Origin of the sequence: Brucella oryzae, assembly GCF_041929965.1 — a bacterium.
GTDB lineage: Bacteria > Pseudomonadota > Alphaproteobacteria > Rhizobiales > Rhizobiaceae > Brucella > Brucella oryzae.
Genome location: NZ_JBHEEO010000012.1, coordinates 12,672 through 127,116 on the forward strand (window position 1 = coordinate 12,672; position 114,445 = coordinate 127,116).

The window sequence follows — 114,445 nt, forward strand, 5'->3', positions numbered from 1 at the left end:
CTAATCGGCTATCGAAACCACTCCACAATCCCCGGCCTCCGAGCCGAAGACGAGGCGGTGGCCCTGTTCATCCCAGCCCATGCTGGTGATGGCGCCCTTGCCAGGGCGGCGCAGCAGAACTTCCTTGCTGTCAGCGAAACGCGCGACCAGGATCATGCCGTCATTATAGCCGATGGCAGCAATGTCTTCGACCGGATGGCAGGCAACCGATGTCACCATGCTGTCGCCGCGTAGGCCAAGCTCCAGAGGAGCCTTGCCCATCGGGCCGTCCTTGCCCGCAAAAGGCCAGACGATTGCTGCCGGGGCGCCTGAAGTGGCGAGCCACTTGGCCTTGGCGCTCCACGACCAATCCTTCACCTTCGCCGGATAGCCGGTCATGCGCATGTGCTTCGTATCTTCAAGGCGCCAGCCATGCAGGGCATTTTCCTGCATCGAGGTGATGAGGAAGCGGCCATCGGGCGAGAAGATCACGCCGATATGCGCGCCCTTCCATTCCAGTTCAACGGGTTTTGCCGCCGTTCCGGTCCAGATCAGGGTTGCGCCATTATAGCGCGCAATGGCAAGCCGCTGGCCCTTTGGCGCAAAGGCTATGCCTTCGACGCTGCGCTCCTGCGCAAATTCCTGCACCTTGCCGTCAGAGGTGCGTACCCAGGCAGTGCGACCCGATGCAAAACCGACAGTTCCGCCGGGGCCTGCTGCCACGGCGGTCATCCATTTGCGTGGTATCTTCGCAAGTTCGGTTACCGTCCCATCGGCGTCGGTACGGCACACGCGACCGTCTTCGCCGCCAGTGATGAGCGACTTTCCGTCAACGGAAACGGTTGCGCTCAACAGCCCGTCATGGCCTGCGGAGGTCTTGTTTCCATTGTTGAGCTGATGGATCGACCCATCCGCCATGGCGAAGAAGGGAATGCCGCCGACAAAGCGCGCATAAAGACAATGACCTTCAAGGTCGAGCGGAGCAACTGTAGGCATCGGCTTCCGGTATTTTTCTGGTTAAAATATATCCAGCAAAGCTCGGAACGGTTTACTGGATATATGTAGAATGGGCGGATCGGGGAGTTCTTTATCGGGCCTGGCTGTTCTCGAAGCCGGCTTTCAGGGCAGCGGGGTCAAGTTCGCGTCCGATGAAGACGAGGCGGCTTTCACGCTTTTCGTCTTCCTTCCAGGCGCGCTGGTGGTCGCCCTCGATAATCATGTGCACGCCCTGCACCACATAGCGATCCGGATCGTCCTTGAAAGCGATGATGCCCTTGAGGCGCAGAATGTTCGGTCCCTGCGTCTGGGTGATGTTCTGGATCCACGGGAAGAATTTTGCCGGGTCGATTTCACCGGCCCTCAGCGACACGGACTTCACCGTCACATCATGGATCGGCGAGGCGTGATCGTGGTGATGGTCATGATCGCAGTCGGGACCGCACACATGGTCATGGTCGTGATGGTGGTCATGATCATGTGCATGATGATGGTGCCCGTGTTCATGGTCGTGACCATGATGGTCATGATCGCAATCCGGTCCGCAGATGTGATCGGGATGATCGTGGTCGAGGAAGTGCGGATCGTTGTCCAGCACGCGCTTCAGGTCGAAGGCGCCGCGATCGAGTACGCGGTCGAGCGGGATGGAAGCGCGCTCGGTGCGATGGATGATGGCATGCGGGTTGATGGCGCGCACGGTCGCCTCGATGGCCGCCAGTTCCTGCGGCGTCACGAGGTCGGTCTTGTTGATGAGCACTACATCGGCAAAGGCGATCTGGTCTTCCGCTTCGCGGCTGTCCTTCAGGCGCAGCGGCAGGTGCTTGGCATCCACAAGGGCGACAACGGCATCAAGGCCGGTTTTGGCGCGCACGTCGTCATCCATGAAGAAGGTCTGCGCAACCGGAACCGGATCGGCAAGGCCGGTGGTTTCCACGACGATGGCGTCGAAACGGCCCGGACGGCGCATCAGACCCTCCACCACGCGGATCAGGTCGCCGCGCACGGTGCAGCAGATGCAGCCATTGTTCATTTCATAGATTTCTTCGTCCGACTCGACGATCAGGTCGTTGTCGATACCGATCTCGCCGAACTCGTTGACGATGACAGCATAACGCTTGCCGTGATTTTCGGTCAGGATACGGTTGAGAAGAGTGGTCTTGCCCGAACCCAGATAACCGGTCAGAACGGTCACAGGAATGCGGCCAGCTTCAGTGGTCGTCTCGGTTGCAGACGGAGCTTCGGTTTGGGCTTCAGCCTGGCTCATGGTTATGCCTCTTGAAGTTGTGGCCTTTTGAATTCGGGGTTCGGAACAGTCAGCGCAAAGCGGCCAGCACCGAAACACCGGATAGGACATTTCATATAAGGGAAGGGCGGCGCGAATGCCATATGCAATGCTATAATATTACATTGTTGCCGTTCACGATGATGGCAGTGACTTTCCTCGAAGCCGGTCATGGTGCAGAGGTCAAATTCTACATCTCCTAAAGAGGTTTCCGATAGAAGATTACCCTTTCCGTTTCCTCAAAACCAAGTGCTGCGTGAAAGTTCTGGCTGTCAAGGTTTTCAAGTGAAACATCGGAGGCAAATTCAGTGCAGCCCTTTTTGCGACCCCAGTTTGCGATTGCTTCGCAAAGCAGCCGTGCGACGCCATGCTGGCGATATTCGGAAGATATATAAATACCCTCGAGGAAGAGGACAGGCGATGTCGAGCAGCCATTGACATAGTCACGCCGCAGCGCCGCTTCCGCGAAACCCGCACTCTGGCCTGTCGAGCTTTCCGCGATGAACGTTACGGTACCGGGGTTGTCTTCATCGAGCGTGTCGCGAATATCCTGCAGATGGTTTTCAAGGCTGGTGTCGGGCCAGAGCGCGTGGCGCAACTGCGCCCATGCTTCGGCATGTTCTCTTCGTGCGATGATCGTGCGCATCAGCCCGCCTGATTGGCAAGGCGTTGCGATTTGAACCGGGCAAGATCAAACCTGTCCACATCGCGCAGCAATTCGATGAAGCCGGACACCGCGTTGGCGATCAGCTTTTCGCCTGCTTCCGCCGTTGCGGCAGCGGCATTGCCCGCAACCCCTTCCGGGTTGAGATCATGCATCTTCCAGCCGAAGGCGTGAGGGCCATAGGCGCGCAGGAACTTGAATTCCTCGGCGTAGCGTGACTGGGCATTGGAGAAATTACGTGCCTTCGACATATCCACCAGATCGGGGCGCAGCGCCAGCATTACCGATGTCTCGATGAAGCCGCCATGTATATCGAGCGCTTTTTCCTCCGGCGTAATCAGGCCCTCCGGCAGGCCGAAACGGGTCCAGCTTGTCGCCACCGCCAGCATGTCGAGCCGTGTGCGCAGTTCCGTTGCGACAATCGTCATCAGCGGCGAATTTCCGCCATGCGCGTTCAGCATGACCAGTTTGCGAATGCCGCCCGCATGCAGGTTCTCGCCAATGCCGATCCACTGGTTCACGGCTTCAGCGTAGGCGAGGCTCTGCGTTCCTTCCGTGTCCATGTGCTCTATGGAATAGCCGACCGGCTGCGCAGGCAGGAAATTGACGTTCAGCTCAGGCGGTAGTGCATCGCTGACGCGCGCGACAATGCCCTCGGCGATGATCGTATCCGTTTCAAACGGCAGGTGAGGCCCATGCTGTTCGTGAGCGCCAAGGGGCAGAACGACAATCATGTCGCTGTTCTGATCGCGCAGATCGGTCATGTTTTCCTCGCTTTATTTGTTTTATTGGGTCCTGACCCTAACGCTCGTTAGCCATGACAGCAACCGGGCCTTGTTGTTTCATAAGTCGGACAATATTTTACGATATATGGATGGATAGGACTATCGATCAGGCGACAGGAACTGGTTTATTTTGAACAGCGCATCGCGTCCGAAAACGGTTTCACCCTTTTCGGGGATGCGCATCAAAGCGCCAACAAGGGCGAGGTGGCGATGAGCAAGGACAATAAGGCAGTTGTACTTTACCGGCTGCAATCCGTGGCACGATTGTCGCGGACGGTGCTGGCCACGCGGCTCCTGGAACAGGGGCTCTATGCAGGGCAGGATGCGGTCATGCTGCAACTGGCTGCGGAAGACGGGCTGACGCCGGGCGTGCTTGCACAGCGGCTGGGTGTGCGTCCGCCGACCATCACCAAAACCATTGCGCGCCTGCAAGGGCAGGGGTTTGTGGCAAAGCGCGCCTCGGAAACCGATCAGCGCCAGTCGCATGTCTATCTCACGCAGACCGGTCTCGAAACGATCAAGGCGATCGAGAAATCCATTCGCAAGACCGAAAAGGACATGCTGAAGGGTCTCGACAAGAAAGACCGCAAGACCTTCCTCAAGATGTTGAGCCGGATGGAGAGCAATCTTGCGCTTCGCGGGGTCACGCGCATTCCCGATGAGCCCGAAGCGGAAGAGCTTGAAGAGGACGACGCGGAATAGAGCTGGCGTTTATCAAGCTCTAACTATTTGTTTTGACGCGCATCTTGGCGAGAAAACGCGAAACACTTTTCAAGATGCGTGCTATCGAAAATGCTTCCAATTCAAGGTTTGCAATGGCATAACCGTTCGCAGGACGAACGGTCGCGTCTCACCTTGTCAGGTTGCGGCCGCGTCTCCGACTGCGGCACGGACCATTTTGGGGAGGCGACTTGGCCCAGAAAATAAAGCTATCGACCATCGCTGACGCGCTTGGTGTTTCGACAGCCACAGTTTCGCTCGCTTTGCGCGACAGTCCCCTCGTTGCAGACCAGACCCGCGAGAAGATCAAGGAACATGCCCGCGCCATCGGTTATATCTATAACCGTCGCGCTGCGAGCCTGCGCACCTCGCGCTCCGGCATTGTCGGCGTCGTGGTGCACGACATCATGAATCCGTTCTTCGCGGAAATTCTCAAATCCATCGAAACGGAACTGGACCGGTCGCGGCAGACCTTCATCCTGTCCAACCATTACGACCAGCTCGAAAAGCAGCGCACCTTCATGGATACGCTTCTGCAGCTCGGCGCGGATGGGGTCATCATGTCGCCCGCTATCGGCACGCCGCCGGAAGATATCCAGCTTGCAGAAGATAACGGCCTGCCGGTGGTGCTGATCGCACGTAGCGTCGAGGGTGTTCATGCGCCGGTTTTCCGGGGTGACGACGCCTATGGCATCGGTCTTGCAACCAATCACCTGATTTCACTCGGTCATACGCGTATCGCCATGATCGGCGGTACGGACCAGACATCGACGGGTCGTGACCGTTATCGCGGCTATGTGCAGGCGATGGAAAAGGCTGGCCTTGAGGTTCGTCCGGACTGGCGTATTGCCGGGCCGCGCACGAAGCAAGGCGGTTTCGAGGTCGCGCCGCAATTTCTGGCGCTGAAGGACAAGCCGACGGCTGCGGTCTGCTGGAACGATCTGACGGCCATCGGCCTGATGAACGGCATTGCCCGTGCCGGGCTGGTGCCGGGCGAGGATATTTCCGTGACCGGCTATGACGATCTCGAGGAAGCGGCGATCGCAACGCCCGCGCTGACGACCGTCTGGAACGGACAGCGTGAAGTGGGGCGCCGCGCCGCCCGCGCACTGCTGGACCAGTTGAACGGCGTCGAGGTTTCCTCGATGCAGGAACTCATCAAGCCGGAACTCCATATCCGGCAATCGACATCCAAACCGAAACACGGCTGATTTCCCCGCTCCGGGTCCGGTTACAGCCCTTGGGCTGACCGACCGCCGGTCCCTCACGAACTGCAATATGCTGCCCAAAGGAATCCAGAGGAATATTGTCATGACCAAACGCGACACAACCGTTCTGGTGCTCGGAAACTTCAACGAATATGCCGTCGAACGTCTGTCCGGCGAGTTTTCGGTGCGCCGCATCCCGCGCGGCGACGCGGCATTGGTCGATGCGGCCTGGGCGGGCGACGTGCAAGGCATTGCCAGCATGTCGACTGTCGATGCGGCGCTGATCGATGCATTGCCTAATCTGAAAATCATAGGCAATTTCGGCGTCGGTTATGATGCGGTGGATGCGAAACATGCCGCCACTCGTAATGTGATGGTCACCAATACGCCGGACGTGCTGACCGATGAAGTAGCCGATACGGCACTTGGCCTTCTGATCGATACCGTGCGGGAATTGTCGAAATCGCAGGAGTTCCTGCGTGCAGGCAATTGGGTCAAGGAAGGCCGCTACCCGCTGTCGAAGCTGTCCCTGCGCGGGCGCAAGGTCGGCATTTTCGGCCTTGGCCGTATCGGCAAGGCGGTTGCCCATCGTGTTGAAGCTTTCGGACTGCCGGTTTCCTATCACAACCGTCGCAAGGCTGAAGGCGTCGCTTACGATTATTATCCGAGCCTGCTCGAGCTGGCCAAGGCGGTGGACACGCTTATTCTCGTCGCGCCCGGCGGTGCAGAAACCGCCAAGGCAGTCAATGCCGAAGTGCTGCAAGCGCTGGGTCCGGACGGTGTGCTGATCAATGTCGGGCGTGGTTCGTTGGTCGATGAGGATGCGCTGATCGCAGCGTTGAACAATGGCACCATTGCCGCTGCGGGTCTGGACGTATTCGCAAACGAACCGCATGTTTCGCAGGGGCTGCTCGACGCGCCCAACACGGTTCTACTGCCGCATATCGCATCCGCATCGCAAAAGACCCGTCAGGCCATGGCAGATCTGGTGATCGACAATCTCATTTCATGGTTCGATACGGGCTCAGCGCTGACGCCTGTGCCGGAGACGGTTCATGTTAAGGCAGTAAGGCAATAGGGCAATAAGGCAGTATGTTAAGGGAATAGGGGAGTAGGGGAGTATGTTTTGGTTGCGCATGACCGCAACCACCATATTCTTTACTGCCCTACTGCCCTACTGCCCTACTGCCCTACTGCCCTACTGCCCTACTGCCCTAAACTATGCTTGCGCACGGCATCCCCAAACGCCTCGAAGATCTTGCGGGAAGGGGCATCTGAATGCACCCAATATTCCGGGTGCCACTGGACGCCGACGACAAATCCCTTTGCGTTCTTCACGGAGACGGCCTCAACCGTACCGTCTTCGGCCACAGCCTCGACTTCAAGCTGCGGCGCGAGCTTGTCGATGGCCTGACGGTGAACGGAATTCACCCGCACGCTTTCTTCCTTCAGGATTTCCGCAAGGCATGAGTTCGGGTTGAGCTTGATCGGGTGCTGGATGGCAAAACGCTCGGCCTGGCTTTCGGATTCAGGCGCGCGATGATCCATCCGGCCCTCCAGTTCCTGAATTTCGGTGGCGAGCGTACCGCCCAATGCGACGTTCAGTTCCTGTATGCCACGGCAGATGGCCAAGACTGGAACACCTTTTTCAATGGCGGCCCGGATGAGCGGCAGCGACGTGGCGTCTCGGGCATTGTCATAAGGTTCGAACGCGGCGCTTGGTTCAGCGCCATAGAGTGCCGGGTGAACGTTCGACTTGGAACCTGTGATGAGAACGCCGTCAACGGCGTCCAGAATGGCATCGAGGTCCATCTTGTCGCCAAAGCTTGGCACCAGCAACGGCGTTACTTCCGCAACGTCGATTGCCGCTGACAGATATTGCTGGGGTGCTGCGTGCCAGGTGTAGTTTTCAAATGGCTTCACATCGGTCGGCACGGCAACGAGAGGGCGGGATGTCTTGGGCATAATGTTCGTATCCACCAGTCGGATTATGCTCTTATCTGCTCTGTTCCTTACTTCTCCGCAACGGGTCGCGCAATCACGAACAGGTGTCGTTTTTCGGCTGCGCCGTAGGTCTTTCGTCGTGCCTTCTGTGTATTGTGTTGATTTGAACCGATTTTTACGGCCGAAGATGGTTCAAATGCCGATCTCTATACTCTAGGAAGTGATAAAGAGGGATTGGCAGTTGAGGGGATGAATGACTGACGATCAGCTTTTCTCCGTCAGGGGCAAGGTCATTGCCGTGACGGGTGGGTCTTCGGGGTTGGGCCTCAGAATGGTCCATGTGCTGGCAGGGCATGGCGCGCGCGTGATTTCGATCTCGCGCACCCATGCAGGCGAAAGCATTTGCCCATCGGGTGGCGAAGTGCTGGAAATCATGGCGGATGTGACCCATCCGGATGAAATCATTCGCGCTTTCGACGAGGCCGAAACACGTTTCGGGCCGATAACGACGCTTTTCAACAATGCCGGTGTCGCCCATATGGCACGCGCGCTCGACACAACCCGCGATATGCTTGAGCATATATTCGAGGTCAATGTCGCAGGCGCCTTTTTTGTGGCGCAGGAGGCTGCGCGCCGCATGATCGAGCGCGGCGCGGGCGGTTCCATCGTGAACACGACCAGCATTCTGGGCGAGCGTCCGCAAAAGGGGGCCGCCGCTTATTGCATGTCAAAGGCCTGCGTGACGCAGATGACGCGGGCACTGGCGCTGGAATGGGCGACCCACGATATTCGTGTCAATGCGATTTCACCGGGATGGTTTCCGACGCGAATCAATGAAGATCAGCTGCAAGGCCCTGCGGGGGGCTACTTCAAAGGGCGGAACCCGATGCGGCGCCTCGGCGAACCAGAGGATCTGGACGGGGTTGTGCTGATGCTGGCTTCCGATGCCAGCCGCTACATGACCGGCTCGATCATCACCGTGGATGGGGGGCACCAACTCTGACAGGGTTGGAAAGTTCCTTTGGTGGTTATTTCCCGCGTCGTGACTTGTATGACGGGATTTTTCTCTAGCGGGTGACGGTCTGGTGGTAGAATATCCACTTTGACTAATCTGGATTAATTCTCGTGAATGCGGAAACTAACCTGCTCCTGTTCTCCTGTCGCCGGCATTTCAGTAATATTGGGACGATTAAAACATGAGTGCTTATGGTTGTAATTGCCGCGTGAAGGCTATGCGTCTGTGGTTATCCTTAAAAAATATCTGAATACATCTTATGGTGGTTGTCATAACAGCTTGTGGTTTAATATCCCGAAAGATATTTTTAAGTCATTAGTGCGATATTGCCTCCCCATATAAGGGATAGATGCATCGATATGTGGCAAAGCCGTAAACCTGAGATACCTGCAGATGTGCGGCTATCTTTTCTCAGAGCGCTGTATGGCAATCGTACGACGCTCTGGTTCGGCCTGCTCGCGCACGTTGTAGCCTGCGTTGTCATCTATGTGAAAACCGATGACTGGCGCTATCTGGTCTTTGCTGGTGTCTTCGCGGTCATCGCCGTCGGTCGCATCTTCGACATGCACAAGTTCGATCAGGCAAAGCAGCAGTCACTGTCCCATGCCGATCTCGACCGGTGGGAAACGCGCTATCTGATCGGTGCATCCGCCGTCTGCCTGACCCTTGGCATGCTGTGCTTCTTCTCAAGCTATATATTGCGGGATTCATTCGCCGAACTCGCCAGTTTGACGGTGCTGCTTGCTTCGGTCGTATCCATTGTGGGCCGCAATTATGCGTCGGCGAAAGCCGTTATCCTGATGTCGGCCTGCACGCTCATTCCGGTTCTGGCCGGACTCATTCTGGCGGGGACGCCGTTTCACGTCATCATCGGCCTGCTGCTGATCCCCTATTTCCTGTCCAACATCCAGATGGCCAACGGCCTGCGCGAGTTTCTCTTTGCCGCGGTCATGGGCAAACGGCGCTTGTCCATCGTGGCCGGGCGTTTCGATGCGGCGCTCAACAACATGCCGCAGGGCCTTTTGATGTTCGACAGCCAGCAGCGCATTGCAGTCATCAACAACAAGGCCAAGGCGATGCTGCAGATCGCCGAGCACACAAAGCTGCATGGCCGCAAGCTCGACGTTCTTCTGCGCTATTGCGCCAAGAAGGGACTGTTTCCGCAGAACGACCTGAAAAATGTGTATATGCGCATGCAGGACCTCTTGCTCGGCAAGCGAACGCGCGACATTTTCCAGCTTTCCAACCAGCGTTATATTGAATGTATCGGCAATCAGACCCTCAATGAAGGGGCGGTTCTGATGTTCGAGGACGTGACGCAGCGCGTGGAAGCGGAAGCGCGCATTCAGCATATGGCGCGTTATGACGGCCTGACAGGGCTGCCAAACCGCAATTATTTCGAAACCCTGGTGCGATCCATGCGCTCCCATCAGCAACCGGGTACGAAGGCCGCTCTCATCGTCATCGACATCAATCATTTCAAGCATGTCAACGATACATTGGGGCATCATACAGGCGACGTGCTGCTGCGCCTGTTTGCAGAGCGGCTTAATTCGCTTGATCCGCAACGTTTCATCGCGTCGCGTTTCGGCGGTGACGAGTTTGTGGTGTTCGTCTTCAACCTGCGCAGCGACACCGAAGTTACGGGCGTGATGGAACACATCATGGCCGTTGTGACCGGTGTTTACGATCTCGACGGCGATCAGGTCCATATCGATATCAGTGCGGGCATCGCGATCGAGGATGTCGAACGATGCGATGTCGGCAGCATGCACATCAGTGCGGATCTGGCGCTCTACGAGGCCAAAAGCAAGGAAGACAAACCCTGGTCTATCTTCATCGATGCGATGGACACAAAATATCGCGGGCGTCAGAAACTCAAAGCCGATTTGCGGCTTGCCATCGATCACGGCGAGATCAAGGTCGTCTATCAGCCCATCGTCAGCGCGCAGTCCCTGCGCGTTGTCGCATGTGAAGCGCTGGCGCGATGGGAGCACCCCGAGCTTGGTTTCGTGCCGCCGACCGAGTTCATTCCGCTTGCGGAAGAGATGGGTATCATAACCGACATTACCCGCTTCATGCTGGAGCAAGCTTGTACGGACTGTCTGTCATGGGGTGACCGGATCGGCGTTTCCGTCAACCTTTCGGCCATCGATCTGAAGAGCAACGATATTGCCCGCGATATTGCGAATGCCTTGCAGAAATCGGGGCTTCCGGCGCATCGTCTTGAAGTGGAAGTGACGGAAAGCGCGATCATCTCGGACCGCAACAAAACCTCAATGGTGCTGCAGCGCCTCAAGAATGCCGGGATCAATATCGCGCTCGACGATTTCGGAACCGGCTATTCCAGCCTCAGCTATCTCAATACATTGCCATTGACCAAGGTGAAGGTGGATCGTTCCTTCGTGCGCGATATTACCAGCGACCGGCGGTCGCTGATGTTGCTTCGCGGCGTCACCCAGCTTTCGCACGAGCTGGGGCTGGGCGTCACGGTTGAGGGCGTCGAAACCGAGGAGCAGCTTGCGCTGATCCGTGTGGCTGCTGGGGCCGATCTCGTTCAGGGCTATCTTCTTGGTATGCCGGTGCCTGTGGAAGCGATCAGTGCGATGACCGCCAAGGCTGCATCGCGGCGTGATGGCGGGCGAACCGTGGCTTGAGTTCCAGGGATTGCTCGATTGCGAACTTCAGTGCAGTTCTCAAAAATGAACGCCTGTTTTCAATTAAGGCAAAATCGTGAAACGGCTCAAAACTGTGGGTATTTCACGATTTTGGGAGGATGTATTGACGCAAAAAGCCGCTTCAATTGTGGTTACGAAATGTCGATTACGTGGCGATAAGATGTTGCCACACCAACTTATATCTTTACACACTGATAAAGGCGCCTATTCTGCGCACTGATTTGCGGGGTGCGGAAAATCGATTGCATGACGAATACAGCTGCTACAGGCGATAAACCGCCATTGTCCAATTTTGCGCGACAGCTGTTGCAGTTTCTCGATCGGGTGGAGTATCGCCGCATCGTTCACGCAGAAGACCTCGAGGAAATCGGTCGTCTGCGTTACCGTTCCTATCGTACGCGCAATGTCATGCATGAGGCGGAAGTGCCGTCCATCGTGGATGATATCGACCGCGACAGCCACGCCTTCGTCTATGGCGTGCATGTGGATGGGCAACTCGTCAGCACGCTGCGCATTCATCACATCACGCCCGATCATCGGCGCGGCACGAGCTATGCGCTGTTCCCCGATATTCTCGATCCGTTGCTCAATAGCGGCATGCATTTTGTCGATCCGACACGTTTTGCCGCCGATCCGGAGCTTTTGAGCGAATATCCGGCCATTCCCTATATAACGCTGCGCATCGCGGCGATGGCGTCGGAATTTTTCGCGGCGGATCAATGCCTTGCCTCGGTAAAGCCGGAGCATATGGCCTTCTATAAACGTATCTTCGGCACCTCCGTCATGGCCGATGCGCGCGAACATGAGGGCTATGGAATCAGGGTCGGGCTTGGCGCCGCTCCGATCCGCAATATTCGCGATGCGGTGGCCGTGCGCTTTCCGTTTTTCAAGTCGCAGCCGCATGAACGCCGCGCCATGTTTGCCGATATGCGTGGCAGTTCGGTGCCGCTGACAATCCTGCCGACGGCGAAATATACTGGCCTCGGCGTCTAAGAATCTAAAAACATCGCCGGATATTAAACAATTAAATGTAGCCAGAGGGGTGGTTTCGCTTTACGAAGACTGCGGAACCGCTTCTGCGGAGAGGGTAGCTGCGACGAAAAGCCTTGCTGTCAATGCATGGGTTTGTTCGGTCGCACATTGAAGATTACAGTTATTTTCGCTTAACATGACGGTGTATGGGCGGAAATTCTGAATGGGTGGAACTAAAATGGCAGAACATCATACAACGGCTCCGGCTGAACTTGGCGCACCGATGGACTATGCTGAGCATGAGAAAACTTATGCCGGTTTTGCGGGCCTGGTTAAATGGGCCACGGTGACGCTCGTTGCCCTTATGATTGCCATGGCGTTCGGCTTTTTTGTTGGTGGTTTCTTCTCCGCGACCGTTCTTTTCATTCTAGTCTGCGTCGCTGCCTGGTTCATTCTCTAGCGCATCCTTTCGCTGCCGGATGAAGTCATCCGACAGCGCACCGATGCAGCACAGAAACTGCTGAACCGGGATTAACCCGCACGATTTGATCGAATGCCTTGGCATGGGTTACCGTGCCGAGGGTTTATGCATGTCTGTATCTTAGTCTATTTTGACGAGCCTCTCCGACGCTCGCATTTGTGCATGACCGGGATCAAACCCGGAAGAACGCCACGAAAGGGAAACCAGTTTGGCCCAGACGTTATTTATCCCGAAAGAGAGTGACCCCAGCGAGACCCGCGTTGCGGCATCGGCGGAGACGGTGAAGAAATTCATCGCGCTCGGTTTCGATGTCGTCGTGGAAAAAGGCGCAGGCGAGAAATCGCGCATCCCTGATGCCGAATTCACGGCGGCAGGCGCAAGGATCGGCACGGCGGCGGATGCCAAAACAGCGGATGTCATCCTCAAGGTGCGCCGTCCGGTCGATGCGGAACTGAAATTGTATAAGTCGGGCGCGGCCCTTTTCGCCATGCTGGATCCCTATGGTCATGAAGATGCGGTGGCGGCGCTCGCCAAGGCTGGAATTTCGGCTTTCACCATGGAATTCATGCCGCGCATCACCCGTGCGCAGGTCATGGACGTGCTGTCGTCGCAGGCAAATCTTGCCGGTTATCAGGCGGTGATCGACGCGGCGGAAGTCTATGATCGCGCCATGCCGATGATGATGACGGCGGCGGGTACGGTTCCAGCCGCCAAGGTTTTCGTGATGGGGGCAGGCGTTGCCGGTCTTCAGGCGATTGCGACCGCGCGCCGTCTCGGCGCTGTCGTGACGGCAACCGACGTTCGCCCGGCGGCCAAGGAACAGGTCGCCTCGCTCGGTGCGAAATTCATCGCGGTCGAGGATGACGAGTTCAAGGCGGCGGAAACCTCCGGCGGTTACGCCAAAGAAATGTCGAAGGAATATCAGGCGAAGCAGGCCGCACTCGTTGCCGACCATATCGCCAAGCAGGATATCGTCATCACCACAGCGCTCATTCCGGGCCGTCCGGCGCCGCGTCTGGTGTCCAAGGAAATGGTCGCTTCCATGCGTCCGGGTTCCGTGCTGGTCGATCTCGCGGTCGAGCGCGGCGGCAATGTCGAAGGCGCTGTCGCCGGTCAGATCGCTGACGTGAACGGCGTCAGGATTGTCGGGCATCTGAACGTTTCGGGCCGTATCGCGGCGAGCGCCTCGCAGCTTTATGCGCGCAACCTGATCGCCTTCGTCGAAACGCTGGTCGACAAGGAAGCCAAGGTTCTGAAAATCGACCCGGAAGAAGAGCTGGTCAAGGCCACGCTTCTGACCCATCAGGGCAAGATCTTGCATCCGGCGTTCGCCAAGGCTGAGACAGCAGCGGCTCCGGCTGCTGTTGAAAAGGCTGCAAAGCCAAAGGCTGCGCCGAAATCGAAAGCCGAGAAACCGACGGCAAAGGCAGCTGCACCCAAGGCGACTGCAAAGCCCGCGAAAAAAGTACCCGCAAAAGCCGCGAAGACCCCGTCTTCCCCCAAAACTCCAGCTGATGGAGGAGAGGCATAATGGCCGATACAAATCTCGACAAAGCCCTTGAGGGCCTTAATCAGGCTGTGGACGCCGTGCGTCAGGCCGCTGAAAATGCGGGCGGTCTGGGTGATGCTGCGGCTGCTGCCGCGCATGCCGCGTCAGGCGGTGCGATCGATCCGTTCGTGTTCCGCTTTGCTATTTTCATCCTGTCGATCTTCGTGGGCTATTACGTGGTGTGGTCGGTCACGCCCGCACTGCACACGCCGCTGATGGCCGTTACCAACGCCATTTCCTCGGTGATCGTGGTGGGCGCGCTTCTGGCCGTCGGTCTTTCGCTTTCCGGCTGGGCAACCGGCTTCGGCTTCATTGCGCTCATTCTGGCGAGCGTCAACATTTTCGGCGGCTTTCTGGTCACCCAGCGCATGCTCGCCATGTACAAGAAAAAAGAAAAGTGAGGCTGAACCATTATGAGCGTTAATCTCGCAGCCTTCCTTTATCTCGTCTCCGGCGTGCTGTTCATTCTGGCGCTGCGCGGCCTGTCGCATCCGACGACCAGCCGTCAGGGCAATATGTACGGCATGATTGGTATGGCGATTTCCATCGTCACCACGCTTCTGCTGGCGCGTCCGAGCTTCGGCGGTCTGGTTCTGATCGTCGTCGGCATCGCCATTGGCGGCGGTATCGGTGCGGTCATCGCGCGCCGCATCGCCATGACGGCCATGCCGCAGCTTGTCGCCGCCTTCCACTCGCTGATCGGTCTTGCCGCCGTTCTGGTGGCAGCTGCCGCGCTTTACTCGCCGCATTCCTTCGGGATTGGCGAAGTGGGCCAGATCCACGGTCAGGCGCTCGTTGAAATGTCGCTGGGCGTTGCCATTGGTGCCATCACCTTCACCGGCTCGATCATCGCCTTTCTCAAGCTTGACGGTCGCATGTCGGGCAAGCCGATCATGCTGCCGGGTCGTCACGTCATCAATGCGGCTCTGGCTGCAGCCATCGTGCTGCTGATCGTCGTGCTCACGAACACCGAAAGCCATTTCGTGTTCTGGCTGATCGTGCTTCTGGCGCTGGTCTTCGGCGTTCTCATCATCGTTCCGATTGGCGGCGCGGACATGCCGGTGGTCGTTTCGATGCTGAACTCCTATTCCGGCTGGGCAGCGGCAGGCATCGGCTTCACGCTCGGCAATCTGGCGCTCATCATCACCGGCGCGCTGGTGGGGTCGTCGGGTGCGATCCTGTCCTACATCATGTGCAAGGGCATGAACCGCTCGTTCATCTCGGTCATTCTCGGCGGCTTTGGCGGCGATACATCCGGCGGTCCGGCTGGCGAGGTCGAACAGCGCCCGGTCAAGCAGGGTTCTGCCGACGATGCGGCCTTCATCATGAAGAACGCGTCCAAGGTCATCATCGTGCCGGGCTACGGCATGGCGGTGGCGCAGGCCCAGCACGCGCTGCGTGAAATGGCCGACAAGCTGAAGGCCGAAGGCGTTGAAGTGAAATACGCCATCCATCCTGTGGCCGGTCGTATGCCGGGTCATATGAACGTGCTTCTGGCCGAGGCCAACGTGCCTTACGATGAAGTGTTCGAGCTGGAAGACATCAATTCGGAATTCGCGCAGGCCGATGTTGCCTTCGTGATCGGCGCGAATGACGTCACCAATCCGGCGGCGAAGACCGATCCGAAGTCACCGATCTTCGGCATGCCGATCCTCGATGTCGACAAGGCCGGCACGGTTCTGTTCATCAAGCGCGGCATGGGCTCCGGCTATGCGGGCGTGGAAAACGAACTCTTCTTCCGCGACAACACCATGATGCTCTTCGCCGACGCGAAGAAGATGGTGGAGAGCATTGTGAAGGCGTTGGATCATTAGCCACGATTTGAGCGCCGATCTGCAAATCGGCGCTCAAACGCTTGTCGCCTCCTCGTCCTGAACTGGATGAAGGCTGGAGTAGTTTAGGGGGTAAGTCGACCGACGTGAAATAAGGGGGGATAGGATTATCCTTCGAATAAAAGGATTTAAAACTCCGATATAGTTCAATAAGATAGAGGTGCACTCTAAGTAAAACTTATGAATAAAAACCTTATATTCTAGTATAATCGTACACCTGATGACCAGCCATGGGGGCGTCTCCAAAAATCCAAATCCATTATATTTAAGCTAACGATTTCAACGGCTTGATCTGCTAATTTAGATGAAGGACGAGAGTACTACTGATGTAGCTGCTGCTCGGTTCTTTATAAGCCATATATCGGTTCCCTGCTGATTAGTAATTTTGCTGAGGCCATCCGATTACGCATTATAGCTTCATATAATACCAGCTTACGATGTCTGGCTGATATAGTATAAATCATGTGTTCTGAAGTTTATTAGCGTAATTTCAGATTTTATTTAAATTGTGGAGAAGGCTATGAGTATAATTAATGAGTCAAACGCAGAATTCTGTAATGCTTTAAATAAATATCACTACGTTTACAATTTAGCAGTAGGGGCTTCTCTTCCTGCTTGTGTAGTCAAGTATGATGCAGGGGGGATTAAGGATAAGTATCAAGAATTTATAGGTAACTATAGCGGATATATTGAAGCTGAAAATGCATTAAATGCAGTCAATTCTCTTTTGTGGGGAAGTGATCAATCATTCGGGCCGACGCACTCGTTGCAGATAGATTACTCAATATTTTTATATAATGTATACTTAGTTAATAATCCTGGCGCAATCCCAAGTTCTATCATGCCTGGGGTCGGTGTAGCGCCAGGAGGGACTGCGCGTTTTGCTTTGTATAATCTAGGAACCCGTTTTGACGCTATAATGTCCCCTATAGAAACTGCGGTTTCCAGCTTTAACAAAGCTACATCCATGATCCAGCAATCAAGGTTCCCACTGTCCTCCTTGTTAACTAGTATATCGAGCCTTATCAGCTCTAGTCAGGTTGCTCCTTACGATGTTGCATGTATAGAGTCTTATCACGCAAAGCTTGTTGATTTAAATAAAAATATTCTTTTCTTGAGAAACTATGAAACAACGATGAATAATATTAAACAAATTATTAAATCTGACATAGATAGTGCGAAACCGGTGTATGACAATATTAACAGATATTTTTCCGCTACTGATTATAGTGATGCTTATTCAGAGGCGATTTCTTTGGGGGGGATTCTTAAAGTTATGCAACAACATATTGATGTAATGAAGTCTTGTGGGGCAATCACGGGAACCTCGCCGTTTGGGGCAGAAAATTAATGCATTTCAATTAAGAGGTTAAGGCTCCAAGAAGGGCGGCTTCCTGTCGCCCTTTTTTTTGAGTTTATGGAACGGGCTTCAGCCATAAATCATTTCATCCTGCAACGCGCGCAGTTCGGCGATCTTTGAACCCGGCTGCGGTGCCGCATTGGCATAGGTGATGAGTTCGCCCTTCCTGATCGGCGCGATGACTGTGCCGTTCTGGAGCAAGCCGCAGGGAACGGCTTTTGCGGCGCGAGCTTCCGGCGTCGTCATGATCCATGAGCGGTAGCAATATTGCCCGATAGCATCCAGATGATCGCCGGGCTGCATGTCCTTTTTGGCCACAGCGCAGACTTCCGCCACCGGCTTTGGCAGCGGCACCATGTCGGTCTTGCCGTGCAGGACCACACGGGCGACCGTCAGCGGCACTTCAAGCGATGTGAGATGATAGGGCCGGTGGAAGGTGAAATAGGGGCCTTTGCCTATTTTCAGGTCTTCCAGGCGCTCATTGAGGCGAGGGTGGTCCATCTTGGCCACAACGAACACGCCGGGTGAAACGCCTTTACCGATGGAATAATCGACCACGCCGCTTTTGCTGAGAACGCCGCCATCGGCCTGCGGAATCAGCGTCTGGCTGAGCTGGTCAATGCTGGCGCGGGGGCCGTGCATGCCCGCAATATCCGGCACAAGGCCGGTGGCATTGGCAATCGCCGCCATCTCGACCATTGTTTTTGAGCCGTCGATGAACTCGACCAGCAGGCGGACATTCATGTTCCGGCGATCCGCTTCTTGCCTGTAATCATCGGGCGTGGCGTCGAAATTGAGCGGGTTGTTCTTGCCCTTGCCAGCTGAAACGACTTCATAGCCAAGGGCGGAAACGAATTCGATCAGCTCCATGCAGGATGAAGGCTCGTCGCCGGCGCCAAGCGAATAGATCACACCCTGCTTATCGGCCTCGGCCTTGAGGTACGGGCCGATGGTAACGTCCGCCTCGACATTCATCATGACGAGGTGCTTGCCGTTGCGGATAGCCTTGATGCCGGTCTCGGCACCCACTTCGGGAATGCCGGTCGCGTCGATGATGACATCGATGAGCGGATTGGAGAGGATCAGGTCATTGTCATCGGTGACGGCGATCTTGCCGCTTTCGATGGCGCTGTTCATCGCGGATTCGGTCGTGGCTTCTCGCGCGTTTCCTTCGTCGCCATAGGCGGTGCGGACGGCCTTGAATGTATTGGGCAGTCTGCGGGCGGAAAGCGCGCCGACTTCGATGCCCTGCATCCGCGCTACCTGCGTGACGATGTCGGTGCCCATCTCGCCCGCGCCGATCAGGCCGATGCGGATCGGCTTGCCGGTTTCTGCTCGCGCTGCGAGATCGCGCGCCAGTCCAACCAGTGCCACATTTGTCGTCATGAAACTCTCCGCAAAATGTCAAAGCCACACAGGCGAGATAAATTTGTCACGCTTGTGTTGATATAGGTGCGTAATAGATGAACAGTCTCTATATCAACACCGGGGCGCGCGCACCTTCAAACTGCGCGACAAAATAGGCATCCCTTTTAGCAGGCCACTGGAGCCAAAATGAGCAGCGTATCCTCTTTCGATCTCGTGATCTTCGACTGTGACGGCGTTCTCGTCGACAGCGAGCCGCTTTCCTGTCGCGCTTTCGAGCAGGTCTATGCCAATCACGGCATGGAACTGCCGCAGGGTACGGTCGCCAAGGGCATCGGCATGAAACAGGCCGATATCATGAAGATGATCGAGGATATGACCGGGCACCGTCTGCCGGAAGATGCCATAAGCCAGTTCTGGCCCGAAACGAAAATCCTGTTCGCGGAAGCGCTGGAGCCGACCGCCGGTATTGCCGACTTCCTGCGCGTTTTGCCGCAAAAGCGCTGCGTTGCGTCGTCGTCACAGCCCGAGCGTATCGCGTTCAGCCTGGAAAAGACCGGCATCAGCCATTATTTCGGCGATGCGGTCTACTCGTCCAGCATGGTCAAGCGCGGCAAGCCGGCGCCGGACCTGTTTCTGTTTGCGGCGGACAAGATGGGCGTCGATCCGTCGCGCTGCGTGGTGATCGAAGATTCGCCTTTCGGCGTTGAGGGTGCAATTGCGGCGGGCATGACGGCGTTTGGCTATACGGGCGGCGGACACACCTATGCAGGCCATGCCGAAAAACTGACGAGCAAGGGCGCGCATCGGGTTTTCTCGCATTGGAATGATATAGCACGGGAAATTCTGGTTGCCGCCTGAACTCCATGCGTTAAACACAAGGCAAATCACATCAGCTCAGCAGGAATAGCCAGCGAATGAAAGACGCAATCACGCTCGACCAGTTGCGCGAGGCCATCGGCACGGAAATCGGATGTTCCGAATGGCGCGAAGTCACGCAGGAAATGATCAACCAGTTCGCGGATGCAACCGACGATCATCAGTTCATCCATGTCGATCCGGAACGCGCCGCCAGGGAGACGCCGTTTGGCGGCACCATCGCGCATGGCTTCTTGACGCTGTCGCTGCTCTCGACGCTGGCCTATGAGGCGCTGCCGATGCTGGAGGGGGCCACGATGGGCATCAATTACGGCTTCGACAAGCTGCGCTTCCTGTCGCCGGTCAAGACGGGTTCGCGCGTGCGCGCTCGTTTCAAGCTGGCGGATGCGGATATCCGTCCGTCAGGCCGCGTGGTCAATCACTATGACGTGACGCTGGAAATCGAAAATTCGCTGAAACCGGCGCTGACCGCAACCTGGCTCACGATTGCGGTAGTGGAACCACCGGAAAGTTAAGCCGCTTCGCGATAGGATACCGGGAGCCGTCCTTCTTCATCAAGAGGGGCGGCTTTTCCTTTATGTTCGATCATCAGCTCGCGGAAGAAGAACGGGCCGTGCAGGAACATGCCGAAATCATAGAAATTCTTCTTTTCCGCTCCGCGCATGTAAAGCAGATGCATCAGGAAGAAATTGCCCTTCGAGCGCCTGTAGCGGTTTTCGCTGTGCACATTCTTGAAGCGGATGCGATGGATGAGCGGCGGATTGGCGGTCCTTATCTTCAGGGCCTTGGCCGGGTCCGAGCCATAGAAATGGATGATGTCGGTCAGTACCTGAAATTCCGACCACAGGACCGGGCTTTCCTCGATCACCACGCGAACATCTTCGCGCAATGATTTCGCCCTGGGGTGCAGAGCGATCATCATCAGGCATGAGCCGACGGCCAGCAGCGACACGGGCTGCTTTGTCAGAAGATCGGGACGCTCTCGCTGCAAGTCGGCAAGCGCTTCCACTGCCGGAACCGTGCCCAGACTATGCGCAACGATGATGACTTCATCGGCCTGGCTTTCCTCGACCTTCCGTTTCAGCGCCTCCGCAAAAGCCTTGCGCCGCTGGTTCAGCTTTTCGTTGCGGCCATGGATGCGGTCATAGGCCGCCGACCAGTCGTCCAGCAGATAGGACATGAAGAACCGGTCGCCGGGCTTGCGCACGAGCAGCGTCGCGATGATGGCTGCAAGCGGAACCGACCAGAGAAGATGCAAAGCTGAAAGGCCAGCAGTCACCGGTGCGAAGGCCAGAAGGGCTGCGATGCCCAGAATCGCCAGCGACAGCAGGAAAGGCCACAGGAAAAACAGGACAAAGCGCCAGCTTGTCGTCAGATAGCGCCACAGCGTTCCGGTGAAGAGAATGTTCATGAAGGCGTGAAAGCCAGTCAACATGCGCTTCGGCGTCGAACGTGCTGCGTAATCGTCGAAAATATCCGCCGTGCCAAACTGGCAGAACTCCGTCTCCGTCTGCCAGCCATTGCCTGTGGTGGTGGCGGTCAGCGTGCCGCAATCATCCGGCTCTTCCGTCATGGGCGGCAGTTTTGTCTTTGCCTTCCACAGGCGGTCGAAATCCTTCAGCGCCTGCGCGTGGCGCACGCGGACGGCCTTGGGGTGCAGGCCCTCATAGCCTGTGAACTGGATGACGAGTCGTTTGCGGAGGGGCATCAAGAGAATCGGTTAAAATGAGAGGAGGGATTATCGGTTTGCTGGCAAAATGCTATGGGTCGCCATTGAGGCCGAATTATGCGGGAAACCTGTGCCGTTTAGCCTATTCGCGTGATCGGGACCATAGTAAATCGTGTGCAAGCCGGTATTTCGCGCAAGCCGGTGGGCAAAGTTGCATCTTGAGGTGGACAGGCTGGGCTCTTTCTGGTAATAGCCACGACCAATTTGCAGCGTATCCGTTGCGAAGCTTGGGAGCCTTTGGGCGTTGATCGGCCGGTCAGACCGGCTGAAATCGTTAAAAGACCCCCTAACGGCCTCAGGCTTAACCGAAATTCTAACCGATACGGGAATACACGTGCAGGTACTCGTCCGCGATAATAATGTTGATCAGGCTCTCCGCGCTCTCAAGAAAAAGATGCAGCGCGAAGGTATCTTCCGCGAAATGAAGATGCGCGGCCACTATGAAAAGCCGTCCGAAAAGCGCGCTCGCGAAAAGGCAGAAGCCGTTCGTCGCGCCCGCAAGCTGGCCCGTAAGCGCGCACAGCGTGAAGGCCTCATTGGCGGTCGTCCGGGCGCTCGCTGATCGACCTTAAAAACAGGCGCTGTTGAGCAGCGCCTTTTTTGCTTTCCGGTGCTGGCTCCCGCTTGCGCCGGATTTTGCATGTTTTGACTTCAGATATTTAGAGTGCATTCCGATAAAGTGTGAAACGCCTGCGCAGGGAAATACTCCAGGATTGTTTCCGTCGTCGTGTGAAGCGGTTTATGTCGGCGAGATATATTTTCCCTTATTCCGCTTCTATTTTTAATGCAGCGTTACGAAAAGTTTCTGGACTTCTCGCCCGCCATTATGTGTAAAAACAAATAATTAGGATATCCAACTGTCAGGCGGGCCAATCAAAGGTAAGCCAAGCTTAGGATAATGCCGCCTTTTTGCTGTTTTTATCTGCTGGTTGAGGCCAGTATAGTACCGTTACAGTCAAAATGGTCCGGCATGAGCGGGTGCTCGAAACCGGGCTGACAGGGGATGGAGAACAAGCAGGAGGGCTGTGCGCCCCATTGCGAGCTGAAAGGAATGCAGTCGTTGCCCACGCGCTTAAAGGTGATGCAATCGTCTGGAACCAAGGTTTCAGGAATTGAGGCATTGGGTGGAGCAGGCCGAAACGGCCTCATAATTGCCACCGCACTTCTGGCTTTGACCGTTGCGGGCTGCCAAAGCTCCACGACGACGGCACTGAGTACGGTTGATCGTGCCCAGGGCTCGAGCGAGAACATCAGTTCGCTGACGAGTGTGATCCAGAGCAACCCGCGCGATCCGGAAGGCTATAATGTGCGCGGCTCTGCCTATGGCAAGTCCGGACGCTACAAGGAAGCGCTGCGCGATTTCGATCAGGCAATAGCGCTCAACCCGAATTTCTATCAGGCCTACGCCAACCGCGCGCTGGTCTATCGCTATATGGGCGACAGCGGCAAGGCCGCACAGGATTACAGCAAAGCCATCCAGCTCAATCCGCAATATGACGCCGCCTATATCGGACGCGGCAATGTCTATCGTCAGGCCGGGCGTCTCGATCAGGCGCTCAGCGACTTCAATCAGGCCATTGCCCTGCAGACGACGGACGGTCGCGCTTACCATAATCGCGGTCTGATCTATCAGGCGAAGGGCCAGCACAAGCAGGCTATCGAGGATTTCTCCAAGGCCGTTTCGCTGAATTCGACTGCGCCGGAGCCTTATAACGGTCGCGGCATTTCCTATGTGGCGCTCGGCGACTACGACAATGCCTTCGACGATTTCAACACGGCTATCACGCTCGACAAGAATATTGCCGAAAGCTGGGCCAATCAGGCGCTTGTCTACGAGCACAATGGTGACAAGGCCAAGGCTGCGAATTCCTATGCCCGTGCCGTGCAGCTTGACCCGAAATACCAGCCTGCAAAGGATGGTTTGGCACGGACGCGCGGATAACCTTTTAGAGCCTGTTCCAAAAGTCGCCCTGTGTGGCTGCAAATGGCAATTTATCTGCGTTCCGGTGCTCGCGTACACCTCATAGACGCATAGTCTTGTCCGAGAAGTCTGCAACTTTTCGGGACTGTGCTTAGACGTACGCTCCGCTCCGGTACTCGGAAATCACCATTTTCGCACACACATACCACCTTTTTGATTCACGCTCTTGTATTGCCAAGTATTGAAGATTGATAGCGGCGCTTTCCAAATTGGAGAGCGCCGCTTTTCTTTATAATTGGCCGCGATATATTGAATCTCATGTCGCTCTTCGATCACATCGGATTCAAAGCCCGTAACGTCAATCGCAGCCTTTCTTTTTACGAAAGCTGCATGCCCGAACTTGGTCTGGAGGTCATTGCCCGATCAGGCAGCGGATTCTTCGTCAGCGGAGGAGAACGGGCGCCCGTTCCGTTTCTGTGGATTCACGGCAGCCACGGTGAGGCAGATGACAGCGCGGACAGGCCGGGCGACCGTCTGCATCTGATGTTTACAGCCGGAAGTCGCGAGGCGGTGGAGGCGTTTCATGAGGCCGCGCTGAAGGCAGGCGGCAAGGATAGCGGCAGCCCCGCCTATCAGGGACCGGAAGAGATGGGCTATTACGCAGCGCTGGTCTTCGATCCCGACGGAAACACGCTGGAAGCGGGTTTCCGCGAGAGGAAGCGATGATTCCAGATTAGAGCGACGATCTGATTGAATCAGATCGTCGCTCTAATGGTTTTTTCACGCACATCCCGAAAACCGTTTCACACTTTTCGGGATGTGCTTTAGGCGCGCAGATTGCGCTTGTCGAGACGGTTTACCAGCCGGTCGCCGATCCACTGGACGCCGCAGACCATGATGATGAGAATAATCACCACGGCGACCATGATCTGCGTTTCAAAGCGCTGATAGCCGTAGCGGATGGCAAGATCGCCAAGACCGCCCGCGCCGATGGCGCCCGCCATGGCCGAAGCGCCGACAAGCGTGATGATGGTCACGGTGAAACCGGCGATGATGCCGGGCAGGGCTTCGGGAACCAGCACTTCGCGCACGATGGTCCAGCGGTTCGCGCCCATGGAGCGCGCGGCTTCGATGAGGCCGTGATCCACTTCGCGCAGCGACACTTCCGCGATGCGCGCATAATAGGGGATGGCGGCAATCGACAGCGGCACGATGGAGGCCCATGTGCCGATGGACGTGCCGACGATGAAGCGCGTGACGGGAATGAGCGCCACCAGCAGGATGATAAACGGAACCGAGCGAAAGCCGTTGATGATGGCGCCAAGGATCGTGTTCAGCGTCAGGTTCTGTGCGAGGCCGCCACGTTCCGTCAAGATCATGATGAGGGCGAGCGGCAGACCGACGACGAGCGAGATCAGGCTCGAAAAGCCGGTCATGATGATGGTCTCCCAGAAGGAGCGCCAGAGAAGATCAAGCATTGCCTGAGACATAGCCGAGAACCTCCGTGGCGTCTGCATGGGTGTCGAGATAGGTGATTGCGGCGTCGAGTTTCGCCTTGTCGTCGGCAGGCAGGCCGATGAATAGCGTTCCCACCGGCTCGCCCTGGATCGTATCCATGCCGCCATGGATCAATTGCGGCGCAAGGCCGGTGGCCGCAACCACGCCGTTGAAGAATGCGCCCTTGGCGGCAGCGCCCGACAGTTTGACTTTCAGCACGGCCAGATTGCCGGATTTCTCCAGCCGGTCGCGCCAGATGGCGGGCAGTTCCGGCGTCAGCACCTGCAACATGCTCTGCGTGACGGGCGATTGCGGATTGGCGAAGACCTTCCACACCGGGCCTTCCTCGGCGATTGCGCCATGGTCGAGCACGATCACGCGGTCGGCAATGCGGCGGATCACTTCCATCTCATGCGTGATGAGCAGGATGGTCAGGCCGAGCTTGGTGTTGATGTCTTTCAGCAGGGCAAGGATCGACTGGGTGGTTTCCGGATCGAGCGCCGAGGTGGCCTCATCCGAAAGCAGCACTGCCGGTTCTGCGGCGAGCGCGCGGGCAATGCCGACGCGCTGCTTCTGGCCGCCCGAAAGCTGGGCAGGGTAATGTTTTGCCTTGTCGGAAAGGCCGACCAGTTCTAGAAGTTCCGCCACACGCCTGGCGCGTTCGGCCTTCGGCTTGCCAGCGATCTTCAGGGGCAGGGCGATGTTTTCGGCCACGGTCTTGGCCGACAGCAGGTTGAAATGCTGGAACACCATGCCGATGCGGCGGCGCACCGGGCGCAGCGCGTCTTCGCCAAGGCCGGTGATTTCGCGACCTTCGATCAGGATCGAACCGGCATCCGGCTTTTCAAGGCCGTTGACGCAGCGGATCAGCGTGGACTTGCCCGCGCCGCTGCGGCCGATGATGCCGAGGATTTCGCCGCGCGCGACGGAAAGGGAAACGCCGTTGATGGCTGCCGTCTCACCGAACATTCGGCGCACGTCTTTCATCTCGACGATGGGCGCGGACGCGGCGGGTGGCTTTTCAATGGTCACGGTCGTTTCTTCTATGTCTGGATAGGCGGCTGTAAACAGCGGCAAACTGCAATCGGATAAGGCTTCAAGGAAGGATGATGCCTGGCTCAAGCCATCAGCTCTTGCTGTGGCGATGCTTTAGGGCAATTTTTGTCGGTACGTCAATAAAAGCCGCGCCGGAAACAGTTCCGGCGCGGTCTTTCTGCCATTCTGTCGATTAATTCCAGGCCGGGATGCCGGTGCCCTTGTAGGCGCGGTCGAGTTCGGCCTTCACGGCATCGTTCTGGAACGAAGCAACCAGATCCTTGACCCAGGGCTGGTCGAGATCGTCGGTACGCACCGCGATGAAGTTGTTGTATGGGTTGTTTTCCTTCGATTCCCAGCCGATGGCTTCTTCCTTCTTCAGCCCGGCTTTCGCGGCCCAGTCATTGTTGACGATTGCCGCATCAAGATCATCGATGGAACGGCCCACAACACCGGCGTCGAGTTCCTTGATTTCGATCTTCTTGGGGTTTTCCACAATGTCGAGCGGCGTTGCCAGAACGCCCGCATCCGGCTTCAGCTTGATGAGGCCGTGGGCTTCCAGAACGCGCAGCGCGCGGCCTTCATTGGTCGGGTCGTTCGGCACGCCGACGGTGGCGCCATCCTTCAGTTCCTCAAGGCTCTTCACCTTGCGCGAATAGATGCCGATCGGCCAGACGGCAGTGTAGCCTGCGACGGAAATCTTGTAGCCGTGCTGCTTGATCTGCTCGTCGAGATAAGGCTTGTGCTGGAAGGCGTTGGCGTCGATTTCCTTGCGTTCCAGAGCTTCGTTCGGCTGGTTATAGTCGTTGAAGGTCACGCGCTCGATGTTGAGGCCGTGCTTCTTGCCTTCTTCGGCAACGACTTTCCAGACGTCCTCGTCTTCGCCGCCCATGATGCCGACCTTGATGGTCTTGTCTTCCGCATGGCTTGGCGCGGAAGCAAAGCCGACGGTCAGGGCTGCTGCGGTGAAGAGAAGGGCTTTCAGACCGGCGCGACGGGTCAAAGCATAACGGGAAAGGGCTGACGACATTTTTGTTTTCCTTAGCTGAACATTGTGGAGAGCCGGTCCCGGAAAGCGATCTTTTGAGATGATCTTTCTCCCCCTGCCCACCTTGTTGCCGATAATTCCCTTTTGTCGGGCAATAAACAAGGAAAATTATTTCAGAATTTGTCGAAGCAGCAATGGCGAAATTGCGTTCACGAGACGGTGAGCGGATTGCCATTTCCGCCCATCTGGCTCGCTTATCGGTTATCGGCGATAATCATCTGCGCGGCCTTTTCGGCGATCATGAGGGTCGGAGAGTTGGTGTTGCCGGACGTGATGGTTGGCATGATCGAGGCGTCGGCCACGCGCAGGCCCGCAATGCCGTTGAAGCGCAGGCGCGGATCGACGATTGCTTCTGCGTCCTGCCCCATGCGGCAGGTACCGACGGGATGGAAAATCGTTGTGCCAATATCGCCAGCGGCCTTTTCCAGTTGCTCCTGCGTTTCGTAAGTAGGGCCGGGCTTGAACTCTTCTGGGCGAAACTTCTGCAACGGTGCCTGTGCCACGATATGGCGTGTGAGGCGGATTGCGTCGGCAGCGACGCGGCGGTCGCTTTCGGTCGCCAGATAATTCGGCCTGATCGCCGGTTGGGTCCGATGATCCGGCGACTTGATGTGGATCGAGCCGCGGCTGTCGGGACGCAGATTGCACACGCTGGCCGTAAAGGCGGGGAAGGGGTGAACGTTTTCGCCGAATTTTTCGAGACTGAGCGGCTGCACGTGATATTGCAGATTGGCGGTTTCATAGGACGGGTCGGAGCGGGTGAAGACGCCGAGCTGGCTTGGCGCCATCGACATCGGCCCGGACCGGCGCAGCAGATATTCCAGCCCGATCATCGCTTTGCCGACAAGCCTGCTTGCCTTCTCGTTCAGCGTCGGAATGCCGCTGACTTTATAGGCGCAGCGCAATTGCAGATGGTCCTGAAGGTTCTCGCCAAGCTGCCTGCGCTCCAGCTTGACCGGGATGCCCGCCTGCTGCAGCACGTCGCCGCGCCCGATGCCCGACAGTTCGAGGATTTGCGGTGAGCCGACCGCACCGGCGGCGAGAATGACCTCGCGCCTTGCCTTCACCGTGCGGGTCGCGCCGTTCTGGTCGAAGGTGACGCCGGTGGCGCGCAGGTCCTCGATCTCGATGCGGCGCACATGCGCGCCGGTTTCGACCGTCAGGTTCTGGCGGTCCTGTGCCGGGCGCAGAAAGGCCTTAGCCGTGTTCCAGCGGATGCCGCGCTTCTGGTTGACCTTGAAATAGGAGACGCCTTCATTGTCGCCGCGATTGAAATCGTCGGTCGCGGGGATGCCGGCGGCAACGGCGGCATCGCGGAAAGCATCGAGAATATCCCAATGCAGGCGGGCGTTTTCGACGCGCCATTCGCCGCCCGCGCCATGCAGGGCGCTTGCGCCTGCAAAATAATCCTCCGATTTCTTGAACAGCGGCAGCACATCGTCCCAGCCCCAGCCTTCGCAACCGGCTTGCCGCCAGAGATCATAGTCGCGCGCCTGGCCGCGCATATAGATCATGCCATTGATAGACGAGCAGCCGCCCAGCACTTTGCCGCGCGGATAGCCCAATGAGCGGCCGTTCAGCCCCGGTTCGGCCTCGGTGGTGAAACACCAGTCGGTGCGCGGATTGCCGATGCAATAGAGATAGCCGACCGGGATGTGGATCCAGGCGTAATTGTCCTTTCCGCCTGCTTCCAGCAGCAGTACGGAGCGGTTCTGGTCTGCGGAAAGCCGGTTCGCGAGGGCGCAGCCTGCCGTGCCCGCGCCAACCACGATGTAATCGTAGGTGTCGGTCATGATGTCATATCCAGTCAATTGGCGGGGTTTTCAGCCACCCCGCAGGCTTAAGTTTCAGCCGAAGAGTTTCTTTCCAATCCGCGATGCGTAGATCTCGCCGATGATCCCTTTCCGGAAGAGGAGGACGCAGGCCATGAAGATGAGGCCCGTGACGATTGTGACGGGGAAGTCGGATGTTGCGAGATAGTTCTGGAGCGCGACGACGAAGGCTGCACCAACGATGGGGCCTATGAGTGTTCCGATACCGCCCAGAAGCGTCATGAGGATCACTTCGCCCGACATCTGCCAGCCGACATCGGTGAGCGTCGCGAACTGGAAGACAAGCGCCTTCAGCCCGCCTGCAAGACCGGCAAGCCCTGCCGACATGACGAAGGCTGCAAGCTTGTAGCGGTTGACGGAGTAACCGAGCGATATGGCGCGGTTTTCATTCTCGCGCACCGATTTCAGGATCATGCCGAAGGGCGAATTGATGATACGCCAGATGATGAAGACGCCCAGTACGAACACGGCCAGCACGAAATAATACATGTTTATCGGCTGGTTGAGGTCGATGAAGCCAAAGAGATCTCCGCGCGGCACGCCTTGTAGTCCATCTTCGCCATGGGTGAAGGAAGCCTGCAGGCAGAAGAAGAAGAACATCTGCGCCAATGCCAGCGTGATCATGGTCGAATAGATGCCCTGACGGCGGATGGCGAGATAGCCGATGACGAGGCCAAGGGCGGCAGCGGCAAGGACCCCGAGCACGAGGCCGAGTTCCGGCGTGACGCCCCAGACTTTCACCGTATGGGCCGTGATATAGGCCGCGCCGCCGAAGAAGGCTGCATGGCCGAAGGAGAGAATGCCGGTATAGCCCAACAGAAGATTGAAGGCAGAGGCGAACAGCGCAAAGCACAGCATCTTCATCAGGAAGATGGGGTACACCATGAAGGGTGCCGCCAGCAGCCCGACGAGGGCGATGCCGAGAACGATCACCGAGAGGCTGTTGATGGCAGGTGCCTTACTGTCGCGCGGGGTTGCGGTTGCCTTGGAAGTGGCCTTGAGAGCGGTATCAGCCATGTCAGGCCTCCTTCCCGAACAGTCCGGCGGGTCGAACCAGAAGGACGATAGCCATGATGACGAAGATGACGATGCTGGAGGCTTCCGGATAGAAGACCTTAGTAAGACCTTCCGCCAGCCCCAGCACATAGCCGGTGATGATGGCGCCGAGGATTGATCCCATGCCGCCGACCACCACCACGGCAAAGACCACGATGATGATGTTGGAGCCCATCAGCGGACTGACCTGATAGATCGGCGCGGCCATGATACCAGCCACACCGGCAAGCGCGGCACCCAGCGCATAGGTGAAGGTGAGGAGCAGCGGCACATTGATGCCGAAGGCTTTTACCAGCGTGGGGTTTTCAGTTGCGGCACGCAGATAGGCGCCGAGCTTGGTCTTTTCGATCAGGAGCCAGGTGCCAAGGCAGACGAAAAGCGAGGCGACGACGACCCAGGCACGATAGTTCGGCAGGAACATGAAGCCGAGATTGTGCCCACCCGCAAGAGAAGGTGGCACCGCATAGGGCTGGCCGGCAGCGCCATAATAATAGCGGAACGTGCCTTCGATCACCAGCGCAAGGCCGAAGGTGAAGAGCAGGCCATAGAGCGGATCGAGATTGTAAAGCCGCGACAGGGCCACGCGCTCGATGATCGCACCGCCCAGCCCGACGATGAGCGGGGCCAGGATAAGCGCCGGCCAGTAACCGATGCCGAGCCAGCTCAACAGCAGATAACCGACAAAAGCACCCAACATATATTGTGCGCCATGGGCAAAGTTGATGATGCGCAAAAGCCCGAAGATGATGGCAAGGCCAAGGCTCAGCATGGCATAGAATGAGCCGTTGATGAGGCCGACCAGTAACTGCCCGAGAAGTGCCTGCAAAGGTATTCCGAAGATCATGGTCATTGTTTCAGACTCCCAGCGCGTGCGTGAGCGCCGCCATGCGGGCGGGCAGTTCGGCGGTGGGGAAGTTTTCCGTCACCACGCCATGATCCATGAGATAAAAGCGGTCGGCGACCTTGGCGGCAAAGCGGAAATTCTGCTCGACCAGAAGTACGGTCATGCCACGTTTTTTCAACTCCACCAGCACATCGCCGATGCGCTGCACGATGACGGGCGCAAGACCTTCGGTCGGCTCGTCCAGCAGCAGAACCTTGACCCCGGTGCGCAGGATGCGGGCAATGGCCAGCATCTGCTGCTCGCCGCCCGAAAGCTTGGTGCCGGGGCTGTTGCGGCGCTCGTGCAGGTTGGGGAAAAGTTCGTATATCTCATCCAGAGACATTGCGCCTTGACTGCCTTTGGCGACGACAGGCGGCAAAAGCAGGTTTTCATGTACGTTCAAGGTGGCGAAGATGCCGCGTTCTTCCGGCACGAAGCCGAGGCCAGCATAGGCGATGCGGTGCAGCGGCACGCGCATGATATCCTTACCGTCCAGCGTGATGGTGCCGGTGCGTTTGCGGATGATCCCCATGATGGCGCGCAGCGTCGTGGTCTTGCCGACGCCGTTGCGGCCCAGAAGCGTGATGGTTTCGCCGGGCCAGATGTCGAGGTCTACGCCGTGCAGGGCATGGCTTTCGCCATACCAGGCATTCAGTCCGCGCACGGACAGGAGCGGTTGGCCTTTATTCATGTTCGGTTCCCATATAGGCGGTGCGCACGCGCTCGTCCTTCGAGACGGCGGCATAATTGCCGGAGGCGAGGATTTCGCCGCGTTGCAGCACCGTGACATGGTGGGCAATGTCGGCCACCACCTTGAGATTGTGTTCCACCATCAAGACCGCGCGATCCTTCGCCACATCGGCAATGAGGGCGGCAATGGTGTGGACGTCTTCATGACCCATGCCCGCCATCGGCTCATCGAGCAGCAGCACTTTCGGATCGAGCGCCAGCGTGGTGGCGATTTCCAGTGCGCGCTTGCGACCATAGGACAGATCAGCGGCCAGCGCATAGCGGGCATCGGCCAGACCGACGCGTTCCAGAAGTTCGACGGCCTGCGCATCGAGCCGATCAAGTGCCGACAGCGAACGCCAGAACTGCGTAGCAAGCCCGTAGGGGCGCTGCAGCGCAACCTTCACATTCTCCAGAACAGTCAGATGCGGAAAGGTGGCCGAAATCTGGAACGAGCGCACCAGCCCCATCCGCGCCACCCTGGCCGGATCGGTCTTGGTGATGGTTTCGCCCAGAAGCGTGATCTCGCCGCTCGTCGGCTGCAGAAACTTGGTCAGAAGATTGAAGACCGTGGTCTTGCCTGCACCGTTGGGGCCGATCAGCGCATGAACACGGGCATGTTCCACATCAAGATCGACATTCTTCACCGCGTAAAAGCCGCCAAACGACTTGCCCAGCCCGCGCGCCGACAGAACCGTGCGCGCGCCAGATGCGCCGCCATCGTTCGGCCCTGCTTCAGGCAGGGCCGTCATATTGCCAGTTGCTGCGTTCATTCAACCAGCCTCTTACTGCGTTACCAGCGGGCAGCCGCTTTCTTCCGGCTTCATGTAGGCCTGATCGCCGGGAATGGTTGCAAGAACCTTATAATAATCCCAAGGCGCCTTGCTTTCATCAGGCTTCTTCACTTCCATCAGATACATGTCGTAGATCATGCGTCCGTTGGGGCCGACCTTGCCATGACGGGCGAAGACGTCCTCGACCGGCATTTCATGAAGCTTCTTGGCAACGGCTTCGGTTTCGTCGGTGCCTGCTTCCTTGATCGCCTTCAGATATTGAAGAACGGCAGAGTAGGTGCCTGCCTGGATCATGTTCGGCATGCGGCCCGTGCGCTCGAAGAAGCGCTTGCCGAATTCACGCGATTCATCGTCGCGATCCCAGTAGAAACCTTCGGTCAGCGTCAGTCCTTGAGCTGCTTCAAGACCAAGACCGTGTACTTCCGACAGGGTGAAGAGCAGGGCCGCGAGGCGCTGCCCACCGGCAACGATGCCGAATTCAGCCGCCTGCTTGATAGCATTGGACGTGTCGAGACCGGCATTGGCGAGGCCGACCACTTTCGCGCCGGAGGCCTGTGCCTGCAGCAGGAAGGAGGAATAATCGGTGGTTGCCAGCGGGTGGCGTACGGAACCCAGCACTTTGCCGCCCTTGGATTCGACGAATTTGCTCGTCTGCTCCTCCAGCGAATAGCCGAATGCATAATCGGCAGTGAGGAAGAACCAGGTGTCGCCGCCCTGCTGCACAAGCGAGCCGCCAGTGCCGACGGCAAGCGCATGGGTGTCATAGGCCCAGTGGAAGCCATAAGGCGTGCACTGCTTGCCGGTCAGTTCCGATGTGGCAGCGCCGGTGTTGATGGTGATCTTTTTCTTGTCCTTCGACAGGGCCTGCACAGCGAGGCCGACCGATGAGGTCGTCAGTTCCATGATGGAATCGACCTGCTCAGTGTCGTACCACTGGCGGGCAATGTTCGAGGCCACGTCCGGCTTGTTCTGGTGGTCTGCCGTGATGATCTCAATCGGTGCATCGAGCACTTTGCCGCCGAAATCTTCAGCTGCCATCTTGGCAGCCTCGAACGACCATTTGCCGCCAAAGTCGGCATAGACGCCCGACTGGTCGTTCAGAATGCCGATTTTGACCTTGCCGTCGGAAATTTCCGCCGCCGACGAGATGGCCGTGGCGGCGAAAAGCGCTGCCGTTGCAAGTGCGAGACATTTCATGAAGTGTTTCCTCCCAGTAACTCCACAAACCGCCACGGGAACCGGACGGTATTCTCCATTGAAGCAGTCTTTTCAGATGGGGCGGGCCGTTTTCCTCATGACGGGCTTCCCTCTGCTTCCGCCCGATTTGTTCCTCCGCTCGGGCCTTGATTAGAACGGTAGCATTGACAAATGCGTACACGAACAACAATTTTTGAACAGTGTCTGTTCAAAAACGTACAGATAGAGCAGCATAAGCTGCTGCAATTGTTTGGGAGGGGTGCATGCGGCAGTTCACATGGGACGATCTGCAATATTTTCTTGCGGTTGCGCGCACCGGCCAGCTCTCGACTGCGGCGCGGCAATTGCGCACCAGCCATGTTACGGTTCTGCGTCGGATCGACCGGCTGGAACAGGCCCTTTCGACCAAGCTTTTCGAGCGCAATCCGCGCGGTTACCTGCTGACGCCGATCGGTGAACGACTGGTGGTGTCTGCCGAGGTCATGGAGCGCGAGGCGATGAAGTTCCAGACAGAGGCAACCGGCAATATGGCGGCGCTGTCGGGTGTTGTGCGTCTTTCGACGCTGGAGGGCTTCGGCAATTTCTTTCTTGCTGATCGCCTGCCGGTGTTGGCGCAATCTTATCCGAGCCTGTTCGTGGAAGTGGTGACGATCCAGCAGATCATGTCGCTGTCACGCCGCGAGGCGGAATTGTCGATCACGCTGCATATGCCGCGTACCGGCCCCTATCACAGCGAGAAGCTGACGCCTTATCGTCTCTTTATTTATGGTCATCGCGATTATCTGGAGCGGCACCCGCCGATCAGGACGCGCGAAGATATGGCCCGGCATCCCTTCATCGGTTATATCGACGACATGGTTTTCACGCCGGGCCTCGATTATATGCGCGAAATCCTGCCGGGGCAGCGCTGTACCTATCAAAGCTCCAGCATTCATGCGCAGCTGATCGCCACGCAGATCGGCTATGGGCTGTGTGTGCTGCCTTACTTCATCGCGAGCCGGCATCCGGAACTGGTCCCGGTCCTGCCGCGTGAGATGCATCTGGTGCGTGAATACTGGATGAGCTGCCATATCGATGTAATGGCCGCGCCGCGTATTCGGGTGCTGAGTGATTTTATGATCCAGGCTGTCCGCGAATCTTCAGCAATATTCCTTGGGGAACCCCTGCTGCGGGCATGATATTATCGTAAGGTTATCGTTTGCGTCCGGTCAGATCGTGCCGCCGCCAATAGCGAAAATGCATGTAATGACGAGCGCTGTAAAGCCGAACCCGATAATGAATAGATTAAGCGTCTTCATGCCCCCTCCTTTCAACCCAGGGGCGTTATGTTCGACTTGCGGTAGAATGTCTACCTTAAATTGCAGTGATCCAAACTAAAGTTGTATAGCTGAATTTCAGACGGTTTCACGCTCGATATCACGGCGAAGCACGATTGCTGTAGTGAGATCCTCTACGGTTTCATGGGTGGCGATGAGATCGCGCAAGCTGTTGAGCCGGTCTATGGAGGGAACTTCAACCTCGACGATCAAATCGAGCTGGCCGCTGACTGACGATACCCGACGCACTTCGGCATGACGCGCCAGTTCATCGAGAAGACCGAGTGCCGGGGTGCGCTTGAGGCTGACCAGGATCATGGCGCGAATGACATTCTTGTCGATCTGGCCGATATCTGCCCTATAACCGCGAATGACACCATTCTTCTCAAGATTGGCGACGCGCTCTCCGGTCGCGCTGCGCGAAAGCCCGATGCGGCCCGCCAGCGTCTTCAACGGAATGCGCGCTTCCTTGGAGAGAATGGCCAGTATCTCGCGATCCTTCGTATCGAGTTCCCGCATATGCCGTTCCTTTGTCTCGCCGTAAATGTGCCGGTCCATTCCGGCAAAGTGCCGGTCCGACCGACGCCTTGTCTGATGCCTGAAAATTGCGGACATGCCAAGCTTCCATCTTCTGATGTCCTATTTGCATTCAACCCGTGAAGCGCTTTCCATGACCGATATCTCGCATCCCGCTCCTGATTTTTCTGCGCAAGAGGCTGAGGTGCTGGCCCAGCTTCACTTCGGCGTGACGGCGAGTGCCTCGCCGCTCGACAGCGAGCGCGACCGCAATTTCCGGCTGAGGACGGGCAACGGATCGGGGGACTGGATTCTGAAGGTCGTGAATGCCAGTGAACCGCGTGTCGAAAGCGAGTTCCAGACTGCGCTTCTACAGCATCTGGCCAATGCCGACCCCGCGCTTGCCGTACCGCGCCTGAAGGCAAGCTTGTCGGGCGAAGTGCTGGTCTCTGCAGAAAAAGAGCATGGCAAGCCCCATGCGCTGCGGGTGGCAAGCTGGCTTCCTGGCACGCCGCTGGCGGAGGTCAAGCGCACCAAAACGCTGATGCATAATCTGGGCAGCGCGCTTGGCGAACTGGATCGTGCGTTGCAGGGCTTCATTCATCCGGGCGCCTTGCGCGATTTCGACTGGGATCTGCGCCATGCAGGCCGGGCGCGTGACCGGCTGCACTTCATCGACAAGCCGGAGGACCGCGCCGTCATCGAGCGTTTCCTTGTCCGTTTCGAGCGCGATGTGGCGCCGAAGCTGCCGCTTTTGCGTGCGCAGGTGATCCACAATGACGCCAATGACTGGAACGTGCTGGTCGACCCACAGGATAATGAACGTATTGCCGGGCTGATCGATTTTGGCGATGCGGTTCACACCGTGCTGGTTGCCGAAGTAGCGATTGCTGCTGCCTATTCCATTCTGGATATGGACGACCCGATTGGTGCGGCTGCTGCCCTTGCTGCCGGGTTCCATGCGAAATATCCGCTTCTGCCGCAGGAAATCGATCTCATATTCGATCTGATTGCGATGCGCCTCGTTACAAGTGTCACGCTATCGGCCTCGCGCCGCGAAAAGACCGATGACAATCCTTATCTTGCGATCAGCGAAGCGCCTGCGTGGCGGCTTCTGCATAAGCTTGATGCGATGAACCCGCGCTTTGCCACGGCGATCCTGCGCAAGGCGTGCGGGTTCGATGCTGTCGACGGGGCCGGTGCGGTGCGCGACTGGATCAGCGCCAACCGGAAGAATTTTGCTCCCATTCTCCGCCCGCATCCGGCGACGATGACCAAGGCGCTGGTGCCCTATGGCGATCCGGCGCATGTGATGACGGTCGATTCCGCCGGTCAGCGCCCGAAGGAGGCAACCGCCTGGTGGGATGATTTCTGTGCCCGCAACCATATTGAGCTTGGCATTGGGCCATGGGGCGAAAAGCGCACCGTTTATACCGATGAGGCGTTCCGTTCCCGCTTTGTCGAAGGCGAGCGGCGTGTCCACCATCTGGGCCTCGACCTGTTCATGCCTGCAGGCACGCCCGTCTACACGCCGCTTGCAGCCACCGTGAAAAGCGTCGAGATCGAGACCGCGCCGCTTGGCTATGGCGGGCTGATCGCGCTGGAGCATCAGTCGGAAGGCTGCCCGCCTTTCATCACGCTCTGGGGCCATATGGCGCATGAGGCCGTGTCGCGCCTGAAGCCGGGACAAAAGCTTGCCGCCGGTGATCTCGTCGGTCCCATGGGCGATATGCACGAGAACGGCGGCTGGACGCCACATCTTCATTTCCAGATTTCAACCGATATTGGCCTCACGGCAGCGGAAATTCTGGGCGTCGGTGAATATGCCTATCTCGAAGTCTGGGCCGATATCTTCCCCGATGCCGCGCCTCTTGCCGATATTCCGGCGGAAGCCTTCCACCAGACCGGGCGCACGCGGGCCGAAATCGTCAGCGCCCGCAAGGATATTCTGCTGCCGAACCTCTCTATCTCCTATTCCGAGCCGATCAAGTTCGTGCGCGGCGAGGGGGCATGGCTGATCGACAATCGGGGCCGCGCCTATCTCGATTGCTTCAATAATGTCTGCCATCTCGGTCATGCGCATCCGGAAGTGGTGGAGGCAATTGCCAGACAGGCGGCGATCCTCAACACCAATACGCGCTATTTGCACGACAATATCGTTTCCTATGCGGAACGCCTGACGGCGACTTTGCCTGAAGGATTGACGGTGGCCTCCTTTGCCTGTTCGGGCAGCGAGGCGAACAGTCTGGCGCTGCGTATGGCGCGCGCGCATTCGGGCCAGCGTGATGCGCTGGTGCTCGACTGGGCCTATCACGGCACGACACAGGAGCTGATCGATCTCAGCCCGTATAAATACAAGCGCAAGGGCGGCAAGGGACGTCCGGATCACGTGTTTGAGGCCGTCATCCCCGACAGCTACCGCGCACCAGAAAACTGGCCGTTGCAGGAACATGGCAAGCGCTTTGCCGAAAGTATTGCCGAACAGATCGAAGCGATCAAAAGCCTTGGACGCGGCCCGGCTTATTTCATTGCCGAGTCGATCCCGAGCGTCGCCGGTCAGGTCTTCCTGCCGGAAGGCTATCTGCAGGAAGTCTACGCGATGGTGCGGGCGGCTGGCGGTGTTTGCATCGCTGACGAAGTTCAGGTTGGTTTCGGTCGTGTCGGCAGCCACTGGTGGGCGTTTGAAATGCAGGACGTGGTGCCGGATATCGTCACCATGGGCAAGCCCATCGGCAATGGTCATCCGATGTCGGCAGTGGTGACAACCCGTGAAATAGCCAACAGCTTCAACAATGGGATGGAATATTTCAACACATTCGGCGGCAATCCGGTGTCCTGTGCGGCAGGGCTGGCGGTGCTAGATGTGATCGAGCGCAATGATCTGCGCCGCAACGCGCTCGATATCGGCAACTATCTTATCGACGGGTTCCGTTCGATGCAGAAGCGCTTTGACATCATCGGTGATGTGCGCGGGCAGGGGCTGTTCCTCGGTATCGAACTGGTCACGGATCGCAAGACCAAGGAACCGGCAACGGCGCTGGCCAAGAAGATCAACGATGGCGCGCGCGAACGCGGCATCCTGATGGGGACCGAAGGTCCGTTCGACAATGTGCTGAAAATGCGCCCGCCGATGATCTTCACACGCGCCAATGCCGATCATCTCTTAAGCGTTCTGGAGTATAGCTTCGCGGCTGCGCTGAAGTAGCCGGTAGTCGGATAACTAAACAAACAACAAGCCCGGCGGCATGTCGCCGGGCAACGGGTCGGCTTTGTCGAAATTCTGGGCCGAAATTCTGGCCCGAAACTCTGGGAGGAGGAACAATGAAAAAGATAGTTTTGGGATCGTTGCTGGCGGCGGGCTTGGCCCTGTCCGCTCAAAGTGGGGCGCAAGCGGATACGCTTTCGACGGTCAAGGAACGCGGCAAGATCAATTGCGGCGTCAGCCAGGGCGTTGCAGGGTTTTCGTCGCCGGACGATCAGGGCAAATGGACCGGCTTCGACATTGATTTTTGCCGTGCGGTGTCGGCGGCGGTCTTTGGCGATCCCGACAAGGTGAGCTTCATTCCGCTTTCGACCAAGGAGCGCTTTACCGCATTGCAATCCGGCACGGTCGATCTGCTATCGCGCCAGACGACCTGGACGCTCTCGCGCGATGCGGGCATGGGCATTCTTTTCGTCGGCACGGCCTATTATGACGGACAGGGTTTCATGATCCGCAAGGATCTGGGCGTCGATAGCGCGACGAAGCTCGACGGCGCGTCGGTTTGCACCGAACAGGGCACGACCACGGAACAGAACGTCGCCGATTATTTCAGCGCCAACAATATCAAATACGAGCCGGTGGTGATCGATTCCGCCGATGGTATTCTGAAGGCGTTTGAAACGGGCCGCTGCGATGTCTACACGACCGATGCGTCCGCGCTTTATGCGCAGCGCCTCAAGCTTGCCGAGCCTGACGCCTTCACCGTTCTGCCGGAAGTTATTTCCAAGGAGCCGCTCGGGCCCGCCGTCCGTCAGGGCGACGACAAATGGTTCAATATCGTTCGCTGGACCCTGTTTGCGATGCTCGAGGCAGAGGAACTGGGTGTTACGCAGGCTTCCGCCGAAGCGGACCTCAACTCCAAAAAGCCGGATGTGCGCCGGTTTCTGGGAAGCGAAGGCGACAACGGCCAGCAGCTCGGCCTCGAGCCGAAATGGGCCTATAATATCGTCTCCAGCATCGGCAATTATGGCGAAATGTTCGAGCGCACCGTCGGCAAGGGCAGCCTGCTCAAGATCGACCGCGGCATCAATGCGCTGTGGAACAAGGGCGGGCTGATGTACGCGCCGCCTGTAAAGTAAAGTTCAGAGCCTTCTAGAGCGGTTCTGGTTAAAACGGAATCACTGGAACCGCTCTAACTCTTTGTTTTGTCGCATTTTCCAACGCAAAACCGCTCCGCACTTTTGCTGGAAATGCTCTATGAAAGAGCCCCGGGAAACCGGGGCTCTTTTGCTTTTACTTTTGCTTGGCGAGACCCTGTTCGCGCATCTGGCTGAGGCTCATCTTCGGTGAAAGCGCTTCGGGATCGATGCGGATTTCGATGAGTCCAGGCTTGCCGGATTTTTCGCAAGCCTCGAAGGCAGGCGCGAAATCAGCGGTCTTTTCCACCACTTCGCCATGTAGGCCATAGGCGCGGGCCAAGGACGCAAAATCGGGGTTCGCAAGGCCGGTGCCCGAAACGCGACCGGGATAGGTGCGCTCCTGATGCATGCGGATCGTGCCATACATGCCATTGTTCACGACGATGAAGATGGCATTGGCGCCATATTGCGCGGCTGTCGCCAGTTCCTGCCCGTTCATGAGGAAACAGCCGTCGCCCGCAAAGGCAACCACTGTGCGTTCCGGCGCGGTGAGCTTGGCCGCAACCGCCGCCGGTACGCCATAGCCCATGGAGCCGTTGGTGGGTGCCAACTGGCTGCGATAGGCGCGGTATTGGTAGAAGCGATGCGGCCAGGCGGAATAGTTGCCCGCGCCATTGGTGATGATGGCGTCGGCAGGCAGATGCGCGCGCAGCCATTCCATCACTTCGCCCATCTGCACATCTCCGGGGATCACCGGCGACTGGATATTGTCGCGATAATCGGCATTGGCGCTGTCGGTCCATGCCTTCCAGCGCGGGCTGGCAACCGGCGCAAGCTTGGCCGCCGCCGCACAGAAGGCAGGCATGGAGGCATTGACCGGAACATCCGCATGATAGACGCGGCCCAGTTCCTCTGCGCCCGGATGGATATGGATGAGCTTCTGCTTTGGCACCGGAATGGATACGAGTTCATAGCCCTGCGTCGTCATTTCGCCAAGGCGGGCGCCAATCACGATCAGCAGGTCTGCATCGCGAACGCGCTGCGCCAGCTTGGGGCTAACCGAGGTTCCCATTTCGCCAGCATAAAGCGGGTGAGTGTTGTCGAACATGTCCTGGCAGCGGAAGGAAGCAGCGACCGGCAGGTGCATGTTCTCGGCAAATTTCCGCAGGTCGCTGACGGCATCGCCATTCCAGCCGCCACCGCCGACGATCACGAGGGGCCGCTCGGCCTTTGCAAGCAGCGCCTGCATGTCCTGCAACTGGTCGGCACCCGGATGCATCTGCACCTGCTTGTAAGCCGGTGCGTCGCTGACGGCGGCATGGGAGGTCAGCATGTCTTCCGGCAGGGCGATCACGACCGGGCCGGGACGTCCGTTGACTGCGCGGTGGAAGGCCTGGCTGACGAGTTCCGGAATGCGTGCGGCATCGTCGATCTGCACGACCCATTTGGCCATCTGGCCGAACATGCGGCGATAATCGATTTCCTGAAACGCCTCGCGCTCGACCTGATCGCTGGCAACCTGCCCGATAAAAAGCAGCATCGGCGTCGAGTCCTGAAAGGCTGTGTGTACACCGATGGAAGCGTTTGTTGCGCCGGGACCGCGCGTGACGAAGCAGATACCCGGCTTGCCGGTCAGCTTGCCATAGGCTTCCGCCATATAGGCCGCGCCGCCTTCCTGCCGGCAGACGATCAGGTCAATCGCATCGCTTGAATCATGAAAGGCGTCAAGCGCGGCGAGGTAGCTCTCGCCGGGGACGCAGAAGACCCGGTCAGCGCCATGGATGCGCAGCGCATCCACCAAAATCTGGCCTCCGGTACGGGCATCGGGTTTGCTCGTCATTATACGCATTTCCTCAATTTTCGAGCCTGTTCCAAAAGTCGCCATGCCGGTCTGCAAATGGCGATTTGTCTGCATTCCGGTGCTCATGTACCCAAAAGTACACTCCGCTCCGGTACTCGAAAATCACCATTTTCGCCTCGGCCTGCCGCTTTTTGATTCAGGCTCTCACCAAAACTGGCTTGGTCAGGACGGTTCTTTCGCCGCCCTTTTCCTCCCAGCCAACCGTGGCTGATATGAACATAGCCAGCGGTGCGAATACAGATTAAACATCATGACTAAACTGTATGAACTCATGATGCACCGGTATGGAGGAACAGCGATGGCCAAGGAAAACACGGGCAAGATCCGCATCGGTATTGGCGGATGGGCCTATGAACCGTGGGACAAGAGCTTCTATCCTGAAAAACTATCGAAGAAGCGCCAGCTTGAATATGCCTCGAGCAAGCTCACATCGATCGAAATCAACAGCACTTATTACGGCCCCCAGAAGCCTGCGACCTTTGCAAAATGGCACGATGAAACGCCGGAAGGCTTTGTGTTTTCACTGAAAGCACCGCGTTTTTCCACCAATCGCCGCGTGCTGGCGGAGGCAGGCGAGAGCATTGAGCGGTTCATAACCGGCGGCATGATGGAGCTGAAGGACAAGCTCGGCGTGGTCAACTGGCAGTTCATGGGTACGAAAAAATTCGATCCCGTGGATTTCGAGGCGTTCTTGAAGCTTCTGCCGAAGCGTGTCGACGGGCGCGATGTGCGCCATGCGGTCGAGGTGCGCCACGACAGTTTCAATTCACCGGACTTTATCGCTTTGTTGCGCGACTATGGGGTGGCCGTGGTGATTGCCGGCGACAGCGCCTTTCCGCAATTTGCCGATATGACCGCGCCTTTCGCCTATTTCCGTATTATGGGCACAGAAGAAAGCGAGCCGCTTGGCTATAGTGATGACCTGCTGGATCAATGGGCGGCACGGGCCAGGGCGATTGCGACCGGAGCGCTTGCCGAAGGATTGAAGACCGTTACGCCGCCCGTTGCCGATCATGTCGCCCGCGATGTCTATCTCTACGTCATCAGCGGCTATAAGGCGCATAATCCGCATGCGGCCATGGCCTTGATCGAACGGACAAAATGATGCCTCGTGGCGGCTGTTGATTTTCATCTGAGTCGTCTGAGCCATCATGTCAAAATTCGATCTTTCCGCGCTTGAAGCCTTCGTTCGCACCATTCCGCAGAATTACAAAGGGCCGGGCGGTGCGGTCGCGGTGGTGAAGGATGGCAAGGTTGTGCTGCGCCATGCATGGGGCTTTGCCGACCTTGCCGCGCGCAAGGCGATGACGCCGGAAACGCGTATGCCGATCTGCTCGGTCAGCAAGCAGTTCACCTGCGCCGTGCTGCTCGACAGTGTCGGCGAGCCGGAAGTTCTGGACGATGCGCTGGCCGCCTATCTCGACAAGTTTGCGGAAGAACGCCCCAGCGTGCGCGATCTGTGCAACAACCAGTCGGGCCTGCGTGATTACTGGGCGCTGACGGTTCTGTGCGGGGCCGAACCGGAAGGCGTCTTTCTGCCCGAACAGGCGCAAAGCCTGCTGCGCCGCCTGAAGACCGCGCATTTCGCGCCGGGCACGCATTATTCCTATTGCAACGGCAATTTCCGCATTCTGGCTGACCTGATCGAAGGCCATACAGGCCGGACATTGATCGACCTCCTGTCGGAGCGCATTTTCCGGCCTGCCGGCATGAAGACGGCAGAGCTTATCCCCGATACGGCGCTGTTTGACGAATGCACCGGCTATGAGGGTGACACGGTGCGCGGCTTCCTGCCCGCCGTCAATCGCATCCACTGGATGGGCGATGCGGGCATTTGCGCGTCGCTGGACGACATGATTGCCTGGGAACAGTTCATCGATGCGATCCGCGACGACGAAAATGGAATCTATCGCCGCCTGAGCGGCCCGCAGACATTCAGCGATGGCGCGCCAGCGCCTTACGGTCTCGGCCTCAAATTCGAGGAGGCGGGCGGCAAGCGGCTGACCGGCCATGGCGGCGCTCTGCGCGGCTGGCGCTGCCAGCGCTGGCATTGCGCCGATGAGCGGCTTTCGACAATCGCCATGTTCAATTTTGAAGGCGGGGCATCCGAGGTCGCCTTCAGGCTGATGAATATCGCGCTCGGGGTTTCCACGGCGGAACCGGCTCGGGTGGAAGCCAATGCTGCATGGTTCGGCTCATGGCTCGACCGTGAAACCGGCCTCGTGTTGAGCCTTGAAGATGCAGGACGTGGACGCATGAAGGCACGTTTCGGCACTGGACCGGAAATCATGGATGTGGTTGGCGAGAACGAAGCGCGTTCCTCGATAACCACGATCCGCCGTGACGGCGATACGATCCATCTGGCGCGTGAGGATGAAAATCTGAGCCTGACAATGCAACGCCTGAAAGGTGCGGTAAAGCAGGATATTGCAGGGTGTTATCGCAGCGACGAAATGGAGGCCGATCTTTTGATCGTCAATGAGGGCGGTGCGTTCTATGGCGCTTTTGAAGGCTTTCTTGGCAAGAGCGATATGTATCCGCTCTATGCGGCGGGGCCGGATGTGTGGCTTTTGCCGGTGCAGCGCTCGATGGATGCGCCAGCGCCCGGCGAATGGAAACTTGTCTTCCGGCGTGACGCCAAAGGCGGAATAACAGGGATGACCGTCGGCTGCTGGCTGGCACGGCATGTGGACTACAGGAGAATTCAGGAATGAGCGAACTGAAAGTCAGAACCCGCGAGACGGGCGCCGTCGCCGAAATGCCGCAGGGAAAACTGCCTGTCATCACCACGCCGACCGGCGGCGTGGTCGAGATTGTCACCAGTGTCAGTCAGGCCGGGTTCAATCCGCTCGATCTCATCTATTCCTCGGTCGCGGCCTGTATGGCGTTGAGCGCTCGTATCGCCGCAGGCAAGCTCGAACTGAAGGAAAAGCTGACCGATGTTCGGGTGGAAGTGAAGGGCGACAAGGCGCATGAAGGGCCGTCGCGTATCGAACGGTTCAACATCACCTTTCATTTCGACGGCGAGCTGTCCGACGACGAAAAACACCGCCTTGCCGAAATGGCTGAGGAAATCTGCACGGTCAGCAATACGCTGCGCGGCGAGCCGCAGTTCGAACTGAAAGTCTCTTAGTCCCTATCTGAAACTGATCTGATCAGATCACGTCCCGGATGCGTTCTACGCCGACTTTAATGACGTTCTCCATAGCCAGACGCGCCTTTCTCGGATCACGCGATGCAATGGCGTGTGCAATACGCAGATGATTGGCCGCGCATTCGGCAATACCTTCCCGCGATGTCGCCGGTGAAGACAGCTGAAACGAGACTGCGAGCGCTGCCTCGATCAGGCCGCTGACCGAGCGCATGAACGGATTGCCGGACATGCGCGCAACGGCAAGATGGAATTCCAGGTCGACCTTGGCGATGGATTCCGGCGTGTGGTTTGGATCGTCGAACTTGGCGGCGAGCGTGTAAAGCTCGACAATTTCGTCGCTGGAAGCGCGCTCGGCTGCGGCTGCGGCGGCTGCCGGTTCCAGCGCCATGCGCATTTCGGCCAGATGATCCACGAAGACTTCGTCGAAGCCCGCCTCGAAGCGCCATGTCAGAACATCGGGATCGAAGAAATTCCAGCTGGCATGACCCAGAACGCGGGTGCCGACCTTGGCCTTGGGTTCGATCAGGCGCTTGGCGGCAAGCGTCTTCATCGCCTCGCGCAGAACGGTGCGGGATACGCCAAAGCGCAGCGACAATTCATGATCGCCGGGAAGGATGGACCCTTCGGGAATGGTTCCCGCGACGATGCCGCGACCGAGTTCCCCCACGACAACCGCGTGGCTGTTGTGGCGCTTGCGTCCGGTTATGGCCGTTTCCAGCAATCCCAATTCAGGCCTCCTTCATGCGTTGCCGCGCCAGCTATGTTTCAACGCGCATCTTATCCGAAAACCGGTTCCCACTTTTCGAGATGCGCCCTAGATCCGAGAACCACGCAAGTCCTCGTTGCAGAGCAATGAACAGAAATAGCAATATACCGATTGCTATTTTCGTCCACCAGGAAGACAGCGTGCCGTCGAATACAATGTATGTCTGGATTAGCCCCTGTATGAGAATGCCGACAAATGTTCCGGCCACAAGGCCCGCGCCACCTGTCAGCAATGTCCCGCCGATCACCACCGAAGCGATGGCGTCGAGTTCCACGCCCACCGTCGCCAGCGAATAGCCGGACGAGGTGTAGAGCGTATAGACGATCCCGGCGAGGCCGGAAAGGATACCCGACATCGTATAGATGCCGATTGTGGTGCGGGCAATCGGAACGCCCATCAGTTCGGCCGATTGCTGGTTGCCGCCCAGCGCATAGATATTGGCCCCGAAGCGCGTGCGATGGGCGATGATGCCGCCGATGATGAAGACTGCCAGCATCACCATGGCGATGAAGGTCAGCCTGCCACCACCCGGAAGTCGGAAATAAAGCCCCTGCAACGTATCGAGGAAAGGATGCGCGATCGGCACCGATTGCGTCGAGATGAGGAAGGCCGCGCCGCGTGCCAGAAACATGCCGGCCAGCGTTGCCACGAAGGGCGGAATCCGCAAGAAATGGATCATCATGCCCATCCACGCCCCGAACAGGGTGGCGATCATCAGAACGAGTACGAAGGCCACAAGCGGATGCACGCCAAGCTGTCCGACCATCACGGCCACGAAAACGCTGGTGAAGGCGATGACCGAGCCGACCGACAGGTCGATGCCGCCCGAAAGGATCACGAATGTCATGCCCACGGCGGCAATGCCGAGAAAGGCGTTGTCGGTCAGGAGATTGCCGATCACGCGCGTCGACAGCATGTTTGGAAATTGGAAGACGCAGATCGCATAGGCGAGCAGGAAGATTGCGACTGTGGTCAGGAAAGGCAGATTGCGAAGAGCTTTCATTGCCGTGCTCCCTGCTGGCTTTGGCGGACCGGGTCGGCTCCGTTGCCCTTGCGCTCCGACCGCAGGAAGGCGATCAGCTGGACAATGGCCGGTGACTGGAAGGTGAGCACGATCACGATGATGACCGCCTTGATGATGAGGTTGAATTCCGGCGGGAAGCCCGCCATCAGTATGCCGGTATTGATCGACTGGATGATGAGCGCGCCGAGCAGCGAGGCCATGATCGAGAAGCGCCCGCCATTGAGCGACGTACCGCCGATGACGACAGCCAGAATGGCGTCGAGTTCCAGCCACAGGCCCGCATTGTTGGCATCTGCGCCGCGAATATCCGCCGTCGCGATCAGCCCCGCAAGGGCAGCGCCGACGCCGGAAACCGCATAGACGCTGAACAGGAGAAAGCGTGCTTTGACGCCTGCCAGCATCGCCGCGCGACGGTTGATACCGGTTGCTTCGATCAGGAAGCCGAGCGCGCTGGAGCGCACCGCGATGCCCACCACCAGACCGGCCAAAATCCATATCAGGACCGGGATTGGTATGCCGAAGAAGGAGCCCGAGCCAAGCGCTGCAAAGGAATCGTTGTTGAAGGTCAGGATCGCGCCTTCAGTGATAAGCTGCGCGATGCCGCGTCCTGTCACCATCAGGATGAGTGTCGCGATGATCGGCTGGATATCGAAGACGGCAACCAGAAAGCCGTTCCACAGGCCGCAGAGCAAACCGACGCCAAGCGCAGCTGGAATAACGATTGCAAGCGGATAGCCTGCAACGATGAGCGACGCGGCAAAAGCGCCGCTGATCGCCATGACCGCGCCGACCGACAGATCGATGCCGCGCGTTGCGATCACCAGCGTCATACCGACGGCCAGAATGGCAACGGGGGCGGCGCGCACCAGAATATCGATCAGGCTGCCATAGAGCCGCCCGTTCTGGAACGAAATGTCGAGAAAGCCTGGCGCGATGATGGTGTTCGCCGCCAGAATGAGCACGAGGGCGGCCAGCTGGGGCGCTAGTCTTTTGAGTTTTCTGGTCATGCGGGCAATCATGCTGCCGCTTCCTTTTCGCTTCCGGTTTCCGCGATGGCGCGCACGATATTGTCGGCAGTAATTTCCTCGCCCTTCAGTTCTGCAACATGGCGACGATCAGACAGGACGATCACGCGGTTGGCGACGGCGGCAAGCTCCTCGAATTCCGACGAGATGATGACGAGCGACATGCCTTCCGCGCAAAGTTCGCCGATGAGCTTGAGGATCTCCGTGTGGGCGCCGATATCGATACCGCGCGTCGGCTCATCGAGGATCAGAAGGCGCGGATCGGTGGCGAGCCAGCGCGCCAGAATGGCTTTCTGCTGGTTGCCGCCAGACAGGAATTTGATCGGCTTGTCGGGGTCGGGTGGGCGAATATCGAGCGCCTTGATGTAGCGCTGGGCAAGCGCCGTCTTCTCCCGCGATGAAAGCGGTCTCGACCAGCCGCGCTTTGCCTGTACGGCGAGCGCAATGTTTTCCGCCATCGAGAAATCGCCAATGATGCCGTCGGTCTTGCGCTCTTCCGGGCAGAAGGCGAAGCGTTCGGCAATCGCCGCAACGGGCGAGGAAAGCCTGATTTCCCTTCCATCGACGGTTAGCCCGCCGCTATCGGCCTCATCGACGCCGAACATCAGGAGCGCGGTTTCGGTGCGGCCAGAGCCGAGCAGCCCGGCAATGCCAACGGCTTCGCCGGGCTTGATCAAGAGATCGAACGGCGCAACGCTGCCCTTCTTGCCGAAGCCTGCAAAGCGGATCGGGGCAATCGTGTCGCGGCTTACTTCCTCGGTGAGCTGGTGACGCACCGCTTCCTGCAATTGGTGGCCGAGCATCATGGAAATGAGGTCAGTGCGCGGCAGTTCCGACAGGTTGCGGCTGCCGACCAACCGTCCGTTGCGCAGCACGGTGGCGCAATCGGCAATCGCGTAGACCTGATCGAGAAAATGGGTGATGACGACGATGCCAAGGCCTTCGGCCTTCAACTGGCGCAGCACGCCGAACAGCATTTCGACTTCACGCGCATCGAGGCTGGCGGTCGGTTCGTCGAGCACCAGCACCTTGCCGGAAAGATCAACCGCGCGGGCAATGGCGATAATCTGGCGGATGGCGACCGAATAGGCAGACAAGGGCGCACCGACATCGATGGCGAGGCCATAGCGGGAAAGGAGTTTTGCTGCATCCTTTTCCATCCGTCCGCGATCAACCAGGCCGAAACGTTTCGGCTGACGTCCAAGAAACAGGTTTTCTGCGACCGTCAGGTTTTCGAGCAGATTGACTTCCTGATAGACTGTGCCGATACCAAGCGTCTGCGCTTCCGCCACGGAGGCGGGCGCAATCGGCTGGCCTTCGAGCAGGATCGAACCATCGAAGCCGTGATATGCACCGGTCAATATCTTGATGAGCGTGGATTTGCCCGCGCCGTTTTCGCCGAGCAGTGCGTGAATTTCCCCACGGTTGAGCGTGAAATCCACATGGTCGAGCGCCGTCACGCCCAAAAAGGATTTGGTAATCGAACGGGCTTCAAGAAGCGGCATTGCGGCCGCCGATGGAGCGTCTTTTGCAGCCATGGCAGTCTTCCATTGCATTTTGCAAAGGTCATTCCGGGCCGCGACAAACGCGGCCCGAGGACGAGAGGATCAGTAGCCGAGACCCTTCTTGGCTTCATAGACGGCTTTTGGATCGTCAGCCTGCGTGTAGAGCTTCGATTCCGTCTGGATCCACTTCGGCGGAACAGTGCCTTTGTCCTTGAAGGCTTCAATCGCGTCGAAGGCCGGGCCTGCCATGTTCGGCGTCAGCTCGACGGTCGCATTGGCTTCGCCATTAGCCATGGCCTGGAAGATATCCGGTACGGAATCGATCGATACGATCTTGATTTCCGTACCCGGCTTCAATCCGGCTTCCTTGATGGCCTGAATGGCCCCGACAGCCATGTCGTCATTGTGGGCATAGACGGCGCAGATATTCTTGCCGCCACCTTCGGCCTTGATGAAGCTTTCCATCACTTCCTTGCCCTTGGTGCGGGTGAAGTCACCGGTCTGCGAACGGGTGATCTTGATGTTGTCGTGTCCTTTGATCGCGTCCTCAAAACCCTTCTTGCGGTTGATGGCAGGCGAGGAGCCGGTGGTGCCCTGAAGCTCGACCACATTGCATGGCTTGTCGCCCACATCCTTCACCAGCCAGTCACCAGCAACCTTGCCCTCATGCACCTGATCGGAGGTCACGGCGGTCAGATAAAGGTCTTCCGGTGAATCGATCTGACGGTCGAGCAGGACGACCGGAATTTCCGCTTCCTTGGCTTCCTTGAGGACCGCATCCCAGCCAGTGGAAACAACGGGTGCGATCAGGATCGCATCAACGCCCTGCGCGATGAAGCCGCGCACGGCTTTGATCTGGTTTTCCTGCTTCTGCTGGGCGTCGGCGAATTTGAGCGTATAGCCGCGCTTTTCAGCTTCCTGCTTGGTCAGGGCGGTTTCTGCGGCGCGCCAGCCTGATTCCGAGCCAATCTGTGAAAAGCCGACCGTCAGCGATGCGGCGGATGCGCTGGAAATCAGCGCGAGCGACAATGTGGCCGTCAGGGCCGTCAAATAGCGTTTCATGATGGTTCCTCCCAATAAGGCTCTCCCAGCCTTATCATTTATGAAGCATATAATATTACTTTATGGCAAGCGTCTTTCGCGTGTAATTATGAAAATTTGAATATGAAGATGTGACGGATATTCTTATTATCAGGGGAAAACAGAGAGTTGTATTAGCTTTTGTCATATAGATAACGTTGGCGTGAAAGTGGCGCCTTCATGCTTGCTTGACAAAGCACTCTTCGGCGAAATAGTCATATTAATAACGGAGCTGCGATCAGTGCCAGATCGACACTCACACGCAGCCGGAGTGAGGTCTGCGGCTTGGCCCGCGGAAATGGGAGGTTTAATGCTACGTCTGGTACAGTTCCGCGGTGCGGGCGGTGAAACGCGTGTGGCTGCATGCGGTGATGAGGGTGCGGCACATATCGTCAAAGGCGCTTCGACGACCTATGAACTGGCTTGGGCAGCAATCAGCGCAGGCATCAGCCTTGCAGAACAGGTGGAGCGCAGCGGCACAGGCGAAGCGGTCGATATCGATGCCGCTCTGGCCACGGGTCGCGTCGGCCTGCCGATCACTCATGCCGATCCGGCGCATCTGATCGTTACAGGCACTGGCCTCACGCATCTCGGGTCTGCCGATGGTCGCGACAAGATGCACAAGGCGGCGCAATCCGCCGAAAAGCCGACCGATTCCATGCGCATGTTCCTGATGGGCGTCGAGGGCGGCAAGCCGAAGCCCGGCCAGACGGGCGTGCAGCCGGAATGGTTCTATAAGGGCGACGGTTCCGCGTTGGTCGCGACCGGCGGCGAACTGGTTTCGCCTTCCTTTGCGGAAGATGGCGGCGAGGAGCCGGAGCTTGCAGGCATTTATCTGATTGGCCCGGATGGTCAGCCGCACCGTCTCGGCTTCTGCCTTGCTAATGAATTCTCCGACCATGTGACTGAAAAGCAGAACTATCTCTGGCTTGCCCATTCCAAGCTGCGTCAGGCATCGCTTGGACCGGAACTCTTTGTCGGCGCGCTGCCGGATCATGTGGAAGGCGTTTCGCGCATTCGCCGCGGCAATGCGGTGATCTTCGAAAAGCCATTCTTGTCGGGCGAAGCGAACATGTCGCACACGATCGCCAATCTGGAACATCATCACTTCAAGTATGCGCTGTTCCGCCGTCCGGGCGATATTCACGTGCACTTCTTCGGCACGGCGACGCTGTCGTTTTCGCATGGCGTGAAGACGCAGGCTGGCGATCAGTTCGAGATTTCGGCAAAGCCGTTCCGCTATCCGCTGGTCAACAGGCTGGCTCAGGCTGCGGCGGAAAAAGTCGCCGTGAGGGCGCTGTGAACATGGTCACACAATCCAACATCGCACTTGCAATCGTCGGTCTCGGCAAGATCGCGCGCGACCAGCATTTGCCGTCCATCGAAGCGGTCGATGGTATCGAACTGAAAGCCATTGCCAGCCGTAATGCCGGGCTGGAGGGTCTACCGTCTTTTCACGATATCGATGCGCTGTTGGAGAGTGACGTTGCCATTGACGCCGTGTCGCTCTGCACGCCGCCGCAAGGACGCTTTCAACATGCTTACGCAGCCCTGAAGGCGCGCAAGCATGTGATGCTGGAAAAGCCGCCCGGTGCGACCATTTCCGAGGTGCAGGCGCTGGACCGTCTGGCCAAGGCGGAAGGGTTGACGCTCTACGCCACATGGCATTCGCGTGAGGCGGCGGCGGTGGAACCGGCACGGGAATTCCTGAGCGATGCGGAAATCCGCTCGGTTTCGGTCACGTGGAAGGAAGATGTGCGCCACTGGCACCCCGGCCAGCAATGGATATGGGAGCCCGGTGGGCTCGGCGTGTTCGATCCGGGCATCAATGCGCTTTCCATCGTGACGCATATTCTGCCGGAGCGCTTCTCTCTCACGCAGTCGGACCTCTATTTCCCGGAAAATCGCGCAGCGCCGATTGCAGCGGACCTTCAATTTCAGACGGAAAGCGGCGTTCCGGTTTCCTTCGAACTGGATTGGCGCCAGACGGGTCCGCAGACCTGGGACATTCGTGTCGAAACCGACAAAGGTACGATTCTGCTCAGCCATGGCGGCAGCCGCCTGACCATTGCCGGAACCGAGAAAATGGCCGAGCCGGACCGTGAATATCAACGACTTTACAAGCGTTTCGTGCAATTGATCGGTGAGGGGCGTTCGGATGTCGATCTCGCTCCGCTGACCCATGTGGCCGATGCTTTCCTGCTCGGAAAGCGCCATGTGGTGGAAGCTTTTGAAGATTAGGAATCGAGACCGTTTTCCGGTCTCTTACCCACGCAGGACAGTGAAATGAACAAGCCCGTCTCTCCGAAAACGCCAAAGCTCCGCTCGCGCGCCTGGTTCGATAATCCTGATAATGTCGATATGACGGCGCTCTATCTGGAGCGCTACATGAATTACGGCCTGAGCCAGGAAGAGCTGCAATCGGGCCGTCCGATCATCGGCATTGCGCAGACGGGGTCCGACCTTTCACCCTGCAACCGGCATCATCTGGAACTGGCCAAGCGCGTGCGTGAAGGTGTTCGCGAGGCAGGCGGCATCGTCATCGAATTTCCGGTGCATCCCATTCAGGAAACCGGCAAGCGCCCGACCGCAGGTCTGGATCGCAATCTGGCCTATCTCGGCCTCGTGGAAGTGCTTTACGGCTATCCGCTCGACGGCGTGGTGCTGACGATCGGCTGCGACAAGACCACGCCCGCCTGCCTGATGGCGGCTGCGACCGTCAACATTCCGGCGATTGCGCTTTCGGTTGGGCCGATGCTCAATGGCTGGTTCCGTGGCGAACGCACGGGTTCGGGCACCATCGTCTGGAAGGCGCGTGAACTTCTGGCCAAGGGTGAGATCGACTATCAGGGCTTTGTGAAGCTGGTAGCATCCTCGGCTCCGTCGACCGGCTATTGCAACACGATGGGCACGGCCACGACCATGAATTCGCTTGCTGAAGCACTGGGCATGCAGCTTCCGGGTTCCGCCGCTATTCCCGCACCTTATCGTGACCGTCAGGAGGTGGCCTATCTGACCGGTCGCCGCATCGTTGACATGGTGCATGAAGATTTGAAACCGTCGGACATTCTGACCAAGGATGCTTTCATCAATGCAATCCGCGTCAATTCCGCCATTGGCGGTTCCACCAATGCGCCGATCCATCTGAACGCGCTCGCCCGCCATGTCGGCGTGGAGCTGACGGTGGACGACTGGCAGAAATACGGTGAGGAAATTCCGCTTCTGGTCAATCTCCAGCCAGCCGGTGAATATCTCGGTGAAGATTATTACCATGCCGGTGGTGTGCCAGCCGTCGTCAACCAGCTGATGGGGCAGGGCCTCATCCATGAAGACGCGATCACGGTCAACGGCAAGACCATCGGCGAGAACTGCAAGAACGCCACCATTGAAGACAGCAATGTCATCAAGACCTTCGATCAGCCGCTGAAGAAGCATGCCGGTTTCCGCGTGCTGCGCGGCAATCTGTTCTCGTCGGCGATCATGAAGCTCAGCGTTATTTCGGACGAGTTCCGCAATCGCTACCTCTCCGACAGCAAGGACCCGAATGCCTTTGAAGGCAAGGCGGTCGTGTTCGACGGACCGGAGGATTATCATCATCGCATCGACGATCCGTCGCTGGAAATCGACGAACATACGGTTCTGTTCATGCGCGGCGCTGGCCCCATTGGCTATCCGGGTGCGGCGGAAGTCGTCAACATGCGCGCGCCCGATTACCTTTTGAAGAAGGGCATCACTTCGCTGCCATGCATTGGCGACGGCCGCCAGTCGGGCACGTCGGGTTCACCATCGATCCTCAACGCCTCGCCGGAAGCTGCCGCAGGCGGTGGTCTGGCCATCCTCAAGACTGGCGACCGCGTGCGCATCGATCTTGGTCGCGGGACGGCGGACATTCTGATTTCGGATGAGGAACTGGCTGAACGCCGCAAGGCTCTGGAAGCCGCTGGCGGCTATAAATATCCCGAAAGCCAGACGCCATGGCAGGAAATCCAGCGTGCCGTTGTTGGTCAGATGGAAACCGGGGCGGTTCTCGAAAACGCGGTCAAGTATCAGGATATTGCGCATACGCGCGGCCTGCCGCGAGACAACCACTAAACGTGCCGTGCTAACGTATTAATTTGAGGCTCCGCTAATTCCGGAATCGGACCAAGGCGCGAAAACAGGGAACCCGGTGCGGCGGAATGACGGCACCGGGTTCCGGCATAGTTGATGTTCAGATCGCCGTGCGGCGGGCGTGGTCAAGATAGATCTCGCGCAAACGCTGGGCGACCGGGCCGGGCTTGCCAGTGCCGATGGCCTGGTCGTCAATGACGGTGATCGGAGTGACGAATGTGCCAGCGCTCGTAAGGAAAGCTTCCTTCGCGGCATAGGCTTCATCAATGGTGAACAGGCGTTCTTCCAGCTTCATGCCGGTCTCGGCGATCAGCTGCAGGAGTGACAGGCGCGTGCAGCCGGGCAGAATCGAATTGCTGTTTGGGCGCGTGACGACGACGTCATCCTCGGTCACGATATAGGCGGTAGACGATGCGCCTTCGGTGACATAGCCGTCTTCGATCATCCAGGCTTCGTCGCAACCGGCATTCTTGGCGATTTCCTTGGCGAGCGCTTGTGGTAGCAGGCATACCGTCTTGATGTCGCGACGCTTCCAGCGCAGATCATCCAGCGAAAGTACGTGCGCGCCGGTTTTCAGCACAGGCTTGTCGAGCAGATTAGCTTCCTGTGTGAACAAAACCACCGATGGCTTCATGCCCACTGCAGGTACGAAATCGCGGTCGCGTCCATCGCCGCGTGTAACCTGCAGATAGACCAGACCTTCGGTCAGGCTGTTGCGGAGGATCAGTTCGCGTTCGATAGCGACAATTTCGTCTTCGCTCATCGGCATCGGAATGCCGATCTCGCCGGTCGAACGGCGCAGGCGCCTCATATGAGGCTCGCTGTCGATGAGCTTGCCTTCGAGCACAGCCGTTACTTCATAAATACCATCACCGAACAGGAAGCCTCGGTCGAAGATGGAAATGCGGGCATCACGCGCGGCAACATAGTCACCGTTGACGTATACAATACGATTTTCGAGTTCTTCTGCTGAAACGGCCATGATGGGATAAATCCTGAAATGAAAGACTGCGAACAAGATCGCAGTCTTTCATAGGCCAGTCGGTTGCGATAGGGAACAGCTATTGTCAGGCGATGTCCGGTGCGCTTGCGGGCATCGGGACATGGCGGATAACTCCGGGCGCATTATGCTCCAATCGAAATCAGGTAGGCGCTTCCCTTCCCGTTTAGTTCGAGAGGCAAGGCGACGCAGTTCGTCAGAATCGCGCAGTCATGTTTCCCGAGTTTTGTCGTTTTTCCAGCTGACGTCAGATCGATATGCCCGGCGGCGCAGAAAAGGAGCACCGGATTGCCGTCAGCCTGTGTCGGCGTGGTGCCGTTGACGGACAGATGCTGGACCTTATGGGTATAACGCCCACGCCGGGTCATGACGTTGAGGTCGGTAATGGCCGATCCGATCAGTCGAGCGCTGGAGTGAGCATCCGCAGCGAAGAACAGTGGTGCGCTTTCGACCGTGAGAGTGCTCTGCTGTCCTTCGATATTGAGCACAATGCCGTCACCTTCCAGCACCGACAATGTGCGGTCGATGCCGGGAAAGACGGAAAACGGGCCGTCGCTGGCAACTGTCGCCATGGAGACGCGCCAGTCGAAATCATCGACTGATGCGCCTTGCGGGTGGACGGCGATTTCAACCGTCACGCCGCCGCCGTTCTTCCACGGCATGCGGCGGTGATTTTCGGCTCTGAGGATGTCGACCATCAACCGAGCCATCCGTTGGATGCCGCCCAGAAGGCAATTGGAGCCGTAAGCAGGATGCTGAGTGCCGTTCGGATATACCAGATCACGATCAGGTCCCGGAACTTGAGAGGGATCGAGGTAGCAAGCACGCAGGGAATAGATGCTGACAGGAAGAGAACCTGGCTGACCGAGACGACGGCGGCCACAAACTTCAAAACGACATCGGCATCTTTCAAAAGGATGGCTGGCAGGAACATTTCCGCAAGTCCGGATGCCATGGATTTTGCGGCAAGCATCGGATCGGCCAGTTGCGCAAGCCAGGTAAACGGATAGAGCGTCAAGCCAAGAAGATCGAAGATCGGCGTGTATTTGGAAGCGAGCAGGCCGAGAAGCCCGACGGCCATAATGCTCGGCAGGATCATGGCAGCCATGCGCAGGCCGTCAAGGAAGGTCGTCCAAAGCAGCGGTAGAAGCTTCGGTGCGCTCTGGGCCTGCTTGATGCCTGTGTCGATTGCGGTTTGGACACGGCCCTTGCCTTCGGGCAGGGGAGTATCTCGGTCGCCGGGATGGTCCATGCGGCTGAGCGGCCAAATACGCGCGGTGATCGCCGAGACAATAAAGGTCACGAAGAAGGTGGACCAGAAATAAAGGTTCCACGCATCCATCAGGCCCAATGTTTTCGCAACGATAATCATGAAAGTAGCCGAAACGGTGGAAAAGCCGGTGGCAATGATCGCTGCTTCGCGAGCCGTATACTTGCCTTCCTTGTAGACGCGATCGGTAATGAGGAGCGCCAAGGAGTAGCTGCCAACAAACGATGCCACAGCATCGATTGCAGACCAGCCGGGTGTACGCCAGATTGGGCGCATGATCGGTTGTACGATGACGCCGGTGAACTCAAGCAGGCCGTAGCCGATGAGGAAAGCGAGGGCCAGGGCACCGATCGGAACGATCAGTCCGACCGACAGGACAAGCTTGTCGAACAGGAACGGCAGCATGTCGGGCGTGAAGAGCGCGGCGGGGCCGATGCCGGCCAGATACATGCAGGCCAGCACGAAGCCAAAGACGCGCAGGATCGAGAAGATCGTTTCGGTGAGGTTGGCCTTCCACTTGCCGGTGACGAAGGGCGCAAATGCGCCATAGGCGATCAAAAGGCAGACGAAGGCCAGTGCAAAGGGGCGAAGCTGCGTTGCGATTGCGGTTGCTGCGTGATCGAGCAGGATCGTGGATTTTCCGCCGATAGTGACGGGCACGAAAAAGAAGAAGATGCCTATGAAACTGTATAGTATCAGTTTCACGGCAGCAGGGCCGCGCGAGCTCTCATTGCGGCCAAGAGTGGTGTCTGTCATTGTTATTCCCCGGTATGCGTTGTTTTTTCAATGAAAAAGGCGATCCTGCGAGAGGATCGCCTTTGGCTGGATTTATTAGTTGCCCAGTATGCCGGGCAGGCGCAGGCCCTGCTGCTTGGCCCAGTCGAGCGCTTCTTCATAGCCCGCATCGGCATGGCGCATCACGCCGGTGGCCGGGTCGTTCCACAAAACGCGACCGATGCGCTGATCGGCATCTTCCGTACCGTCACAGCAGATGACCATACCGGAATGCTGGGAGAAGCCCATGCCGACACCGCCGCCATGATGCAGCGACACCCATGTCGCACCCGAAGCGGTGTTGAGGAGGGCGTTGAGAAGCGGCCAGTCGGACACGGCGTCCGAGCCGTCTTTCATGGATTCTGTTTCGCGGTTTGGCGATGCAACCGAACCACTGTCGAGATGGTCGCGACCGATGACAATTGGCGCTTTCAGCTCGCCGTTCCTGACCATTTCGTTGAAGGCGAGACCGAGACGGTGACGGTCGCCGAGGCCGACCCAGCAGATGCGTGCGGGCAGCCCCTGAAACTCAATGCGTTCCTTTGCCATGTCGAGCCAATTGTGCAGGTGCTTGTTGTCTGGCAGCAATTCCTTCACCTTGGCGTCGGTCTTTGCGATATCCTCCGGATCACCGGAAAGGGCTGCCCAGCGGAAGGGTCCAATACCGCGGCAGAAAAGCGGGCGGATATAGGCCGGCACGAAGCCTGGGAAGTCGAACGCATCTTCGAGGCCTTCTTCCAGCGCCATCTGGCGGATATTATTGCCGTAATCGACCGTCGGGATACCGGCATGCCAGAAGTCGAGCATGGCCTGAACCTGCACCTTCATCGAAGCGCGGGCGGCTTTTGCTACAGCTTTCGGGTCGCTTTCCTGCTTGGCGCGCCATTCGGCGACGCTCCATCCAATCGGCAGGTAGCCATGCACCGGATCGTGCGCGGAAGTCTGGTCGGTGACGATGTCGGGCCGCACGCCACGCTTGACAAGCTCAGGATAGATTTCAGCGGCATTGCCGATGAGTGCGATGGACTTTGCCTCGCCTGCCTTGGTCCAGGCGTCGATCTTGGCCAGCGCTTCATCGAGGCTGTGGGTCTTCTCATCGACATAACGGGTGCGCAGGCGGAAATCGGCGCGGGTTTCGTCGCATTCCACGGCGAGACAGCAGGCACCGGCCATGACAGCAGCCAGAGGCTGTGCGCCGCCCATGCCGCCAAGTCCGCCGGTCAATATCCATTTGCCCTTGAGGTTGCCGTCATAGTGCTGGCGACCGGCTTCCACGAAGGTTTCATAAGTGCCCTGCACAATGCCCTGTGCGCCGATATAGATCCACGAACCGGCGGTCATCTGGCCATACATGGCGAGACCCTTCTTATCCAGTTCGTTGAAATGATCCCAGGTTGCCCAATGCGGCACGAGGTTGGAATTGGCAATCAAAACACGCGGGGCATCCTTGTGGGTGCGGAACACGCCGACCGGCTTGCCCGACTGCACCAGCAGGGTTTCGTCGTCATTGAGCGTCTTGAGGGTGGCGACGATGCGGTCGAAATCGTCCCATGTGCGGGCAGCGCGGCCAATGCCGCCATAGACCACCAGCTCATGCGGGCGCTCGGCCACATCGGGGTCGAGATTGTTCATTAACATGCGCAGCGGGGCTTCGGTGAGCCAGCTTTTTGCATTGAGTTCGTTGCCGCGAGGGCTGCGCACTTCGCGCTCGTTGTGGCGTGGGTTCGACATGGTGTTCTCCTCAGGATTTCAAGTCGGCGGCAATTGTTTCCAGCCGCCGCAAAAGGGGCTTGAGATGGACGCGCAGCCTGTCTGCCTTGGCCTCGTCATAGGCGAAGGGAAGGGCTTCGGTCGCAAGATGGGTCGATTGGGCGAGCTCCATCTGAATGGCGTGCACGCCGGTTTCCGGCTTGCCGTAATGGCGCGTCGTCCAGCCGCCCTTGAAGCGGCCATTGAGGATCGATGTGTAGCCTTCCGCTTTTGCCGTGACGTCCACGGCGGCGGCTTCGATCCTCGGATCGCAGGTCTTGCCTATATCCGTGCCGATGTTGAAATCGGGCAATTTGCCTTCGAACAGGAAGGGAATATGCGAACGGATCGAATGGCAGTCGTAGAGAATGGCGATGCCGTGGATCGCCTTCACGCGGCTGATCTCGGCGGCGAGCGCATCGTGATAGGGCTTGTGGAAGCGCGCGATGCGGTCGGCAATATCGGCTTCGGTCGGCGCTTCTCCATCCTTCCAGATCGACAGGCCGTCGAAGTCTGTTTCCGGGATCAGCGTCGTGGTGTTCTGTCCCGGATAGAGGCTGACGCCTGCCGGATCACGATTGGCATCGATGCAATAGCGATGGAAGGTGGCGCGCACCATGGTCGCGCCTTCGATCAGGCCGTCATAAAGCTGGTGAATATGCCAGTCGGTGTCGGCAAGGATGCGGCCATTGTCGTTGAGCCGCGACCAGATATCGTCCGGCACATCCGTACCCGTATGTGGCAGGCCAAGAATGACCGGCGAATTCCCCTGACGGATTTCAAATGCGCTCATTTCATGACTCCAGAGGGGGCAGGATGCCCGCCGATATGACGCCTGAAAGTGCGCCATCAGCCACCAGTTCGGCGGCATTCTTAAGGTCGTCGGCCATGTAGCGGTCTTCTTCCAGCGTCGGGATATTGGCGCGCAAGGCGGCAATCACCTTGGCAAGTTCCGGGCTGGTGGTCAGCGGTTCGCGCAGTTCCACGCCGAGCGCGCCGGTCAGCGCCTCGATGCCGATGATGGCATTGAGATTGGCGGTCATCTGCAACAGGCGGCGCGCGCCGTGGCAGGCCATGGACACATGGTCTTCCTGATTGGCCGAGGTCGGCGTGGAATCGACGGAAGCCGGATGCGCCATCTGCTTGTTTTCGCTCATCAGCGCGGCGGAAGTGACTTCCGCGATCATCAGGCCGGAATTGAGGCCCGGCTTGCGGGCGAGGAAGGCCGGAAGGCCAAACGACAGAGCCGGATCGACCAGCAGCGCGATGCGGCGTTGGGCGATGGCGCCGATCTCGCAGATGGCAAGCGCAATCTGGTCGGCGGCGAAGGCGACCGGTTCGGCGTGGAAATTGCCGCCCGAAACGGCGCGTCCGTCCGAGAGGACGAGCGGATTGTCGGTAACCGCATTGGCTTCGATTTCCAATGTGCGGGCGGCCTGTCGCAGAACGTCGAGGCAAGCGCCATCGACCTGCGGCTGGCAGCGGATGCAATAGGGATCCTGCACGCGCTGGTCGCCTTCGAGATGGCTCTGGCGAATGACCGAGCCTTCGAGCAGGGCGCGCAATGCCCGACCGGCATCGATCTGCCCCTTATGGCCGCGCAGCGTATGGATTTCCTCATGGAACGGCGCATCCGATCCCATAGCCGCATCGGTGGACAATGCGCCGGTGATCAGTGCCGTCTGTGCTGCGCGATGAGCGCGGAACAGACCCGCCAGCGCAAGCGCCGTCGATGTCTGCGTGCCGTTGATCAGCGCCAGCCCTTCCTTGGCGGCAAGCACGACCGGCTTCAGCCCGGCCTTTTCCAGCGCCTTCGCGCCGGAGAGGCACTCGCCCTGATAGAAGGCTTCGCCTTCGCCGATCATGGCCGCCGTCATATGGGCCAGCGGCGCGAGGTCGCCCGACGCGCCGACGGAGCCCTTTTCCGGGATCATCGGGATCACGCCTTTTGCCAGCATGTCTTCGAGAAGCGTAATGACTTCAAGCCGCACACCGGAGGCGCCGCGACCGAGCGAAATCAGCTTCAGCGCCATGATGAGGCGCACGATGTTTTCCGAAAGCGCATCGCCGACGCCGCAGCAATGCGACAGGATCAGGTTGCGCTGAAGCGTGGCGACATCGCCCGCAGCAATGCGGATCGAGGCGAGTTTGCCGAAGCCGGTATTGATGCCGTAAACCGGTTCGTCACCGGCTGCGATTTCGGCAATGCGCGCCGCCGCCTTTTCGACAGCGGCATGAAATGCGGGGTCGATGCGGACCGGAACCGCATCGCGATAGATGGTTTCCAGCGTTTCAAGCGGGACAGAACCGGGCTTGAGAATGATGGTCATGAAAGGCTCCGTTGCGGATGGTTAGACGCGGCCTTTGAAAACCCGCTTCCACAGCGGGTTGAAGCCGATACGGTAGACGAGTTCGGCGGGGCGCTCGACGTCCCAGATGGCGAGATCGGCATCCTTGCCGACTTCGAGCGTGCCGGTCTGGTCGAGAATGCCCAAGGCGCGTGCGGCCTCGCGCGTGACGCCTGCAATGCATTCATCCACCGTCATGCGGAACAGTGTTGCGCCCATATTCATGGTGAGCAGCAGCGAGGTCAGCGGCGATGTGCCCGGATTGTTGTCGGTCGCAAGCGCCATCTTCGTGCCAGCGGTGCGGAAGGCCTCGACCGGCGGCTTCTGCGTTTCGCGGATGAAGTAGTAAGCGCCGGGAAGCAGCACGGCGACCGTTCCGGCCTTGGCCATGGCGGCAGCACCGTCCGCATCGGTATATTCGAGATGATCGGCAGAAAGGGCGTCATAGGAGGCGGCGAGCGCTGCGCCATGCAGGTTGGACAACTGGTCGGCATGAAGCTTGACCGGAATATCATGCGCTTTGGCGGCATCGAAGACGCGGGCGATTTCATCCGGCAGAAAGGCGATGCTTTCGCAAAAACCGTCCACTGCATCGGCCAGCCCCTGTTCGGCGATGGCCGGAAGCATGTCGTTGATGACGCGGTCGATATAGGCAGCCTTGTCGCCATTCATTTCGGGGGGCAAAGCGTGCGCGCCGAGGAAGGTGGTGCGGATCGCCACATCGCGTTCTTCGCCAAGCCGACGGGCGGCCTTCAGTGATTTGATTTCGCTGTCGCGGTCGAGGCCGTAGCCGGACTTGACCTCGACGGTGGTGACGCCTTCGGCAATCAGTGCATCGAGACGCGGCAGTGTTTCACGCACCAGATCGTCTTCGCTCGCCGCGCGCAGGTTTTTCACCGAGGAAACAATGCCGCCGCCGGCGCGGGCGACTTCCTCATAGGACGCGCCGTTGAGCCGCAGCTCGAACTCATGCGCGCGATTGCCCGCATGGACTAGATGGGTGTGGCAATCGACGAGCCCCGGCGTGATCAGCCGGTTTTCGCAATCGATTTTGTCAAAGGTCGCATAGTCGTCGGGCAGAGCCGATAGTGGACCGACATAGGCGATCAAGCCGTCCTTGACCGCAAGTGCTGCGTTCTCGATGAGACCGAGACCGTCCGCGTCTTCGTTCAGCGTTGCAACGCGCGCATTGATAAAAACGATGCTTGAATTCTTGAGCATGAGCGTTTTCTCGCTTCCCCTGTTTTTTGATAATGTATATACATATCAGCGGCGCAGCCAAGAGAAAAATGCGCGGGAACATTCGAGGAGTTAATTTTCATGTCAGTCGCCACGCCCGAACTGCGTTTTATTCATGCCGACCAAGTGCTCCTCGATGACGGCTGGGCCGAAAATGTCCGCATTGGCATCGCTCGTGGAGAGATCTCTTCGCTGGAGATGGATAAAGCAGCAGAAGCAGGGGATGAGCGCCACGCGGCGATTGTTGCTGGCATACCAAACCTGCACAGCCATGCGTTCCAGTACGGGATGGCGGGGCTTGCTGAAAAGCGCGGGCCGTCTGCCGATTCGTTCTGGAGCTGGCGCGAGATCATGTACAAATTCGCGCTCACCATGTCGCCCGAACAGGCGGAAGCCGTAGCCTTGCGGCTGTATGTCGACATGCTGGAGGCCGGATTTACCCGCGTCGGCGAGTTTCATTATCTGCACCATGATCGCGACGGCACGCCTTATGCCAATCTCTCAGAAATGGCCGACCGCATTATCGCTGCTGCAAAGGCGGCGGGTATCGGGCTGACGCTGCTTCCGGTTTTCTATGCGCATTCGGGTTTCGGCGGCAGCGCGCCCAATGAAGGCCAGCGCCGTTTCATCAACGATCTGGACCGGTTTGCGCGGCTGATCGAAGGCTGCAGCCGAGCGCTGGCCGGCTTCGACGGCGCGGTTTTAGGCGTCGCGCCGCACAGCCTGCGCGCCGTAACGCCGGATGAACTCAATCTGGTGACGAAGCTTCTGCCTGAGACGCCGGTGCATATCCATGTGGCCGAGCAGGTAAAGGAGGTCGAAGACTGCCTCGCCTGGTCTGGCAAGCGCCCGGTGGAATGGCTGCTCGATCATCAGGATTTGTCGTCGCGCTGGTGCCTTATTCACGCGACTCACATGACCGATGATGAAACACGGCGCATGGCCGAGGCTGGCGCGATTGCCGGTCTTTGCCCGGTGACGGAAGCCAATCTCGGCGACGGCACTTTCAACGCAACCGTGTTTGCGGAAGCAGGCGGCAAGTTCGGCATCGGGTCGGATTCGAATGTGCTGATCGGCATTGGCGATGAATTGCGCCAGCTTGAATATTCGCAGCGCCTTCACCATCGCGCCCGCAATGTGCTGGCCGAGAATGCGGGATCGACGGGGTGCGCCCTGTTCGAGGGCGCGGTTGCGGGCGGCAACATCGCCATGGGGTGTGCCAATGACGGGTTGAAGCTCGGCGCTTCGGCGGATTTTGTCGCGCTGGATACCGAGCGTTTGCCGCATGCCAAAGGTAATGCCTTGCTGGACGGCTGGATTTTTGCCGGTCGCGCACGGGTCAAGGATGTGTGGGTACGAGGCGTGAAACAGGTGGAGGGTGGACGTCATCGCTTGCGCGATCAGGCCGAGCGTGCTTTTCAGAAAACGATTGGCGAGTTGCTCGCCTGAAGCATTTCCAGCGAGAGCGGGAAGCAAAGGGGACATAGCATGGCGGGTGACGGCTCAGTGACAAAAGACGGCCCGGTGCTCTCACTGCATCAGCGTATTCTGGACGATATTGAAACGCGCATCCTGTCGGGGGAATGGCTGCCTGGGCACCGTATTCCGTTCGAACACGAGCTGACGGAGCAATATGGCTGTTCGCGCATGACCGTGAACAAAGCGCTGACACAGCTTGCCAAAGCGGGCCTGATCGAGCGTAAGCGGCGATCAGGCAGTTTTGTTTCCTTTCCGCAATCGCAGGCGGCGATCCTCGAAATCCACGATATTCGCGATGAAGTGGCAGCGCTTGGCGTTGCCTATCGCTTCGAGCTGATGAGCAGGCGCGAGCGATTGAGCGGGCCTGCCGATGCGAGACATATCGACATGCCGCGCCATACGCCGCTCGTTGAACTCGTCTGCCGTCACTATGCGGGCAAGCGCGTCTTTGCGCTGGAAGAGCGCATCATCAGTCTGGCTGCGGTTCCGGCAGCGGCGCAGACGGACTTTGCCGAAAATTCGCCGGGGCCGTGGCTGGTTTCCTGCGTGCCGTGGAGCAGCGCAAAACATTCGATACGGGCGATTGCCGCCACGCAGGAGAATGCGCGGATGCTCGGTATTCCGCTGGGCTCGCCCTGTCTGGTGATCGAACGCCAGACCTGGAATGCCGACCAGCCGGTGACGCATGTGCGTTTCACCTATCCTGGCGACAGCCATGCGCTGGTGGCGAATTTTACGCCGTCGCAGGGGTAAGCAGGCCAGAAAGAAAAAAGCCGCCGCAGGGGAACGGCGGCGGCTAAAAGGCAGCGTGACGTGGGTGCTGGTCAGGCTGCGCGTTTGATGGCGTCGCCGAGGACGGACACGATCGTGTCGATCTGCTCCTTTTCCACGATCAACGGCGGCGAAAGCGCGATCACATCGCCGGTTACGCGAATGAGCAGACCCTTCTTGAAGCAATCCACGAAGACGTCATAGGCGCGGGCGCCCGGTGCATCCTTGCGCGACGAGAGTTCGATAGCACCAACCAAGCCGAGGTTACGAATGTCGATGACATTCGGCGCGCCTTTCAGCGAATGAAGCGCTTCCTGCCAGTGATTGGCAAGCTCTGCACCGCGTGTCAGCAGGCCTTCTTCGGCATAGACTTCCAGTGTTGCAAGACCGGCGGCAGCAGCAACCGGATGGCCGGAATAGGTGTAGCCATGGAACAGCTCGATAGCGTTTTCCGGACCGGTCATCAGCCCATCATAGACCTTGCGGGCGGCAAAGACTGCGCCCATTGGGATGGCGCCGTTGGTCAGGCCCTTGGCGGTCGTCACAAGGTCAGGCACAACGCCGAAATAATCAACGGCAAACGGCGTGCCGAGACGGCCAAAACCGGTGATGACTTCGTCGAAGATCAGGAGGATACCGTGCTTGTTTGCCGTGGCGCGAAGGCGCTCCAGATAGCCCTTCGGAGGCAGGATGACGCCAGCCGAACCGGACATGGGTTCGACGATGACGGCAGCGATCTTTTCAGCGCCATGCAGCTGGACGAGACGTTCCAGATCGTCGGCAAGCTCGATGCCGTTTGCAGGCAGGCCCTTGGAGAAGGCGTTCTTCTCGATATCGAGCGTATGGCGCAGATGGTCGGCTGGAATTTGCGGGAAGACGCGGCGATTATTGACGAGGCCGCCGACGGAAATGCCGCCGAAACCGACGCCGTGATAGCCCTTTTCGCGGCCCAGAACCATGGTGCGGGTGCCCTGGCCGATCGCACGCTGATAGGCGATGGCGATTTTCAGCGCCGTATCGACCGATTCCGAACCGGAATTGGTGAAGAACACGCGGTCGAGCTTTGCATCCGGTCCGCCCGGCGCGATGGCGGCGAGCTTTTCGGCAAAGTCGAAGGCAACATTGTGGCCCATCTGGAAGGTCGGCGCGAAATCCATAGTCGAGATCTGGCGCTCGACCGCTTCGGTGATGCGCTTGCGGCCATGGCCGGCATTGCAGCACCAAAGACCAGCCGTGCCATCCAGAACCTGATTGCCGTCGGTGTCGGTATAGTACATGCCCGAGGCACTTGAGAGCAGGCGGGGTGCTGCCTTGAACTGCCGGTTCGCGGTGAACGGCATCCAGAAGTTCTCAAGGCTTGGCGTATTGGTTTTGGTGAGCATGGTTACCTCCTATTTGCAGTCAGCAGGCCACGCTTTACGACAGGCAACAAGTCCTTTTCTTCAAGGTATTAAGCTATTGTTTTTATGTAGGGCGATTATCAAGTTTGTGCTATATCGAACATCATAAACATGAGGGGAAGGTTCGATGAGCATCGATATTGGCGGGAGGCTTCGTTATGTGCGTATGCGGCAGAATCTGTCGCAGCGCGAGCTTGCCAAGAGGGCAGGTGTGACCAACTCCACCGTATCGCTCATCGAAGCCAATCAGTCCAATCCATCCGTCGGCGCATTGAAGCGCATTCTCGACGGGATTCCCATCGGCATGGCAGAGTTTTTCGCGCTCGAACCGGATGCGCCGCACAAGGTATTCTATCAGGCCGAGGAGCTGGTGGAAATCGGCAAAGGATCGATTTCTTATCGGCAGGTGGGGGATCACCTGTTTTCGCGCTCGCTACAGATGCTGAAGGAGCGATATGAACCGGGATCCGACACGGGAAAAGTGCTGCTGATGCATGAGGGCGAGGAGGGCGGCATCGTCATTTCGGGCCGCATCGAAGTGACGGTCGGAGCCGAGCGGCGCATTCTGGGGCCGGGCGACGCCTATTATTTTTCCAGCAAGCTGCCGCACCGTTTCCGTTGCGTCGGGCCGGTGCCATGCGAAATCGTGAGCGCCTGTACGCCGCCAAGTTTTTGACGGCGCACAGGCATTTTTTAGTTGTAGCGGGAAATACCGAGATCGTCGGCCCGGATATCCGGCTTGTTGCCGGAAATAAGGTCGGCGAGCAATTTGCCGGAACCGCACGACATGGTCCAGCCGAGCGTTCCATGACCGGCATTAATGAACACGTTGTCATAGCGTGTTGCGCCGATGATCGGTGTGGAATCCGGCGTCATCGGGCGCAGACCCGACCAGAAGGTCGCCGCCTTGAGGTCGCCGCCGGGGAATAGGTCGGTCACCGACAGATCAAGCGTCGCACGCCGCGCGGCAGGCAGGTCCTTGGTGAAGCCCGACACTTCCGCCATGCCGCCGACGCGGATGCGGTCGCCAAGACGGGTGATGGCGATCTTGTAGCTTTCATCGAGAACGGTTGATACCGGTGCGCGGCTTTCATCGACGATCGGCGCGGTAATGGAATAACCTTTCACCGGATAGATCGGCGCGTTGAGGCCGAGCGATTTGACGAGTGCGGGCGTGTAGCTGCCAAGCGCAACCACATAGCGGTCGGCGGTCAGAACGCCTTCCGAAGTCTCGACGCCCGAAACCTTCCCGCCGGACATCAGAAGCGCCTTGATATTGACGCCGAAGCGGAATTTCACGCCGAGCCCTTCGGCGATCTTTGCCAGCGCATTGGTGAACTTGAAGCAGTCGCCGGTTTCGTCGTTCGGCAGGCGCAGGCCGCCGACGAACTTGTCCTTGGCATGGGCAAGCGCCGGTTCCACGTTCACGCAGCCGTCGCGGTCGAGCACCTCGAACGGCACGCCATCCTGGCGCAGCACTTCAATGTCCTTGCCGATGCTGTCGAGCTGGTACTGTTCGCGGAAAAGCTGCAGCGTGCCCTGCATGCGCTGGTCGTATTCGATACCGGTTTCCTTGCGCAGGTCGATCAGGCAATCGCGCGCATATTCGGCAACGCGCACCATGCGGGTCTTGTTGACCTTGTAGCGGCTGTCGGTGCAGTTGGCGAGCATCTGCAGAAGCCAGCTATACTGAGCCGGGTCGCAGGTCGGACGCAGGATGAGCGGCGCGTGCTTCTGGAACAGCCATTTTGCTGCCTTGAACGGAATGCCAGGCGCAGCCCACGGCGATGCATAGCCCGGCGAAACCTGACCTGCATTGGCGAAGCTTGTTTCCAGTGCCGGGCCTTCTTCACGGTCGACAACCGTTACCTCGTGACCGAGTTTGGCAAGGTAGTAGGCGGTCGTAACGCCGATGACGCCGCTGCCGAGGATGATGATCTGCATGTTCGCCTCTTGTCTTATGCTTTTATGTCGCTCGCGCCGCTCTCTACGTAGACACGTGCATAACGGTTGCCGAGCGCAGTCAGGATTTCATAGGGAATGGTGTCGCAGTCGCGTGCCACGTCTTCGAGACGCTGGTGCGGGCCGATCAGTTCCACAAGGCTGCCCAGTTTCAGCGCGCCTTCCGGCAATGCGCTGACATCGAGTGTAATGGAGTCCATCGAGACGCGCCCGATGATCGGCAGACGTGTGTCGCCGAAGAAGGCCGCGCCCTTATTGCTGAGGGAGCGGAACCAGCCATCCGCATAGCCGACGGCTATCGTTGCAACCCGCATCGGGCCTTCGGCGACATAGGTGCCGCCATAGCCAATCGCCGCCCCCTTGTCGACGTCGCGCACCTGAATGACGCGTGCCGAAAGGGTGAGGACAGGAACGATCTCGCTTTCAGGGCCAACTCCATAAAGCGCGATACCGGGGCGGGCGAGGTCGAAATGGTAGGTCTTGTCGAGGAACACGCCGCCGGAATTGGCAAAGGCAACGGGTAGTTTTGGCAGCCGCGCCAGCAAAGCGGTCATATTGGCAAGCTGACGGGCATTTGCCGCATTTTCCGGCTCGTCGCCGCTGGCCAGATGGCTGATGACAAACTTGATGTCGATGTTGTCCAGAAGCTTGGGGTTCTCAAGCAGGCGCTCGAACTCCTTCGGCGGCAGGCCGAGGCGCGACATGCCGGTATCGAGCTGGAGCAAGGCGGGCAACTTCTTGCCCTGTCTGGCAGCAAGTGCGGCCCAGTTTTCAATCTGTTCCAGCGAGTTGAGCACCGGCAGAATGCCTTCGCGGGCGCAGGCTTCTTCCGTTCCCGGCTGAAGACCATTCAGGACGTAAAGCGTTGCGTCGGGCTGGAGAAACGGTTTGAGTGCAATAGCTTCGCCAAGATGCGCGACGAAGAAATCACGGCACCCGGCATCGTAAAATGCTGGCGCGACGCGACCGGCGCCAAGCCCGTAGGCATCCGCCTTCACGACGGCGGCGGCGCGGGTGGGCGCTATATGACGGGCAATGGCCGAATAATTGTGACGCAGGGCCGATAGGTCGATGGTCAACACGCCACCGGCAGCAAGATCGCGCTCATCCTGTGAAAATTGCATCGACATATCAACCATTTACACGGTTCTTTCCAAACTGCTCACAACACTAAGAGTACGCCTGGAAGGTCATTGTCGATAAGGTTCGTCTGCCACCCAAAGCATATAAGCCTTGGTTGAGAAACCTTGCGACTCCTCACTCCCAAAGCTTGTCTGTATAGTAGTCGAAGACTATTCGAATGTTTTTGCTATTTATCGCATATTATGCGAATTTTCGCACATCTTGCGCATATTTTAGCTTTTAGGTTGAAGATTATTCATGCCAACGCTTGACAATATCGACCGCAATATCATCCGCTGTCTGCGCCGTGATGGGCGCATGACCAACAGCCATCTTGCCAGCGAAGTAGGGCTTTCGCAGTCCGCCTGTCTGCGGAGGGTGCAGATACTGGAAGAAAGCGGTGTTATCCGGGGCTACACGGCCATCGTCGGCTCTTCCGATGGCGATGAGAGGCTGGTTGCCATCGTTCGCATTACACTTGACCGACAGACCGAGGAGTTTCTGAACCGTTTCGAGGAGGCCGTACGGCGGCACCCTGAGGTGCAGGAATGCTATCTCATGACAGGTGATGCGGATTATATTCTGCGCGTCGAGGCTGAAAATGCTGCAGCTTATGAGATCATTCACAAGGAAATCCTGTCGCGATTGCCTGGTGTTGCGCGCATTCATTCCAGTTTCGCCATCCGCACGGTGCTGTTGTCGAAAGCACCGACATCACGCAGCTAAAATGAAGAAAGCCCGGCTGATGTCGGGCTTTCTATTCGAATGATCGCTGTGTTTAACGGAATTCGTAGCGAAGACCGGCACGGATCGTGTGCATGTTGAAGCCGTTGTCCTTGGCCTGCGTTCCGGTGGCACCCGGTCCTTCGGCATTGCCGTAAGGGTTGGTGCTGCGGTCAGCCGCGTCGAAACCATAGGCCTTGCCGCCATTGATACGCATATAACGATAACCCACATCCAGCTTGAGTTGCTCGGTCAGATCGTAGCTGACGCCGGCCATAAGAGCCATTGCAAAACGCCAGCTGTCCAGCCCGCCCTTTTCGCTGGAATAGGTGCAGCCAGCGCAGACCTCATGGGATTTCCAGTCGTCATATTTGACATAGGCAGCACCAAGACCGGCACCGAGATAGGGCGTGACAGGTCCCACACGCGGCAGATCGACATAGGCATTGGCCATGGCCGTCCAGATATTGGCCGTCGAGGAGTCTTCATAGTTGCAATTGTCTTCGACCGGATTGAACCCCTTCGACGACTTGATATAGCTCGGACAGGCGGTACGGCCGTTAATGCCTGCGCGGAAGAAATCCAGTGTCGCGTCGGCGCGGAACATATCGGTGAAACGGTAACCGACACCCACGCCATAAGTTGCGCCTGCCTTGAGGTTGAAATCATCATAGCGCAGCGTGTCGTCTATGCCGCGATAGGGTGGATCGTATTGGTTCCAGAAGCTCCAGTCGCCATCCGTGCTGGACTTGAAATTATAGCCGAGGTCGCCACGAATATACCAGCCGGAGGAATTGACCGGTTCCGGCATGGGTTCGATGACAGGGTCTGCAATTATGTCGGCGGCAAATGCCGCTCCTGTTCCCGCCATCAGACTGATAGCTACGATGGCAATGGCGGAAGTGCACTTCATCGGTTCCCACTCCAAATCCGAAAAGAAAAACGGTCCATGAGCCGTCTTGCCGGATATGGTAAAGAGATATGTTTAACACTTGGTTATTTTTAAGTAACCTTGCAGTGCAATGTCTATCGCCGCTCGCGTATAACGCGATACTATTCAAGTAATTGCTAAAGTAAAGGAGCCGACACGCAGTCGGCTCCGAATGTCGTCAAAAGTTTCTGGAATGGATAATAGACGTGTCAATATCGTTGATATCGCGCTTGCCACAAAGCGCCATCGTGACATCCAGCTCCTTGCGGATGATTTCGAGTGCCAGTGTTACACCGTCCTTACCCATTGCGCCGAGGCCATAGAGGAAGGGGCGACCGATATAGACGCCCTGCGCGCCCAGTGCGCGCGCTTTGAGCACATCCTGGCCGGAACGGATTCCGCCATCGACATGAACTTCGATCTTGTCGCCGACAGCGTCAACGATCGGCTCCAGCATGGAAATGGAGGACGGTGCGCCATCCAGCTGACGCCCGCCATGGTTCGACACAATGATCGCGTCGGCACCCGACTTGGCCGCCATCTTCGCGTCCTCGACATCGAGAATGCCTTTGAGGATGAGCTTGCCGCCCCATTGTTCCTTGATCCAGGCAACGTCGTTCCAATTGAGTTGCGGGTCGAACTGTTCCGCCGTCCAGGAGGAGAGTGAGGAAAGATCGGTGACGTTCTTTGCATGGCCGGCAATGTTGCGGAAGGTGCGGCGCTGCGTGCCCATCATGCCGAGGCACCAACCGGGACGGGTCGCCATTTGCCAGATATGTTTCGGCGTGAATTTCGGTGGGGCAGAAAGGCCGTTGCGGATATCCTTGTGACGCTGGCCGAGGATCTGGAGATCGAGCGTCAGCACCAACGCTGAGCAGCCGGCAGCTTTTGCACGGTCGATCAGATTCTTCACGAAGTCGCGGTCCTTCATCACGTAGAGCTGGAACCAGAACGGCTTCTTTGTGACTGAAGCAACATCTTCGATGGAGCAGATGCTCATGGTCGAGAGGGTGAACGGAACACCAAACGCTTCGGCTGCCTGTGCTGCCAGCATTTCGCCATCGGCGTGCTGCATGCCCGTCAGGCCGGTTGGAGCGAGCGCCACCGGCATGGATACTTTCTCACCGATCATCGTCGTTGCCAGCGAACGGTTCGTCATGTCGACGAGGACGCGCTGACGCAATTTGATCTTCTTGAAGTCGTCTTCGTTGGCGCGATAGGTCGACTCGGTCCAGGCGCCAGAATCCGCGTAATCAAAGAACATCTTGGGGACGCGGCGCTGGGCAAGCCGCTTCAGATCGGCGATTTCAACGATGTTGGGCATCTATCCCACCCCTTGTGGTAATTTTTCTTGACCAATCGCATGACGGATCGCGCGGCTGAAATCAAGTACGAACAAGTATCGAATAACAATTGCCTAGCGGTTAATTGAAGGACCGGGTAATTCCTCTTATGATATTGGCGCCTGCCCAAGGCATCTTTTTGCTGGTGAGAAGGCGGTCCCGCAAATGATTAGAGGGTAACGGATGAGCAAGGCCACCAAAACCGGTTTCATCGGCAAGCGATCCGCTGCAGCGGGTGGATGGGGTGCATTGAAAAGCTGCGGCAAGCAATTGCTTGCAAGCGGCGCTCCTCTTTCCGGCGCGCGCACGCTTCTCAAGGCGAACCAGCCGGACGGTTTCGATTGCCCCGGTTGTGCCTGGGGTGATCCGGAACATGGCTCATCTTTTGAGTTTTGCGAAAACGGTGTGAAGGCCGTCGCCTGGGAGGCGACCGACCGGCGCACGACGCCTGCCTTTTTCCGCGAACATACGGTTTCTGAGCTCCGCAGCTGGACGGATTACGACCTGGAAAATACAGGGCGCCTGACCCATCCGATGCGGTACAATGCTTCGACCGACCAGTATGAAGCCACCGACTGGGATGAGGCTTTCAAGACCATCGGCGATATTCTCAAGAGCTTCGACAGTCCGAACCGGGTTGAGTTTTATACGTCGGGTCGCGCCTCGAACGAGGCTGCGTTTCTTTACCAGTTATTCGTGCGCGCCTACGGGACCAATAATTTCCCCGACTGCTCCAATATGTGCCACGAGGCAAGCGGTGTTGCATTGAAGCAATCTGTCGGCGTGGGCAAGGGGACTGTGCTGCTGGAAGACTTCGAAATGGCCGATGCCATTTTCGTCGTCGGCCAGAATCCGGGCACCAACCATCCGCGCATGCTGGGCGATCTGCGCCGTGCCGCCGAGCGCGGCGCGCGCATTGTCGTTTTCAATCCGATCCGTGAACGCGGGCTAGAGCGGTTCGCCGATCCGCAGAACAAGCTTGAAATGCTGCATGGCGGCAGCGAAGCCATCGCGAGCGACTACTTCCAGCCGCGCCTTGGCGGCGATCTTGCCGCTTTCCGCGGTATGGCCAAGGCGGTTTTTGCAGCAGACGATGCAGCGCTCGCCGCAGGCAAGCCGTCGATCCTCGACCGGGAATTTCTTAACCAACATACGGCAGAGCTCGAAGCCTATCGGGCGGCTGTCGATGCGACGTCCTGGGAGGAAATCGAGGACCAGTCGGGACTTCTCCGACAGTCGCTGGAGCGTGCGGCGCAGGTCTATATGGAATCGGAGCGGGTCATCTGCACTTGGGCGATGGGCATAACCCAGCACCGCCATTCTGTTATCATGATTCGCGAAATCACCAATTTTATGCTTCTGCGTGGCAATATAGGCAGGCCGGGGGCCGGACTCTGTCCGGTACGCGGCCATTCTAACGTGCAGGGCGACCGTACCGTCGGCATCAATGAACGGCCTCCGGTCGCATTCCTCGATGCGCTGGAAAAGGAGTTTGGCTTTAACGTTCCGCGCGAGCCGGGACATAATGTTCTGGGTGCCATTGGTGCGATGCTCGACGGATCGGCTCAGGCATTCATCGGCCTTGGCGGCAACTTCGCGCGCGCGACTCCGGACAGCCCGCTTATCTCCAAAGCGCTTTCAAGCCAGCGGTTGACGGTTCATATCGCAACCAAGCTCAACCACTCACATCTGGTGCCAGGGCAGGATTCTTTCATTCTGCCTTGCCTTGGGCGCACAGAAATCGACCTCAATTCCAGAGGTGTGGCGCAGATCGTAACGGTCGAAGATTCCATGAGCATGGTGCATGGTTCGGGCGGCATCAATGCGCCGGCTTCTGCACATTTGCGCTCGGAAGTGGCGATCATTGCCGGCATGGCGCAGGCGACGCTTGGCGCAAACCCGGTCGATTGGCTGGAATTGGCCGACGATTATGATCTCATCCGCGACCGCATCGCCCGGGTGCTGCCGGATTTCTACGATTTCAATGTTCGCGTTCGGATCCCGCGTGGCTTCCACCTGCGCAACGCCGCTCGCGAGCGCGAATGGAACACAACAAAGGGCAAGGCCACATTCTGGACCGGCGCCCTGCCGGAAGCCGTTGAGCATCAGCAGGCACGCGGCAAGCCGGGGCGCTATGTGTTGCAGACATTCCGCAGCCACGATCAGTACAACACCACCATTTATGGCATGGATGATCGCTATCGCGGCGTTTACGGCGAGCGTCATGTCGTCTTTATGAATGCGGCTGACATGGCGGACCTCGGCGTTGAAGCGGGTGACCGGGCTGATATTGTAGGTGAGTTCGACGATGGTGTGGAGCGTATTGCAAGGAATTTCCGTTTCGTCCCTTACGACATTCCGCGCGGCTGTATCGCGGGCTACTACCCCGAAATGAATGTGCTGGTACCGCTCGCCAGTGCTGGCGATGAAAGCTACACACCGACATCAAAATCGGTAATTGTTTCGGTTCGCCCCCTTAAAGCGGCTGCTGCATGATGGATGAAGGTGAGGCAGAATATATAGCCTTCGTCGAGGCTCTCATGGAGGAGTCCCGCAGCCTCACGGGTCTTGGCGCGGGGATCGTTGCTGCGCTGGAACTCGACATTGCGGCTGACAGCCGAACTTTCGCACGGCTGCTGGGCGTCGCCCACGCGCTGGTCCTCCGGGAAATCTCAGTACTAGGACAGAATGGCGGTTACATCATGGTCAGGCAACGCGATCCGCGCACACATCGCACACGATATGAATTGAGCGCTACAGGAAGACAGCTTGCCGAACAAGTGCGGCGATAAAGCTATCCGCTGCAGCCGTTTTTCGGAGCTTAACTTTATACATTCTCAATATAATCTAACCAGCGAGCATCGTGGAAATGGCGGTAAAGGCATTCATCTACGGCTGGAGGAACGGGATGACGCAAATGGCGGGTTGGCTTGGGATGAATGCTAAAAGACCGGCTATATTACTCGCATGTGCAATAACATTATTCGTGACTGTGGATGTGAATCCAATTTATGCGGATTCGCTGCATATCGTACCTGTGGCCGTCATCCGCGCCGAAACCAGTGATTATCAACCGAAACTGACTTTGTCAGGTGCGATAGCGGCTCGCTCGCTCGTCAACGTTTCTTTCCGCCTGAACGGTCAGGTGGTCGAGCGTATGGCAGAAATCGGCCAGCATGTGGAGAAGGGGCAATCCCTGGCGCGCATCGACAATGTCGAGCAGCAGGCCAATCTGCGTGTTGCACAGGCAACAAAAGATGCCGCGCAGGCGCAGCTCGTGCAGGCGCAGGCCAATTTCACGCGTCAGAAAGCCCTGCTAACACAGGGGTTTACGACGCGCAGCACCTACGATCAGGCAAACCAAAACCTGCAGACAGCGCAGAGCGCTCTTGCCAGTGCCGAAAGCGAGTTTGATGATGCGCGTGATCAGCTGTCCTATACGGTACTGCAGGCGCCCGTTACGGGTATGATAACTGCGCGCAATATCGAGACCGGTCAGGTCGTTCAAGCGGCGCAGACAGCCTTCTCCATTGCCGAGGACGGTCCGCGCGATGCCGTCTTCGACGTGCAGGAAACATTGGTCAATCATGCCAAGATCGGTATGGGGGTCACGATTTCCCTTCTCTCCGATGCTTCTGTAACCGCTGAAGGAAAGATCCGTGAAATCTCGCCGGTGGTCGATTCACAAACCGGAACTGTCCGGGTGAAGGTAGGGATAGCACGGACCCCGCCCAAGATGGCGCTGGGTGCTACCGTCACAGGCACGGTTCATATGGATACTTTGCGGGTCATCGCCCTGCCATGGAGCGCGATGACGTCGGATGCGGGGCGTACAGCCGTCTGGCGAATTGCAAAAGATTCCAAAGTCGCAACACTCGTTCCGATCAAGGTACTTGCCTACGAGAAGGAACGACTGATCGTGGAAGGTGGCTTGCAGGAAGGCGAGCTGATCGTGACCGCGGGTGCGCAGATGCTGCGCTCCGGCGAGCCGACCGAAATCGTGCAGGGGCCGGAAGGGACCGTCTCGCAATGAAGCAGATAATCCAGTTTTCCGCGATCCGGTCGGTGGGATGCGTCGTCGTGCTTGGTGCGGCAGTTATGCTCAGCGCCTGTGGCAAGGAAGAAGAGAAACAAGCAAATGCTGACGTCGTGCGGCCTGTGCTCTATATGGTCGTTGAGCCGAAGCCGGTTGCACAGACCGGTTTCGCCGGTACGATCGAACCACGTTACTCGACCGATCTTGCTTTCCGTGTGCTCGGACGCATCATCAACCGCCCCGTTCAGGTCGGTGATCTCGTTCAGAAGAACGAAATGGTTGCGATGGTGGATCCGTCCACGCTCGATCTGGCGGTTCAGTCTGCGCGCGCCGATCTCGCCAGTGCTCAGGCGCAATATGCGAACGCTTCGGCAAGCGAAGAACGCCAGTATATTCTGCTGAAAGGCAATAATGTCTCGCAAGCCGACTACGATGCTGCCAAGCAGGGGCGCGACAGTGCCGAAGCCGGTCTTGAAAAGGCGCAGGCAAGTCTGAAAATGGCGCAGAATCAGCGCAGCTATGCTGTTCTGCGTCCGGATTTCGACGGTGTCATCTCCGCAACGAATGCGGAAGTCGGTCAGGTGGTTGCTGCCGGACAGACCGTGATGACAGTCGCACGTCCCGATATTCGAGAGGCGGTGCTCGATATTCCCGACAGCATGACGCAATATTTTGAACAGGGCACGCCCTTCAATGTGCAGCTGCAGGCCGATCCTGATGTTACCGGGCAGGGGACCGTGCGTGAAGTAGCCCCACAGGCGGACGCACAGACGCGGACGCGGCGTGTACGTATTGCGCTCGACAATCCGCCCGATGGCTTTCGCCTCGGGGCAACGATCCGGGCCGTTATGGCCGCTCCTGAACAGAAACTTGTGACTATGCCGATCCAGGCTTTGCTCGATGAAAACGGCAAGACAGGCATCTGGATCATTGATCCGCATAAACAGACGGTTTCTCTTCATGATGTACAGGTCATCGAACGGCGCGGTAACAGTTTCGTTGCCGGTGGCGTGGATGTTGGAAGCTATGTGGCGATTGCCGGTGTGCATGAGTTGAAGGAAGGACAGAGGGTCCGCTTGAACGAGAAAGGAGCAGGCCTGTGAAGAAAGGATTCAATCTGTCTGACTGGGCCCTGAATCACCGGTCTCTGGTCTGGTACTTCATGCTCGTCTTTCTGGTGGCGGGACTGATTTCCTACATCGATCTCGGCCGTGAGGAAGATCCTGAATTCACCGTCAAAACAATGGTCGTGCAGGCCAACTGGCCCGGTGCTTCCGTTGAAGAAACGCTCAATCAGGTTACAGACCGGCTGGAAAAGAAGCTCGAAGAACTGGATACGCTTGACTATACCCGTAGCATAACCACGGCGGGCCAGTCGGTCGTGTTTGTATTTCTCAAAGATACGACCAAAGCCGAGCAGGTCAAAAACTCATGGACTGAAGTACGCCACCTTCTGAATGATATTCAGAATACGCTGCCGCAGGGTGTTCTTGGGCCGTATTTTAACGATCAGTTCGGTGATGTTTACGGCAATGTCTTTGCCTTCACGTCGGATGGACTTTCCATGCGGCAGTTGCGGGATTATGCCGAGAACACACGGACGAGAATTCTGACTTTGCCCAATGCTGGCAAGGTCGAATTGATCGGCGCGCAGGACGAGGCGATCTATCTGGAATTTTCGACGCGTCAGATTGCGGCGCTTGGGCTGGATCAACAGGCAATCCTGAAAGCCTTGCAGGACCAGAATGCGATCACGCCGTCCGGTGTGGTGGAAGCCGGGCCGGAGCGTATCAGCGTACGTGTCAGCGGGCAATTTAACTCGGAAGCCGATCTGCGCGCAGTAAATCTGCGCGTCAATGATCGCTTCTTCCGCCTTTCCGACGTGGCGACGATTACTCGTGGCTATGTCGATCCGCCCACGTCGATTTTTCGCGTGAACGGACATGATGCTATCGGTCTCGGCATAGGCATGAAGCCGAACGGCAATCTGCTCGAATTCGGCGCTGCGCTTGACAAGATGATGAGCCAAGTGACTGCCGAATTGCCAGTTGGAGTGCAGGTGTTCAAGGTTGCCGACCAGCCCGAAGTCGTCAAGGATGCGGTTTCAGGTTTTACCCAAGCGCTGTTCGAGGCTGTTGTCATCGTTTTGGCGGTGAGCTTCGTGAGCCTGGGGGTAAGAGCAGGTTTTGTCGTCTCTCTGTCAATTCCGCTGGTGTTGGCGATTACTTTCCTGGCGATGTCGCTGATGGATATTTCGTTGCAACGTGTATCTCTTGGCGCGCTTATCATCGCGCTGGGGCTTCTGGTCGACGACGCGATGATTGCCGTAGAAATGATGGTGGCACGACTGGAGAGGGGTGACCCCATCAATAAGGCCGCGACTTATGTATACTCGCATACGGCCTTTCCCATGTTGACGGGTACGCTCGTCACCATTGCCGGCTTTATCCCGATCGGGCTGAACAACAGTCAGGCTGGCGAATATACCTATACGCTGTTCGTGGTGATTGCAGTTTCATTGCTTGTTTCATGGATCGTGGCCGTTCTGTTCGCACCTTTGCTCGGTGTCACGTTCCTGCCGAAGAAAATGAAGGCGCATGCGGAGAAGCGTAGTCGCTTCTTCAACATGTTCTCTCGGGTCCTGCTCGCTTCCATGCGGCACAAGTGGATCACGATCATTACGACGATCGCACTTTTCCTCGTGTCGGTTTTTGGCATGGGTTTTATTGAGCAGCAGTTCTTCCCGGAATCAGACCGTCCGGAACTGGTGCTTGACTGGACGCTGCCTCAGAACAGCTCGATCTCGGATACCAAAGCCCAGATGGAGAAATTCGAAGCAACGATGCTTAAGGATAATCCCGATGTGGATCACTGGAGCACCTATATCGGGCAGGGCGCTATCCGCTTCATTCTTTCTTTTGACGTGCAACCTGCAAACCCATATTTCGGGCAGATGGTCATCGTTGCGAAGGATCTGGAAGCGCGAGACAGGCTTAAGCAGAAATTCAACGAGGTTCTGCGGAAGGATTATGTCGGAACGGACGTCTATGTGAAGTATCTGGAGCTTGGGCCGCCTGTTGGCCGCCCGGTTCAGTATCGTATCTCCGGGCCCAATATCCAGAAACTGCGCGGCGTCGCGCAGGATTTTGCCGGTATCCTCAGTTCCGACATGCGACTTGGGGTGGTGAGCTACAACTGGAATGAACCAGGCCGCGTCATCCGTGTCGACGTCATGCAGGACAAGGCGAGAAAACTCGGTATTTCCTCCAAGGATATTGCAACAACCCTTAACGGTATTGTCGGCGGCATCACGATCACCCAGGTACGGGATTCGATATATCTGATCGACGTCATTGCACGGGCGCAGAAGCAGGAGCGTGACTCCATCGATACGCTGCAGAGTCTGCAGATCGCAACCGGCAACGGGACGTCGGTGCCATTGGCGGCGATTGCCAATTTCCGGTATGAGCTGGAACAGCCGGTTGTATATCGCCGTTCGCGTATTCCTACGATCACGGTTGCCGCCGGTATTATCGACAAGACGATGCCGGATACGATCGTCAAGGATCTAGCGCCTGCGATCAAGACTTTCGCAGACAAGCTGCCATCCGGTTACTATATCCAGACAGCGGGTACGGTTGAGGAGAGCGGTAAGAGCCAAGGGCCGATTGCTGCCGTAGTGCCTTTGATGTTGTTCGTCATGGCTACGATCCTGATGATCCAGTTGCAAAGCTTTCAGCGTCTGTTTCTTGTCGTTGCCGTGGCGCCGCTTGGGCTGATCGGTGTCGTGGCTGCGTTGCTGCCGAGTGGCAAGCCGCTCGGTTTCGTGGCGATCCTCGGCGTCCTGGCGCTGGTCGGCATTCTCATCCGAAATTCGGTCATCCTGATCGTGCAGGTTGAGGAGCATATCACTGAGGGTATGCATCCCTGGGATGCAGTAACGCAGGCTAGCCAACACCGAATGCGGCCTATTGCGCTGACGGCTGCGGCGGCCAGCCTGGCGCTGATCCCCATTGCGCGCGAAGTGTTCTGGGGGCCGATGGCCTATGCCATGATGGGCGGCATCATCGCCGGTACGGCGATCACGCTGCTCTTCCTGCCAGCACTTTATGTTGCGTGGTTCCGGATCAAGGAGCCGGAACATAGCGGGGACGCGCCGCCAGCTGAAGCGCACCCAGCTTCGCAATCGCATTAGCAAAAAGCCCGGTCGAAGCCGGGCTTTTTCATAAGATTCTGACTTGCTATTGGTTCTATATAGGTTCTATTATATCGAATATGAATAGAACCACATTGATCACGGCCATTGAGGGGCGCGGTTTGCATGACCCGCAGCTGACGGGGCCGCTTTACCGAAACCTTGCGCGTATTCTCGGTGAACTGATCGAGGAAGGTCAGCTCGCGCCCGCAGTGGGGCTGCCGCCGGAGCGCGATCTGGCGGAGCAACTTGGCATCGGCCGGATCACTGTTCGCAATGCCTATAAGGAACTCTTGACACAAGGCGCGGTGGAGGCGCGACGCGGCAGCGGCACCTTCGTGGCGGAACGTCCGGTCCGTATCAGCCAGCATCTGTGGCGCTTGACCTCGTTTTCCGAGGATATGCTGTCGCGCGGTAAGGAGCCGGGCGCGCGCGTTGTCACCAACAAGGTCGACAGGCCGTCGCCCGACGAGGCGTTCCGGCTGGGGATCGGTGTTGATACGACAATCGTACGGCTCGACCGCTTGCGTCTTGCCGACGGTGTGCCGATGGCCTTTGAGCGCGCTGTGGTTCCGCGCCATTATCTGGATGAGGATCGTGTCGAAGAAGCCTCGCTTTATGGCGCATTGGCGCGGCGCGGCTACAAGCCGGTTCGCGCTTTGCAGCGCCTGACGGCCGTTACGCTCGATCCGGGAACGGCACGCTTGCTTGGCGTTCACCGGGGAGCCCCGGCTCTTTTGATCGAGCGCGTCTCACATCTCGAGGACGACCGGATCGTCGAATATACCCGTTCGCATTATCGCGCCGATGCCTATGACTTCGTCGCCGAACTGAAAATTGGAGAGTGACCATGAACAGCCCTTCCTCCCTGATGCTGCAGGAAACAGAACAGTCGCCTGCCGTCGTCACCGGTCTGCTTGAGAAGGAGGCAGGCACATTCTCGGAAATCGCACGCATTTTCCAGAAAAGCGAGCCCGCCGTCATCACAACGGCTGCGCGTGGTTCGTCCGACCATGCGGCGACATTCTTCAAATATCTGATGGAAATCACGATGGGCATTCCAGTGGCTTCCATCGGACCCTCGGTGGCATCGGTCTATGGCTCCAAGCTGAAGCTTAAGAACGGTCTGCACTTCACCGTGTCGCAATCGGGTGCCAGCCCTGATATTGTTGCGGCGCAGGAAGCAGCCAAGAAAGGCGGAGCGACAACGGTTGCCGTCGTGAACGTTGTCGATAGTCCGCTGGGCAAGGCGGCTGATATCGTGCTGGCGCTCAATGCAGGCGAAGAAAAAAGCGTTGCCGCAACCAAGTCGTTCATCGCCGCAGTTGCCGCACTCTCGGGCGTCGTTGCTTCGGCCAGTGGTGACGCAAGCCTGCAAGCGGGACTGCAACGCCTACCGGAGGCGCTTGCAGCAACACGGCCTGATGGTCGTGAAGCTGTTGAAAACCTCCTTTTCAATGCCCGCTCGCTTTATACGGGTGGTCGCGGCACGGCCTTTGCCATTGCTTTGGAAGCTGCGCTGAAGGCCAAGGAAACCGCCAATATCCATGCGGAAGCTTTCTCTCTGGCCGAACTGATGCATGGTCCGATGCGCCTGGTGGAAGAAGGCTTCCCGATCATTTCCTTCCTGCCACGCGACGAAGCCTTTGACACCAACATGCAGGCGTTGAAGCGGCTGCACTCGTTCGGGGCGAGCATCGTATCGCTATCCGATGCGGAAACGCCGGGCTTCCGGTTGCCATCGGCGAGTACGGGTAACGCGCATCTCGATCCGCTGGTTTCGCTCATCAATTATTACCGCGTCATTGAAGCGGTCACGCGCCGCAAGGGGTTTGACCCTGACAAGCCGCGCAATCTCAACAAGGTTACGGTGACGGTATGATAAAAAGATCGGCAATTGCGGGCGCGCGTATTTTCGATGGTGAACGCTTTCATGACCAAAGCGCTCTGGTGTTCAGCGAAGGCAAGATTGAAGCCATTGTACCGGAAGCGTCGCTCGGTGAAGCCCATCATGTCGAACGCCTGAACGGTGGCGTTCTGGCTCCTGGCTTCATCGATGCACAAGTCAATGGCGGCGGAGGGCGGATGCTGAACGATCAGCCAACGCCCGAAACCATGTTCACGATTGCCAAGGGGCATCGCAAATATGGAACGACGAGCCTTCTGCCGACGCTGATCACCGATACGACGCTCGTGCGTGATCGGGCCATCGAAGCAGCGATTGAAGCGGTTAAGGCCGATAAGGGCGTTGCCGGTCTTCATCTGGAAGGGCCTCACCTGGCCCCGGCTCGCAAAGGCGCTCATCTGGCGGAACTGATGCGTCCCGTCAACGATGCCGATATTGGGCTTTATATCCATACCGCGAAACAGATCGGCACTTTGCTGGTCACGCTTGCTGCCGAGCAGGCCACGCCTGAGCAGGTGCGACGCCTGAGTGATGGAGGCGTCGTCGTCAGCATTGGCCATAGCGACACGACGGCGGAAGAAGCCTTTAAGTGCTTCGATGCCGGTGCGCGCAGCGTCACCCATCTGTTCAACGCTATGAGCCAGATCGGCCATCGCGCACCGGGGCTTGCAGGCGCGGCCCTTGATCATCCAGACATCTGGTGCGGCATCGTTGCAGATGGTCATCATGTTGACCCGATGGCGCTGCGACTTGCCCTACGGGCCAAGCGTGGCGATGCTCATCTGTTCTTCGTGACAGATGCGATGGCTTTGGTCGGTTCGGCTTCCGAAAGCTTCGAGATCAACGGGCGTGCCGTTCGTCGTGTTCCCGGCGGCATCTGCTCCAAGCTTGTGCTGGCCGATGGCACCATTGCCGGTTCCGATCTCGATATGGCGTCGGCAGTGCGTTTTGGTGTGGCCGAACTGGAGCTGACGCTGGCCGAAGCGCTGCGCATGGCGAGCCATTATCCAGCGCGCTATCTGCGCCTTAATGATCGCGGTACGTTTCGTCCCGGCATGCGGATGGATGCTGTGCACCTTGATGACGGGTTGTTAGCGAAAGCCACATGGCTTTCCGGTGAAAGACAAATTGCGGGATAAGAGCGATGACGGAAATCACCGATCATTATTTCAATGATCTGATCGCACGGCTCACTGGTCTGCGGGATCGCCTTGCCGAACCGATGGCCAAAGCTGCCGATCTTATTGCCGCTGCAGCCAAGGCGGATCGCCGGGTCTACGTGTTTGGCACCGGCCATTCACATATGATGGCCGAGGAGCTGCACTATCGCGCTGGTGGATTGGCGATCACAGTGCCGATCCTTTGCGGAGCGATCATGCTGCAGGATGGGGCGGTGGCAAGTTCGCACTTCGAGAGGATCGAAGGGGCAATGCTTCCTATTCTCGAACGCTATGGCATTCGTGACGGCGACGTGTTGATCGTCGTTTCAAATTCCGGCGTGAATGCCGCTCCTATCGAAGCGGCACGCTATGCAAGGGAGAAGGGGGCTGCAGTTGTGGCGGTTACCTCTGTTACCTATTCCAATGCAATTGCCAAAGGTCGCACTCAGCTGCTTTCTTTGGCCGATGTCGTGCTGGATAATGATGCACCTGCGGGCGATGCCGTGCTGGAAGTGGAAGGCAGCGCATTGAAGGTCGGTCCGGTTTCAACCGCACTTGGCGTAACGATTCTCAATGCCATTTTTGCCGATGTAGCAGCAAGGCTGGTGGGTGATGGGAGCGCGCCGATCTATCTTAGCGCCAATATGCCGGGTTCTGGTGAGGTGAACCGGGAACTTGTCGCGCGGTATCGGGATCGCAATCCGCATCTTTGATCAAAATAGAGCAATCTTTCTTCCAAAGTTGCTTGATAGCGCAATCCGGTCAGTGCATTACGCATTCTGGCATGGTGGGGGCCGCATCGTGAACTAGTTTCAAGGGCGCGCCCTGGCTTGCGTCTTCGAAAACTGAGGAAGTCCGATGCATAATTTTGTCCTGACCGTCACCTGCAAGTCCACCCGCGGTATTGTCGCCGCCATTTCGGGTTACCTTGCCGGCAAGGGTTGCAACATCATTGATAGCGCTCAATTTGACGATCTGGATACCGGTCGTTTTTTCATGCGCGTCAGCTTCATCTCTGAGGAAGGCGTTGCTCTCGATGTTCTGCGTGACGGTTTTGAGCCAATCGCAGTGCCGTTCGAAATGAACTTTGAGTTCCACGACAACGCACATCGCACCAAAACGCTGCTGATGGTGTCGCGCTTCGGCCATTGCCTTAACGATCTTCTTTATCGCTGGAAGATTGGTGCGTTGCCGATTGATATTGTGGGTGTGGTGTCAAACCATTTCGATTACCAGAAGGTTGTCGTCAATCACGATATTCCCTTCCACCATATTGCCGTCACCAAGGCCAACAAGCCTGAGGCGGAACAGCGCCTTCTGGATATTGTCGATGATACAGGCACCGAGCTGGTGGTTCTGGCGCGTTACATGCAGGTTCTGTCCGATCAGCTTTGCCAGAAGATGTCCGGCAAGATCATCAATATCCACCACTCCTTTCTGCCGTCTTTCAAAGGTGCGAACCCTTACAAGCAGGCTTATGAACGCGGCGTGAAGCTGATCGGTGCCACGGCGCATTATGTAACCGCCGATCTTGATGAAGGTCCGATCATCGAGCAGGACGTGGCGCGCATCACGCACGCACAGAGTGCAGCCGATTACGTGTCAATTGGCCGTGATGTTGAAGCGCAGGTTCTGGCGCGTGCGGTCCACGCCCATATCCATCACCGCTCATTCCTCAACGGCAATCGCACAGTCGTGTTCCCGGCATCGCCTGGCTCCTTCGCCTCCGAACGCATGGGGTGATATTGCGGCTCTGGCTGCCTGCAAATCGCGTCTTTTTGCGCGTCCGGTGCTCACGTACTCAAGTACGCTGCGCGCCGGTTCTCAAAATCCACGATTTTCGGCACGCCATAACCACAATCTCCGCTTATCGCCGAGCGTCGTGAGGCCCGGTCGATGCATTGCGCCAATAAAAAACCCCACCGAAGCGGGGTTTTCTTTTGATCTTATCAGGACCGATCAGTCGATATCGAAGGAAACGCCCTGTGCCAGCGGCAGCGCCTTCGAGTAGTTGATGGTGTTGGTTGCGCGGCGCATATAGCCCTTCCACGCGTCCGAACCCGATTCACGGCCGCCGCCGGTTTCCTTTTCGCCGCCGAATGCGCCGCCGATTTCAGCGCCCGAAGTGCCGATATTGACGTTTGCAATGCCGCAATCCGAACCTTCAACCGAGAGGAAGCGCTCTGCTTCCTGCAGGTTGAGCGTGAAGATCGACGAGGACAGGCCTGCGCCAACTTCATTATGGCTTACCAGCACGTCGTCGAAGTCGGAATATTTCATGACGTAAAGGATCGGTGCGAAGGTTTCTTCGAGAACCGGGCCTTCCTGGCGTGGCATTTCAACGATGGCCGGACGCACGTAGTAAGCGTTTTCATGGCCGGTATCGACGCGTTCGCCGCCCTGCACCTTGCCGCCGTGAGCGGCTGCTTCCTTCAGTGCCTTCTGCATATTGTCGAAAGCTTGCTTGTCGATCAGTGGGCCGACCAGAGCGCTGGTTTCAAGCGGCGAGCCAACGGTAACGCTGGCATAGGCCTTCTGCAGACGCGGGACGAGCGCGTCATAGACGCTTTCGTGCACGAAAAGGCGACGCAGTGTGGTGCAGCGCTGACCAGCGGTGCCCATTGCGCCGAAAGCGATTGCGCGCAGCGCCATGTCGAGATCGGCCGACGGGCAGACGATACCGGCATTGTTGCCGCCGAGTTCGAGGATCGCGCGCGCAAAACGCTTTGCAAGGCGCGGACCGACTTCGCGGCCCATACGGGTCGAACCGGTTGCTGAAACAACCGGAACCTTCGGGCTGTCGACGAGGACTTCTCCGATTTCACGGTCGCCGAGTAGTACCTGCGAAATGCCTTCCGGTGCATCGCCGAAACGCTTCAGTGCGCGCTTGAAGATCGCGTCACAGGCAAGAGCAGTCAGAAGGGTCTTTTCAGACGGTTTCCAGACAACCGAGTTACCGCAAACGATTGCCAGAGCGGCATTCCATGACCAGACGGCTACGGGGAAGTTGAAGGCCGAGATAACGCCGACAACACCAAGGGGATGCCAGGTTTCCATCATGCGATGGCCAGCGCGTTCGGTTGCAATGGTGAGGCCGTAAAGCTGACGCGACAGACCGACTGCGAAATCGCAGATATCGATCATTTCCTGTACTTCGCCGAGGCCTTCCGAAGGGATCTTGCCAGCTTCGAGCGAAACGAGGCGGCCGAGATCCTCCTTGGCAGCACGGAGCTCTTCACCGAGCAGACGGATCAGTTCGCCACGCTTTGGAGCCGGAACGGTGCGCCAGGCGCGGAAAGCTTCGTCAGCCTTGTCGATGATCTTGACTGCGTCTTCCTTGCTGTGGGTTTTGACCGCAGCGATCTGTTCGCCCGAAACGGGGCTGAAACCGGCAAGGTCGCCGCCGGTATAGGCGGATGCATCTACGCCGAGTTTGGAAAGCAGATCGGCGGCTTCCTTCTTCACGTCGATTTTTCTAACAGCGGTGTTCATGGCTTTCCTCTCTGTATGAGTTGTTTGCGCATAATCCTGTCCGAAAAGTCTGCAACTTTTCGGGGTTATGCTTTTATTCTGCCGCTTCGAGGCCCTTCAAACCTGCCTTAACGGCTTCGATGGATTCGCGTTCGATGCGGGCATAGTGCTCGAATTCATTAAGCACTTTCGCACCCAGATCATCCTCGAAACGCTTCTGGTTGGGGCTTTCAACAAATTCCTGTGTGTCGTCGTCGCCCAGATTTGACTGGAATATACCGGCAGCACTCACCGGCAGGAAGTCCTCATAGATAATCGGGTCGAACTGAACCGCGTCAGCTTCAACCAGAACCTCAATATCGGTGCCCGGCTTGTAGGCTTCAAGCTTTGCAGCGTCCCTGACCGAATAGGCGAAGTAGCCGAGGCCCGCTTCACGAATGCCAGCCCATGTGTCCGGGAAGGCTGCAAAAGTGTCGCGCAGCACCTTCACATATTCAGCTGCATTCGAGCCGTCAGGAGCAGGGCGCGAGACGGCGCGGGTATCGTTGAGCAGCTTGTCGTAAAGCGCGCGGCCCTTCGGCGTAAGCGCTACGCCGCGCTGTTCGATCTCGCCGAAGCGGGCAGTGTGCGAGCCTGGCGTCCAGGTGCCATCAGCACTGACGAAGGACACTTCTTCTTCAAGCGCCTTGAACGAGGTCTGGCGCAGAAGGATCGGGCACTTGCGGGTTGGCGGGCCTTCGACGACTGCCTTCGGATTGATGCTGCGATCCGGCATCTGAACCTGCACGGCGTCGATGTCGAGCGTGCGCGGCGTCAGGTGATTGATGTGTGGTCCCTTGAACGAAACGACATCGGCGATCAGCCGATGCGCGTCATGCAGACGATGATAAAGTTCGGCGCTGACATTGGCGTGATCGTGCCAGCGGAAGGTTTCCAGCACTTCAGCGACAAAAGCTTTTGCGTCGTCGTCGTTGAGGCCGCCTTCGGCTTCAGCCTTTTCGACGAGTGCAATGGCACCACCGGTGAAGATGTTGCGCTTCGACAGGACTTCTTCCGATTCAGCGCGCAGCTTTTCATCGGCGATAAGATCGAGACGCAGAAGCGAGGTAAAGATGCGGAACGGGTTGTGCTTTAGTGCCGCATCGTCAACCGGGCGAAAAGCGGTCGAATGAACAGGGACGCCAGCGGCGCTAAGATCGTAATAACCGACCGGGAACATACCCATGACCGCAAAGACGCGGCGCATCATCGACAGCTCGGCAGCCGTGCCGAGACGGATTGCGCCGTGCCGTTCTTCTGAGATGCGCTCAAGCGAATCTGTTTCCGTCAGACGTTCATGCAGGTGGCTGTCATCAGCCAGCACCTTGGTATTCACATCGGCAACGAGTTCCATCAATGTGCCATAGGCAGGCACTTCCTGCTTGTACATGGCAGACATCGCAGCCGAGAAGGCAGAACGAATGGCGTCCGGCGAAACGAATTTCTGGTCTTTCATGCGAAATTTTCCGTCGAGTGGGGCATCTTCGGGTGGCGCATGTCTTGTTTGGGAGGAACATGCATGGATTATGATGAAAATGTATCATATAGACCGTTTTGCGGTTATGCTTGCGACGAAAGCAACTATGTTAATGCGAGAATGGAATGAAGCTGAGCAGACGACTGATCCCTGATATCGCCACGCTGCAGGCATTTGAGTGCGCCGCCCGTCATGGCAGTTTCACGCAGGCTGCGCACGAGCTCAATCTCACCCAGAGCGCGGTCAGCCGTCAGATCAAGGATCTCGAAAGCCAGCTGGGCGTGCTATTGTTCGAACGCATTCGCCAGCGCATTCTGCTTTCCGATGCAGGCAGGAAATTTCTGCCGGAAGTGCGGCGTCTTCTGAACCAGACGGAAGATACGATGTTGCGTGCCATGGCTTCGGCGCAATCAACGTCTTCTTTCAGTGTGGCGACCCTGCCGACATTCGGCACGCGCTGGCTGATGCCGCGCATTCCCGATTTCATCGAAAAGCATCCCGGTATCGCCATCAATGTTGCATCGCGCTCCGGTGTCTTTGATTTCGAGGAGCAGCCATTCGATCTGGCCATCCATTATGGGCAGCCGGTCTGGGCACATGCCACCTGTACCTTCCTGTGCAGCGAAGTCATCGTTCCTGTCGCCAGTCCCAGCCTGCTAAAGGCGCGTCATCCGTCAGCGCCGGAAGAGCTTGAAAACGAACCTCTACTGCATCTTGCGACACGTCCCAAGATGTGGGCCCAATGGTTTGAAAGTTGCGGTGTCGAAGGACAGTCGGCCTATCGCGGGCACCGTTTTGACCAGTTCTCGATGGTTATAGGCGCAGCATTGGCTGGGCTGGGTTTCGCTCTTCTGCCGCTTTACCTGATCGAGCAGGAGTTGCTGAGCGGTGAACTGGTCATGCTTTTCGAGAAGCCGATGCGGACCGAGAATGAATATTATCTCGTTGTCCCGGAAGGAAAACTGGAAAACCCGCTGACGCAGGTCTTCTGCCAGTGGATTGCCGGGCAGGTTGGAAATACGGATTATTCGATGCTGGTTCATTCCAAACCGGAATGAATTGTTGCGCAAATAACGCTGTCCAACCGGCTTTCGCGGCGTGAAATAGAAACAGTCCGGCACGTGCTGTGCCTTCCACGATACGAAATGGTTGATCTCGATGCTGAACGATCCGCGCTCCCATGGTCTTTGGGAAAAGACCGCCCCTGCCGCTCCCAGGACGACTGCGCTGCAAGGTGATTTGACTGCGGATGTGGTGATCGTGGGCGGCGGTTTTACCGGTCTCTCGACCGCTCTGCATTTGGCCGAGAAAGGTACGCGAGCTATCGTTCTCGAAGGTATCGAGATCGGCTATGGCGGTTCGGGCCGCAATGTCGGTCTGGTCAATGCAGGCATGTGGGTCATGCCGGATGATCTGCCGGGCGTGCTCGGTCAGAAATATGGTGACCGGCTGCTCGACGTTCTTGGCAATGCGCCGAAGCTCGTTTTCGAAATCGTTGAGAAGCACAAGATCGCCTGTGAAGTCGAAAATCAAGGCACGCTTCACTGCGCCGTCGGCAAGAAGGGCCTGAAGGAACTCGAAGACCGCTATGAGCAGTGGGCGCGGCGCGGTGCCAATGTCAAGCTGCTCGATGCCAAGGAAACCGAAGCCAAGGTTGGAACCAAGGCTTATGCCGGATCGCTGCTCGATCTGCGCGCCGGTACGATCCAGCCGCTTGCTTATGTGCGCGGGCTCGCCCATGCCGCCATTGCCGCTGGCGCGACCGTGTTTACCGGAAGCCCGGTGATCGGGGCCGAGGAAAAGAACGGCAAATGGGTGGTCAAGACCGCCAAGGGTTCCGTGACGGCCAGCTGGGTGGTTGTCGCAACGAATGCCTACACCAATGCGCCATGGCCGGAAGTGCGCGCCGAGCTGGTTCACTTGCCCTATTTCAACATGGCCACGAAGCCGCTGTCAGATAATATCAAACGCTCCATACTGCCGGAACGTCAGGGTGCGTGGGACACGAAGGAAGTCCTTTCATCCTTCCGTTTCGACCAACAGGGTCGCCTTGTCTTCGGAAGTGTTGGGGCGCTACGCAATACGGGTGCTGCCGTGCACAAGGCATGGGCGAAGAAATCGTTGAAGCGTCTGTTCCCGCAGATTGGCGAAGTCGAGTTCGAAGCCGAATGGTATGGCAAGATTGGCATGACCAATGACAGCCTGCCGAAATTCCATCGCCTTGCGCGCAATGTAGTTGGGTTCTCCGGTTACAACGGTCGCGGTATCGCGCCGGGGACAGTCTTCGGGAAACTGCTTTCGCAGCTCGTTTCAGGCGAGATCAAGGAAGACGATCTGCCGCTGCCGGTCAGCGATCCGAAGGAGCAGAATTTCCGTGGTCTGCGTGAAGCCTATTACGAGGCCGGTGCGCAGGTTGCGCATGTTGCCGAGATCGTTATCTGATTTGCTCGCCATTCTACCGGGAATGGGTTCGCAGTTGTCATAAAACCGCATTGCAATTCCTTTAATGCCATCCGCATCTTCTCCATGCCGGGAGGTGCGGATGGCTGTTCGGCAAAACATTCAATGTCTTACAAGCCTTCCGATGGATATGACTCTGCCGGAAGGCTTTTGCTTTTCCGGCCCCACGTTGCAGGATGTTTGACAGGTGCACCATGAATGGAAATGATCGGGCCTATCGCCATGGCAGTATCTGCGCGCTATCACTTCGCACGCGTCAGGATTGTACCGGCATCGCTGGTCATGCTGGCGAACATTACACAGAAATTCGAGGAGCGAACCCCATGAACAAGATGCTGAAGCGGGCTGCCGTCGTACCTGCGCTTCTTGCTCTTTCCATCGCTGTGGCACAGGCCGATACGCTGACGCTTTATACGTCGCAACCGGAAACGGATGCGACCAAGACGGTCGAAGCTTTCCGCAAGACCAACCCGGAAACGGAAGTGCAGATTTTCCGCTCTGGCACCAGCGAACTCCTCACCAAGCTTGCCGCTGAATTTTCCGCCGGTGCGCCGCAGCCAGACGTGCTGCTGATCGCCGATGCGGTGACCATGGAAGGTCTGAAGAAGGACAAGCGCCTGCTCGCCTATCCGGAAGCCAAGGTCGATGGTTTTGCCGCTGACGCCTATGATGCCGACAAGACCTATTTCGGTTCCAAGCTGATCACCACCGGTATTGCCTATAACACCGGCGCTGCGCACAAGCCGGAACATTGGACGGATCTCGCCAAGGCCGACTATAAGGGTCAGGTGGTGATGCCGAGCCCGCTTTATTCGGGCGCTGCGGCCTATCTCTTAAGCGGCTTTGCGCTCAACAAGGATCTGGGCTGGGATTATTTCAAGGGCCTCAAGGCCAATGAACTGGCAAGCGTGAAGGGCAACGGCGCTGTGTTGAAGTCGGTTGCCAGCGGTGAAAAGCCTTACGGCATCCTCGTCGACTTCATGGCGCTCAATGCCAAGGCCAAGGGCTCGCCGATCGAGTTCGTCTTCCCGTCGGAAGGCGTGCCTGCCGTGACCGAGCCGGTCGCCATCATGGCCACGGCCAAGAATGTCGATGGCGCCAAGAAGTTCGTTGACTTCATCCTCTCCGACGATGGCCAGAAGCTCGCGCTGGAGCAGGGCTATCTGCCTGCCAAGGAAGGCATCGGCCGTCCGGCCTGGCTGCCGGAAGGCACCAAGATCAACATCATGTCTATCGACACCCAGAAGGTTCTCGATCAGACTGATGCCGACAAGAAGCAGTTCTCCGAGCTGTTTGGCGGATAAGGCATTTCGATGCGTATCATGAAAGACCTTCAGGGCCGCGATGCGGCCCTGATTGTTGGGGTAACACTGATCGTGGCGGTTCTGTCGCTTCTGCCGATGGGCAGGCTGCTGGTGGAGCTTGTTGCGCCGCAGGGGCAGTTTTCAACATCGGTTCTGGTTGAGACACTGGGCAGCCAGTCGACATGGGTTGCGACATGGCACTCCCTGCAAATCGGCCTTGGCGGCACATTGCTGGCGCTTGCCTTTGGCATTGCTGCGGCCTTGCTGGTGGGGCTCACCAATATGCGCGGGCGCAATGTCTTCGTGCTTTTCTATGTCACGCCGCTGCTGATCGCACCGCAGGTAACGGCGCTGGCCTGGCTCCAGCTGTTCGGGCCGTCGAGCCAGTTTCTGAAACTCCTCGGCATGGCTCCGCCGCTCGGCAGCCGCAATCCGCTCTATTCCGTCTGGGGCATTATCTTCCTGCTCGGCGTGCAATATGGTCCACTGGTTTTCCTCATCGTGCGGGCGGGCCTGCGCAAGCTGCCGCGTGAACTGGTGGAAGCCGGTTTGAGCGCCGGTGCGAGCAAATGGACCGTGTTGCGCACCATCATATTGCCGCTGATGACGCCGTCGGTCATCGGCGCTGCCGCTCTGGCTTTCGTTTCCTGTGTCGGCAATTTCGGCATTCCGGCCTTTCTCGGCATCCCGTCAAATTATCTCGTCCTGCCGACGCTGATTTATCAGCGCCTTGCCGGGGGCGGTCCGTCGGTTCTGTCGAGCGTTGCCGTATTATCGGTGTTGATCGGGCTGATCGCCATGGCGGGCATCGCAGCGCAGGACTATGCGTCACGCAGGCGCGATTTCCGCATCGTCTCCACATCGCTGCCCGCCGCACCCTTTGCGCTCGGCCGTTGGCGTCTTCTGGCAGAAGCCCCCGCATGGATGATGATCGTCATCGTGCTGCTGCTGCCGCTGATCGGGCTGACGCTTTCGGCGCTGGTCCCGGCCTATGGCGTGCCGCTGACTTTCGCCACCGCGACATTTGAAAATTTCCGCTTCGTGCTCATGCAGCATGGCGGGGCCGCGCGCGCCTTCGGCAACAGCATCCTGCTGTCGCTGATCGCAGCACTCTTTGCGGTTCTCATCGCCGTGCCGCTCGCCTATATGCTGGCCTGGCGCAAGCGGCGCTGGACCCCGGTGCTCAATTTCGCAGCCGAGCTGCCCTATGCGCTTCCGGGCGTCGTGCTGGCCATTGCCTGCCTGCTGATGTTCCTGAAACCGCTGCCTGTGATCGGCGTCAGCCTCTACAACACGCTCTGGATCATTCTTTTTGCCTATCTGGCGCGCTTCTTCGTGCTGGCGCTGCGGCCAACCGTGGCCGGTCTGCATCAGATCGACCGCGCGATGGAAGAAGCGGCACGCATTGCGGGCGCAGGACTTTTCTATCGGCTGCGCACGATTATATTTCCTCTTGTCGCACCGGCGACGCTTGCAGGCGGCGTGCTCATTTTCATGACTGCATTCTGTGAGCTGACGGTTTCAGCGCTTCTCTGGGCGTCGGGATCGGAAACGCTGGGCGTGGTGATGTTTTCTTTTGAACAGGCGGGCGATTCCGCCTATGCGGCTGCCATATCCATTCTGGCCGTTGCGGTGACATTCATGCTGATGCTTGCAACAAATCTGTTTGCGCGGCGTCTTCCAAACGGGGTGCTGCCATGGCGCGACTGAAGATCGACCAGGTATCCAAGACGTTCAACGGGTTTCAGGCCCTGTCCGGCGTGACGCTGGATGTGAATGACGGCGAGTTCGTTGCCATTCTCGGACCTTCCGGCTGCGGCAAGACCACATTGTTGCGCATGATCGCGGGCTTCGAGGAAGTGGACGGCGGCGAAATCCATATTGGTGACAGCTGCGTTTCCCATGCGGGCGGCAATGTGCCCCCGGAAAAGCGGCAGGTCGGCATCGTCTTCCAGAATTATGCGCTCTGGCCGCATATGACCGTGGCGGAAAATGTCGGCTATAGTCTGCGCGTGGCAAAGGTCGCCAAGGCCGAGCGGGAACGCCGGGTGCAAGAAGCGCTTGCACTGGTCGATCTCGATGGATTCGGTGATCGCCGCCCCGCCAATCTTTCCGGCGGGCAACGCCAGCGCGTGGCGCTCGCCCGCTGTCTGGTCGCGGCACCGTCGCTGGTGCTGTTCGATGAGCCGCTGGCCAATCTCGACGTGCATCTGCGCGCCTCGATGGAAGACGAATTCGCCGCCTTCCACAAGCGCACCGGCACGACGATCATCTACATCACCCATGATCAGGCGGAAGCCATGGCGCTGGCCGACCGCATCGCGGTGCTGGATCACGGCAAGCTGCAGCAGTTCGATACGCCGCGCAAACTTTATGAAGAACCGGCGAGCGAAATGGTGGCCTCCTTCATCGCGCATGGCATGGTTCTGCCGGCCGAAGTCGTGTCCTTTGCGCAAGCGGGACATTGCGAAGCGCTGGTGCTGGGCAGCCGTGCGCAGGTGCGTTGTTCGGGCATCGAAATGCCGCGCGCCAATGCGCAGCTTTGCGTGCGCGCCGCCGATCTGAAACTCACCGAAACCTGCGGCATTCCCGTTCGCGTGAAGCGTTCCGTTTATCGCGGCGGCGGTTCGCGCCTTGAGGCTGAAGTCGTCGCCAGGCCGGAAATTGCCTTGCATTTCGAAGTGCGCGATCCCGTCCGGCTTGAGGAGGGTGACGAAGTGCGCATCGCCATTTGCGGCGGCTGGATCATCCCCACCGAGGACATGCCGGTGCGAAAAGCTTCAACCGGCTTTCCAATCGGCAACAAGATCTGAATACGAAAAGGGCGGCTGGAGAAGCCGCCCTTTGCAGTTATTTTTTCTTCATCGCTTCGAGCAAGGCAGCGCCGAAACCGCCGGTTGAGGGCTGTTCCTGCTTGCGCTGCGGCGTGAAGTTTTTGGCAGGCCTTGGATCGCGTTGCGTGTTGTTGCGCGGGGCAGGGGCGTCGCCACCATCTTTGCGCATGGAAAGGCCGATGCGCTTGCGCGGAACATCCACTTCTACCACGCGCACCTTCACCACGTCGCCCGTTTTGACCACTTCATGCGGGTCCTTGATGAAACGGTCGGCCAGTTGCGAGACATGGACGAGGCCGTCCTGATGCACGCCGATATCCACGAAAGCGCCAAAGGCCGCAACGTTTGTGACCGTGCCTTCAAGCATCATGCCGGGTTTCAGGTCCTTGATGTCGTCGATACCGTCGGCAAAGGTCGCGGTCTTGAATTCCGGACGCGGATCGCGGCCGGGCTTGTCCAGCTCGGCAATGATATCGCGCACGGTCGGCAGGCCGAAACGTTCATCTACGAAAACCCGCGGGTCAAGCGCTTTCAGCGCTGCGCTGTCACCCATCAGCGAACGCACATCGCGACCGCAGGCGGCAACGATCTTTTTCGCCACGCCATAGGCTTCCGGGTGAACCGACGACGCGTCGAGCGGTTCGGTGCCGTTCGGAATGCGCAGAAAGCCCGCGCATTGCTCGAAAGTGCGGTTGCCGAGACGCGCAACTTTGAGCAGTTCCTTGCGGTTCTTGAATGCGCCTGCGGCATCGCGATGCGCCACAATGGCCTCCGCAATCGATGTACCAAGGCCCGACACGCGGGCAAGCAGCGAGGCGGAAGCCGTATTGAGATCGACACCAACCGCATTCACCGCGTCTTCCACCACAGCGTCGAGCGCGCGGGCGAGGTGTATCTGATCGACGTCATGCTGATACTGGCCGACGCCGATGGATTTCGGCTCGATCTTGACGAGCTCGGCTAGCGGGTCCTGCAAACGGCGCGCAATCGACACGGCGCCGCGCAGCGAGACGTCGAGCTGCGGGAATTCTGCGGCGGCGGTTTCAGACGCCGAATAGACCGAAGCGCCCGCTTCCGAAACGATGACCTTCAGCGGTTTCGGGGCTGGCATGTCCGACAGCATGTCCACGACGAGACGTTCCGTCTCGCGGCTGCCGGTGCCGTTGCCAATGGCGATCAGCTCTATTCTGTGCTTGCGGACGAGGCTGGCCAGTTCAGCTTGCGTGCCGCGCACGTCGTTTTTCGGCGGGAAGGGATAGACTGTGGTGGTGTCGAGCAGCTTGCCTGTGCCATCGACCACCGCCACCTTGACGCCCGTGCGGATGCCTGGATCGAGGCCCATCGTGGCGCGCGAACCGGCAGGTGCGGCCAGCAACAGGTCTTTCAGATTGCGGGCGAAAACATTGATCGCTTCTTCTTCGGCGCGCTCGCGCAGGTCGCGCATCAGGTCGAGCGAGAGCGACAGCGAAAGCTTCACGCGCCATGCCCAGCCCGCCACTTCCATCAGCCAGCGGTCGCCCGGCAGCGTGCCGCCAATCGCATAGGCGGCGGCGATCTTGCGCTCGACGGGTTTCACGGGCGAGGTGTCGTCGGCGTCGATTTCGATGTCGAGCGACAGAAAATCCTCGTTGCGCCCGCGCAGCATGGCCAGCGCACGGTGACCGGCGACGGTGGCCCAGCGTTCTGAATGATCGAAATAATCCGAGAATTTCGCGCCTGCTTCCTGCTTGCCGTCGACGACACGCGAGCGCAGCACGGCACGGTCCTTCAGATAGTTGCGCAAATTGCCGATCAGTTCGGCATTTTCCGCAAAGCCTTCGGCGATGATGTCGCGCGCGCCATCGAGCGCTGCTTTCACATCGGCGATTTCGCCGGCGACATAGGATGCGGCAATCTCAGCAGGCACAAGGCTGCGGTCGGCAAGGATCGCCTCGGCCAGAGGTCCAAGACCGCGTTCACGGGCGATTTCCGCACGGGTGCGGCGCTTCGGCTTATAGGGCAGATAAAGATCTTCCAGCTCGGCCTTGGTCTGGACATTGGCGATCTTTAATTCCAGTTCGGGCGTCAGCTTTTTCTGGCTGCGGATCGATTCCAGAATGGAGGTGCGGCGCGCTTCCAGTTCACGCAGATAGGCGAGCCGTTCGGAAAGCTGGCGCAGCTGCGTATCGTCGAGCCCACCGGTGACTTCCTTGCGGTAGCGCGCCACAAAGGGCACGGTCGCGCCTTCGTCCAGAAGGCTGATGGCGGCAATTGCCTGTTCCGGCTTTGCGTTGATTTCCGCCGCGATAATCCCGGCAATGCGCTTGGTAATGTCCGCCATGTAGTTTCCAATTCTTAGAGCGCGGTTCGATCTGATTGAATCAGATCGGCGCTCTAATTTTTTGTTTTAACGCGCATCTTGTCCGAAAACCGTTTCACACTTTTCGGGATGCGCTCTAGCTGTCACGCCGAACATAGTCGGATGCCGGTTCGGCGCAATCAAGGCAGTATCGATGTTCCACAGGAAAGGCGTCGGTTTTCGCATTCACGGCGATGTGAACGGAGTGCCTCTTTTTAAATCGGATTCAATCAATACTTATATCGGGAAATGACGATACGCTTTAGAAGATCAGCGAGGTGACTGCGATGTCGGATGTTCAGCCTATACCTCTGGACGAGATACTCAAGGCGCTCGCCAATCCGGTGCGTCTCGACATTTTGAGCTGGCTCAAGAAACCGGAGAATCATTTCTCCGGTCAGCACATGCCTTTGGAGATGGGCGTGTGCGCGGGCCAGTTCGAACGGTGCGGCCTCTCCCAGTCGTCCGTTTCTGCCCATTTGTCCGTGCTGACGAAAGCGGGTTTGATTACACCCCATCGCGTTGGTCAATGGACTTTCTACAAGCGCGACGAGGAGGCGATTGCCGCCTTGCTCAAATCGCTGTCCGATCTTTAATCCATTCCGAAACGATCTTTCCCACTTGAAGGAAATGCATCCATGGCCACCTTGTTCGATCCTGTCACCGTCGGTGATCTGAAGCTTGCCAATCGCGTTGTGATGGCGCCGCTGACGCGCAATCGCTCGCCACGCGCTGTGCCAAACGACCTCAACGTCACCTATTATGAACAGCGCGCAAGTGCCGGTCTCATCATCACCGAGGCAACGCCGATCAGCCATCAGGGGCAGGGCTATGCCGATGTGCCGGGCCTTTATTCCGATGAGCAGCTTGCCGGTTGGAAGCGCGTGACCGATGCTGTGCACAGCGCAGGCGGCAAAATCGTCGTGCAGATGTGGCATGTAGGCCGTATTTCGCACAACACCTTGCAGCCGAATGGTGGCAAGCCGGTTGCTCCGTCCGCGATCACCGCCAAGTCGAAGACCTATTTGGTTCATCCCGATGGCACGGGCGAATTTGTGCCAACCTCCGAGCCGCGTGCGCTTGATAAAAGCGAGCTTCCGGAAATCGTAGCCACCTATGCCAAGGCTGCAAAGGATGCTGTTGAAGTGGCTGGTTTTGACGGTGTGGAAATCCATGCGGCCAATGGCTATCTGATTGACCAGTTTCTGCGCTCGGGCAGCAATCACCGCACCGATGAATATGGCGGTTCCATAGAAAACCGCGCCCGCTTCCTGTTCGAAGTCGTTGATGCAGTGACGAAGGCGGTCGGTGCCGGAAAAGTTGGCATTCGTCTTTCGCCGGTGACGCCAGCCAATGATGCGTCAGATTCCGATCCGCAGCCGCTGTTTGACTATGTGCTCGAAAAGCTTGCCTCTTACGGACTTGCATATGTTCACATCATTGAAGGTGCGACGGGTGGCCCGCGGGATTTCCAACAGGGGCCGCAGCCTTTTGATTATGCGCGTCTCAAGCAGGTTTATCGCGATGCGGGCGGTAAGGCTGCATGGATGGTCAACAACGGTTATGACCGTGCGCTCGCCGAAGAAGAAGTTGAAAGCGGTCGCGCTGACGTTGTGGCCTTTGGCAAGCCGTTCATCTCCAATCCCGATCTCGTTCGCCGTTTGAAGGATAACTCACCGCTCAATGAGCTGGATCAGCAGCATATGTATGGCGGTGGCGCCAAGGGATACACGGATTATCCTATCCTTGCCTGATCGTAAAAACTGAAAAAACCGGGATTTGATCCCGGTTTTTTGTTACAGACGCGCCCGTGTCGAGCGTGGTGTTGCCAGCAGAAGGTTGGTTTCGCTGGCTTTGATGCCTGGTACCAGCCGGATGCGCCGCAGAACTGCATCAAAATCGGTGAGTGTGGCAGCGCCCAGTTCCACCACAAGGTCGAAACGGCCGTTGGTGGTGTGGACAGCCGAAACCTCCGAGAAGCCGCCCAGCGCCTTGACCACACGGTCGGCGACATTGCCTTCGATTTCGATCATCATGATGCCACGTACCGGCAGATCGACCGCGTCCGAGCGCAGGATCACCGTGTAGCCGATGATGTCGCCGGAATTTTCCAAACGCTCCATGCGCGCCCGCACGGTGGCCCGCGAAACGCCGAGATCGATTGCAATATCCGAAATGCTGCGTCGTCCATTGTGGCGCAAAAGCGTAATCAGCTTTTCATCCAGATCGTCCATGCTTTCTCCATTTTGAAAAGCCAATCCGACATTTTGATAAACCAAACCGTTAAAATTGCCAATACGGTTGCTTCACATCGCCAAGCGTAAATGGTCAATCTAGGGGGACGGAGCGGTTCCAGTTAAGACGGAATCGTGGAACCGCTCCATCTTTTTGTTTTGACGCATTTGCCTCACGCAAAACCGCTTCGCACTTTTGCTGGAAATGCTTTAATTTCTCTGGAGAAGCACTTTATGCATTGCAAGATTTTGGGATTGCCTGTTCAGGAAGGCACTGGTCGTCTGGGCTGCAATATGGGCCCTGACGGTTATCGTGCCGCTGGCATTGCGGATGCAATTCGCGAACTCGGTCATGAGTTTACCGATCTGGGCAATCTGGCCCCCGCCGAACTGCGCCCGCTGACCCATCCCAATCCTGTGATCAAGGCTTTGCCGCAGGCGGTCGCCTGGATTGAAGCAATCAGCGAAGCTGCTTATCGTGAGAGTGAAGAAGGTTTTCCGATCTTCCTGGGCGGCGATCATCTGCTTGCTGCCGGCACCGTTCCGGGTATCGCGCGCCGTGCCGCAGAAAAAGGTCGCAAGCAATTTGTGCTGTGGCTCGATGCGCATACAGATTTTCATACTCTGGAAACGACGGGCAGCGGCAATCTGCATGGCACGCCTGTTGCCTATTACACGGGACAGAAGGGCTTTGAGGGTTATTTCCCTGCGCTGGCAGCACCGATTGATCCCGCCAATGTTTGCATGATGGGCATTCGCAGTGTTGATCCGGCAGAACGTACTGCGATCAAGCAGACCGAAGTTGCCGTCTATGACATGCGCCTCATCGACGAGCATGGTGTGGCCGCGCTGCTGCGCCGCTTTTTGCAGCGCGTGAAGGACGAAAACGGCCTTCTGCACGTCAGCCTTGATGTCGATTTCCTTGAACCTTCGATTGCGCCCGCTGTCGGCACCACGGTTCCCGGCGGCGCGACCTTCCGTGAAGCGCATCTCATCATGGAAATGCTGCACGACAGCGATCTGGTGACAAGCCTCGATCTTGTTGAACTTAATCCGTTTCTTGATGAACGCGGACGTACCGCAACCGTAATGGTTGACCTGATGGCGAGCCTTTTGGGCCGCAGCGTCATGGACCGCCCAACTATCAATTACTGAATTCAGGAGGCTGCATTGTTGCGACGCCAGATGTCGTCTGTCTGGCCGCAAATGCTTTAGGAGTGATAATGACCCAACCCAACCTCAATATCGTCCCTTTCGTCAGTGTCGATCACATGATGAAGCTGGTGCTTTCCGTCGGCGTCGAGACCTTCCTCAAGGAACTTGCCGATTATGTGGAAGAGGATTTCCGCCGCTGGGAAAGTTTCGACAAGACGCCGCGTGTTGCGTCGCATTCCGATGAAGGCGTGATCGAGCTGATGCCGACAAGCGACGGTACGATGTACGGCTTCAAATATGTGAACGGTCATCCGAAGAACACGCGCGATGGTCTGCAGACGGTTACGGCTTTTGGAGTTCTTTCGGATGTTGGCAGCGGCTATCCGATGCTTCTGACTGAAATGACCATTCTGACAGCGCTGCGCACGGCCGCAACTTCGGCAGTCGCGGCCAAGCATCTTGCGCCAAAGAATGCGCGCACGATGGCGATCATCGGTAACGGCGCACAGAGCGAGTTTCAGGCCCTGGCATTCAAGGCCATTCTCGGTATCGACAAGCTGCGTCTTTACGATATCGACCGTACGGCTTCGGAAAAATGTGCACGTAATCTCGAAGGTGCAGGTTTTGACATCGTGATCTGCAAGGATGTCGAGGAAGTGGTCGAGGGTGCGGACATCATCACCACCGTAACCGCCGACAAGCTCAATGCGACGATCCTGACCGACAACATGGTTGGCGCTGGCGTACATATCAACGCGGTCGGCGGTGACTGTCCCGGCAAGACCGAACTGCACGGCGATATTCTCCGCCGTTCGGATATCTTCGTCGAATATCCGCCCCAGACACGTATTGAAGGCGAAATCCAGCAGCTTCCGGAAGACTATCCTGTCAATGAATTGTGGGAAGTGATTACCGGCAAGACTGAAGGCCGCAAGGATGCGCGTCAGATTACGCTGTTCGACTCGGTCGGCTTTGCGACGGAAGACTTTTCGGCCCTGCGCTATGTTCGCGACAAGCTGAAGGATACCGGCCTCTATGAGCAGTTGGACCTGCTTGCCGATCCGGATGAGCCACGCGATCTCTATGGCATGCTACTTCGCCATGAGAAGCTGCTTGAGGGCGAAAAGACCAAGCCAGCGGCCTGATCTTCACGGCGACGCTCGCTCTCAGCGGTTATGCGCCATCTGTTGCAGCCTTGCCGCGCTTGATGTGCGGCAGGGCAATGCTTTCGCAATCACAGCGATAAACCCTTGGTGCCGTGCGCAATTTCCATTATTGCAGGATGTTGTTTCTGCAATGGGGTGCATTGGGCATGGGCGATAGGGTGGAAGACGAAACATCCTTTGAGCAATCGGTAGATACTGTGCGGTCGGCCGCCAGCCCTGTCGTCTTCTGCGACACGCTGGGCCTTTATCAGGCTCCCGTTGGCCAATCTCGCGACACAGTTGTTATCTTTGCGAGTCCCTGGGGGCTGGAAGAATTATGCACGACCCGCAAATTCTGGCGCATCATCGCTGACGAACTTTCGGCGCGCGGCATAGCTTCTTTCCGATTTGACTGGCCCGGCACGGGTGACGGACGAGACGACATCGATTTTTCCAAAGGACTGGAACTCTGGCGAAATACGCTGGTGGACGCTGCTCGGAAAGCGCGTGACCTGTCAGGTGCAAGCCGCGTTGTCGTCATCGGGCAGAGCCTTGGTGCAGTCGTTGCTGCCGAAACTGCGGCACGGATCGACGGCATTGCGGCATTGGCGCTTCTGGCACCGGTTATTTCAGGACGGTTCTACACCCGTGAACTGGCCGTCTGGTCGAGGATGGTCGATGCTGATCTGGGACTGACAGACGAGCAAAGGATCAAGAACAGCATTTCCATCGCATCGCTGACGATGCAGCCCGAGGTGGCTGCCGATGTGAAGAAGATTAATCTTTTGTCGCTGGAGACGAAGCCGGCGCCCCATTGCCTTTTGCTGGCGCGGACGGATCGTCCGAACGATGCCGAACTGGCGGCACATCTGGAAAAGCTCGGTGTGGATGTGACGGTTGAAGCTTTTGCCGATTACGACAAGCTGATTTCGAATCCGGTCATCTCGCGCCTGCCGCTGGAGATCGCAGACCGGCTTGCCGATTGGGTGGCGGGTCGTGCGGGTTCAAGGCCGGCACAGAACAAGTCGGATGAAAGTGCCCTCGGCGGCACTTTGACGGGCGACGGCTTTGTCGAAACACCCGTTTCTTTCGGTTCCGGCAATCGCCTTTCCGGCGTTCTTTGTGCACCTCTGGGCGAACGGCGCGGCAGGACGGTTATGTTTCTGTCGTCATCCTATGACCGGCGTGTCGGATGGGGGCGCACGAGTGTTGATATGGCGCGCAGGCTCGCGCAGGACGGGATAGCATCCCTGCGTTTCGATATTGCCAATGCTGGCGATAGCCCGCCCAATCTGGGCATGCCTGAACAGGTGCTTTACACCCATGGCCCGGAGGCCGATGTTGCCGAAGCCTTAGATTATCTGGACGCAATCGGCTGGGGGCGCCCTGTCGTCGCAGGACGATGCAGCGGTGCCTTTCTGGGGTTCAACTGTGCCCTGAAAGACGAGCGTATTTCGGGCGCGGTTCTCGCCAATCCAGTGACGTTTTACTGGGCGCCGGGGCGCTTGGTCGATGATGCCGTTCGCGAAGGCAATCGTACGCTGGAAGATTATGGCAGTCGCGCACTCCGCATTGAAACATTCCAGCGTCTCTTCCGCGGTGAACTGGATATTCGTGTCATCCTGCGCAACCTCGCGCGCGGGGTCGTCGGGCGTTTTCGCGGCCTGGCGCGCAAACTGCTACGCAGCCGGACTGTTGAGGGACGTGCGGTCTATTCGGCGTTTGACGAATTGAAACAGCGTCAAGTGCCGCTAGCGCTGGTCTATGCCGAAAAGGATACCGGGCGCGAGTATTTCAATTTTTATTTCGATCAGGTGGGTACTCGCGTGCAGGGTTTCGACAATGTGTCGGTCACCGTCATTCCCGATGCCGATCATAATCTGACGCCGGAACATTCACGTGAAATCTATATCGACGCGATCCGTTCCGTCGCTCTGAAATAGTCAGAACCACACGATCCGCGATGAACCGGCGATGCGGATTTCACCCGATGGTTTCTCCGGTGTATCGTTTCGAGAAATGAGGGCAACGCGTTTCGTCGCGTTGGGAGCAAGATGAAACCAGTTGTCTGCCGCCCGCCAGTCACCCGCATCGATGCTGACGGATTGGGCCAGAACCGGCGTTTTCAGATCGAGAAACCAGTTTCCGTTTTCTTCAACGGGCTGGGCTTCGATAGCGGCGTCGTGAAAGGCTTTCGTCCGTCCAAGCGGAAAGTGAAATGCCTCGGCAACCGTAATATCATTACGCTTCAATCGCGCGACCGTCACGTCATGCGCCGGAGGGCCAAACCGATAGGCATAAGTGACATCGAAGAAGGCACCGAACAGATCTGTCGCCGGAATGGTGATGGCGGAACGGCCAGCCATTGAAAGATCGCGGCGACCGGAAACCACCGGCTGCGAACTGGCGCGCAGGCAGGCCAGTTCAAGCGAAAGATCAACGGATTCCGCCTGCTCGTTCAGAATATGAATCGCGAGGCCGTTGACGCCCTCATCGGTGAAGGCGATCTGCTGCGGGCGGAAAGCGCGTTTGAGGCCATGCCACGAAGCCTTGGGTTCGCCTGTCGCATCGATCATGCCCCAGCCGGCGCCGGGCAACAGGTCCTGAAACATCCAGAGAAGCGCGCCGAAACAGGTGCTTCCCGGCCGTCTCCATTCGGCAAAGGTCGCTTCCATCACTTCAGCAGTGACAGCGCGCGAAAGGTGGAGATACTGTTCCACATCCTCGCGCCGCAGACGCGCCGGATCGTAACCGTATAACATCTCCAGATAGCTATCCCGCACATCCTCGAAATCCCAGGATACGCCGCGATCACGCGGCACGCGCGACTTCCAGCGCGGATCGTGAACCGGCGGCGTATCTAGATGGGTTTTCAGCGTGCGCGTTTCGGGCACGTTGGAGAAGGCGAGACATTCGGTCGCAAAGTGCACGTCTGCCCGCCGCGCATCTTCCAGCGGACGGCAATAGGCGCTAACGCCGTAATAATGGCTGACACCTTCATTACTGATGAAGGGCAGGGCGCCGTTGCAGGGCGAATTCGGCACATAGGGAATGTTCGGGCATAGCGCGTTTGCGATGCCGGGCAGGATTTCCTCGGTCAGCGGACCTTTCCAGGTCGCTTCCGGCAGGCCCATCATCGCGCCCTGCTGGTAGATTTCGCTGCCGCCGCAAAGAACCGTCAGCGATGGCGCATGTCCGATGGCGGTGAGAAGCTGACGCGCTTCGGCCTGTACATTCCCGACAAATGCCTCGTCCTTCACCGGATAATCGAAATTGGCGAACATGAAGTCCTGCCACACCATGATGCCCAGTTCGTCGCAAAGCGCGTAGAAATCCGGTGTCTCGTAGGTGGTGATGCCGCTCAGGCGCAGCATGTTCATGCCCGCTTCCTGCGCGAGCTTCAGCCATGGTTCGTAATCGTCGCGTGCGCCGGGAAGGCGGACGATATCTGCGGAGCTCCATACTGCGCCGCGGCAAAATATCTTCTCGCCATTGATCCTGAGCGCAAATCCCTTGCCGTCCGACCCGTGGTCAACCTCAATGCGGCGAAAGCCGGTGCGCCCCAGCGATCGGATTTCTCCGTCGAGAGAAAGTTCAATATCGTGAAGCGTAGGATTGCCATGCGTATGCGGCCACCATGGCTCGATATGGCAAAGTGTGAGCCTTGCCGTCCACTGATCATCGGTCTGGCGTTCGCAGGCGACCTGTTGCCCCGCACAATGGAGGGTGGGCGTTGCGGCCTTACCGCTATAAGTAAAACTGACCTGAAGTTTGCCATCGCCGGTTTCGGTCAGCATTGCCTGAATGGCGATGTCGGATATGGCTTCAGCATCGGGATGGCTGATTGAAATCGGACGCCACGGACCTGCAGCATGCACTTGCGGACACCAGCCCGGCATATAACCAAGCGCGGTCGTGCGAATGAGGCGCAGCCCCTGTGTATTCATCAGTTGCGTGCGCCAGCGGGCACGCGGGCCTTTTTGGGCGAGACGGGGCGCAAGCGCACGAAAACAGAGCACAAGCTCGTCCTTGCCGGTCAGGGTGACGGGCAGATTATGGCCAAGGAACATGCTGTCGGTCTGCAACAGCAATTCGCCATTGAAAAAGACGTCGCATATCGTGGCAAGCCCGCCGAAATGAAGCGTGGCGGGGCCGGGCGTCTCCTCAAGATCGAGGAAATACCAGGCATCCTGATTGTCGAGCGGTACGGGGTTTTTTCGGTCGAAACGCCCGGCTTTTTCAAGCGCTTCCGCCACCGTTCCGGGTACAGGAGCATCATCGATGCTGCCGCCGGACTTGGCGTGATGCGGTGTTTGCGCCGCATCCGGGCCGGTGATGACGAGCCGCCACCCGGCCTGAAGTGGGCGGCGGGTCGGATTCAGTTCAAGCCGCATCGCGACCCATTTCCGTTGCAAGCGCCGCCATCAGCCGATCCCACGCATCTGCCGCCGGTTGAAGCGTTCCGGCCAATGCATCGAACTTTTTGCGCATGACGGCACGGGCCAGCTGGAACTGAACAGCCTTTGCCGTTTCCGCAATTTGCAAGGCGTCTGCCGAGGCTGTTGCAAAGCGCCTGCCTTGCCCAAGCCAGTCGAGATGACTTGCCGCGAGTTCGAAATTCGCGCCGAGCTGGCGCAGCGTGTTGAACGCATATTTATGGAAGAAGCCGAACGGGCGTTCCGCGATTGCTTCGACCTGAGCGGGGAACACGCTGGCAAAGGCGCGGATCGGGTTTTCCTTCGGCCTGCGGGCAAAATGGCGCGGCAGAAGAATTTCGGCGACGCGTCGCTGATGCGCTTCATCCGGCACAATCTTCGGAAACTTGGCGAATTCCGTATAGGGCAGGAAGGGGAGGTCAGCGTCGGTCAGATGACGCTGGAAGACCCCGTCGAAATCCTCGCCTTCCAGATGATAGAAACCGCCATTATGGAAATAGTCGAGCGAACGGTTTTGAACATCCATGCGATTGATGGCGATGGTCGTCTTGCCATGTTCCGTGCGGTAGCTGACGCCATGCGTATCCGGCATGAAGTAGCTGTCCATCTCAACCATGCAGAGGCGCCCCCGCGCTATCTGTTCCGCGACATGGCTTTCCACACGATCAAAAATTGCAAGCTCCGTCGCCCGAACGCCATAAAGGGCTTCGAGGTCTTCCAGCGGCACCTTGAAGAAGGTGAACTGGTCGCCCTCGAAATCCTGTGTCAGCGTGAAACCGAGCATGGCTTCCGGAGCGACACCCAATGTTGCCAGTACTTCGATCCAGAGATCGACATAGCAGTTGGTTTCCGGCCAGATACGCGTCTGGGCATGCAAAGCGTGCGGCGTATAACGGTCGGGCGCGATGTTCGGAAAAACTGCCTGCATGGTCGCAATCAGCCCCACAGTTCCTTGCGTACATTTTCCGGCCAGATTTCAACATCCAGGCCGTGATGATGGAAGAGCGCCAGCGCGATGCGCTCCAGCCCAAACCCTACGCAGGCCGTGTGAGCAACGGCGCCGTCATCAAGCGAGAGGCCCCATTTCACGCCGAACTGGTCCTGATGATAATTGAAACTCATGCAGGCAGTCGGCTTTTCGACGCTGGTGATCGGGATCAGCAGTTCGAATTTCAGGTTCTGGTCGCGCTGGTTATTGACCAGCATCTTGCCCGCACGTCCGAAGAACGGATCGTTGGCGACGTCGATTTCGACCGGCAGGCCTACCTTCTTCATCATCTCTGTGCCACGGTCGATCCAGAGCTGGCGGAACGACATCACATCGGCTTCCGTACCCATGCGCACATATTCACGCATGCGGAAGAGCTGCTGGCGGGCAGGGTCGGTCGACGGTTCATGGCGGAAGCAATAGGATTGCAGGTCGTAAAGCCCGCCGCCCTGCGGCAGCGGCCCGCGCTTGGCGACTGTCGGATAGAGCGGATAGCAGGCAGCAGGCGTCAGCACGATGTCCGTCGCCTTCTGCTCCAGCGTCCAGTCCGAGCCTTCATCCATGCATTTGATGAGGTTGACGTGGTCAAGCTCACAGCCGCAAAAGCTGTGCACGGTGCCGGCCAGTTGCGGGAAGCTTTTCATGTAGCCGCTTTTTTCAAAGAAAGCGCGGTTCATGCCGGGCGGGAAGCGGATCGCTTCGGCACCGTCATTGCCGCCGGTGCGGTCGATCAGGCGTTCAAATGCCTGGATGACATCTTCGAACTGGCCGGAGCGTCCGTAAAGTCCTTCCACGCCGGTGTCGATCAGGAGACCGGAATCGAAAAGCCGGTCGAGAAATGATCTTTGAGCATCCATGGCGATTATCCCAAAAGGCTGGTGTTCTGTTTGTGAATGAGCAGCATGGTGGCCGTATTGCCGAGAATGCGCTCGTTTGAAATCATCAGCTGCGCGGAATGCGCGTCGCGCAGATGGCGGCCAAGGCTGAAAGGCGTGCCGTTCTTGTAGCCCATGATGCCGCAGACCAGCATGGCGTGGTTGATGATCTGAAGGATCGTCTGCGACGCGGTAACCTTGAGGTTGTTCATCGCAATCGCAAAGCCCATCGAGGCCAGCTTGTCGGGATAGTTCTTGGCTTCACGATAGGTCTTGAGACAGGCAATGATTTCGGATTTCAGCATCTGCAGCATGTTGGACGCTTCGGCAACACGTAAGGCGCCCGGCTGCGGCGCGCCCGGATTGCGCTTCGCGGCGGCGCGCACGAATGCCTGCGCCCGGTTGACCGCATCGACGGCGATGCCATACCAGAGCGAGCTCCACAGCGTATGCGACTGCGCCAGCATGGATTGCGCTGCGATTTCAGCGAAGGGATGTGGCAGGATCTGCACCTTGTCGGCCTCGCCGCGAAACACAAAGCCTTCCGAGCAGGTGCCGCGCATGCCGAGTGTATCCCAATCATGGGTCTTTTCGAGCGTGTACTGGTCTTTCAGGAACACGGTCATTACCTGATCCGACGACGCGGCGTCTTTGTGCGAGCGCGATGTGATCAGAATGGCATCGGCATAGGTGCCATAGGAGATGACGGTTGCGTTCTTTTCCAGCCGACAGATATCGCCCTCGACCTCGATGGCGCAGATCGAGTTGCGCAGATCGCCGCCGATGCCGCCTTCGGTCGTCGCCGAAGCCAGCAGAAGCTGGTCTTTCGCAATTCTGCGCATGAATTCCCGATGCCATTCAACCGTCTGGCCGTGCTCCACCAGGCTTGAAAGCTTGATGTGATGCATGGCGAAGATCATCGCGCTCGATGCGCAGGACTGGCCGAGAATGCAGCACAGTTCCGCAATCTGGTCGATTTCCGCGCTCTCGCCACCGAGTTCACAGGGCACCTGAATGCCCAGCAGGCCTTCGGCCTTCATCGCATCGATTGCTTCACGCGGGAAGCGGCCTTCCTTATCGACGCTATCGGAAAATTTACCCGCTATGGCCGCAACGCGGCCCACGCGCTCTGAAAGACTGTTCCCCGCCCCGGCATTCATTATGCAGCCTCTTTGTCTTTGAGAATCTGGGTGACCGTCTGTTCGATGGCCTTGATGCTCGCGAAAGACTTGCGATTGAGATACTGGTCCGGAAATTCGATGTCGAACTTGTCTTCCAGACCGAGCATGAGCTGTACCGAGGCAAAAGACGACAGTCCTGCGCTGTAAAGATCAGCGTCGTCGGCAATGTCCGTCACCGGGCCTGGCAGGCCGCCGACCTTGGCCAAAAGTTCGCGAATGGATTCATTCATAGTTTAACTCCTTGCATATACGCTCAAGTCGAAGCTTCGCGTCTGGGTTGACGCGATAAACGATCGATCGAGCTTTCAAAAAAGCTGCGGCAACTGTTCGAAATTCTGCCCCTTTATGCAAGTGATATGTTGCGAATATTAGTGACATCGCAAACACACCAACGTGCGTTTGGCCTTTTGTGCTCCCGCAAGCCTTTATTTTCTGTTGACGTGACTGAATTACAGCCCACCTATTCTGTGGATGTGCTTATATAGTTAAATATTCGATGACAAGATATGTTGCATTGCGCGCATGGGTTGCGTGCAATTTTGGTTAAATCGGACGGCGTGAATGCCGTGGCGCGGAAATCTGGCCCGTGTTGGTGGCGATTGCCATTTCAAAACTGTCGGCAATGCGTCGAGCCCGATCAATAAAGATGATCGCGGCTTCCGGAGGGAATATTTCACGCGCAGTTTTCTCGAAAAGATCAAGCCAGCGGTCGAAATGTTCGTTCTTCAGCCCCAGCTTGAGATGCGGCGCCATGGGACGCCCTTCATAATTGCCGGTCTTGAGGATAACCGACGACCAGAATGCAGCGATCTGCGCGATGTGATGATCCCAATCTTGAACCGCTTCGGCGAAAATCGGTCCAATGACCGCATCTTCGCGCGCCCGTCCGTAGAAGGTGGCCACCAGCTTTTCAATGGAGGCCGGATCAATGGACGGATGAGGCTGATTGATGAGAACGGTCATGATCGCTTTTTTATGTTTCGCGCCGGAAGGCGGACTCTGAGGCGGATATAGTCGCTGGAAGGGCTGCAATCCAGTGAAGTATTGCCGCATGGTCATCAACTTCCCGTTGGCGAAGCCGTTGCCACGATTTAATAATCTAACTGTCTAATATAGTTGAGGGAGAGATGAATGCGGGTGTTTCTGCTTGCGGGTCTGTTGACCCTGGCGACAACCGGGGCAGGCTTTGCCGCTTCGTGTGAACAGAATTTCAAGTCCGAGGGTGTTCCATTCGTAACTGCGATTAGCTATCGCTCGACACAAAGCTTTGCCGGTGTGAAATCATCGACAGCCTTGCAGCGTCTGGCGCAAGCCGTCGCAGCAGAAGGGTTTTCGGGCATCAAGATCAACAAGCAGCTCGCTTCCATAGACGCTTTTCAGGAAACGACCGGCTCGGGCCGTATCCAGACCTTGCGCGTCACCGTGCGGGCGCAGGGTAAGGGCACTCGTGTCGACGCGATCTTCAGTATTCAGGCGGGGCAGGCGACCAGCAAGTCGGTCGTGCGCGAAGGACTTTGCCGCATCATCGCTGCCGCAGCGAATTAAAACTTATAGCCTGATGGTTATTGCCGTCAGGCTATCTTCTGCATCAATTCGATACGATTGCCGAACGGATCGTGGATGTAGCAACGCTCATAACCTTGAAGTGGCTCTTCCATGATAGTTTTGATACTTTCTCGCGTCAGATGCACGATCATTTCGTGCAAATTATCGACCAGAAATGCAGGATGTGCCTTTCGTGCGGGCGAGAAAGGGCACTCCACACCCAGATGAAGCCTGATTGCTCCATTCTCAAACCAGCATCCACCGCGCGCCGCCAGATTGTCGGGTTTGGGAACTTCCGCAAAGCCGAGTGTCGAGCCATAGAAATCGCGCGCTTTCTGCTCCTGACCTTCAGGCATTGCTAATTGAATATGATCGAGCGCGAGGATGTGCATGACTGTGCCGACGCTAAATAATGACGCGCACAACATAAAGCGCACGGATAGCCGGTCAAGCTATGTGAATATGGCACAAATGTCTGGAGAAGGAGAGCGATGGTAGCGGAGGAGGGATTCGAACCCCCGACACAAGGATTATGATTCCTCTGCTCTAACCTACTGAGCTACTCCGCCACGCGTCGCTTTACAGAGACAACTTCATGATCGCCGTTTCCGGTGGGACAAATCGTTGTTCCTGCAAGGAATGGCGGCGGTATATGTGCGGAATGAAATGCTGTCAAGCACTCTTCGCATAGCTTTCGTCTTGTTTTCTATCATTTGCACCGATAAGGAACTTTGCATCAGCAAAGGCATGGTTTTATGGCACCTCGTATTGCGGTTTTGGGTTGCGGCTATTGGGGCGGCAATCACATTCGTACCCTGAAGAGCCTCGGTGCCCTTCAGGCAGTCTCGGACTCAAGGGCAGAACAGGCGCAACGCTTCGCGACCGAGTTCGATGTTCCCAGTGTTCCTGTCGAAGAATTATTCACGCGTTCGGACATTGACGGCATCGTCCTCGCGTTGCCGGCGCAGTTTCATTCACAATATGCCATTCAGGCGGTGAAGAACGGCAAGGACGTTCTGGTCGAAAAGCCGATCGCGCTCGACATTCCGGCTGCGGAAGCCGAAGTGGAAGCTGCCCGCGAAAACGGTCGCGTGTTCATGGTTGGCCACGTGCTGCGTTTCCATCCGGCCTTCGAAAAGCTTCTCGACATGGTGAAAAGCGGCGAACTCGGCGACATTCGCTATGTGCATTCGCATCGCGTCGGGTTCGGCAAGTTCCACAACGAGTTCGATGCCCTGTGGGATCTTGCGCCGCACGATCTTTCGATGATCTTGGCCATCACCGGAGAAGAGCCCAGCGCGGTTCGCGGAGAGGGCGTCGCGACGCTTGATCACCTCACCGACATAGCCCATCTTCATCTCGAATTTCCCAATGGCATTCGCGGCCATCTGTTTGCGTCGCGCCTGAATGCCTATCGCGAGCGCCGCCTGACAGTCACTGGCACAAAGGGCATGGCCGTGTTCGACGACGGCGAGCCATGGGACCGCAAGCTTGCGCTCTACCGCCATGAAGTCTGGCGGGAAAACGACCAGTGGTCTTTCAAATCCGTCGAGCCGGTCTATATCCCGGTTGAGGAAGGCATGCCGCTGACACGCGAATTGCAGCATTTCATGGAATGCATCGAGACGCGCGAAAAGCCGCGTACCGATGGCAAGGAAGCGATCAGCGTGCTACGCATTCTCACGGAAGGTACTGTTCGGCACCCGCGTTAAAAAGGGAGCCGGGCGGTCCGTGTGAGCTGCGTCAAGCGGTGTTACAGGAATCGCAAAACTTTGAACGCTCTGGCCATAGCGGGGCAGGGCGCAAGCGAATAAATAGGTTGCCGAGGATTCGCATATCCATTTGTGCGGTCCAGATATATTGGAGCCAACATGCAGTTTATTGATCTTGGAGCGCAGCGCGCGCGTATCGAAGACCGTCTCAATGCCGCCATTTCCAAGGTTGTTGCGGAAGGCCGTTATATTCTTGGACCGGAAGTGGCCGAATTCGAAAAGAAGCTCGGCGAATATCTGGGCGTGGAGCATGTCATCGCCTGCGCCAATGGTACCGACGCCCTGCAGATGCCTCTCATGGCGCGCGGCATCGGCCCCGGCGATGCAGTATTCGTTCCGTCCTTCACCTTTGCTGCCACGGCGGAAGTTGTTGCGCTGGTCGGCGCAGAGCCAGTGTTCATCGATGTCGATCCGAATAGCTACAATCTGAATATCGAACAGCTGGAAGCTGCCATCGCCGCCACCGCCAAGGAAGGCCGTCTGCAGCCAAAGGCGATCATCCCGGTCGATCTGTTCGGTCTGGCTGCCGACTATAACCGCATCAGCGCCATTGCTGACCGCGAGGGCCTGTTTGTCATCGAGGATGCTGCGCAATCCATCGGCGGCAAGCGGGACAATGTCATGTGCGGTGCCTTCGGCCATGTCGGTGCGACGAGCTTCTATCCGGCCAAGCCGCTCGGCTGCTATGGCGACGGCGGTGCGATGTTCACCAATGATGCGGAACTTGCCGACACGCTGCGTTCGGTCCTGTTCCACGGCAAGGGCGAAACCCAGTACGACAATGTCCGCATCGGCATCAATTCGCGTCTCGATACGATCCAGGCCGCCGTCCTTCTGGAAAAGCTTGCGATCCTGGAAGACGAAATGGAAGCACGTGACCGTATCGCCAAGCGCTACAATGAAGCGCTGAAGGATGTCGTCAAGGTTCCGGCGCTTCCCGCCGGCAATCGTTCGGCCTGGGCCCAGTATTCCATCGAGAGCGAAAACCGCGACGGCCTGAAGGCGCATCTTCAGGCGGAAGGCATTCCTTCGGTCATCTATTATGTGAAGCCCCTGCATCTGCAGACCGCATACAAGCACTATCCGGTTGCGCCGGGTGGCCTTCCGGTTTCGGAGAGCTTGCCGAACCGCATTCTGAGCCTGCCGATGCATCCTTATCTGTCGGAAGCCGATCAGGACAAGATCATCGGCGCCATCCGTGGTTTCCACGGCACGAAGGTGTGATGAGACTTCCAGTCTGTCTGATGAAGAACCCGGCGAAAGCCGGGTTCAGGCTGCTGACAAACCCGTTGATATTTTTCGGCGGGTTTTGTTTTTTAGGAGGGGCCGCGTTTTGCGACAGCGTTTGCGCGATGTTGCAAGTGGCCGCAGCCGCTCATGCGGTGGCTGCCCCTGGCGCTTTGTTCAGCGCCATTGCGATCTTCTTGATATTCTGTGCTGCGGCCTGCAGCAGACATTGGCAGGCGACGCGGACAAGGCCTCGAAAGCGGGCGTAGCGGTGGCCGTGCAGCTGCTTGGCGTCGGCAAAGGATCGCTCCACCGTTTCCTTGCGCCGCTTATAGATCGCTTTTCCCCAAACTGTGAGACGCTGGGCGTCAGTGCGTTGGCGGGCGTCCTGCCAGACATGCCGGGTGATGGTGCGGATGGCCTTGGCG

The 114,445-nt window shown here is 57.9% G+C and carries 100 protein-coding genes, 1 tRNA gene and 1 pseudogene; 54 read left to right on the forward strand and 48 right to left on the reverse strand.

Annotated elements, in window-relative coordinates:
• The 4 genes from JNC70_RS13810 to JNC70_RS13825 form a co-directional block, all read right to left on the reverse strand.
• Window positions 1-975 (reverse strand): WD40 repeat domain-containing protein, encoded by a 975-nt coding sequence (locus JNC70_RS13810; protein WP_104754321.1) that lies wholly within the window; start codon window positions 973-975, stop codon window positions 1-3.
• A gap of 91 nt (window positions 976-1,066) precedes the next feature.
• Window positions 1,067-2,239 (reverse strand): CobW family GTP-binding protein, encoded by a 1,173-nt coding sequence (locus tag JNC70_RS13815; protein WP_104754320.1) that lies wholly within the window; start codon window positions 2,237-2,239, stop codon window positions 1,067-1,069.
• 217 nt (window positions 2,240-2,456) lie between these two features.
• Complete coding sequence (gene aac(6') / locus JNC70_RS13820) at window positions 2,457-2,903, reverse strand: aminoglycoside 6'-N-acetyltransferase (protein ID WP_104754319.1); 447 nt, start codon at window positions 2,901-2,903, stop codon at window positions 2,457-2,459.
• The gene (locus tag JNC70_RS13825) at window positions 2,903-3,685 is read right to left on the reverse strand and encodes a creatininase family protein (protein ID WP_104754318.1); all 783 of its coding nucleotides are present in this window, start codon (window positions 3,683-3,685) and stop codon (window positions 2,903-2,905) included. Before JNC70_RS13825 ends, aac(6') begins: the two co-directional genes overlap by 1 nt.
• A 231-nt stretch (window positions 3,686-3,916) precedes the next feature.
• Here JNC70_RS13825 and JNC70_RS13830 point away from each other — a divergent pair, with 231 nt between their 5' ends.
• The 3 genes from JNC70_RS13830 (at window position 3,917) to JNC70_RS13840 (ending at window position 6,712) form a co-directional block, all read left to right on the forward strand.
• Complete coding sequence (locus JNC70_RS13830) at window positions 3,917-4,408, forward strand: MarR family winged helix-turn-helix transcriptional regulator (RefSeq protein WP_104754317.1); 492 nt, start codon at window positions 3,917-3,919, stop codon at window positions 4,406-4,408.
• A 209-nt stretch (window positions 4,409-4,617) separates the two neighbouring features.
• Window positions 4,618-5,637 (forward strand): LacI family DNA-binding transcriptional regulator, encoded by a 1,020-nt coding sequence (locus JNC70_RS13835; protein ID WP_006471199.1) that lies wholly within the window; start codon window positions 4,618-4,620, stop codon window positions 5,635-5,637.
• Between the two features lie 100 nt (window positions 5,638-5,737).
• Entirely contained in the window at window positions 5,738-6,712 is a 975-nt protein-coding gene (locus JNC70_RS13840; RefSeq protein ID WP_104754316.1) for a 2-hydroxyacid dehydrogenase, read from the forward strand.
• Between the two features lie 128 nt (window positions 6,713-6,840).
• On the opposite strand, the gene JNC70_RS13845 is transcribed toward JNC70_RS13840, so the two are convergent.
• Entirely contained in the window at window positions 6,841-7,599 is a 759-nt protein-coding gene (locus JNC70_RS13845) for a gamma-glutamyl-gamma-aminobutyrate hydrolase family protein (protein WP_104754315.1), read from the reverse strand.
• A 232-nt stretch (window positions 7,600-7,831) separates the two neighbouring features.
• Between JNC70_RS13845 and JNC70_RS13850 the strand changes: the two genes are divergently transcribed.
• From JNC70_RS13850 to JNC70_RS13885, 8 genes are all read left to right on the forward strand, one after another.
• The gene (locus JNC70_RS13850; protein WP_104754314.1) at window positions 7,832-8,581 is read left to right on the forward strand and encodes an SDR family NAD(P)-dependent oxidoreductase; all 750 of its coding nucleotides are present in this window, start codon (window positions 7,832-7,834) and stop codon (window positions 8,579-8,581) included.
• Window positions 8,582-8,952: 371 nt separating this feature from the next.
• On the forward strand, window positions 8,953-11,250 hold the full coding sequence (locus tag JNC70_RS13855) for a putative bifunctional diguanylate cyclase/phosphodiesterase (protein ID WP_104754313.1): 2,298 nt from the start codon (window positions 8,953-8,955) through the stop codon (window positions 11,248-11,250).
• A 267-nt stretch (window positions 11,251-11,517) separates the two neighbouring features.
• Window positions 11,518-12,264: an N-acyl amino acid synthase FeeM domain-containing protein gene (locus tag JNC70_RS13860; RefSeq protein WP_104754312.1), complete on the forward strand. Its 747-nt coding sequence runs from the start codon at window positions 11,518-11,520 to the stop codon at window positions 12,262-12,264.
• A gap of 217 nt (window positions 12,265-12,481) precedes the next feature.
• Entirely contained in the window at window positions 12,482-12,703 is a 222-nt protein-coding gene (locus tag JNC70_RS13865; protein WP_104754311.1) for an aa3-type cytochrome c oxidase subunit IV, read from the forward strand.
• Between the two features lie 229 nt (window positions 12,704-12,932).
• Window positions 12,933-14,255: a Re/Si-specific NAD(P)(+) transhydrogenase subunit alpha gene (locus tag JNC70_RS13870; RefSeq protein ID WP_104754310.1), complete on the forward strand. Its 1,323-nt coding sequence runs from the start codon at window positions 12,933-12,935 to the stop codon at window positions 14,253-14,255.
• A complete protein-coding gene (locus JNC70_RS13875; protein ID WP_104754309.1) occupies window positions 14,255-14,674 on the forward strand; it encodes a proton-translocating transhydrogenase family protein in 420 nt (139 codons plus the stop codon). The genes JNC70_RS13870 and JNC70_RS13875 overlap by 1 nt, the downstream gene beginning before the upstream one ends.
• Before the next feature lie 12 nt (window positions 14,675-14,686).
• Entirely contained in the window at window positions 14,687-16,087 is a 1,401-nt protein-coding gene (locus JNC70_RS13880; protein ID WP_104754308.1) for an NAD(P)(+) transhydrogenase (Re/Si-specific) subunit beta, read from the forward strand.
• A 538-nt stretch (window positions 16,088-16,625) separates the two neighbouring features.
• The gene (locus JNC70_RS13885) at window positions 16,626-17,456 is read left to right on the forward strand and encodes a hypothetical protein (RefSeq protein ID WP_104754307.1); all 831 of its coding nucleotides are present in this window, start codon (window positions 16,626-16,628) and stop codon (window positions 17,454-17,456) included.
• Window positions 17,457-17,534: 78 nt separating this feature from the next.
• On the opposite strand, the gene JNC70_RS13890 is transcribed toward JNC70_RS13885, so the two are convergent.
• Window positions 17,535-18,851, reverse strand: a complete 1,317-nt coding sequence (locus JNC70_RS13890) for a 1-deoxy-D-ribulose 5-phosphate reductoisomerase (protein ID WP_104754306.1) — start codon at window positions 18,849-18,851, stop codon at window positions 17,535-17,537.
• A gap of 168 nt (window positions 18,852-19,019) precedes the next feature.
• Here JNC70_RS13890 and JNC70_RS13895 point away from each other — a divergent pair, with 168 nt between their 5' ends.
• Window positions 19,020-19,691: an HAD family hydrolase gene (locus JNC70_RS13895; protein WP_104754305.1), complete on the forward strand. Its 672-nt coding sequence runs from the start codon at window positions 19,020-19,022 to the stop codon at window positions 19,689-19,691.
• A gap of 56 nt (window positions 19,692-19,747) precedes the next feature.
• Window positions 19,748-20,224, forward strand: a complete 477-nt coding sequence (locus JNC70_RS13900; protein ID WP_104754304.1) for a MaoC family dehydratase — start codon at window positions 19,748-19,750, stop codon at window positions 20,222-20,224.
• Here the strand turns inward: JNC70_RS13900 and JNC70_RS13905 are convergent.
• Complete coding sequence (locus JNC70_RS13905) at window positions 20,221-21,417, reverse strand: alpha/beta hydrolase (RefSeq protein WP_104754303.1); 1,197 nt, start codon at window positions 21,415-21,417, stop codon at window positions 20,221-20,223. The genes JNC70_RS13900 and JNC70_RS13905 overlap by 4 nt on opposite strands.
• A 355-nt stretch (window positions 21,418-21,772) precedes the next feature.
• Here JNC70_RS13905 and rpsU point away from each other — a divergent pair, with 355 nt between their 5' ends.
• The 3 genes from rpsU to JNC70_RS13920 all read left to right on the forward strand — a co-directional run bounded on the left by rpsU (window position 21,773) and on the right by JNC70_RS13920 (window position 24,085).
• Window positions 21,773-22,000: a 30S ribosomal protein S21 gene (gene rpsU, locus JNC70_RS13910; RefSeq protein ID WP_010659458.1), complete on the forward strand. Its 228-nt coding sequence runs from the start codon at window positions 21,773-21,775 to the stop codon at window positions 21,998-22,000.
• 489 nt (window positions 22,001-22,489) lie between these two features.
• Window positions 22,490-23,380, forward strand: coding sequence for a tetratricopeptide repeat protein (locus tag JNC70_RS13915; RefSeq protein ID WP_104754302.1), 891 nt, complete (start codon window positions 22,490-22,492; stop codon window positions 23,378-23,380).
• A gap of 297 nt (window positions 23,381-23,677) precedes the next feature.
• Entirely contained in the window at window positions 23,678-24,085 is a 408-nt protein-coding gene (locus tag JNC70_RS13920) for a VOC family protein (protein ID WP_104754334.1), read from the forward strand.
• 98 nt (window positions 24,086-24,183) lie between these two features.
• On the opposite strand, the gene JNC70_RS13925 is transcribed toward JNC70_RS13920, so the two are convergent.
• From JNC70_RS13925 to JNC70_RS13965, 9 genes are all read right to left on the reverse strand, one after another.
• Entirely contained in the window at window positions 24,184-24,849 is a 666-nt protein-coding gene (locus JNC70_RS13925) for a methionine ABC transporter permease (protein WP_104754301.1), read from the reverse strand.
• Window positions 24,830-25,888 carry a methionine ABC transporter ATP-binding protein gene (locus JNC70_RS13930; protein WP_104754333.1) on the reverse strand — a complete coding sequence of 353 codons (1,059 nt, stop codon included), beginning with the start codon at window positions 25,886-25,888 and terminating at the stop codon, window positions 24,830-24,832. Before JNC70_RS13930 ends, JNC70_RS13925 begins: the two co-directional genes overlap by 20 nt.
• A 196-nt stretch (window positions 25,889-26,084) precedes the next feature.
• The gene (locus JNC70_RS13935) at window positions 26,085-26,921 is read right to left on the reverse strand and encodes a MetQ/NlpA family ABC transporter substrate-binding protein (protein WP_104754300.1); all 837 of its coding nucleotides are present in this window, start codon (window positions 26,919-26,921) and stop codon (window positions 26,085-26,087) included.
• 212 nt (window positions 26,922-27,133) lie between these two features.
• On the reverse strand, window positions 27,134-28,732 hold the full coding sequence (locus tag JNC70_RS13940) for a GMC family oxidoreductase (RefSeq protein ID WP_104754299.1): 1,599 nt from the start codon (window positions 28,730-28,732) through the stop codon (window positions 27,134-27,136).
• A 54-nt stretch (window positions 28,733-28,786) separates the two neighbouring features.
• On the reverse strand, window positions 28,787-29,788 hold the full coding sequence (locus JNC70_RS13945; RefSeq protein WP_104754298.1) for a branched-chain amino acid ABC transporter permease: 1,002 nt from the start codon (window positions 29,786-29,788) through the stop codon (window positions 28,787-28,789).
• A 1-nt stretch (window position 29,789) separates the two neighbouring features.
• Window positions 29,790-30,677 carry a branched-chain amino acid ABC transporter permease gene (locus JNC70_RS13950; protein WP_010659466.1) on the reverse strand — a complete coding sequence of 296 codons (888 nt, stop codon included), beginning with the start codon at window positions 30,675-30,677 and terminating at the stop codon, window positions 29,790-29,792.
• Window positions 30,678-30,681: 4 nt separating this feature from the next.
• Window positions 30,682-31,401, reverse strand: coding sequence for an ABC transporter ATP-binding protein (locus JNC70_RS13955; RefSeq protein WP_104754297.1), 720 nt, complete (start codon window positions 31,399-31,401; stop codon window positions 30,682-30,684).
• Window positions 31,394-32,212, reverse strand: coding sequence for an ABC transporter ATP-binding protein (locus tag JNC70_RS13960; RefSeq protein ID WP_104754296.1), 819 nt, complete (start codon window positions 32,210-32,212; stop codon window positions 31,394-31,396). Before JNC70_RS13960 ends, JNC70_RS13955 begins: the two co-directional genes overlap by 8 nt.
• A 12-nt stretch (window positions 32,213-32,224) precedes the next feature.
• Window positions 32,225-33,430, reverse strand: coding sequence for an ABC transporter substrate-binding protein (locus tag JNC70_RS13965; RefSeq protein WP_104754295.1), 1,206 nt, complete (start codon window positions 33,428-33,430; stop codon window positions 32,225-32,227).
• Window positions 33,431-33,693: 263 nt separating this feature from the next.
• Here JNC70_RS13965 and JNC70_RS13970 point away from each other — a divergent pair, with 263 nt between their 5' ends.
• A complete protein-coding gene (locus JNC70_RS13970; protein WP_104754294.1) occupies window positions 33,694-34,608 on the forward strand; it encodes a LysR family transcriptional regulator in 915 nt (304 codons plus the stop codon).
• A gap of 216 nt (window positions 34,609-34,824) precedes the next feature.
• On the opposite strand, the gene JNC70_RS13975 is transcribed toward JNC70_RS13970, so the two are convergent.
• Window positions 34,825-35,265 carry an Lrp/AsnC family transcriptional regulator gene (locus JNC70_RS13975; RefSeq protein ID WP_104754332.1) on the reverse strand — a complete coding sequence of 147 codons (441 nt, stop codon included), beginning with the start codon at window positions 35,263-35,265 and terminating at the stop codon, window positions 34,825-34,827.
• Window positions 35,266-35,416: 151 nt separating this feature from the next.
• Here JNC70_RS13975 and JNC70_RS13980 point away from each other — a divergent pair, with 151 nt between their 5' ends.
• Window positions 35,417-38,467, forward strand: coding sequence for an aminotransferase class III-fold pyridoxal phosphate-dependent enzyme (locus JNC70_RS13980; protein ID WP_104754331.1), 3,051 nt, complete (start codon window positions 35,417-35,419; stop codon window positions 38,465-38,467).
• 116 nt (window positions 38,468-38,583) lie between these two features.
• Complete coding sequence (locus tag JNC70_RS13985; protein WP_104754293.1) at window positions 38,584-39,603, forward strand: amino acid ABC transporter substrate-binding protein; 1,020 nt, start codon at window positions 38,584-38,586, stop codon at window positions 39,601-39,603.
• A 154-nt stretch (window positions 39,604-39,757) separates the two neighbouring features.
• Here the strand turns inward: JNC70_RS13985 and JNC70_RS13990 are convergent, their stop codons facing one another.
• Window positions 39,758-41,443, reverse strand: coding sequence for a thiamine pyrophosphate-binding protein (locus JNC70_RS13990; RefSeq protein WP_104754292.1), 1,686 nt, complete (start codon window positions 41,441-41,443; stop codon window positions 39,758-39,760).
• A 57-nt stretch (window positions 41,444-41,500) separates the two neighbouring features.
• On the opposite strand from JNC70_RS13990, the pseudogene JNC70_RS13995 reads away from it, so the two are divergent.
• The 4 genes and pseudogenes from JNC70_RS13995 to JNC70_RS14010 form a co-directional block, all read left to right on the forward strand.
• Window positions 41,501-41,619, forward strand: a pseudogene (locus tag JNC70_RS13995) (flagellar basal body P-ring protein FlgI); the annotation flags it as partial.
• Between the two features lie 143 nt (window positions 41,620-41,762).
• On the forward strand, window positions 41,763-42,569 hold the full coding sequence (locus tag JNC70_RS14000; RefSeq protein WP_104754291.1) for a DUF72 domain-containing protein: 807 nt from the start codon (window positions 41,763-41,765) through the stop codon (window positions 42,567-42,569).
• Window positions 42,570-42,615: 46 nt separating this feature from the next.
• The gene (locus JNC70_RS14005) at window positions 42,616-44,178 is read left to right on the forward strand and encodes a D-aminopeptidase (RefSeq protein ID WP_104754290.1); all 1,563 of its coding nucleotides are present in this window, start codon (window positions 42,616-42,618) and stop codon (window positions 44,176-44,178) included.
• Window positions 44,175-44,597, forward strand: coding sequence for an OsmC family protein (locus tag JNC70_RS14010; RefSeq protein WP_104754289.1), 423 nt, complete (start codon window positions 44,175-44,177; stop codon window positions 44,595-44,597). The genes JNC70_RS14005 and JNC70_RS14010 overlap by 4 nt, the downstream gene beginning before the upstream one ends.
• Before the next feature lie 22 nt (window positions 44,598-44,619).
• On the opposite strand, the gene JNC70_RS14015 is transcribed toward JNC70_RS14010, so the two are convergent.
• The 5 genes from JNC70_RS14015 to ytfQ all read right to left on the reverse strand — a co-directional run bounded on the left by JNC70_RS14015 (window position 44,620) and on the right by ytfQ (window position 50,000).
• Entirely contained in the window at window positions 44,620-45,345 is a 726-nt protein-coding gene (locus tag JNC70_RS14015; protein ID WP_104754288.1) for a FadR/GntR family transcriptional regulator, read from the reverse strand.
• A gap of 31 nt (window positions 45,346-45,376) precedes the next feature.
• Entirely contained in the window at window positions 45,377-46,387 is a 1,011-nt protein-coding gene (yjfF, locus tag JNC70_RS14020; protein WP_104754287.1) for a galactofuranose ABC transporter, permease protein YjfF, read from the reverse strand.
• On the reverse strand, window positions 46,384-47,427 hold the full coding sequence (locus JNC70_RS14025) for an ABC transporter permease (protein ID WP_104754286.1): 1,044 nt from the start codon (window positions 47,425-47,427) through the stop codon (window positions 46,384-46,386). The genes yjfF and JNC70_RS14025 overlap by 4 nt, the downstream gene beginning before the upstream one ends.
• A complete protein-coding gene (locus JNC70_RS14030) occupies window positions 47,424-48,971 on the reverse strand; it encodes a sugar ABC transporter ATP-binding protein (protein WP_104754285.1) in 1,548 nt (515 codons plus the stop codon). The genes JNC70_RS14025 and JNC70_RS14030 overlap by 4 nt, the downstream gene beginning before the upstream one ends.
• 69 nt (window positions 48,972-49,040) lie before the next feature.
• Window positions 49,041-50,000: a galactofuranose ABC transporter, galactofuranose-binding protein YtfQ gene (ytfQ, locus tag JNC70_RS14035; RefSeq protein WP_104754284.1), complete on the reverse strand. Its 960-nt coding sequence runs from the start codon at window positions 49,998-50,000 to the stop codon at window positions 49,041-49,043.
• A 328-nt stretch (window positions 50,001-50,328) separates the two neighbouring features.
• Between ytfQ and araD1 the strand changes: the two genes are divergently transcribed.
• The 3 genes from araD1 to JNC70_RS14050 are packed head-to-tail and all read left to right on the forward strand — an operon-like array spanning window position 50,329 to window position 54,110.
• Window positions 50,329-51,321 (forward strand): AraD1 family protein, encoded by a 993-nt coding sequence (gene araD1 / locus JNC70_RS14040; protein WP_104754283.1) that lies wholly within the window; start codon window positions 50,329-50,331, stop codon window positions 51,319-51,321.
• A gap of 2 nt (window positions 51,322-51,323) precedes the next feature.
• Window positions 51,324-52,259, forward strand: coding sequence for a Gfo/Idh/MocA family protein (locus JNC70_RS14045; protein ID WP_104754282.1), 936 nt, complete (start codon window positions 51,324-51,326; stop codon window positions 52,257-52,259).
• A 45-nt stretch (window positions 52,260-52,304) separates the two neighbouring features.
• Window positions 52,305-54,110 carry an IlvD/Edd family dehydratase gene (locus JNC70_RS14050; protein WP_104754281.1) on the forward strand — a complete coding sequence of 602 codons (1,806 nt, stop codon included), beginning with the start codon at window positions 52,305-52,307 and terminating at the stop codon, window positions 54,108-54,110.
• 118 nt (window positions 54,111-54,228) lie between these two features.
• Here JNC70_RS14050 and JNC70_RS14055 read toward each other — a convergent pair whose 3' ends face one another.
• The 7 genes from JNC70_RS14055 to hutI all read right to left on the reverse strand — a co-directional run bounded on the left by JNC70_RS14055 (window position 54,229) and on the right by hutI (window position 62,490).
• A complete protein-coding gene (locus JNC70_RS14055; RefSeq protein ID WP_104754330.1) occupies window positions 54,229-55,110 on the reverse strand; it encodes a D-amino-acid transaminase in 882 nt (293 codons plus the stop codon).
• Window positions 55,111-55,253: 143 nt separating this feature from the next.
• Window positions 55,254-55,826 carry a HutD/Ves family protein gene (locus tag JNC70_RS14060; RefSeq protein ID WP_374788649.1) on the reverse strand — a complete coding sequence of 191 codons (573 nt, stop codon included), beginning with the start codon at window positions 55,824-55,826 and terminating at the stop codon, window positions 55,254-55,256.
• Window positions 55,826-57,154 carry a YjiH family protein gene (locus JNC70_RS14065; protein WP_104754279.1) on the reverse strand — a complete coding sequence of 443 codons (1,329 nt, stop codon included), beginning with the start codon at window positions 57,152-57,154 and terminating at the stop codon, window positions 55,826-55,828. Before JNC70_RS14065 ends, JNC70_RS14060 begins: the two co-directional genes overlap by 1 nt.
• A 75-nt stretch (window positions 57,155-57,229) precedes the next feature.
• Entirely contained in the window at window positions 57,230-58,903 is a 1,674-nt protein-coding gene (gene hutU, locus JNC70_RS14070; protein ID WP_104754278.1) for a urocanate hydratase, read from the reverse strand.
• A 10-nt stretch (window positions 58,904-58,913) separates the two neighbouring features.
• Complete coding sequence (gene hutG / locus JNC70_RS14075) at window positions 58,914-59,714, reverse strand: N-formylglutamate deformylase (RefSeq protein ID WP_104754277.1); 801 nt, start codon at window positions 59,712-59,714, stop codon at window positions 58,914-58,916.
• Between the two features lies 1 nt (window position 59,715).
• Complete coding sequence (hutH, locus tag JNC70_RS14080) at window positions 59,716-61,251, reverse strand: histidine ammonia-lyase (RefSeq protein ID WP_104754276.1); 1,536 nt, start codon at window positions 61,249-61,251, stop codon at window positions 59,716-59,718.
• Between the two features lie 21 nt (window positions 61,252-61,272).
• Window positions 61,273-62,490: an imidazolonepropionase gene (gene hutI / locus JNC70_RS14085; RefSeq protein ID WP_104754275.1), complete on the reverse strand. Its 1,218-nt coding sequence runs from the start codon at window positions 62,488-62,490 to the stop codon at window positions 61,273-61,275.
• Between the two features lie 99 nt (window positions 62,491-62,589).
• Here hutI and JNC70_RS14090 point away from each other — a divergent pair, with 99 nt between their 5' ends.
• On the forward strand, window positions 62,590-63,957 hold the full coding sequence (locus JNC70_RS14090) for a formimidoylglutamate deiminase (protein WP_104754274.1): 1,368 nt from the start codon (window positions 62,590-62,592) through the stop codon (window positions 63,955-63,957).
• A gap of 39 nt (window positions 63,958-63,996) precedes the next feature.
• Entirely contained in the window at window positions 63,997-64,740 is a 744-nt protein-coding gene (hutC, locus tag JNC70_RS14095) for a histidine utilization transcriptional repressor HutC (protein WP_104754273.1), read from the forward strand.
• Window positions 64,741-64,811: 71 nt separating this feature from the next.
• Here hutC and aptA read toward each other — a convergent pair whose 3' ends face one another.
• Window positions 64,812-66,140 carry an omega-aminotransferase AptA gene (gene aptA, locus JNC70_RS14100; RefSeq protein WP_104754272.1) on the reverse strand — a complete coding sequence of 443 codons (1,329 nt, stop codon included), beginning with the start codon at window positions 66,138-66,140 and terminating at the stop codon, window positions 64,812-64,814.
• A gap of 145 nt (window positions 66,141-66,285) precedes the next feature.
• Between aptA and JNC70_RS14105 the strand changes: the two genes are divergently transcribed.
• The gene (locus JNC70_RS14105) at window positions 66,286-66,834 is read left to right on the forward strand and encodes a cupin domain-containing protein (protein WP_104754271.1); all 549 of its coding nucleotides are present in this window, start codon (window positions 66,286-66,288) and stop codon (window positions 66,832-66,834) included.
• A 17-nt stretch (window positions 66,835-66,851) separates the two neighbouring features.
• Here the strand turns inward: JNC70_RS14105 and JNC70_RS14110 are convergent, their stop codons facing one another.
• Window positions 66,852-68,102, reverse strand: coding sequence for a D-amino acid dehydrogenase (locus JNC70_RS14110; RefSeq protein WP_104754270.1), 1,251 nt, complete (start codon window positions 68,100-68,102; stop codon window positions 66,852-66,854).
• Between the two features lie 14 nt (window positions 68,103-68,116).
• Window positions 68,117-69,259 carry an alanine racemase gene (gene alr / locus JNC70_RS14115; protein WP_104754269.1) on the reverse strand — a complete coding sequence of 381 codons (1,143 nt, stop codon included), beginning with the start codon at window positions 69,257-69,259 and terminating at the stop codon, window positions 68,117-68,119.
• Window positions 69,260-69,500: 241 nt separating this feature from the next.
• Between alr and JNC70_RS14120 the strand changes: the two genes are divergently transcribed.
• Complete coding sequence (locus JNC70_RS14120; RefSeq protein WP_104754268.1) at window positions 69,501-69,968, forward strand: Lrp/AsnC family transcriptional regulator; 468 nt, start codon at window positions 69,501-69,503, stop codon at window positions 69,966-69,968.
• Window positions 69,969-70,020: 52 nt separating this feature from the next.
• Here the strand turns inward: JNC70_RS14120 and JNC70_RS14125 are convergent, their stop codons facing one another.
• Entirely contained in the window at window positions 70,021-70,878 is an 858-nt protein-coding gene (locus tag JNC70_RS14125; protein WP_104754267.1) for an outer membrane protein, read from the reverse strand.
• A 196-nt stretch (window positions 70,879-71,074) separates the two neighbouring features.
• On the reverse strand, window positions 71,075-72,220 hold the full coding sequence (locus JNC70_RS14130) for an alpha-hydroxy acid oxidase (RefSeq protein WP_104754266.1): 1,146 nt from the start codon (window positions 72,218-72,220) through the stop codon (window positions 71,075-71,077).
• 202 nt (window positions 72,221-72,422) lie between these two features.
• Between JNC70_RS14130 and JNC70_RS14135 the strand changes: the two genes are divergently transcribed.
• The 10 genes from JNC70_RS14135 to purU all read left to right on the forward strand — a co-directional run bounded on the left by JNC70_RS14135 (window position 72,423) and on the right by purU (window position 85,279).
• Window positions 72,423-74,735: an FdhF/YdeP family oxidoreductase gene (locus tag JNC70_RS14135; protein ID WP_104754265.1), complete on the forward strand. Its 2,313-nt coding sequence runs from the start codon at window positions 72,423-72,425 to the stop codon at window positions 74,733-74,735.
• Window positions 74,732-75,031, forward strand: coding sequence for a hypothetical protein (locus JNC70_RS14140; RefSeq protein ID WP_104754264.1), 300 nt, complete (start codon window positions 74,732-74,734; stop codon window positions 75,029-75,031). The genes JNC70_RS14135 and JNC70_RS14140 overlap by 4 nt, the downstream gene beginning before the upstream one ends.
• 143 nt (window positions 75,032-75,174) lie before the next feature.
• Window positions 75,175-76,272 (forward strand): efflux RND transporter periplasmic adaptor subunit, encoded by a 1,098-nt coding sequence (locus JNC70_RS14145; protein WP_374788651.1) that lies wholly within the window; start codon window positions 75,175-75,177, stop codon window positions 76,270-76,272.
• A complete protein-coding gene (locus JNC70_RS14150) occupies window positions 76,269-77,378 on the forward strand; it encodes an efflux RND transporter periplasmic adaptor subunit (protein ID WP_104754263.1) in 1,110 nt (369 codons plus the stop codon). The genes JNC70_RS14145 and JNC70_RS14150 overlap by 4 nt, the downstream gene beginning before the upstream one ends.
• Complete coding sequence (locus JNC70_RS14155; RefSeq protein WP_104754262.1) at window positions 77,375-80,470, forward strand: efflux RND transporter permease subunit; 3,096 nt, start codon at window positions 77,375-77,377, stop codon at window positions 80,468-80,470. The genes JNC70_RS14150 and JNC70_RS14155 overlap by 4 nt, the downstream gene beginning before the upstream one ends.
• 80 nt (window positions 80,471-80,550) lie before the next feature.
• A complete protein-coding gene (locus tag JNC70_RS14160) occupies window positions 80,551-81,318 on the forward strand; it encodes a GntR family transcriptional regulator (protein ID WP_104754261.1) in 768 nt (255 codons plus the stop codon).
• Between the two features lie 2 nt (window positions 81,319-81,320).
• Window positions 81,321-82,352, forward strand: coding sequence for an SIS domain-containing protein (locus tag JNC70_RS14165; protein ID WP_104754260.1), 1,032 nt, complete (start codon window positions 81,321-81,323; stop codon window positions 82,350-82,352).
• Window positions 82,349-83,515: an N-acetylglucosamine-6-phosphate deacetylase gene (gene nagA, locus JNC70_RS14170; RefSeq protein ID WP_104754259.1), complete on the forward strand. Its 1,167-nt coding sequence runs from the start codon at window positions 82,349-82,351 to the stop codon at window positions 83,513-83,515. Before JNC70_RS14165 ends, nagA begins: the two co-directional genes overlap by 4 nt.
• A 5-nt stretch (window positions 83,516-83,520) precedes the next feature.
• A complete protein-coding gene (locus tag JNC70_RS14175; RefSeq protein ID WP_104754258.1) occupies window positions 83,521-84,249 on the forward strand; it encodes an SIS domain-containing protein in 729 nt (242 codons plus the stop codon).
• A 145-nt stretch (window positions 84,250-84,394) separates the two neighbouring features.
• Window positions 84,395-85,279, forward strand: coding sequence for a formyltetrahydrofolate deformylase (purU, locus tag JNC70_RS14180; RefSeq protein ID WP_104754257.1), 885 nt, complete (start codon window positions 84,395-84,397; stop codon window positions 85,277-85,279).
• 216 nt (window positions 85,280-85,495) lie between these two features.
• On the opposite strand, the gene amaB is transcribed toward purU, so the two are convergent.
• Complete coding sequence (gene amaB / locus JNC70_RS14185) at window positions 85,496-87,028, reverse strand: L-piperidine-6-carboxylate dehydrogenase (RefSeq protein WP_104754256.1); 1,533 nt, start codon at window positions 87,026-87,028, stop codon at window positions 85,496-85,498.
• Window positions 87,029-87,101: 73 nt separating this feature from the next.
• On the reverse strand, window positions 87,102-88,502 hold the full coding sequence (hglS, locus tag JNC70_RS14190; protein ID WP_104754255.1) for a 2-oxoadipate dioxygenase/decarboxylase HglS: 1,401 nt from the start codon (window positions 88,500-88,502) through the stop codon (window positions 87,102-87,104).
• Window positions 88,503-88,648: 146 nt separating this feature from the next.
• On the opposite strand from hglS, the gene JNC70_RS14195 reads away from it, so the two are divergent.
• The 6 genes from JNC70_RS14195 (at window position 88,649) to JNC70_RS14220 (ending at window position 95,100) form a co-directional block, all read left to right on the forward strand.
• The gene (locus JNC70_RS14195) at window positions 88,649-89,581 is read left to right on the forward strand and encodes a LysR family transcriptional regulator (RefSeq protein WP_104754254.1); all 933 of its coding nucleotides are present in this window, start codon (window positions 88,649-88,651) and stop codon (window positions 89,579-89,581) included.
• 100 nt (window positions 89,582-89,681) lie between these two features.
• Window positions 89,682-90,965, forward strand: coding sequence for an NAD(P)/FAD-dependent oxidoreductase (locus tag JNC70_RS14200; protein WP_104754253.1), 1,284 nt, complete (start codon window positions 89,682-89,684; stop codon window positions 90,963-90,965).
• Between the two features lie 216 nt (window positions 90,966-91,181).
• The gene (locus JNC70_RS14205) at window positions 91,182-91,310 is read left to right on the forward strand and encodes a hypothetical protein (protein ID WP_280952324.1); all 129 of its coding nucleotides are present in this window, start codon (window positions 91,182-91,184) and stop codon (window positions 91,308-91,310) included.
• Entirely contained in the window at window positions 91,307-92,287 is a 981-nt protein-coding gene (locus JNC70_RS14210; protein ID WP_104754252.1) for an ABC transporter substrate-binding protein, read from the forward strand. Before JNC70_RS14205 ends, JNC70_RS14210 begins: the two co-directional genes overlap by 4 nt.
• 9 nt (window positions 92,288-92,296) lie before the next feature.
• Window positions 92,297-93,997 carry an ABC transporter permease gene (locus JNC70_RS14215; protein ID WP_104754251.1) on the forward strand — a complete coding sequence of 567 codons (1,701 nt, stop codon included), beginning with the start codon at window positions 92,297-92,299 and terminating at the stop codon, window positions 93,995-93,997.
• Window positions 93,985-95,100 (forward strand): ABC transporter ATP-binding protein, encoded by a 1,116-nt coding sequence (locus JNC70_RS14220; protein WP_104754250.1) that lies wholly within the window; start codon window positions 93,985-93,987, stop codon window positions 95,098-95,100. Before JNC70_RS14215 ends, JNC70_RS14220 begins: the two co-directional genes overlap by 13 nt.
• Window positions 95,101-95,137: 37 nt before the next feature.
• Here the strand turns inward: JNC70_RS14220 and JNC70_RS14225 are convergent, their stop codons facing one another.
• Window positions 95,138-97,441 (reverse strand): Tex family protein, encoded by a 2,304-nt coding sequence (locus tag JNC70_RS14225; RefSeq protein ID WP_104754249.1) that lies wholly within the window; start codon window positions 97,439-97,441, stop codon window positions 95,138-95,140.
• A gap of 305 nt (window positions 97,442-97,746) precedes the next feature.
• Here JNC70_RS14225 and JNC70_RS14230 point away from each other — a divergent pair, with 305 nt between their 5' ends.
• Together JNC70_RS14230 and JNC70_RS14235 are read left to right on the forward strand one after the other, a co-directional pair.
• Entirely contained in the window at window positions 97,747-98,055 is a 309-nt protein-coding gene (locus tag JNC70_RS14230; RefSeq protein WP_104754248.1) for an ArsR/SmtB family transcription factor, read from the forward strand.
• Between the two features lie 42 nt (window positions 98,056-98,097).
• A complete protein-coding gene (locus JNC70_RS14235; RefSeq protein WP_104754247.1) occupies window positions 98,098-99,213 on the forward strand; it encodes an alkene reductase in 1,116 nt (371 codons plus the stop codon).
• Between the two features lie 42 nt (window positions 99,214-99,255).
• Here JNC70_RS14235 and JNC70_RS14240 read toward each other — a convergent pair whose 3' ends face one another.
• Window positions 99,256-99,693 carry an Lrp/AsnC family transcriptional regulator gene (locus JNC70_RS14240; RefSeq protein WP_061345848.1) on the reverse strand — a complete coding sequence of 146 codons (438 nt, stop codon included), beginning with the start codon at window positions 99,691-99,693 and terminating at the stop codon, window positions 99,256-99,258.
• A gap of 234 nt (window positions 99,694-99,927) precedes the next feature.
• On the opposite strand from JNC70_RS14240, the gene rocF reads away from it, so the two are divergent.
• From rocF to JNC70_RS14255, 3 genes are all read left to right on the forward strand, one after another.
• Entirely contained in the window at window positions 99,928-100,848 is a 921-nt protein-coding gene (gene rocF, locus JNC70_RS14245) for an arginase (protein ID WP_104754246.1), read from the forward strand.
• 68 nt (window positions 100,849-100,916) lie between these two features.
• Window positions 100,917-101,993, forward strand: coding sequence for an ornithine cyclodeaminase (gene ocd, locus JNC70_RS14250; RefSeq protein ID WP_104754245.1), 1,077 nt, complete (start codon window positions 100,917-100,919; stop codon window positions 101,991-101,993).
• A gap of 167 nt (window positions 101,994-102,160) precedes the next feature.
• Entirely contained in the window at window positions 102,161-103,936 is a 1,776-nt protein-coding gene (locus tag JNC70_RS14255; protein ID WP_104754244.1) for an alpha/beta fold hydrolase, read from the forward strand.
• Here JNC70_RS14255 and JNC70_RS14260 read toward each other — a convergent pair whose 3' ends face one another.
• The 6 genes from JNC70_RS14260 to JNC70_RS14285 all read right to left on the reverse strand — a co-directional run bounded on the left by JNC70_RS14260 (window position 103,937) and on the right by JNC70_RS14285 (window position 110,436).
• The gene (locus JNC70_RS14260; protein ID WP_104754243.1) at window positions 103,937-106,387 is read right to left on the reverse strand and encodes a glycoside hydrolase family 2 protein; all 2,451 of its coding nucleotides are present in this window, start codon (window positions 106,385-106,387) and stop codon (window positions 103,937-103,939) included.
• The gene (locus JNC70_RS14265) at window positions 106,377-107,357 is read right to left on the reverse strand and encodes a DUF1839 family protein (protein WP_167394018.1); all 981 of its coding nucleotides are present in this window, start codon (window positions 107,355-107,357) and stop codon (window positions 106,377-106,379) included. Before JNC70_RS14265 ends, JNC70_RS14260 begins: the two co-directional genes overlap by 11 nt.
• Before the next feature lie 8 nt (window positions 107,358-107,365).
• Window positions 107,366-108,274: an amino acid--[acyl-carrier-protein] ligase gene (locus tag JNC70_RS14270; protein WP_104754241.1), complete on the reverse strand. Its 909-nt coding sequence runs from the start codon at window positions 108,272-108,274 to the stop codon at window positions 107,366-107,368.
• Window positions 108,275-108,279: 5 nt separating this feature from the next.
• A complete protein-coding gene (locus tag JNC70_RS14275) occupies window positions 108,280-109,452 on the reverse strand; it encodes an acyl-CoA dehydrogenase family protein (protein ID WP_104754240.1) in 1,173 nt (390 codons plus the stop codon).
• Window positions 109,452-109,703 carry an acyl carrier protein gene (locus tag JNC70_RS14280; RefSeq protein WP_104754239.1) on the reverse strand — a complete coding sequence of 84 codons (252 nt, stop codon included), beginning with the start codon at window positions 109,701-109,703 and terminating at the stop codon, window positions 109,452-109,454. The genes JNC70_RS14275 and JNC70_RS14280 overlap by 1 nt, the downstream gene beginning before the upstream one ends.
• Before the next feature lie 313 nt (window positions 109,704-110,016).
• A complete protein-coding gene (locus JNC70_RS14285) occupies window positions 110,017-110,436 on the reverse strand; it encodes a group III truncated hemoglobin (RefSeq protein WP_104754328.1) in 420 nt (139 codons plus the stop codon).
• A gap of 168 nt (window positions 110,437-110,604) precedes the next feature.
• On the opposite strand from JNC70_RS14285, the gene JNC70_RS14290 reads away from it, so the two are divergent.
• Window positions 110,605-111,018: a hypothetical protein gene (locus JNC70_RS14290; protein WP_104754238.1), complete on the forward strand. Its 414-nt coding sequence runs from the start codon at window positions 110,605-110,607 to the stop codon at window positions 111,016-111,018.
• A 26-nt stretch (window positions 111,019-111,044) separates the two neighbouring features.
• Here the strand turns inward: JNC70_RS14290 and JNC70_RS14295 are convergent, their stop codons facing one another.
• Together JNC70_RS14295 and JNC70_RS14300 are read right to left on the reverse strand one after the other, a co-directional pair.
• Complete coding sequence (locus tag JNC70_RS14295) at window positions 111,045-111,410, reverse strand: VOC family protein (RefSeq protein ID WP_104754237.1); 366 nt, start codon at window positions 111,408-111,410, stop codon at window positions 111,045-111,047.
• Between the two features lie 100 nt (window positions 111,411-111,510).
• Window positions 111,511-111,587, reverse strand: a tRNA-Met gene (locus tag JNC70_RS14300).
• Window positions 111,588-111,773: 186 nt separating this feature from the next.
• On the opposite strand from JNC70_RS14300, the gene JNC70_RS14305 reads away from it, so the two are divergent.
• The gene (locus tag JNC70_RS14305) at window positions 111,774-112,730 is read left to right on the forward strand and encodes a Gfo/Idh/MocA family protein (RefSeq protein WP_104754235.1); all 957 of its coding nucleotides are present in this window, start codon (window positions 111,774-111,776) and stop codon (window positions 112,728-112,730) included.
• Between the two features lie 159 nt (window positions 112,731-112,889).
• Window positions 112,890-114,014: a DegT/DnrJ/EryC1/StrS family aminotransferase gene (locus JNC70_RS14310; protein ID WP_104754234.1), complete on the forward strand. Its 1,125-nt coding sequence runs from the start codon at window positions 112,890-112,892 to the stop codon at window positions 114,012-114,014.
• Between the two features lie 151 nt (window positions 114,015-114,165).
• Here the strand turns inward: JNC70_RS14310 and JNC70_RS14315 are convergent.
• A partial coding sequence (locus JNC70_RS14315; RefSeq protein ID WP_374788650.1) for a transposase occupies window positions 114,166-114,445 on the reverse strand: 280 nt, incomplete at its 5' end.

Coding starts and splice junctions, on each gene's coding strand:
- JNC70_RS13810 (WP_104754321.1), bottom strand. CDS start 975: ATGCCTACAGTTGCTCCGCTCGACCTTGAAGGTCATTGTCTTTATGCG.
- JNC70_RS13815 (WP_104754320.1), bottom strand. CDS start 2,239: ATGAGCCAGGCTGAAGCCCAAACCGAAGCTCCGTCTGCAACCGAGACG.
- JNC70_RS13825 (WP_104754318.1), bottom strand. CDS start 3,685: ATGACCGATCTGCGCGATCAGAACAGCGACATGATTGTCGTTCTGCCC.
- JNC70_RS13830 (WP_104754317.1), top strand. CDS start 3,917: ATGAGCAAGGACAATAAGGCAGTTGTACTTTACCGGCTGCAATCCGTG.
- JNC70_RS13840 (WP_104754316.1), top strand. CDS start 5,738: ATGACCAAACGCGACACAACCGTTCTGGTGCTCGGAAACTTCAACGAA.
- JNC70_RS13845 (WP_104754315.1), bottom strand. CDS start 7,599: ATGCCCAAGACATCCCGCCCTCTCGTTGCCGTGCCGACCGATGTGAAG.
- JNC70_RS13850 (WP_104754314.1), top strand. CDS start 7,832: ATGACTGACGATCAGCTTTTCTCCGTCAGGGGCAAGGTCATTGCCGTG.
- JNC70_RS13855 (WP_104754313.1), top strand. CDS start 8,953: ATGTGGCAAAGCCGTAAACCTGAGATACCTGCAGATGTGCGGCTATCT.
- JNC70_RS13860 (WP_104754312.1), top strand. CDS start 11,518: ATGACGAATACAGCTGCTACAGGCGATAAACCGCCATTGTCCAATTTT.
- JNC70_RS13865 (WP_104754311.1), top strand. CDS start 12,482: ATGGCAGAACATCATACAACGGCTCCGGCTGAACTTGGCGCACCGATG.
- JNC70_RS13875 (WP_104754309.1), top strand. CDS start 14,255: ATGGCCGATACAAATCTCGACAAAGCCCTTGAGGGCCTTAATCAGGCT.
- JNC70_RS13880 (WP_104754308.1), top strand. CDS start 14,687: ATGAGCGTTAATCTCGCAGCCTTCCTTTATCTCGTCTCCGGCGTGCTG.
- JNC70_RS13885 (WP_104754307.1), top strand. CDS start 16,626: ATGAGTATAATTAATGAGTCAAACGCAGAATTCTGTAATGCTTTAAAT.
- JNC70_RS13890 (WP_104754306.1), bottom strand. CDS start 18,851: ATGACGACAAATGTGGCACTGGTTGGACTGGCGCGCGATCTCGCAGCG.
- JNC70_RS13895 (WP_104754305.1), top strand. CDS start 19,020: ATGAGCAGCGTATCCTCTTTCGATCTCGTGATCTTCGACTGTGACGGC.
- JNC70_RS13900 (WP_104754304.1), top strand. CDS start 19,748: ATGAAAGACGCAATCACGCTCGACCAGTTGCGCGAGGCCATCGGCACG.
- JNC70_RS13905 (WP_104754303.1), bottom strand. CDS start 21,417: ATGCCCCTCCGCAAACGACTCGTCATCCAGTTCACAGGCTATGAGGGC.
- JNC70_RS13915 (WP_104754302.1), top strand. CDS start 22,490: ATGCAGTCGTTGCCCACGCGCTTAAAGGTGATGCAATCGTCTGGAACC.
- JNC70_RS13920 (WP_104754334.1), top strand. CDS start 23,678: ATGTCGCTCTTCGATCACATCGGATTCAAAGCCCGTAACGTCAATCGC.
- JNC70_RS13925 (WP_104754301.1), bottom strand. CDS start 24,849: ATGTCTCAGGCAATGCTTGATCTTCTCTGGCGCTCCTTCTGGGAGACC.
- JNC70_RS13935 (WP_104754300.1), bottom strand. CDS start 26,921: ATGTCGTCAGCCCTTTCCCGTTATGCTTTGACCCGTCGCGCCGGTCTG.
- JNC70_RS13940 (WP_104754299.1), bottom strand. CDS start 28,732: ATGACCGACACCTACGATTACATCGTGGTTGGCGCGGGCACGGCAGGC.
- JNC70_RS13945 (WP_104754298.1), bottom strand. CDS start 29,788: ATGGCTGATACCGCTCTCAAGGCCACTTCCAAGGCAACCGCAACCCCG.
- JNC70_RS13950 (WP_010659466.1), bottom strand. CDS start 30,677: ATGACCATGATCTTCGGAATACCTTTGCAGGCACTTCTCGGGCAGTTA.
- JNC70_RS13955 (WP_104754297.1), bottom strand. CDS start 31,401: ATGAATAAAGGCCAACCGCTCCTGTCCGTGCGCGGACTGAATGCCTGG.
- JNC70_RS13960 (WP_104754296.1), bottom strand. CDS start 32,212: ATGAACGCAGCAACTGGCAATATGACGGCCCTGCCTGAAGCAGGGCCG.
- JNC70_RS13965 (WP_104754295.1), bottom strand. CDS start 33,430: ATGAAATGTCTCGCACTTGCAACGGCAGCGCTTTTCGCCGCCACGGCC.
- JNC70_RS13970 (WP_104754294.1), top strand. CDS start 33,694: ATGCGGCAGTTCACATGGGACGATCTGCAATATTTTCTTGCGGTTGCG.
- JNC70_RS13975 (WP_104754332.1), bottom strand. CDS start 35,265: ATGCGGGAACTCGATACGAAGGATCGCGAGATACTGGCCATTCTCTCC.
- JNC70_RS13980 (WP_104754331.1), top strand. CDS start 35,417: ATGACCGATATCTCGCATCCCGCTCCTGATTTTTCTGCGCAAGAGGCT.
- JNC70_RS13985 (WP_104754293.1), top strand. CDS start 38,584: ATGAAAAAGATAGTTTTGGGATCGTTGCTGGCGGCGGGCTTGGCCCTG.
- JNC70_RS13990 (WP_104754292.1), bottom strand. CDS start 41,443: ATGACGAGCAAACCCGATGCCCGTACCGGAGGCCAGATTTTGGTGGAT.
- JNC70_RS14000 (WP_104754291.1), top strand. CDS start 41,763: ATGGCCAAGGAAAACACGGGCAAGATCCGCATCGGTATTGGCGGATGG.
- JNC70_RS14005 (WP_104754290.1), top strand. CDS start 42,616: ATGTCAAAATTCGATCTTTCCGCGCTTGAAGCCTTCGTTCGCACCATT.
- JNC70_RS14010 (WP_104754289.1), top strand. CDS start 44,175: ATGAGCGAACTGAAAGTCAGAACCCGCGAGACGGGCGCCGTCGCCGAA.
- yjfF (WP_104754287.1), bottom strand. CDS start 46,387: ATGAAAGCTCTTCGCAATCTGCCTTTCCTGACCACAGTCGCAATCTTC.
- JNC70_RS14025 (WP_104754286.1), bottom strand. CDS start 47,427: ATGATTGCCCGCATGACCAGAAAACTCAAAAGACTAGCGCCCCAGCTG.
- JNC70_RS14030 (WP_104754285.1), bottom strand. CDS start 48,971: ATGGCTGCAAAAGACGCTCCATCGGCGGCCGCAATGCCGCTTCTTGAA.
- ytfQ (WP_104754284.1), bottom strand. CDS start 50,000: ATGAAACGCTATTTGACGGCCCTGACGGCCACATTGTCGCTCGCGCTG.
- araD1 (WP_104754283.1), top strand. CDS start 50,329: ATGCTACGTCTGGTACAGTTCCGCGGTGCGGGCGGTGAAACGCGTGTG.
- JNC70_RS14045 (WP_104754282.1), top strand. CDS start 51,324: ATGGTCACACAATCCAACATCGCACTTGCAATCGTCGGTCTCGGCAAG.
- JNC70_RS14050 (WP_104754281.1), top strand. CDS start 52,305: ATGAACAAGCCCGTCTCTCCGAAAACGCCAAAGCTCCGCTCGCGCGCC.
- JNC70_RS14055 (WP_104754330.1), bottom strand. CDS start 55,110: ATGGCCGTTTCAGCAGAAGAACTCGAAAATCGTATTGTATACGTCAAC.
- JNC70_RS14060 (WP_374788649.1), bottom strand. CDS start 55,826: ATGGTCGACATCCTCAGAGCCGAAAATCACCGCCGCATGCCGTGGAAG.
- JNC70_RS14065 (WP_104754279.1), bottom strand. CDS start 57,154: ATGACAGACACCACTCTTGGCCGCAATGAGAGCTCGCGCGGCCCTGCT.
- hutU (WP_104754278.1), bottom strand. CDS start 58,903: ATGTCGAACCCACGCCACAACGAGCGCGAAGTGCGCAGCCCTCGCGGC.
- hutG (WP_104754277.1), bottom strand. CDS start 59,714: ATGAGCGCATTTGAAATCCGTCAGGGGAATTCGCCGGTCATTCTTGGC.
- hutH (WP_104754276.1), bottom strand. CDS start 61,251: ATGACCATCATTCTCAAGCCCGGTTCTGTCCCGCTTGAAACGCTGGAA.
- hutI (WP_104754275.1), bottom strand. CDS start 62,490: ATGCTCAAGAATTCAAGCATCGTTTTTATCAATGCGCGCGTTGCAACG.
- JNC70_RS14090 (WP_104754274.1), top strand. CDS start 62,590: ATGTCAGTCGCCACGCCCGAACTGCGTTTTATTCATGCCGACCAAGTG.
- hutC (WP_104754273.1), top strand. CDS start 63,997: ATGGCGGGTGACGGCTCAGTGACAAAAGACGGCCCGGTGCTCTCACTG.
- aptA (WP_104754272.1), bottom strand. CDS start 66,140: ATGCTCACCAAAACCAATACGCCAAGCCTTGAGAACTTCTGGATGCCG.
- JNC70_RS14105 (WP_104754271.1), top strand. CDS start 66,286: ATGAGCATCGATATTGGCGGGAGGCTTCGTTATGTGCGTATGCGGCAG.
- JNC70_RS14110 (WP_104754270.1), bottom strand. CDS start 68,102: ATGCAGATCATCATCCTCGGCAGCGGCGTCATCGGCGTTACGACCGCC.
- alr (WP_104754269.1), bottom strand. CDS start 69,259: ATGGTTGATATGTCGATGCAATTTTCACAGGATGAGCGCGATCTTGCT.
- JNC70_RS14120 (WP_104754268.1), top strand. CDS start 69,501: ATGCCAACGCTTGACAATATCGACCGCAATATCATCCGCTGTCTGCGC.
- JNC70_RS14125 (WP_104754267.1), bottom strand. CDS start 70,878: ATGAAGTGCACTTCCGCCATTGCCATCGTAGCTATCAGTCTGATGGCG.
- JNC70_RS14130 (WP_104754266.1), bottom strand. CDS start 72,220: ATGCCCAACATCGTTGAAATCGCCGATCTGAAGCGGCTTGCCCAGCGC.
- JNC70_RS14135 (WP_104754265.1), top strand. CDS start 72,423: ATGAGCAAGGCCACCAAAACCGGTTTCATCGGCAAGCGATCCGCTGCA.
- JNC70_RS14140 (WP_104754264.1), top strand. CDS start 74,732: ATGATGGATGAAGGTGAGGCAGAATATATAGCCTTCGTCGAGGCTCTC.
- JNC70_RS14145 (WP_374788651.1), top strand. CDS start 75,175: ATGAATGCTAAAAGACCGGCTATATTACTCGCATGTGCAATAACATTA.
- JNC70_RS14150 (WP_104754263.1), top strand. CDS start 76,269: ATGAAGCAGATAATCCAGTTTTCCGCGATCCGGTCGGTGGGATGCGTC.
- JNC70_RS14160 (WP_104754261.1), top strand. CDS start 80,551: ATGAATAGAACCACATTGATCACGGCCATTGAGGGGCGCGGTTTGCAT.
- JNC70_RS14165 (WP_104754260.1), top strand. CDS start 81,321: ATGAACAGCCCTTCCTCCCTGATGCTGCAGGAAACAGAACAGTCGCCT.
- nagA (WP_104754259.1), top strand. CDS start 82,349: ATGATAAAAAGATCGGCAATTGCGGGCGCGCGTATTTTCGATGGTGAA.
- JNC70_RS14175 (WP_104754258.1), top strand. CDS start 83,521: ATGACGGAAATCACCGATCATTATTTCAATGATCTGATCGCACGGCTC.
- purU (WP_104754257.1), top strand. CDS start 84,395: ATGCATAATTTTGTCCTGACCGTCACCTGCAAGTCCACCCGCGGTATT.
- amaB (WP_104754256.1), bottom strand. CDS start 87,028: ATGAACACCGCTGTTAGAAAAATCGACGTGAAGAAGGAAGCCGCCGAT.
- hglS (WP_104754255.1), bottom strand. CDS start 88,502: ATGAAAGACCAGAAATTCGTTTCGCCGGACGCCATTCGTTCTGCCTTC.
- JNC70_RS14195 (WP_104754254.1), top strand. CDS start 88,649: ATGAAGCTGAGCAGACGACTGATCCCTGATATCGCCACGCTGCAGGCA.
- JNC70_RS14200 (WP_104754253.1), top strand. CDS start 89,682: ATGCTGAACGATCCGCGCTCCCATGGTCTTTGGGAAAAGACCGCCCCT.
- JNC70_RS14205 (WP_280952324.1), top strand. CDS start 91,182: ATGGAAATGATCGGGCCTATCGCCATGGCAGTATCTGCGCGCTATCAC.
- JNC70_RS14210 (WP_104754252.1), top strand. CDS start 91,307: ATGAACAAGATGCTGAAGCGGGCTGCCGTCGTACCTGCGCTTCTTGCT.
- JNC70_RS14215 (WP_104754251.1), top strand. CDS start 92,297: ATGCGTATCATGAAAGACCTTCAGGGCCGCGATGCGGCCCTGATTGTT.
- JNC70_RS14220 (WP_104754250.1), top strand. CDS start 93,985: ATGGCGCGACTGAAGATCGACCAGGTATCCAAGACGTTCAACGGGTTT.
- JNC70_RS14225 (WP_104754249.1), bottom strand. CDS start 97,441: ATGGCGGACATTACCAAGCGCATTGCCGGGATTATCGCGGCGGAAATC.
- JNC70_RS14230 (WP_104754248.1), top strand. CDS start 97,747: ATGTCGGATGTTCAGCCTATACCTCTGGACGAGATACTCAAGGCGCTC.
- JNC70_RS14235 (WP_104754247.1), top strand. CDS start 98,098: ATGGCCACCTTGTTCGATCCTGTCACCGTCGGTGATCTGAAGCTTGCC.
- JNC70_RS14240 (WP_061345848.1), bottom strand. CDS start 99,693: ATGGACGATCTGGATGAAAAGCTGATTACGCTTTTGCGCCACAATGGA.
- rocF (WP_104754246.1), top strand. CDS start 99,928: ATGCATTGCAAGATTTTGGGATTGCCTGTTCAGGAAGGCACTGGTCGT.
- ocd (WP_104754245.1), top strand. CDS start 100,917: ATGACCCAACCCAACCTCAATATCGTCCCTTTCGTCAGTGTCGATCAC.
- JNC70_RS14255 (WP_104754244.1), top strand. CDS start 102,161: ATGGGCGATAGGGTGGAAGACGAAACATCCTTTGAGCAATCGGTAGAT.
- JNC70_RS14260 (WP_104754243.1), bottom strand. CDS start 106,387: ATGCGGCTTGAACTGAATCCGACCCGCCGCCCACTTCAGGCCGGGTGG.
- JNC70_RS14265 (WP_167394018.1), bottom strand. CDS start 107,357: ATGCAGGCAGTTTTTCCGAACATCGCGCCCGACCGTTATACGCCGCAC.
- JNC70_RS14270 (WP_104754241.1), bottom strand. CDS start 108,274: ATGGATGCTCAAAGATCATTTCTCGACCGGCTTTTCGATTCCGGTCTC.
- JNC70_RS14275 (WP_104754240.1), bottom strand. CDS start 109,452: ATGAATGCCGGGGCGGGGAACAGTCTTTCAGAGCGCGTGGGCCGCGTT.
- JNC70_RS14280 (WP_104754239.1), bottom strand. CDS start 109,703: ATGAATGAATCCATTCGCGAACTTTTGGCCAAGGTCGGCGGCCTGCCA.
- JNC70_RS14285 (WP_104754328.1), bottom strand. CDS start 110,436: ATGACCGTTCTCATCAATCAGCCTCATCCGTCCATTGATCCGGCCTCC.
- JNC70_RS14290 (WP_104754238.1), top strand. CDS start 110,605: ATGCGGGTGTTTCTGCTTGCGGGTCTGTTGACCCTGGCGACAACCGGG.
- JNC70_RS14295 (WP_104754237.1), bottom strand. CDS start 111,410: ATGCACATCCTCGCGCTCGATCATATTCAATTAGCAATGCCTGAAGGT.
- JNC70_RS14305 (WP_104754235.1), top strand. CDS start 111,774: ATGGCACCTCGTATTGCGGTTTTGGGTTGCGGCTATTGGGGCGGCAAT.
- JNC70_RS14310 (WP_104754234.1), top strand. CDS start 112,890: ATGCAGTTTATTGATCTTGGAGCGCAGCGCGCGCGTATCGAAGACCGT.